General features: G+C 63.9%; 96 protein-coding genes, 2 tRNA genes and 9 pseudogenes (1 of these 107 running past the window's edge). 57 read left to right on the top strand and 50 right to left on the bottom strand.

Annotation, left to right across the window (positions count from 1 at the left end):
• Positions 1-99, bottom strand: partial view of a long-chain-acyl-CoA synthetase gene (locus ACPFMJ_RS05835; protein ID WP_424362902.1) — the start only. Its footprint begins 1,680 nt before the window's first position; 99 of the gene's 1,779 nt are visible here — the first part of the coding sequence; it begins with the start codon at positions 97-99; the stop codon falls past the left edge of the window.
• 224 nt (positions 100-323) lie between these two features.
• Between ACPFMJ_RS05835 and ACPFMJ_RS05830 the strand changes: the two genes are divergently transcribed.
• Both ACPFMJ_RS05830 and ACPFMJ_RS05825 read left to right on the top strand, forming a co-directional pair.
• Positions 324-1,637, top strand: a complete 1,314-nt coding sequence (locus tag ACPFMJ_RS05830) for an O-acetylhomoserine aminocarboxypropyltransferase/cysteine synthase family protein (RefSeq protein ID WP_424362901.1) — start codon at positions 324-326, stop codon at positions 1,635-1,637.
• A complete protein-coding gene (locus ACPFMJ_RS05825) occupies positions 1,634-2,578 on the top strand; it encodes a homoserine O-acetyltransferase/O-succinyltransferase family protein (protein WP_424362900.1) in 945 nt (314 codons plus the stop codon). Before ACPFMJ_RS05830 ends, ACPFMJ_RS05825 begins: the two co-directional genes overlap by 4 nt.
• Positions 2,579-2,655: 77 nt before the next feature.
• Here ACPFMJ_RS05825 and ACPFMJ_RS05820 read toward each other — a convergent pair whose 3' ends face one another.
• Entirely contained in the window at positions 2,656-2,904 is a 249-nt protein-coding gene (locus ACPFMJ_RS05820; protein ID WP_424362898.1) for a phosphopantetheine-binding protein, read from the bottom strand.
• Positions 2,905-3,111: 207 nt separating this feature from the next.
• On the opposite strand from ACPFMJ_RS05820, the gene ACPFMJ_RS05815 reads away from it, so the two are divergent.
• From ACPFMJ_RS05815 to ACPFMJ_RS05800, 4 genes are read left to right on the top strand one after another with little or no spacing between them, the layout of a single operon-like run.
• On the top strand, positions 3,112-4,329 hold the full coding sequence (locus ACPFMJ_RS05815) for an acyl-CoA dehydrogenase family protein (protein WP_424362897.1): 1,218 nt from the start codon (positions 3,112-3,114) through the stop codon (positions 4,327-4,329).
• A 21-nt stretch (positions 4,330-4,350) separates the two neighbouring features.
• Positions 4,351-5,268: an amino acid--[acyl-carrier-protein] ligase gene (locus ACPFMJ_RS05810; protein ID WP_424362896.1), complete on the top strand. Its 918-nt coding sequence runs from the start codon at positions 4,351-4,353 to the stop codon at positions 5,266-5,268.
• Positions 5,269-5,301: 33 nt separating this feature from the next.
• A complete protein-coding gene (locus tag ACPFMJ_RS05805) occupies positions 5,302-5,760 on the top strand; it encodes a cupin domain-containing protein (RefSeq protein ID WP_424362895.1) in 459 nt (152 codons plus the stop codon).
• A gap of 16 nt (positions 5,761-5,776) precedes the next feature.
• Positions 5,777-6,673, top strand: coding sequence for a branched-chain amino acid aminotransferase (locus ACPFMJ_RS05800; RefSeq protein ID WP_424362893.1), 897 nt, complete (start codon positions 5,777-5,779; stop codon positions 6,671-6,673).
• A gap of 39 nt (positions 6,674-6,712) precedes the next feature.
• Here ACPFMJ_RS05800 and ACPFMJ_RS05795 read toward each other — a convergent pair whose 3' ends face one another.
• Entirely contained in the window at positions 6,713-8,386 is a 1,674-nt protein-coding gene (locus ACPFMJ_RS05795) for a thiamine pyrophosphate-binding protein (RefSeq protein ID WP_424362892.1), read from the bottom strand.
• Between the two features lie 23 nt (positions 8,387-8,409).
• Positions 8,410-9,243, bottom strand: a complete 834-nt coding sequence (locus tag ACPFMJ_RS05790; protein ID WP_424362891.1) for a GNAT family N-acetyltransferase — start codon at positions 9,241-9,243, stop codon at positions 8,410-8,412.
• Between the two features lie 146 nt (positions 9,244-9,389).
• Between ACPFMJ_RS05790 and ACPFMJ_RS05785 the strand changes: the two genes are divergently transcribed.
• The 4 genes from ACPFMJ_RS05785 (at position 9,390) to ACPFMJ_RS05770 (ending at position 12,625) form a co-directional block, all read left to right on the top strand.
• Positions 9,390-9,638 (top strand): acyl carrier protein, encoded by a 249-nt coding sequence (locus ACPFMJ_RS05785; RefSeq protein ID WP_424362890.1) that lies wholly within the window; start codon positions 9,390-9,392, stop codon positions 9,636-9,638.
• A complete protein-coding gene (locus ACPFMJ_RS05780) occupies positions 9,622-11,001 on the top strand; it encodes a class I adenylate-forming enzyme family protein (protein ID WP_424363795.1) in 1,380 nt (459 codons plus the stop codon). The genes ACPFMJ_RS05785 and ACPFMJ_RS05780 overlap by 17 nt, the downstream gene beginning before the upstream one ends.
• Positions 11,001-11,726 (top strand): SDR family NAD(P)-dependent oxidoreductase, encoded by a 726-nt coding sequence (locus ACPFMJ_RS05775; protein ID WP_424362889.1) that lies wholly within the window; start codon positions 11,001-11,003, stop codon positions 11,724-11,726. Before ACPFMJ_RS05780 ends, ACPFMJ_RS05775 begins: the two co-directional genes overlap by 1 nt.
• A gap of 674 nt (positions 11,727-12,400) precedes the next feature.
• Positions 12,401-12,625 (top strand): hypothetical protein, encoded by a 225-nt coding sequence (locus ACPFMJ_RS05770; RefSeq protein ID WP_424362888.1) that lies wholly within the window; start codon positions 12,401-12,403, stop codon positions 12,623-12,625.
• Positions 12,626-12,691: 66 nt separating this feature from the next.
• On the opposite strand, the gene ACPFMJ_RS05765 is transcribed toward ACPFMJ_RS05770, so the two are convergent.
• Positions 12,692-13,576 (bottom strand): outer membrane protein, encoded by an 885-nt coding sequence (locus ACPFMJ_RS05765; protein ID WP_424362887.1) that lies wholly within the window; start codon positions 13,574-13,576, stop codon positions 12,692-12,694.
• A gap of 368 nt (positions 13,577-13,944) precedes the next feature.
• Between ACPFMJ_RS05765 and ACPFMJ_RS05760 the strand changes: the two genes are divergently transcribed.
• Positions 13,945-14,325, top strand: a complete 381-nt coding sequence (locus ACPFMJ_RS05760; protein WP_424362886.1) for a hypothetical protein — start codon at positions 13,945-13,947, stop codon at positions 14,323-14,325.
• Positions 14,326-14,529: 204 nt separating this feature from the next.
• Here the strand turns inward: ACPFMJ_RS05760 and ACPFMJ_RS05755 are convergent, their stop codons facing one another.
• Positions 14,530-16,200: an MORN repeat-containing protein gene (locus ACPFMJ_RS05755; RefSeq protein ID WP_424362885.1), complete on the bottom strand. Its 1,671-nt coding sequence runs from the start codon at positions 16,198-16,200 to the stop codon at positions 14,530-14,532.
• Between the two features lie 352 nt (positions 16,201-16,552).
• On the opposite strand from ACPFMJ_RS05755, the gene ACPFMJ_RS05750 reads away from it, so the two are divergent.
• Positions 16,553-16,879: a phage integrase central domain-containing protein gene (locus tag ACPFMJ_RS05750; protein ID WP_424362884.1), complete on the top strand. Its 327-nt coding sequence runs from the start codon at positions 16,553-16,555 to the stop codon at positions 16,877-16,879.
• On the opposite strand, the gene ACPFMJ_RS05745 is transcribed toward ACPFMJ_RS05750, so the two are convergent.
• Entirely contained in the window at positions 16,880-21,034 is a 4,155-nt protein-coding gene (locus ACPFMJ_RS05745; RefSeq protein WP_424362883.1) for a chemotaxis protein CheB, read from the bottom strand.
• Positions 21,035-21,229: 195 nt separating this feature from the next.
• Between ACPFMJ_RS05745 and ACPFMJ_RS05740 the strand changes: the two genes are divergently transcribed.
• Positions 21,230-21,796, top strand: coding sequence for a chemotaxis protein CheB (locus tag ACPFMJ_RS05740; RefSeq protein ID WP_424362882.1), 567 nt, complete (start codon positions 21,230-21,232; stop codon positions 21,794-21,796).
• 763 nt (positions 21,797-22,559) lie between these two features.
• Here the strand turns inward: ACPFMJ_RS05740 and ACPFMJ_RS05735 are convergent.
• The 8 genes from ACPFMJ_RS05735 to ACPFMJ_RS05700 all read right to left on the bottom strand — a co-directional run bounded on the left by ACPFMJ_RS05735 (position 22,560) and on the right by ACPFMJ_RS05700 (position 26,534).
• Positions 22,560-23,036, bottom strand: a complete 477-nt coding sequence (locus tag ACPFMJ_RS05735) for a hypothetical protein (RefSeq protein WP_424362881.1) — start codon at positions 23,034-23,036, stop codon at positions 22,560-22,562.
• A gap of 811 nt (positions 23,037-23,847) precedes the next feature.
• Positions 23,848-23,924 (bottom strand) — tRNA-Pro (locus ACPFMJ_RS05730).
• A gap of 88 nt (positions 23,925-24,012) precedes the next feature.
• Positions 24,013-24,528, bottom strand: a complete 516-nt coding sequence (locus ACPFMJ_RS05725) for a dihydrofolate reductase (RefSeq protein WP_424362880.1) — start codon at positions 24,526-24,528, stop codon at positions 24,013-24,015.
• 6 nt (positions 24,529-24,534) lie between these two features.
• The gene (locus ACPFMJ_RS05720) at positions 24,535-25,341 is read right to left on the bottom strand and encodes a thymidylate synthase (RefSeq protein ID WP_424363794.1); all 807 of its coding nucleotides are present in this window, start codon (positions 25,339-25,341) and stop codon (positions 24,535-24,537) included.
• A gap of 76 nt (positions 25,342-25,417) precedes the next feature.
• Positions 25,418-25,735, bottom strand: a complete 318-nt coding sequence (locus tag ACPFMJ_RS05715) for a hypothetical protein (RefSeq protein ID WP_424362879.1) — start codon at positions 25,733-25,735, stop codon at positions 25,418-25,420.
• 43 nt (positions 25,736-25,778) lie between these two features.
• Positions 25,779-26,018: a hypothetical protein gene (locus ACPFMJ_RS05710; RefSeq protein ID WP_424362878.1), complete on the bottom strand. Its 240-nt coding sequence runs from the start codon at positions 26,016-26,018 to the stop codon at positions 25,779-25,781.
• 56 nt (positions 26,019-26,074) lie between these two features.
• A complete protein-coding gene (locus ACPFMJ_RS05705) occupies positions 26,075-26,209 on the bottom strand; it encodes a hypothetical protein (protein WP_424362877.1) in 135 nt (44 codons plus the stop codon).
• Between the two features lie 112 nt (positions 26,210-26,321).
• On the bottom strand, positions 26,322-26,534 hold the full coding sequence (locus ACPFMJ_RS05700; protein WP_424362876.1) for a cold-shock protein: 213 nt from the start codon (positions 26,532-26,534) through the stop codon (positions 26,322-26,324).
• A gap of 350 nt (positions 26,535-26,884) precedes the next feature.
• Here ACPFMJ_RS05700 and ACPFMJ_RS05695 point away from each other — a divergent pair, with 350 nt between their 5' ends.
• Together ACPFMJ_RS05695 and hrpB are read left to right on the top strand one after the other, a co-directional pair.
• Positions 26,885-27,886 carry a TIM44-like domain-containing protein gene (locus tag ACPFMJ_RS05695; RefSeq protein ID WP_424362875.1) on the top strand — a complete coding sequence of 334 codons (1,002 nt, stop codon included), beginning with the start codon at positions 26,885-26,887 and terminating at the stop codon, positions 27,884-27,886.
• Between the two features lie 70 nt (positions 27,887-27,956).
• A complete protein-coding gene (gene hrpB, locus ACPFMJ_RS05690) occupies positions 27,957-30,425 on the top strand; it encodes an ATP-dependent helicase HrpB (RefSeq protein ID WP_424362874.1) in 2,469 nt (822 codons plus the stop codon).
• A gap of 10 nt (positions 30,426-30,435) precedes the next feature.
• Here hrpB and ACPFMJ_RS05685 read toward each other — a convergent pair whose 3' ends face one another.
• Complete coding sequence (locus ACPFMJ_RS05685) at positions 30,436-31,362, bottom strand: right-handed parallel beta-helix repeat-containing protein (RefSeq protein ID WP_424362873.1); 927 nt, start codon at positions 31,360-31,362, stop codon at positions 30,436-30,438.
• 314 nt (positions 31,363-31,676) lie between these two features.
• Here ACPFMJ_RS05685 and ACPFMJ_RS05680 point away from each other — a divergent pair, with 314 nt between their 5' ends.
• A complete protein-coding gene (locus ACPFMJ_RS05680) occupies positions 31,677-32,228 on the top strand; it encodes a retropepsin-like aspartic protease family protein (RefSeq protein ID WP_424362871.1) in 552 nt (183 codons plus the stop codon).
• Positions 32,229-32,332: 104 nt separating this feature from the next.
• Entirely contained in the window at positions 32,333-33,832 is a 1,500-nt protein-coding gene (locus ACPFMJ_RS05675; protein WP_424362870.1) for a phosphomannomutase/phosphoglucomutase, read from the top strand.
• A 250-nt stretch (positions 33,833-34,082) separates the two neighbouring features.
• On the opposite strand, the gene ACPFMJ_RS05670 is transcribed toward ACPFMJ_RS05675, so the two are convergent.
• The 3 genes from ACPFMJ_RS05670 to ACPFMJ_RS05660 all read right to left on the bottom strand — a co-directional run bounded on the left by ACPFMJ_RS05670 (position 34,083) and on the right by ACPFMJ_RS05660 (position 36,024).
• Positions 34,083-34,766: a TadE/TadG family type IV pilus assembly protein gene (locus ACPFMJ_RS05670; RefSeq protein ID WP_424362869.1), complete on the bottom strand. Its 684-nt coding sequence runs from the start codon at positions 34,764-34,766 to the stop codon at positions 34,083-34,085.
• A complete protein-coding gene (locus tag ACPFMJ_RS05665; protein ID WP_424362868.1) occupies positions 34,766-35,389 on the bottom strand; it encodes a TadE/TadG family type IV pilus assembly protein in 624 nt (207 codons plus the stop codon). The genes ACPFMJ_RS05670 and ACPFMJ_RS05665 overlap by 1 nt, the downstream gene beginning before the upstream one ends.
• A gap of 158 nt (positions 35,390-35,547) precedes the next feature.
• Positions 35,548-36,024, bottom strand: coding sequence for a pilus assembly protein N-terminal domain-containing protein (locus ACPFMJ_RS05660; protein ID WP_424362867.1), 477 nt, complete (start codon positions 36,022-36,024; stop codon positions 35,548-35,550).
• 473 nt (positions 36,025-36,497) lie between these two features.
• Here ACPFMJ_RS05660 and ACPFMJ_RS05655 point away from each other — a divergent pair, with 473 nt between their 5' ends.
• From ACPFMJ_RS05655 to cobS, 10 genes and pseudogenes are all read left to right on the top strand, one after another.
• Complete coding sequence (locus ACPFMJ_RS05655; RefSeq protein ID WP_424362866.1) at positions 36,498-36,662, top strand: Flp family type IVb pilin; 165 nt, start codon at positions 36,498-36,500, stop codon at positions 36,660-36,662.
• A gap of 156 nt (positions 36,663-36,818) precedes the next feature.
• Positions 36,819-37,325 (top strand): A24 family peptidase, encoded by a 507-nt coding sequence (locus tag ACPFMJ_RS05650; RefSeq protein ID WP_424362865.1) that lies wholly within the window; start codon positions 36,819-36,821, stop codon positions 37,323-37,325.
• A 263-nt stretch (positions 37,326-37,588) separates the two neighbouring features.
• Positions 37,589-38,389 (top strand): Flp pilus assembly protein CpaB, encoded by an 801-nt coding sequence (cpaB, locus tag ACPFMJ_RS05645; protein ID WP_424362864.1) that lies wholly within the window; start codon positions 37,589-37,591, stop codon positions 38,387-38,389.
• Between the two features lie 56 nt (positions 38,390-38,445).
• Positions 38,446-39,939, top strand: a complete 1,494-nt coding sequence (locus ACPFMJ_RS05640; RefSeq protein WP_424362863.1) for a type II and III secretion system protein family protein — start codon at positions 38,446-38,448, stop codon at positions 39,937-39,939.
• 28 nt (positions 39,940-39,967) lie between these two features.
• The gene (locus tag ACPFMJ_RS05635) at positions 39,968-40,741 is read left to right on the top strand and encodes a CpaD family pilus assembly protein (protein WP_424362862.1); all 774 of its coding nucleotides are present in this window, start codon (positions 39,968-39,970) and stop codon (positions 40,739-40,741) included.
• Entirely contained in the window at positions 40,741-42,003 is a 1,263-nt protein-coding gene (locus ACPFMJ_RS05630; RefSeq protein WP_424362861.1) for an AAA family ATPase, read from the top strand. Before ACPFMJ_RS05635 ends, ACPFMJ_RS05630 begins: the two co-directional genes overlap by 1 nt.
• Before the next feature lie 50 nt (positions 42,004-42,053).
• Positions 42,054-43,492: pseudogene (locus ACPFMJ_RS05625) on the top strand (CpaF family protein).
• A gap of 24 nt (positions 43,493-43,516) precedes the next feature.
• On the top strand, positions 43,517-44,491 hold the full coding sequence (locus tag ACPFMJ_RS05620) for a type II secretion system F family protein (protein ID WP_424362860.1): 975 nt from the start codon (positions 43,517-43,519) through the stop codon (positions 44,489-44,491).
• Positions 44,492-44,537: 46 nt separating this feature from the next.
• Complete coding sequence (locus tag ACPFMJ_RS05615; RefSeq protein ID WP_424362859.1) at positions 44,538-45,515, top strand: type II secretion system F family protein; 978 nt, start codon at positions 44,538-44,540, stop codon at positions 45,513-45,515.
• 54 nt (positions 45,516-45,569) lie between these two features.
• On the top strand, positions 45,570-46,343 hold the full coding sequence (cobS, locus tag ACPFMJ_RS05610) for an adenosylcobinamide-GDP ribazoletransferase (protein WP_424362858.1): 774 nt from the start codon (positions 45,570-45,572) through the stop codon (positions 46,341-46,343).
• Positions 46,344-46,347: 4 nt separating this feature from the next.
• Here the strand turns inward: cobS and dusA are convergent, their stop codons facing one another.
• The 3 genes from dusA to ACPFMJ_RS05595 are packed head-to-tail and all read right to left on the bottom strand — an operon-like array spanning position 46,348 to position 49,409.
• Positions 46,348-47,364 (bottom strand): tRNA dihydrouridine(20/20a) synthase DusA, encoded by a 1,017-nt coding sequence (dusA, locus tag ACPFMJ_RS05605; RefSeq protein ID WP_424362857.1) that lies wholly within the window; start codon positions 47,362-47,364, stop codon positions 46,348-46,350.
• Positions 47,357-48,556, bottom strand: coding sequence for a glycosyltransferase (locus tag ACPFMJ_RS05600; protein ID WP_424362856.1), 1,200 nt, complete (start codon positions 48,554-48,556; stop codon positions 47,357-47,359). Before ACPFMJ_RS05600 ends, dusA begins: the two co-directional genes overlap by 8 nt.
• Positions 48,557-48,593: 37 nt before the next feature.
• The gene (locus ACPFMJ_RS05595; RefSeq protein ID WP_424362855.1) at positions 48,594-49,409 is read right to left on the bottom strand and encodes a methyltransferase domain-containing protein; all 816 of its coding nucleotides are present in this window, start codon (positions 49,407-49,409) and stop codon (positions 48,594-48,596) included.
• A 238-nt stretch (positions 49,410-49,647) separates the two neighbouring features.
• Between ACPFMJ_RS05595 and ACPFMJ_RS05590 the strand changes: the two genes are divergently transcribed.
• Entirely contained in the window at positions 49,648-51,024 is a 1,377-nt protein-coding gene (locus ACPFMJ_RS05590; RefSeq protein WP_424362854.1) for a glycosyltransferase family 4 protein, read from the top strand.
• 16 nt (positions 51,025-51,040) lie between these two features.
• Here ACPFMJ_RS05590 and ACPFMJ_RS05585 read toward each other — a convergent pair whose 3' ends face one another.
• From ACPFMJ_RS05585 to dctA, 7 genes are all read right to left on the bottom strand, one after another.
• A complete protein-coding gene (locus ACPFMJ_RS05585; RefSeq protein WP_424362853.1) occupies positions 51,041-52,621 on the bottom strand; it encodes a glucan biosynthesis protein in 1,581 nt (526 codons plus the stop codon).
• A gap of 89 nt (positions 52,622-52,710) precedes the next feature.
• The gene (locus ACPFMJ_RS05580) at positions 52,711-52,944 is read right to left on the bottom strand and encodes a hypothetical protein (RefSeq protein WP_424362852.1); all 234 of its coding nucleotides are present in this window, start codon (positions 52,942-52,944) and stop codon (positions 52,711-52,713) included.
• Positions 52,945-53,043: 99 nt separating this feature from the next.
• Entirely contained in the window at positions 53,044-54,492 is a 1,449-nt protein-coding gene (locus ACPFMJ_RS05575) for a pilus assembly protein TadG-related protein (RefSeq protein ID WP_424362851.1), read from the bottom strand.
• A gap of 11 nt (positions 54,493-54,503) precedes the next feature.
• Positions 54,504-55,142: a TadE/TadG family type IV pilus assembly protein gene (locus tag ACPFMJ_RS05570; RefSeq protein WP_424362850.1), complete on the bottom strand. Its 639-nt coding sequence runs from the start codon at positions 55,140-55,142 to the stop codon at positions 54,504-54,506.
• 13 nt (positions 55,143-55,155) lie between these two features.
• On the bottom strand, positions 55,156-55,797 hold the full coding sequence (locus ACPFMJ_RS05565) for a TadE/TadG family type IV pilus assembly protein (protein ID WP_424362849.1): 642 nt from the start codon (positions 55,795-55,797) through the stop codon (positions 55,156-55,158).
• Between the two features lie 376 nt (positions 55,798-56,173).
• The gene (gene ssb, locus ACPFMJ_RS05560) at positions 56,174-56,692 is read right to left on the bottom strand and encodes a single-stranded DNA-binding protein (protein WP_424362848.1); all 519 of its coding nucleotides are present in this window, start codon (positions 56,690-56,692) and stop codon (positions 56,174-56,176) included.
• A 161-nt stretch (positions 56,693-56,853) separates the two neighbouring features.
• Positions 56,854-58,131: a C4-dicarboxylate transporter DctA gene (gene dctA / locus ACPFMJ_RS05555; protein WP_424362847.1), complete on the bottom strand. Its 1,278-nt coding sequence runs from the start codon at positions 58,129-58,131 to the stop codon at positions 56,854-56,856.
• Between dctA and ACPFMJ_RS05550 the strand changes: the two are divergent.
• From ACPFMJ_RS05550 to ACPFMJ_RS05540, 3 genes and pseudogenes are all read left to right on the top strand, one after another.
• Positions 58,036-59,517, top strand: a pseudogene (locus ACPFMJ_RS05550) (AIM24 family protein); the annotation flags it as partial. The gene dctA and the pseudogene ACPFMJ_RS05550 sit on opposite strands and share 96 nt — an antisense overlap.
• A 135-nt stretch (positions 59,518-59,652) precedes the next feature.
• Positions 59,653-61,674 (top strand): annotated as a pseudogene (gene uvrA, locus ACPFMJ_RS05545) (excinuclease ABC subunit UvrA); the annotation flags it as partial.
• A 234-nt stretch (positions 61,675-61,908) separates the two neighbouring features.
• Complete coding sequence (locus tag ACPFMJ_RS05540; RefSeq protein ID WP_424362846.1) at positions 61,909-62,220, top strand: hypothetical protein; 312 nt, start codon at positions 61,909-61,911, stop codon at positions 62,218-62,220.
• Between the two features lie 152 nt (positions 62,221-62,372).
• Here ACPFMJ_RS05540 and ACPFMJ_RS05535 read toward each other — a convergent pair whose 3' ends face one another.
• The 3 genes and pseudogenes from ACPFMJ_RS05535 to clpS form a co-directional block, all read right to left on the bottom strand.
• A complete protein-coding gene (locus tag ACPFMJ_RS05535; RefSeq protein ID WP_424362845.1) occupies positions 62,373-63,161 on the bottom strand; it encodes a glycosyltransferase family 4 protein in 789 nt (262 codons plus the stop codon).
• Between the two features lie 315 nt (positions 63,162-63,476).
• Positions 63,477-65,906, bottom strand: a pseudogene (gene clpA, locus ACPFMJ_RS05530) (ATP-dependent Clp protease ATP-binding subunit ClpA).
• Positions 65,907-65,918: 12 nt separating this feature from the next.
• A complete protein-coding gene (gene clpS, locus ACPFMJ_RS05525; protein WP_424363793.1) occupies positions 65,919-66,314 on the bottom strand; it encodes an ATP-dependent Clp protease adapter ClpS in 396 nt (131 codons plus the stop codon).
• 292 nt (positions 66,315-66,606) lie between these two features.
• Here clpS and ACPFMJ_RS05520 point away from each other — a divergent pair, with 292 nt between their 5' ends.
• Both ACPFMJ_RS05520 and ACPFMJ_RS05515 read left to right on the top strand, forming a co-directional pair.
• Positions 66,607-66,939 (top strand): hypothetical protein, encoded by a 333-nt coding sequence (locus ACPFMJ_RS05520; protein WP_424362844.1) that lies wholly within the window; start codon positions 66,607-66,609, stop codon positions 66,937-66,939.
• A 275-nt stretch (positions 66,940-67,214) separates the two neighbouring features.
• Complete coding sequence (locus ACPFMJ_RS05515) at positions 67,215-68,732, top strand: DEAD/DEAH box helicase (RefSeq protein WP_424362842.1); 1,518 nt, start codon at positions 67,215-67,217, stop codon at positions 68,730-68,732.
• Positions 68,733-68,774: 42 nt separating this feature from the next.
• On the opposite strand, the gene ACPFMJ_RS05510 is transcribed toward ACPFMJ_RS05515, so the two are convergent.
• The 7 genes and pseudogenes from ACPFMJ_RS05510 to rnr all read right to left on the bottom strand — a co-directional run bounded on the left by ACPFMJ_RS05510 (position 68,775) and on the right by rnr (position 74,884).
• A complete protein-coding gene (locus ACPFMJ_RS05510; protein ID WP_424362841.1) occupies positions 68,775-69,209 on the bottom strand; it encodes an HIT family protein in 435 nt (144 codons plus the stop codon).
• A 114-nt stretch (positions 69,210-69,323) separates the two neighbouring features.
• A pseudogene (locus tag ACPFMJ_RS05505) lies at positions 69,324-70,182 on the bottom strand (prephenate dehydratase).
• Positions 70,179-70,934, bottom strand: coding sequence for a 3-deoxy-manno-octulosonate cytidylyltransferase (locus ACPFMJ_RS05500; protein ID WP_424362840.1), 756 nt, complete (start codon positions 70,932-70,934; stop codon positions 70,179-70,181). Before ACPFMJ_RS05500 ends, ACPFMJ_RS05505 begins: the two are co-directional and overlap by 4 nt.
• 4 nt (positions 70,935-70,938) lie before the next feature.
• Positions 70,939-71,343: a hypothetical protein gene (locus ACPFMJ_RS05495; RefSeq protein ID WP_424362839.1), complete on the bottom strand. Its 405-nt coding sequence runs from the start codon at positions 71,341-71,343 to the stop codon at positions 70,939-70,941.
• 599 nt (positions 71,344-71,942) lie between these two features.
• Positions 71,943-72,110: a 50S ribosomal protein L33 gene (rpmG, locus tag ACPFMJ_RS05490; RefSeq protein ID WP_424362838.1), complete on the bottom strand. Its 168-nt coding sequence runs from the start codon at positions 72,108-72,110 to the stop codon at positions 71,943-71,945.
• Between the two features lie 102 nt (positions 72,111-72,212).
• A complete protein-coding gene (locus tag ACPFMJ_RS05485) occupies positions 72,213-72,620 on the bottom strand; it encodes a DUF2809 domain-containing protein (protein ID WP_424362837.1) in 408 nt (135 codons plus the stop codon).
• Entirely contained in the window at positions 72,617-74,884 is a 2,268-nt protein-coding gene (gene rnr, locus ACPFMJ_RS05480; protein WP_424362836.1) for a ribonuclease R, read from the bottom strand. The genes ACPFMJ_RS05485 and rnr overlap by 4 nt, the downstream gene beginning before the upstream one ends.
• 298 nt (positions 74,885-75,182) lie before the next feature.
• Here rnr and ACPFMJ_RS05475 point away from each other — a divergent pair, with 298 nt between their 5' ends.
• Positions 75,183-76,868 (top strand): pilus assembly protein TadG-related protein, encoded by a 1,686-nt coding sequence (locus ACPFMJ_RS05475; RefSeq protein WP_424362835.1) that lies wholly within the window; start codon positions 75,183-75,185, stop codon positions 76,866-76,868.
• 287 nt (positions 76,869-77,155) lie between these two features.
• Positions 77,156-78,835 carry a VWA domain-containing protein gene (locus ACPFMJ_RS05470; protein ID WP_424362834.1) on the top strand — a complete coding sequence of 560 codons (1,680 nt, stop codon included), beginning with the start codon at positions 77,156-77,158 and terminating at the stop codon, positions 78,833-78,835.
• A 73-nt stretch (positions 78,836-78,908) separates the two neighbouring features.
• On the opposite strand, the gene topA is transcribed toward ACPFMJ_RS05470, so the two are convergent.
• Positions 78,909-81,794, bottom strand: a complete 2,886-nt coding sequence (gene topA, locus ACPFMJ_RS05465) for a type I DNA topoisomerase (protein ID WP_424362833.1) — start codon at positions 81,792-81,794, stop codon at positions 78,909-78,911.
• 107 nt (positions 81,795-81,901) lie between these two features.
• Between topA and ACPFMJ_RS05460 the strand changes: the two genes are divergently transcribed.
• From ACPFMJ_RS05460 to ACPFMJ_RS05440, 5 genes are all read left to right on the top strand, one after another.
• The gene (locus ACPFMJ_RS05460; protein ID WP_424362832.1) at positions 81,902-82,387 is read left to right on the top strand and encodes a cupin domain-containing protein; all 486 of its coding nucleotides are present in this window, start codon (positions 81,902-81,904) and stop codon (positions 82,385-82,387) included.
• 11 nt (positions 82,388-82,398) lie between these two features.
• A complete protein-coding gene (locus tag ACPFMJ_RS05455; protein ID WP_424362831.1) occupies positions 82,399-83,112 on the top strand; it encodes an MgtC/SapB family protein in 714 nt (237 codons plus the stop codon).
• Positions 83,113-83,205: 93 nt separating this feature from the next.
• Positions 83,206-83,279 (top strand) — tRNA-Cys (locus ACPFMJ_RS05450).
• 118 nt (positions 83,280-83,397) lie between these two features.
• Positions 83,398-83,601, top strand: a complete 204-nt coding sequence (locus ACPFMJ_RS05445) for a hypothetical protein (protein ID WP_424362830.1) — start codon at positions 83,398-83,400, stop codon at positions 83,599-83,601.
• Between the two features lie 104 nt (positions 83,602-83,705).
• Complete coding sequence (locus tag ACPFMJ_RS05440) at positions 83,706-84,002, top strand: hypothetical protein (RefSeq protein ID WP_424362829.1); 297 nt, start codon at positions 83,706-83,708, stop codon at positions 84,000-84,002.
• A gap of 30 nt (positions 84,003-84,032) precedes the next feature.
• On the opposite strand, the gene ACPFMJ_RS05435 is transcribed toward ACPFMJ_RS05440, so the two are convergent.
• From ACPFMJ_RS05435 to ACPFMJ_RS05405, 7 genes are all read right to left on the bottom strand, one after another.
• Positions 84,033-85,967 (bottom strand): AsmA family protein, encoded by a 1,935-nt coding sequence (locus tag ACPFMJ_RS05435; RefSeq protein ID WP_424362828.1) that lies wholly within the window; start codon positions 85,965-85,967, stop codon positions 84,033-84,035.
• A 93-nt stretch (positions 85,968-86,060) separates the two neighbouring features.
• Positions 86,061-87,110 (bottom strand): DUF2865 domain-containing protein, encoded by a 1,050-nt coding sequence (locus tag ACPFMJ_RS05430; RefSeq protein WP_424362827.1) that lies wholly within the window; start codon positions 87,108-87,110, stop codon positions 86,061-86,063.
• Positions 87,111-87,203: 93 nt separating this feature from the next.
• Complete coding sequence (locus tag ACPFMJ_RS05425) at positions 87,204-87,569, bottom strand: response regulator (protein WP_424362826.1); 366 nt, start codon at positions 87,567-87,569, stop codon at positions 87,204-87,206.
• 229 nt (positions 87,570-87,798) lie between these two features.
• Positions 87,799-88,173 (bottom strand): DUF423 domain-containing protein, encoded by a 375-nt coding sequence (locus tag ACPFMJ_RS05420; RefSeq protein ID WP_424362825.1) that lies wholly within the window; start codon positions 88,171-88,173, stop codon positions 87,799-87,801.
• Positions 88,174-88,191: 18 nt separating this feature from the next.
• Positions 88,192-89,721 (bottom strand): undecaprenyl-phosphate glucose phosphotransferase, encoded by a 1,530-nt coding sequence (locus tag ACPFMJ_RS05415; protein WP_424362824.1) that lies wholly within the window; start codon positions 89,719-89,721, stop codon positions 88,192-88,194.
• An 18-nt stretch (positions 89,722-89,739) separates the two neighbouring features.
• Entirely contained in the window at positions 89,740-90,948 is a 1,209-nt protein-coding gene (locus ACPFMJ_RS05410) for a glycosyltransferase family 4 protein (protein WP_424362823.1), read from the bottom strand.
• Between the two features lie 18 nt (positions 90,949-90,966).
• Positions 90,967-91,551 (bottom strand): polysaccharide biosynthesis/export family protein, encoded by a 585-nt coding sequence (locus ACPFMJ_RS05405; RefSeq protein ID WP_424362822.1) that lies wholly within the window; start codon positions 91,549-91,551, stop codon positions 90,967-90,969.
• Between the two features lie 160 nt (positions 91,552-91,711).
• Here ACPFMJ_RS05405 and ACPFMJ_RS05400 point away from each other — a divergent pair, with 160 nt between their 5' ends.
• Positions 91,712-93,817 (top strand): GumC family protein, encoded by a 2,106-nt coding sequence (locus tag ACPFMJ_RS05400; protein ID WP_424362821.1) that lies wholly within the window; start codon positions 91,712-91,714, stop codon positions 93,815-93,817.
• Between the two features lies 1 nt (position 93,818).
• Here the strand turns inward: ACPFMJ_RS05400 and ACPFMJ_RS05395 are convergent, their stop codons facing one another.
• Positions 93,819-94,997: a GNAT family N-acetyltransferase gene (locus ACPFMJ_RS05395; protein ID WP_424362820.1), complete on the bottom strand. Its 1,179-nt coding sequence runs from the start codon at positions 94,995-94,997 to the stop codon at positions 93,819-93,821.
• 116 nt (positions 94,998-95,113) lie between these two features.
• On the opposite strand from ACPFMJ_RS05395, the gene ACPFMJ_RS05390 reads away from it, so the two are divergent.
• The 10 genes and pseudogenes from ACPFMJ_RS05390 to ACPFMJ_RS05345 all read left to right on the top strand — a co-directional run bounded on the left by ACPFMJ_RS05390 (position 95,114) and on the right by ACPFMJ_RS05345 (position 106,716).
• Positions 95,114-96,169 carry a polysaccharide deacetylase family protein gene (locus ACPFMJ_RS05390; RefSeq protein WP_424362819.1) on the top strand — a complete coding sequence of 352 codons (1,056 nt, stop codon included), beginning with the start codon at positions 95,114-95,116 and terminating at the stop codon, positions 96,167-96,169.
• Positions 96,170-96,244: 75 nt separating this feature from the next.
• Positions 96,245-97,165 carry a J domain-containing protein gene (locus tag ACPFMJ_RS05385; protein ID WP_424362818.1) on the top strand — a complete coding sequence of 307 codons (921 nt, stop codon included), beginning with the start codon at positions 96,245-96,247 and terminating at the stop codon, positions 97,163-97,165.
• Between the two features lie 102 nt (positions 97,166-97,267).
• Positions 97,268-98,428, top strand: a pseudogene (locus ACPFMJ_RS05380) (M48 family metallopeptidase); the annotation flags it as partial.
• Positions 98,429-98,474: 46 nt separating this feature from the next.
• Entirely contained in the window at positions 98,475-100,043 is a 1,569-nt protein-coding gene (locus tag ACPFMJ_RS05375) for a transglutaminase family protein (RefSeq protein WP_424362817.1), read from the top strand.
• Between the two features lie 211 nt (positions 100,044-100,254).
• Positions 100,255-101,717: pseudogene (locus tag ACPFMJ_RS05370) on the top strand (transglutaminase family protein).
• Positions 101,707-101,886, top strand: a complete 180-nt coding sequence (locus ACPFMJ_RS05365) for a hypothetical protein (RefSeq protein ID WP_424362816.1) — start codon at positions 101,707-101,709, stop codon at positions 101,884-101,886. Before ACPFMJ_RS05370 ends, ACPFMJ_RS05365 begins: the two are co-directional and overlap by 11 nt.
• Before the next feature lie 60 nt (positions 101,887-101,946).
• A pseudogene (locus ACPFMJ_RS05360) lies at positions 101,947-104,220 on the top strand (circularly permuted type 2 ATP-grasp protein).
• On the top strand, positions 104,217-105,104 hold the full coding sequence (locus ACPFMJ_RS05355; RefSeq protein ID WP_424362815.1) for a transglutaminase family protein: 888 nt from the start codon (positions 104,217-104,219) through the stop codon (positions 105,102-105,104). The pseudogene ACPFMJ_RS05360 and the gene ACPFMJ_RS05355 overlap by 4 nt, the downstream one beginning before the upstream one ends.
• Positions 105,101-106,402, top strand: a complete 1,302-nt coding sequence (clcA, locus tag ACPFMJ_RS05350; RefSeq protein ID WP_424362814.1) for a H(+)/Cl(-) exchange transporter ClcA — start codon at positions 105,101-105,103, stop codon at positions 106,400-106,402. The genes ACPFMJ_RS05355 and clcA overlap by 4 nt, the downstream gene beginning before the upstream one ends.
• A 116-nt stretch (positions 106,403-106,518) precedes the next feature.
• A complete protein-coding gene (locus ACPFMJ_RS05345) occupies positions 106,519-106,716 on the top strand; it encodes a hypothetical protein (protein WP_424362813.1) in 198 nt (65 codons plus the stop codon).
• 59 nt (positions 106,717-106,775) lie between these two features.
• On the opposite strand, the gene ACPFMJ_RS05340 is transcribed toward ACPFMJ_RS05345, so the two are convergent.
• Positions 106,776-108,038, bottom strand: a complete 1,263-nt coding sequence (locus tag ACPFMJ_RS05340; RefSeq protein WP_424362812.1) for a DUF1236 domain-containing protein — start codon at positions 108,036-108,038, stop codon at positions 106,776-106,778.
• Between the two features lie 687 nt (positions 108,039-108,725).
• Entirely contained in the window at positions 108,726-108,857 is a 132-nt protein-coding gene (locus tag ACPFMJ_RS05335; protein WP_424362811.1) for a hypothetical protein, read from the bottom strand.
• A 135-nt stretch (positions 108,858-108,992) separates the two neighbouring features.
• On the opposite strand from ACPFMJ_RS05335, the gene ACPFMJ_RS05330 reads away from it, so the two are divergent.
• The 6 genes and pseudogenes from ACPFMJ_RS05330 (at position 108,993) to ACPFMJ_RS05305 (ending at position 112,615) form a co-directional block, all read left to right on the top strand.
• Positions 108,993-109,238, top strand: coding sequence for a hypothetical protein (locus ACPFMJ_RS05330; RefSeq protein WP_424362810.1), 246 nt, complete (start codon positions 108,993-108,995; stop codon positions 109,236-109,238).
• Between the two features lie 117 nt (positions 109,239-109,355).
• Positions 109,356-110,579, top strand: coding sequence for a hypothetical protein (locus ACPFMJ_RS05325; protein ID WP_424362809.1), 1,224 nt, complete (start codon positions 109,356-109,358; stop codon positions 110,577-110,579).
• A gap of 138 nt (positions 110,580-110,717) precedes the next feature.
• Complete coding sequence (locus ACPFMJ_RS05320) at positions 110,718-110,867, top strand: hypothetical protein (RefSeq protein ID WP_424362808.1); 150 nt, start codon at positions 110,718-110,720, stop codon at positions 110,865-110,867.
• Positions 110,868-111,064: 197 nt separating this feature from the next.
• A pseudogene (locus ACPFMJ_RS05315) lies at positions 111,065-111,709 on the top strand (nitroreductase family protein).
• A 29-nt stretch (positions 111,710-111,738) separates the two neighbouring features.
• Positions 111,739-112,092, top strand: coding sequence for a DsrE family protein (locus ACPFMJ_RS05310; RefSeq protein ID WP_424362807.1), 354 nt, complete (start codon positions 111,739-111,741; stop codon positions 112,090-112,092).
• A gap of 145 nt (positions 112,093-112,237) precedes the next feature.
• On the top strand, positions 112,238-112,615 hold the full coding sequence (locus ACPFMJ_RS05305; protein ID WP_424362806.1) for a hypothetical protein: 378 nt from the start codon (positions 112,238-112,240) through the stop codon (positions 112,613-112,615).
• Positions 112,616-112,655 lie beyond the last annotated feature (40 nt).

Here is a 112,655-nt window from a genome sequence, read left to right as displayed (position 1 = left end):
CGCGGCGAGTTTGAGCGCGCGCAGCCAGTCTTTGTTAACCGAACGGCCGACGCCTGCCGAGTGCGCGGGGGCTTGCAAAGTCTCGCCGGCGGGACTCATGATTTCTTCACCGTCTGCATACCGCGCGCCAAATCCGCGCTGCTTCGGGCATATCCGATAAACCCCAGAAAAACGTAAGGAAAGAGTGGCGGTTCGTTAGGGTTACGGCGCACTTTTCATCGCCGGCGCAAGCGAAGCCGTTTAAATGTTTAGACGATTTATCCGGACCCCGGTCAAGGATCGGCGTCTGGCTGGCGAGGGCGGCGCCTGGGGAGACAAATCACATGCGTAACGAAACGATCGCGGTTCATGGCGGCTATGAAGGCGATCCGGCGACGCGCGCCGTCGCCGTGCCGATCTACCAGACGGTCGCCTATGAATTCGACAGCGCCGATCACGCGGCGGCTTTGTTCGATCTCGAGGAAGAGGGCTTCCGCTACAGCCGCATCGCCAATCCGACGGTCGCCGTGTTGGAGCGGCGCGTCGCGCAGCTTGAAGGGGGCGTCGGCGCACTCGCCGTGTCGACGGGCCAGGCCGCGCTTTATTACGCCTTCGCCAATGTCGCCGATAGCGGCGGAAATATCGTATCGGCGCCGACGCTTTACGGCACGACGCACACGCTGCTTCAGCATGTTATGGCGCGCCAGGGCGTCAAGGTGCGCTTCGCCGCCAGCGACGCGCCGACCGACATCGCGGCCGCGATGGACGCCGACACCAAGGCCGTCTTCTGCGAGAGCGTCGGCAATCCGGCGGGCAATATCTGCGACATGCGCGCCATCGCCGATCTGGCGCATGCGCATGGCGTTCCGCTCATCGTCGACAATACCGTCGCGACGCCGATCCTGTGGCGACCAATCGAGCACGGCGCCGACATCGTCGTTCACTCCATGACGAAATTCATGGGCGGCCACGGTTCCACGCTTGGGGGCGTCATCGTGGATAGCGGCAAATTCCCCTGGCGAGATCATCCGCAGCGTTTCCCCACCTTCAACGAGCCGGACGCTTCCTATCACGGCCTCGTTTATGTCGATCGCTTCGGCGAGAGCGCCTATATCGCTCGCGCCCGCAGCGTCTATCAGCGCACGACCGGCGCGGTGCTCGCGCCGCTGAACGCCTTCCTGTTGCTGCAAGGTCTCGAGACTGTCGCGCTGCGCGTCGAGCGCCATGTCGAAAATGCGCGCAAAGTCGCGGAATTCCTGCGCGACGATTCTCGTGTGGCCTGGTTGAATTATGCGGGCTTTCAGGAGAGCCCTTATTATGCGATGGCCCAGAAATACCTCGACGGTCGCGTGCCCTCGCTCCTGACCTTCGGAGTCAAGGGCGGCTTGGAGGCGGGCAAGCGCGCTTACGACTCGCTTCGAGTCATCAAGCGCCTCGTCAATATCGGCGACGCAAAATCGCTCGCCTGCCATCCGGCCTCTACGACGCACCGCCAAATGTCCCCGCAGGAACAGGCGAGAGCCGGTGTGACGCCTGAGATGCTGCGCATCAGCGTCGGCATCGAACACATCGACGACATTATCGAAGATCTCGACCGCGCACTGACCGCTGCGACCAGCGTCGCGCGCAATCCCACTTTCGTGGAGGCCGCGGAATGACAGGTCCGACCCGCCGCCCCGGCGACGTGCTGGAGGTGGCGCTCGTCAACAATATGCCGGACCAGGCTCTGGCCGCCACCCAGGCGCAGTTCGCCCGGCTGGTGCGCGCGGGGGCGGAGGGACGCGACATCAGGTGGCGTTGCTACTCGATGCCTGGGTTGGAGCGTGGCGACGTCGCGCGACGTTTTCTCGCTCGCAGCCACGAGGATATCGAGTCTCTTTACCGTCGCGGCGCCGACGCGTTGATCGTGACAGGCTGCGAGCCCCGCGCGGCGCGTCTGGATCATGAGCCTTATTGGCCGCAAATGCAGACGCTCGTGGACTGGGCGCGTCTGCATACGCGCTCGACGATTTGGTCATGTCTCGCCGCGCATGCGGCGACCTTGCATCTCGCGGGAATAGAACGTCGTCGCATGCCAAAAAAGATCAGCGGCGTCTATGCCTTCCATCCAGCCGAGGACGACTGGAGCGGGGAAGAGCGTCCGAGCGTGCGCCTCACGCCGCATTCGCGTTACAACGATCTTCCCCGAGGAGAGCTGGAGCGGAAGGGGTTTCATATCGCCGCCTTCTCGTACGAGACGGGCGTCGATATGTATTGGCGAGAGGAGCCGAGTCTTTTCGTCTTCCTGCAAGGCCATCCCGAATATGACGCCGATACTCTGCTGAAAGAATATCGTCGCGACGTTCTCCGCTACCTTTCCGGCGAGAGAGGCGACTATCCCGAGCAACCGGCGAACTACTTTGGAGTCGAGACGCGGGAGAGGCTCGACGCCTTGCAAAACCGCGTGGAGGCCGGCGCGCGCTGCGTGGAACGTGAGTTGACCGCAATTCTGTCCGCGGAAGCCCCGTCGGCTCCCTGGGGCAAAGACACCGCGCGGCTATTTCGCAATTGGCTTCACGTCGTATCCCAGAGGATGGCGCCTCTGTGCGATAGCGCGTGATAGAAGCGGGGCAAAGCGAAATAAAAAGCGCTCCAGTGCCGAACTGGAGCGCTTTTTCTTGTTCGTGCGAGGGAGCGTCAATGCGCGAGTTCGCGTAAAAGCTTTTCGATGTTCTCGATCGTGCGGAAGTTCGACGGAACGAGCTTGGCGCTCGGGATTGTGAGATCGAACTCGGCTTCGATCGACAGCATCAGGTTCACCATCTGCATCGAGGTGAGGCCCAGTTCCTGGAGGTCCTGGTCGCGCTCGACCTTGTCCTGCTGCGCAATGAATTGTCCAACGATCGCGTTGATGCGGCTCGATGTCTGAAGCGTCGAAGCGTCCACGGTTCTCTCCAATGTGTCGCGACATTGATGTGATTCAACGATTAGAATTTTAGCGTCCGCGCGTAAAGAAAAGTCTTACCAAAAGCAGACAATTGAAGAGGTTAACCTTTACTCCGGCAATTTGAAGAAGAACATGGATTGTTCACGAGCCCGGCCGTAACGTTTGCCTAGATAAAAGCGGTGCAAACCAACGAGGCGAGGCGTCCCATGTCGATGGCGGAAAATTTCATGACGCTCGAAGCGCGCGGCGGCGCGCCGCGTGATGAAGATCTAATGTCGAGAATCGCCCCTGCTGTTGCGGCCGCTGCGAAGTTCGCAAACGCCGTCGATCAGGAAGCGCGTTTCCCCAAAGAAGCGTTCGACGAATTGAAGGCCCAGCGCCTCCTGGCGATCATTCTCCCGCGCTCTTACGGAGGAGATGGTCGCTCGGTCGCGGACGCCGCTCAAGTCTGCTACGCGCTTGGGCGCGTCTGCTCTTCGACCGCGATGATCTACGCCATGCACATGGCGAACGTCGCCTGCGTGCTCAATCACGGCGCCGCGAGCGAACGCTATGCCGACTATCTTCGTCGCATCGGCCGCGAGCAGTTGCTGCTGGCGTCCTCGACGACGGAAGGTCAGAACGGGGCGAATGTCCGGTCGAGCGCTTCGGCGATCGTTCGGGAGGGCGACCGCATTTCCCTCGATCGTGACGCCTCCGTGGTCTCATACGGCGCCGCTGCCGATGCGATCGTGACCACGGCGCGCCGTTCTCCGGATTCGCTTCCGAGCGACCAGATGCTCGCGCTCTTCTTCAAGGAAGATTACGCGCTCGAGCGGACGGTCAAATGGGACGTGATGGGCATGCGCGGCACCTGCAGCGAGGGCTTTCGATTTGTCGCCAAGGGCGATAGCGCGCAGGTGCTGCCGGAGTCGTACGACAAGGTGCACCGACGCAGCATGGTTCCGGTGACGCATCTTCTCTGGGCCGCCTGCTGGGCGGGCGTCGCCGCAGGCGCGGTAGAGCGGGCGCAGTGCTTCATTCGCAAGGTGTCGCGCGCGCAAAAGGGGGCTCTGCCGCCGGGCGCGCCCTATGCGACGCAAGCCTCTCTCTCTCTCATGAACCTCACTAATCTCGTCGATTCTGCGACGAATGATTATCTCTCCCGTATGGTCGAACCCGAGGCGCTCGACGAGATTTCATTCCAGACGTCGCTCAATCTTTTGAAGGTGAGCGCGTCGGAGATGGCGATCTCGACCGTGATGCTCGCTTTCCAGGCCTGCGGCATTGCGGGCTACCGCAATGACAGCGAGTTCAGCGTCTCGCGCCCGCTAAGAGATATTTTGTCTTCGTCGATCATGATCAACAACAGTCGCATCCTGAGCAACGTCGCGATGTCGTGCCTCATTGGCGGCGTTCCGGAATCGATTGTGAAGACGCGGTAAAGGCTAGGGAGCGGTAGAGCGATGGCAACAGCGACGAAGTCGAGACAGGCCGCCGACGACACAATCCTCGACCATCTGTTTCGCCCGATGGGCGTCGATGGCGTTTATGCGCGCACGCATGAGTATGAGAATGTCGTCGACGCATTGCAACGCCTGATCTCGCGGCACCGGCCGGAAGGCACGGAAGTCTTCCGCTTCCCGCCCGTCATGAGCCTGCGTCAGCTCGAAAAGCAGGGCTATCTTAACAGTTTCCCCCAGCTTCTCGGCTGCGTCTGCGCGCTTCACGGAACGGAGGCCGATGTCTCCGCCGCCGTCGACCGCGCCAAAAACGGTTCTGACTGGACGAGCGAGACGACGTCAGCCGACCTCGTGCTCAGCCCTGCGGCCTGCTATCCGGTCTATCCCATTGCGGCCAAAAAGGGACCTGTGCCGGCCAAGGGCCTGACTTTCGACGTTGCAGCGGACTGCTTCCGTCATGAGCCTTCCAAGGATCTTGACCGCCTGCAATCGTTCCGCATGCGGGAATATGTGCGGATCGGCGCGCCGGCGGACATTGCGACATTCAGGGAGCAATGGATGCAGCGGGCGCAATCAATCGCGGAGGCGTTGCAGCTTCCGTATCATTTCGATCGGGCCAGCGATCCGTTCTTCGGGCGCGTCGGTCAATTGATGGCGGCGAACCAGATCGAGCAGGCGCTGAAATTCGAGTTGCTCATCCCCGTGCGCGGAGAAGGCGGCCCCACGGCTTGTATGAGCTTCAACTATCACCGGGAGCATTTCGGCAAGACCTGGGGACTAAGGGACCAGAGCGGCGAACTGGCGCATTCCGGCTGTGTCGCCTTCGGGATCGATCGCCTCACGCTCGCACTCTTCTCGACGCATGGTCTCGACGTCGACGCGTGGCCGCGCGGCGTTCTTGAAGCGCTTCGTCTGGATTGAGCCGGGACTGGGTTTCGAACAGGGTGAGATGAAATGAACGCTGAAAAGATTGTGTTCTATCAGGGCAAGAATGTCGAAATGGAGTCCTGCCCGATCCACGCCGCCTGGGTGATCGAGGGCGCGCCGGTCGCGCGGAACTTCGTTCTTTCTCGGAGCACGGACGGGGGGGCCTCGACGATGCTGTGGGATTGCACGAAGGGCATGTTCAATTGGCATTACGACATCGACGAGACCGTCTATGTGCTCGAAGGTTCCGCCGTTATCCGCGACGACGACGGTGTCGAGCATGTCCTCGGTCCGGGCGATCATGTCCTGTTTCGCGCGGGTTCCCACGCCATCTGGCGCGTGGATGATTATGTGCGCAAGGTCGCTTTCTGCCGCAATCCTATTCCTCAGCCGGTGATGTTCGCGACGCGCGCTCTCCGTAAGCTCGGTCGCATGCTCGGCCTCGCGCCGGCGTCGGATGCGCCGGCTATGTTCAGCAACGCTTGAGCGCGGGAGCCCGGCCATGGCGTCGCCTGTTCCGATCAAAACCTTGTCGCAGACCTGGACTTTCTTTGAGGGAGAATGGCGAGACGGGAACGCGCCAGTTCTCGGTCCGCGCACGCATGGCGCATGGCTCGGCTCGATGGTTTTCGACGGCGCCCGCGCTTTCGAGGGCGTGACGCCGGACCTTGATCTGCATCTGGCGCGCGTGAATAACTCGGCGCGTGAAATGTTGCTGGAGCCTTCGCTGACGGTCGAAGAATGGCGCGCGCTCGTCGATGACGGCTTGCGGAAATTCCCCCGTAACGCCGAGCTTTACATTCGTCCGATGTATTGGGCGGAGCAGGGGCTTGGGGGCGGGGTTCGCTTCGAGCCGGACTCGACCAATTGGTGCCTGACCATTTACGAAGCGCCGATGCCTGCGCCGAAGGGCGGCGCCATCACGCTCTCTCCGTACCGCCGGCCGAGCGCCGAGACGGCTCCCGTTGGCGCGAAGGCGAGCTGTCATTACGCCAATGGCGCGCGGGCGCTGATCGAGGCGTCGAAGCGCGGCTTCGATAACTGTCTGATGCGCGACATGCTGGGGAATATCGCGGAATTCGCCAACTCCAACGCGTTCCTGGCGAAGAATGGGGTCGTGTTCACACCGGCCGCCAATGGAACGTTTCTCAACGGCATTACGCGCCAGCGCGTGATCGGGCTCCTGCGCGCGGATGGCGTCGAGGTGATCGAGACGTCTCTGACTTATGACGATTTCCTTGAGGCGGACGAAATCTTCTCGACCGGGAACTTTCAGAAAGTCGCGCCAATGTCGCGCATAGACGCGCGTACGCTGGAGGCCGGGCCAATGTATAGGCGCGCGCGCGCGCTCTATTGGGACTTCGCGCATTCGCGCGCGCCGTTACGCGCGGTTTCCTGATCGAAACGCCTCGCTTCGGCGCCTTTATTTTTTGGCCGATCAGGCGCGCGCGAGCGCGTCGGCGCGCAGGGCGGAGAGGCTGGCGTTTGGCGTCGTCCGGTCCGGGTCCATCATCAAATGGATGATTGACGGCAGGCCGGAAGCGCGTGCGGCATTGAAAGCCTCCGGGAAGGCGTTGGTGCGGTCGACACGGGCGCCGAAGCCACCGAAGGCGCGTGCATAGGCGGCGAAGTCGGGGTTCTTCAGATCGGTGCCGACGACACGCGCCGGGTAGTTGCGCTCTTGATGCATACGGATCGTGCCATAGCTTGCATTGTCGCAGACGATGACGATGATCGGCAGCTCATATTGGACCGCGGTCGCGAATTCCTGCCCGTTCATCAGAAAGTCGCCGTCGCCATTCAGCGATACGACCAGGCTGTTGGGGTAAAGCCGCTGGATCGCGCAGGCCGCGGGAACGCCATAGCCCATCGTGGCTGATGTGGGCGCGAAATGCGAGCCATAGCGCCGAAAGCGAAAATAGCGATGTATCCATGAGGCGTAATTGCCTGCGCCGTTGCAGATAACGGCGTCTTCCGGAAGATTGTCTGAAAGCCAGATCATCGTCTGCGCCATGTCGACGTCGGCCGAGGGCGTGAAGCTGCGGGAGAATTCGAGATAGTCCTGATGCGCGGCGCGCGTCTCGTCGCGCCATAGCATTGCCTCGGGCGGCGTCAGCGACGTCAGCGCGTCGACGAAAGGCTTGGGCGAAGCGTGGATCGCGAGCGTCGGCGCGTAGACGCGGCCGAATTCCTCGGCCTGCGGATAGACATGCACGAAGCGCGTCTGCGGTTTGGGGATGTCGAAGAGCTTGTAACCCTGGGAGGGGATCTCGCCGAGCCGCCCGCCGACAAGCACGAAAAGATCGCTCTCCCTTGCGCGCGCGACGAGCTTTGGATTGGCCGCGAGACCGAGGTCGCCCGCATAGCATTCATGAAGCGGGTCGACGAGCGGCAATCGGCGGTAGCTCGTCGCGACCGGCATGTCGAAGGCGCGCGCCCAGGCCATCATCTTGCGGGAGGCGGCTTCATCCCAGCGCGTGCCGCCGAGCACGAAGAGCGGGCGCTCGGCTTCGTCGATCATTTCGGCGAGCTGCGCCATGGCGTCAGCGCCCGGCGCCGTTTCGATCCGACTGGCGGCGGGGCAGGCGACGCGGCTCACGCGCTCTTCGAGCATGTCCTTGGGGAGCGCGAGCGCGACGGGGCCGGGTCGGCCGCCCATGGCGACGTGGAAGGCGCGCGAGACATATTCGGCCATGCGCGCGCCATCGTCGATTTCCGCCGTCCATTTCGTCTGGCCGCCGAACATGGCGCGGTAATCGACCTCCTGAAAGGCGCCGCGCTCGCGGTTGCTTCGCTCGATCTGCCCGATGAAGAGTATCATCGGCGTCGAGTCGTGCTGAGCGATATGCACGCCGGCGAAGGCGTTGGCGGCGCCGGGGCCGCGCGTCACAAAGCAGATTCCGGGGCGTCCCGTGGCCTTGCCATAGGCGTCCGCCATCATGGCTGCGCCGGCCTCGTTGCGGCAGACGGTGAGCTTGACATTGCGCTCGTAGCACGCGTCGAGCACGGCGAGGTAGCTTTCGCCTGGCACGCAGAAGATATGGTCGACGCCGTTGACGATCAGCTGATCGACAAGCGCCTGCGCTGCGGAAATTTCGGTCACGGCTTTCACTTGAGGCGCTCGTCGATAAAAGGTCAGGGTCCGAAGAGGACGCCCTCGGAGAAAGAGAGGTCGCCGAGGCGCGGACGCTCCGGGCCTTTGAAGTATTTCGGACCGCGATCCTTGAAGAACATGCCGAAGAGACCGGGGAGGCTTTCGCTGGCGTCCACCAGCACGGTGGGATGGCCCTGGCTAAGGAGTTCCCTTCCCAGAGGGCCCGCGAATCGTTGGAAATCGACGATGTCGCGGCAATAGACGAGTTGGAGCGTTGGGAAGAGGCCCTTGATCAGGCGCCTGGGCAGAAAGACGAAAGGATGCGCTTCGCGCTTTTCATGCACGATGTAGGCGAGGCAACCGCGCTCGACATGGGCGATCAGAAGGTCGCGCTCCTGAGGCGTCAGCGCGTCGCCGTAATCGCGCTTCTTGTCGAATGCTCGCGCGCGTGCGTTCGCTGTCCAGGAGCTGAGGGCGGGGATGGCGAGCATCTGGCCGTCGCAATAGCGGCGGAAGCCCTGCGCCTCGATCACCTGCCAAGTGTGCGTCGCGGGCGAGATGTTCACATAGGTGACGTCCTTGTGGCGGACGGCGGCGGCGATGAGCAGGGAGGCGTACCCGCGATAGGGCTCGTCAACATACCAGCTCGAGATGTTGCAGCGGATCTGCTTGTCGCCGAAACGCGTGAAGATCATGAGCAGGACGCCAACCGGCGCGCCGTCATGCTCCAGCATGTAGCCAAAGCGCGGATAGCCTTCCGGCGCGTCGCGACGCGCGAGCGTCGCCAGGGCGCGACGCCAATAGTCATGCGTGCGATCCGGGAAGCCGCGCGTGAGCAGACCGGCAAGCGCCGGCGCATCGGATTCCGCGATCATGCGGCAGCGAATTCTTGGCGTCGCTTCCTGGGTCATCTGCGTCTAACCATCGTATCGAACGTTCACCATTCGTCGGCGATTTGCTTGCGAATTGAACATAAAACTAGCTAGGTCTTCCTTAGCCGACAATGAAGAGGCTGGCGCCAATGAGCATACGGTTAACAGTGCTTTCCGTGATGGAAGAGGTTGCTGCAGAGCAGCAAAAGAAGCTGGCGCCGCTCGGCGACGAGACGGTCCTTGCGAATTCCGGTCTCGACTCCCTTTGCTTCGCGATCATCGTCGCGCGGCTCGAGGATTCGCTGGGCGTCGATCCCTTCACGGCTTCGGATGAAGTCTATTTCCCCGTGACCGTCGCGGATTTCGTCGCCTTGTATGAAAATGTCGCGGCCGTCTGATCTCAGGAGTCTGGCGCGCGCCGCGGGCCCCCAGGACGAAGCGCGCTTGCAGGCGCCTTCGGGTGAGATCTGCTGGCGTTCGGCGATCGACGCGACAATCCTTGGCGGACGCCGCGAAGAGCTCGCGGGCAAATCGGTGCTGATCGGCGTCTCGTCGCAATATGCCGCAGCGCTCGCAATGCTCGAACTCGACGGCGTTGCGGCGCGCATGGTGATCACGCCCCCCGATTTCTCCGCCGAGAGGCTGGCGTCAGCGATTTCGCAGGCTGACGTCGATGTGATTGTGTGTGACGAAGCCACGAAGGATTTTGGCGCCGAGACGTCGCGCATCTTCGTTTCCGAGCCTTCCTCCGACCCCGAGCCCCGCTGCCAGCAGATCGCGACAGAATGGGTGTTGCCGACATCTGGCACGACCGGCGCGCCGAAGCTCGTGGCGCATCGTCTCGACGGCCTGCTCGGCGCGGTGCGACCGCGCGCGGTAGGCGAGCCGGCGCCGATATGGGGGACCTTCTACGACATACGCCGTTATGGCGGCATGCAGATCTTCCTGCGCGCGGCGACGAGCGGCGCGACGCTGCTCCTCACCGATGCAGAAGAGCCGCTTGCCAATCACGTTGCGCGCATGGCGGAAGCCGGGATCACCCATCTTTCCGGCACGCCCTCGCATTGGCGGCGCCTGCTGATGAGCCCGGTCGCAGCTTGGATCGCGCCAGCTTATGTGCGGCTCTCCGGCGAGATCGCCGACCGGGCCATTCTCGACAGTCTCGCCGCTTTCTATCCGCAAGCGAAGATCGTTCACGCCTATGCCTCGACGGAGGCGGGAGTCGGCTTCGAGGTGACGGATGGACGCGAGGGGTTCCCGGCCGCCTATCTGGGCGGCCTCGGCGGCGTCGAGATGCGCATTGTCGACGGATCTCTGTGCATAAAGTCGCCTCGCACGGCGGATCGCTATGTCGGCCGCGACGACCTCCGGCTTGCGGATGAGGAGGGATTTGTCGACACGGACGATCTTGTCGAACGCATCGGAGATCGGCTGTTCTTCAAGGGCAGGCGCGCGGGGACGATCAATGTCGGTGGTCTGAAGGTGCATCCCGAGGAGGTCGAGCAGGTGATCAATCTGCACGAGGCGGTTCGCATGTCGCTTGTGAAGGCAAGGCGCAATCCCATCACCGGCGATCTCATCGTCGCGCAGGTGATGCTGAAGGAAGACGAAGCGTCTCCCGAACGCAAGCGCGCGGTAAGGGATGAAATACTCCAGGCTTGCCGCGCGCGTCTCGAGCGTCACAAGGCGCCGGTCTCCATCGATTTCGTCCCATCGCTCGCCATGTCGGCGGGGGGCAAGCTTTTGCGTGGGCGAGCCTGATGCGCAACGTCATCGTCACCGGCGGCAGCAGGGGGCTGGGCCTCGCAATCTCGCGCCGGCTCGTCGCGGAGGGCTTTCGCGTCGTCGCCGTGGCGCGCAAGGAGAGCGACGAGCTGAGCGACGAGATTTCGCGGAGCGACGGCGCGCTGTCCTTTGCGGCGCTCGATCTTGCAGAGCTCGACGCAATCCCTGATTTCATTCTTCGGCTGAAGAAGGATTTTGGCGCCCCGTATGGGCTCGTCAACAATGCGGGCCTCGGGACGGAAGGCCTCCTGGCGACGATGCATAATTCGCAGATCGAGATGCTCACTCGCGTGAATGTGACGGCGCCGATCATTCTGTCGAAATATGTGGTGCGCAACATGATGTCGGCAGGCGCGGGAGGGCGCATCGTCAACATTTCGTCGATCATCGCGTCGACGGGCTATAACGGTCTCGCCGTGTACGGCGCGACCAAGGCGGCGCTGGTGGGTTTCACCAAATCGCTGGCGCGCGAGGTGGGGCGCGTGGGCGTCACGGTCAATGCGGTGGCGCCGGGTTTCATCGAGACCGAAATGACCGCGTCTCTCGACGGGGAAGACCGAGCGAAGATCGCGGGCCGCGCGGCGCTGCGCCGACTGGCCGCGCCCGACGATGTGGCGAATGCGGTCGCCTACCTTCTGGATGACAGGTCGCGCAATGTGACGGGGACTGTGCTGACCGTCGACGCCGGGGCTACGGCCTGACACTTAAAAAACCGCCCGGCGCGGAGCCGGGCGGAGTGGGGAACCTGGATAGCCGAATTGGCGATGAGGATAGCAAAGGGGGGCGTGCGCGACAGCGCAGGGCCCGCCAAAAAGCGTCCTCTGTTCGCCAGCCGGGCGGTTAACGCTCCGTTAACCATTGCGCGCCACTCTTGATTTCGCCAGGTCAATCCGGTCGTCGTCCAAGCAGGCGGATCGAAGCGGATGGCTCGACGGCTTCGCGCCAGACAGCCGCGATATGGATGATTTTGACGCCAGCGCCTCGCGCTGACGGCTTGCAAGCGGCCCGCGACCTCGGATGTAAAGGCGCGGGTCGTTTCTTTTTCGCGCCAGGCTTCGTCGGACGACTGTCAATAAAAAACGGCTCCCGATACGCATGGGAGCCGTTGCGCCCCCCGCGCAGAGTCGATTGCTTGGGGTCTACGGGAAGGCGTTACTAATATACAACCATAAAGAGAATCGCTGAAGCCCCGGATAATACTTAGGGGCCATGCTCTTTGCGGGCGGTCGGCTCTTGCGGCGGCGGCCTGCCGCTTGGTTGTCACACGCAATGGGAGATAAGGGTATAAGTCGTAGCGCGCATATGCGCGCGATGCAGCGTGACCCCTGAAAGGCTCCTGATGTTTGGATTGTTTGGGAAAAGCAAAACGGTTGGCGTGATCGCCAAGGTCGATTTCTCCGGCGCCGGCCGGAACGCCGGTCAGCTCGCGATTCGGCTTGGAACCGGCGAAGATTTTTATGTCTTCATGGATCTGCCGCGCGAGCGGATCTTCGAGATCTTCAATCTTGCCTGCGCCGCGATGTGGGACGAGAAGCGCGTCGAGATCACGCACACGAGGCGGAGCGGCGTCAACGCGCTGAAAGAAATTCGTCTGGTCTGAAACGCCGGTTGAAGGAATGCGTCTTTGAAAAAGCCCGGCTGTGATGCGGCCGGGCTTCTTTCATTTTCAGTAATTGGCGAGGACCGGCGCCGCGGCCGGCGCGCCGAAGAGGTTGAAGCGGTAGTTCAGGCCCACCCGGGCCGTGTGGAAGCGATGCGCGGCTCCCGTTTGCGCCGCGATGAAGGTCGCAGGCGGGACAACCACCGGGGGTGGGGGGGGGACAGGGCCCCCCTTGTCGCCACCACAGCCGCAGGCGCCATCCCAAAGCGTTCCGTCGTGGCCGAGATCGACATAGAGATATTCGGCGCGAATGGAGAGATTGGGCATGAAGGCCCATTCCAGGCCGCCGCCAGCCGCCCAGCCCGTCCTGACGCCGCTGTTCCAGGCGCCGTCCAAAAAGCCGTTCGTGTACCCGACAACGTAGTTATTGGAGACATGGCCGTAGGCGAACCCGCCCGTACCGAAGATAAGCAGGGTGGGGAGGATGGCGTAGCCGACTCGGCCACGGACCGTGCCGAACCAGTTCAGCTCCTGATAGGTGTGGATGAACGGGAAGATGTTCGTCCCGGCGACTGGCGATCCGACGACCGTCGTCGCGCCGTTGAGGCCGGCGCCCATGAAGTCGGTCTCGACGCCGACGACGAAGCGGGTTCCCGGGAACTGGTAATTGTAGCCGACCTGCACGCCGCCGATCACGCCGTTCGCATTCGGGCTACCCGCAGCCCACACGGCGCCGGTGGGCGCCAGATTCGGGCCGAGCGCGAAGCCGTTGAGCTGTCCCGTATTGGCCCCGCCATAGCCGATGCTCAGGCCGAGATAGGGACCGCTCCACGAAAAGATCGGCGGCGGGGGCGGGGCGGGCGGCCCCTTCACGGCGGGGAGATCCGCGGCGAGGGCGGCGCTGCTGGCGATCAATCCGGCAAGCGTAGCTACGTATATTTTCTTGGACATTTAAGACGTTCCCTGCGTGCGTTGCAAGCAATCGTCTTATCGATACCTCTCAATGCGGGTTTATCGAGCCATAAGTGGCGCGATATGCGTAAGCTTGTGTGGTTTTCATTGTAGTGTGTTGGAAAATAGCAACAGTAACAGTGATTTAGGCAGTAGTTTTACGTAAGCATTATTACCTACGGCGCTGTCCGGCTCAGGGTCGGAAGACGGGGGCGCGAATCCCGCCCAGCGACGCCAGCCGCGCAGTTTCCGTAAAAATTGCGCACGCGAGATATGGCGTCGATTAAGGCAGAACCGACGCAACCGGAACCTACAGTGGGCACATAACGTTTATTGAGCATTGTGTTTTAGCTAACGGGGGTCCCCCAATGCGTAAAATCTACATTTCCCTGCTCGCCGTCAGCGCTCTACTCGCTTCGGGCGCGGCCGCCAATGCCTTCGAGGCGATGCTCGGCGGAGCTTTCGCCTTGCGAGACCATCCCGGAGCCCGGCATCCCATCATGGTTTTGCAGGCCGGGGACATTGTGATGATCGACCACTGCGACAAAAGCTGGTGCGCGGTGACGCACGGACCGCATGTCGGCTACATCTACATGCCGCGCGTCCTCGACGGCAGGGTCTATGGCCCGCATGGCGACGTGATGGGCGTGCAGGATGGCGGTCCGGCGGAAATTGGAGCGAGTATCGTTACGGCTCCTATCAATGCCGCAGGCGACGTTCTCAATGCTGGCGTGAGCGTTCTGCAGTAAAGAGGACCAGACTAAAAACGCCCCGCCGTTACATCCACGACGGGGCGCCTTTATCGTAACGAAGACCCATCTTTGAAACCCGCTTTGAAACGGGAAAAAGACTAACTTTGGTTGTCGGTGAAGCCAACATCGAAGTTAACTGATGGTTAACATGCATTCGCCAAAGCCGCAGAACGAGTTCGACGCCCACGCTCGCGGCGGCGATTACCGTTGCTTTTTTTGATGACTGTCGACCGAGCTCGTAACCGGCACGTCATCTTTCCAGGTTCCAGATTGCACGACCAGACCATCGGCCGAATAGAGCGTCCCGTTCGCAGTCTTTTTGCCATCCTTGAATTCGCCGACGAATTTTTCCCCGCTGGGCATCGTCAGGGCGCCCTGACCGTTGAACATGTCATCCTTGAATGCGCCGACATATGTGCGCCCGTCCCGCCAAGTCTCAGTGCCTTGACCGTTGAACTTGCCATCTTTCAGTTCGCCAACGTATTTGCGCCCATCCGGCCAAGTGTATACGCCCCTTCCATTAAACCTGCCATCTTTGAACTCGCCCTTGTACTCAGCTCCCTCCGGCAACGTCATATTGCCAGTTCCGCTAAGCAAGCCGTCTTTGAATTCGCCGACATATTTGCGACCATCTGGCCAGGTCAAAGTGCCTTGTCCATGGAACTTGTTGTCTTTGAATTCACCAGCGTATTTCCCTCCCGCAGGCATCGTCAATATGCCTTGGCCGTTGAGTCTGCCATCTCTGAATTCACCGATATATTCACGCCCATCCGGCCAGGTTTCTCTGCCTTGGCCATTGAACGTATCATCTTTAAGCTCACCAACATATTTGCGTCCGTCGGGCCAAGTGTAAGCACCCATCCCATTAAGCTTGCCATCCTTGAATTCGCCTTTGTACTCGGCCCCATCCGGCATAGTTCTATTGCCGGAGCCGTTGAGTAAGCCGTCTTTGAATTCGCCGACGTCTTTGCGCCCATTTGGCAAGGTCAGAGTGCCTTGTCCGTTGAACTTGTTTTCTTTGAATTCGCCAACGTAATGAAGTCCGCTGCTCTGTGTCAGAGCGCCGCGGCCACTGAACATGCCAGTTTGGAACTCGCCTACGTATTTATCCCCGCTCGGCATGGTCAGCGTGCCTTGGCCATCGAGCAAGTCATCTTTGAATTCCCCAACGTATTGAGTTCCATCGCGCTGAGTTAAAGTGCCCTGCCCATTTGCCCTGCCATCCTTGAACTCGGCAGCATAATTGCGCCCATCGGGCATGGTCAGGGCGCCTTGGCCATTAGGCCTGCCATCCTTGAATTCGCCGACATATTTGCGTCCATTCCGCCAGGTCTCGACGCCTTGGCCGTCTGGTTCGTCATCTTTGAATTCGCCGACATATTCCGCGCCGTCGGGCATGGTTAGATTCCCGCGACCGTTCAGCAAGTCGTCTTTGAATTCGCCGACATATCTGCGTCCATCCGGCCAAGTCAGGTCGCCCCTCCCGGAGCGCCTGCCGTCTTTGAACTCGCCCACATATTTCCGCCCGTCGTGCCAAATGTAACTTCCTTGCCCATCGCGCTTGCCATTTTTCAGTTCGCCGACGTATTCGACCAAAAAATCCTTGCGGGCGACGTCAGACACCTGCTTCAGGAATTCGCGCAGGGCTATCGGATCCATTTCGGCCTCGACGGCCTTCTGTTCCTCGAGACACTGCGCGCCTGTGAACTTGTAGAGATCGCTTATGTCACCGGCAGGCGTTAGCGCGAGGAAAGTGAAGGTCGCTTTTTTATTGCACTTTGCGAACGCCATCTGCGCGGGGGTGCGTTCCCCTGCGAGGGCGCTGGCGGATAGCACGCTAAAAGCGCAGGCCGTCAGTAGGATCTGTCGCATCGTCTCCCCCGCGCGTTCTCGTTCCTGATCGTCTTGATCAGAGTGTGGAGGCCCGAGCCTAACTACACAAGGCGGCATTTCCCCCCAACGGCTCGGTGAAAGAAGTTGTCCCTTGGCTTCAGCCATGGCGCTGAAGCCGATTTTCCTCACGCCCATCAGGGCATCGGCCGAGCCGCCGCGTTACGAGGCGCAATCACACGCGACCGCTGACGCGCGAAAGACTGCTTTCTTGGATGAGGCTGGGGCAGGGAGAGAAGAGGTCAAGCGGCGCCAGACTTCAATACTGGCTGCAACGCCCCGCCCATGGCGGCAAATCTAACTACGTAACTATTTGTAGAATAGTCGGAGTGAGATGGGCTCTGTCTATTCGTGGACCAAAAGCGCGGGCCGGTCCTGGTGGTTTCTCCGCGAGAAGACGGCTGAAGCTCGGGAGCTGGTCCGCTCGGGCGTCAACCCGATCGAGGCGCGAAGGGCAGGGCCGGCGGAGGCGCCGAAGCCCACCTTCGGGCGCGTCGCCAGCGAATTGATCGACAGCAAGAAGGCAGGGTGGCGCAACGCCAAGCATCGCGATCAATGGCGGTCGTCTCTCATAACCTATGCGGCGGCGCTCACAGATCGACCTGTGGACCAGATCGACGGCGCTTCGGTCGGAGGATATGTCGGACTGGTCGCGCCGTAGTCATCCGCGACCATTGTGCAGCGCAAGCAGCTGCGCCAACGCGTCAACCTTGATCGGTTTTACGAAGAAGTGGTCGAAGCCTGCTTTCAATGCTCGGTCGCGAACGTCCTCCTGCCCCCACCCGCTGAGCGCGGCGAGGATCAGGCTCTTTCCGTGCGGCAGCTTTCTGAGCTCCCCCGCGAACGCATAACCGTCCATTCCGGGCAAGCCGATGTCGGCGATCACGATTTCAGGATTCAGGCGGTGAATCAGGGAGATGGCGGCGGGGCCATTGCACGCCGTATGAGCTTCGCCGCCGAGAGACCGCACAAGCATGGCAATGCTCTCAGCCACGTCAGCCTGATCGTCCACGACAAGGACCTTCCTCGAAGCGACGGCGACGGGCGCCTCGGCCTTTGTCTCATCAGCGGCGTCGTGGGAGTTCTTGGAGAGGTGCAGTCGAACGACAAATTCGCTGCCTTTTCCTCTGCCCTCGCTGTGCGCTTCTATGAGGCCGCCATGCAGTTCGACGATGCCCCGGGCGAGCGCCAGCCCCACGCCGATGCCGCTTTTTTCGAGCCCGGGCGACTTGTCTCCCTGATTGAAGAGCTCGAAGGCATGCGCGAGGCTCTCCGGCGTAAACCCAGCCCCATTGTCGCGCACGCGGACCACGGCGGCGTCGCCTTCGCGGCGCGCCGAAACATGTATCGAGCCCTCAAGTTGCGTGAATTTGGAGGCGTTGTTCAGCAGATTGGAAAAAACCTGGGAGAGACGCACGAAGTCGCCCTCAACCTTCAGCGGTTCGTCAGAGAGCGACAGCTCTATCTTTTGGCGGCGTGACTCGATGAGCGGCATAACCGTCTCAACCGCCTGGTTGATCACGATCCTGAGGTCGAACGGCTTTATATCCAGCTCCACCTTTCCGCGCGTAATGCGCGCAACGTCGAGAAGATCGTCGACGAGTCGCATCAGGTGAGACGTTTGCCTTTCGATCAGCCCATAAGCGCGCTCAATTTCCCCGGCGTCCAGGCTCGAGCGCTTCAAAACCTGTAATGCGTTGTGGATCGGCGTCAGCGGGTTACGCAATTCATGAGCGAGCATGGCGAGGAATTCATCCTTGCGGCGGTCCGCCTCTCTCAGCTCCTGCTGCAATAAATAAACGCCGATGGCGTCCGCCGCTTGGCGCGCGCAAATATCCACCAGCCTCAGTTCATGAGGCGAGAACTGGTGGGGTACATGGAAATACACGGCAAGCAGTCCGACCAACCGGCCTGACGTCGCGCAAAGTGGGGAAAAGATGACGGCCCGATAGCCCGCGACCCTCGCCTCGTCCAGGCTCAGCTTGAACGCAGGGTCCTTTTCGACATCCTCGAGAGCGACCCGCTCGCACCGGGAAAGCGCGATGCCGCTCGACGAGCTGGAAGCGATGACGACATCCCTGAGCTGATCGAGAAACCGCTTCTCGAAGCCTCGGTGCGCGACCAGCCGCAGCATGTTTTTCGTCTGATCGAGGAGCTGGATGCTTCCAAAATTAGCGCCAGTCAGCTCGATGATCGCATCGAGCGTTGCGCCGAGAGGCTGCTCGAGTTGGTTCGCCTCCATGACCTTGGTGCTAAGCTCTTGCAGCCGCGCCATGGCGCGCAGCTCGAACTCCAGCCCCTGTTCAGCGAGCTTCAGCTTCGTGATGTCGCTAAAGGTGACGACAACGCCGTCAATTTGCTCCTCGAGCGTTCGATAGGGTCGCACCTGCATCGACACCCAATGTCCGTCGCCGGTTTGAAGGCTCTTGTCGACAGGAACAAGGCTTTTCAGGACGGCGGCGACATCCTGTTCGAGACCCTCGTAAAGGAGACGGTGCCTGAAATCAGAGATGATGCGGCCAATATCGCTTTTGCCGATGCTGAAATAATCGTTCACGCGGGGCGTGAAAAACCTTATTCGCAAATGGGAGTCGAGGAACAGAGTGCCGATTTCCGTCGCGGCGACAAGATTTTCCAGGTCGTTGTGAGCTGTCGAGATCGCTTCGAGCTTGCTTTTCAGCTCGCCATTCACGGTTTGCAGTTCTTCGTTGATCGACTGCAACTCCTCTTTGCTGGTCTCCAGCTCCTCGGCCGTCGAACGATATTCCTCGTTGATCGATTGAAGCTCCTCATTGGCGGCCCGCAAATCCTGAGTCGCCTGTTCATACTCCCTCCGGCCGGCGCTGAGTCGGTCCTGCGCCGCCGCGAGCTCTTGACGCAGGCGTTTGATTTCCGCTCGGCTGACCTCCTCGATCTCGGGCATTTCATCGGCATGCGGGGCCTTGCCGAGATCCATGAAGAAGACGAGGGCCTGCCCGATGCGCGATTGCCCTTCTTCCCTGAAGGGCGTCACATGCAGCGCGACCAAATGGGCGTCGCCGTTGAACGCCACAGGAATCGGAACGCTGAGCGAGGACTCCCCTTTCTCGACCGCGCGCTGCAGAGCGAGCTTGAGATCGACGCGCAGCTCTGGACGCACCTGAGCCGACAACTCGGGACTGAAGGGCCCTTCAAGGGGCCTGAAGAAGCGGCCAACATTCGGCGAGAGATGAAGGATCTTGGATGCGCTGTCGACAAGCACGCTGGGCGGCGCGTTCTTCTCCAGAGCCGACGCGTGCGCGTGGCCGACGCCAACGGCCGGCTCGGCGACGACCGGCTGCGCGGGACGATGCTCGATGGTCGCAAAATCCGATGTCAGATGCGGCAATGGCGGCGTCACCTTTTCCGCCTGCCCAATGGAAAGGTAGATGCGCGCGTCGCGATCGACGGGCACGAAAAGAGACTGCGCGGCGTCGATGGTCTCGGCCGAGCCGAGGAAGACATAGCCGTTCGGCTTGAGCGCGTAATGAAACAAGGCGCAGAGCTGCCGTTGAAGCTCGCGTTGCATGTATATGAGCAAATTGCGACACGAAACCAGATCGATCTTGATGAAGGGCGGGTCCTTTAAGGCGCTGTGCGACGCGAACAGGATCAGGTCGCGCAGTTCCTTTTTGACGCGATAAAAATTCGTGTCTTGAACAAAAAAGCGGCGCAGGCGCTCCTCGGAGACGTCGGCTTCGATCGACTTCGGATAACGCCCCTCTCTCGCCGCCGCGAGCGCGAGTTCGTCGATGTCGCTCGCGAAAATCTGCATTTGCGGATGAACGCCGCGGCGCGCAGCCTCCTCAAGCAACAGAATGCCGATGCTGTAAGCCTCTTCGCCCGTCGCGCAACCAATCACCCAGACTCTCACCGACGTTTCGTCGTCAAGCCTGTCGAACAGCGGCTCGATCACCTTCTCCGACAGGGTGACGAAGGCGTCGGGGTCTCGGAAGAAGGAGGTCACCGAAATCAGAAGATCCGAGAAAAGCTCGGAGACTTCGTTCTTGCTCCCCTGGAGATAGCGGTAATAATCGGCGAAGCTTTCTCGCCGAACGACCTGCATCCGCCGCGCAAGCCGGCGCATGACGGTCGGCCGCTTGTAGTTCGAAAAGTCGTGCCCCGTGCGCCTGCGCAGCAAGGCGATGATCTGGCGAATGCTTTGCTCTGTGTCTTCGTCGCTTTCAATTCGCATCGCCAACTGGCTGCACCTCACCTGGGCAAGGCGTTCCGCCAGCTCCGCGACCGGAGCCACAAAATCGACGACCCCGGTCGCCACCGCGTTTTCCGGCATCATCGGAAATTCGGCGTCGGCCGGATCTTGGGCGAAAACGACGCCGCCCGCTTCTTTGACCGCCCGCATGCCGAGCGTACCGTCCGAGCCAGACCCGCTCAACAAGACCGCGATGCCATCGCCTCTCCCCGCGGCGACGGACTCGAAGAACAAGTCGATCGGAGAGCGTCGGCCCTTTAATCCGCTGAAGGGGCGCGCCGTCAGGTTGTCGCCGTCGATCACCAACTCCCGGTTGGGCGGGATCACGTAGACGCAATTCGGCTTGATCGTCGCCGCGCCCTCGATCTGCGTCACCGGCATGCGCGTCTGGGCGGCCAATATTTCACTCAAGGAGCTTGGATGATCGGGCGCCAAATGCACGATCACCACATAGGCCAGGCCCAAGTCCGTGCGGATATGCGCGAAGAAGTTTTTAAGGGCGCTAACGCCCCCAGCAGAGGCCCCTAGCGCGCAGATCGGCGTATGAGCGACATACCGGTCGTTATGTTGGCCGGCGGCGCTCATGATCCCTCCCTGAATTCACGTTTTTCCCTCTCATATAAGCGCGTTCGTCAGACGACGCGAGCGGCAGCGGGGCAGGACCTCGCAATACGGACCGCCCATAGACTGAAGCCAACTTCTGTACGTTCCGGAGGGCATGGCGGTCCTGAGGCTGTGAATGTTTGGAACTTTCGACGACGGCAGCGGCTTGTTGCTCCCATGAGCGACATCATCGTCATCGCCGCCTCAGCCGGGGGACTTGAACCGCTGCGCCGGATCGTGGCGGCGCTTCCAGCCGCCTGCCCGGCAGCGGTTTTCATTGTCATGCATATTGGCGCCCAGCGAAGCAATTTGCCGACGCTTCTCTCCTGGTCCTCCAGGTTGAACGTGTCCTTCGCCCGAGATGGCGCCCCCATCCAATCGGGACATATCTACGTCGCCCCGCCCGATCAGCACATGGTCCTGGAGGTCGGGCGCATCCATCTGGAACGTGGGCCAAAGGTGCATCATACGCGACCCGCCGCTGACCCCCTCTTCATCTCGGCCGCAGAGGCTTACGCAGGCCGCGTCCTTGGCGTGGTTTTAAGCGGAGGCGACAATGATGGCGCCGAAGGGTTGCGAGTCATAAAGCAGCATGGCGGTCGGGGCGTCGTTCAGAAACCCGAGGAGGCTGTAGCTCCGTCCATGCCGGAAATGGCAATTGCCAGGGACCACCCGGACGCTTGCTTGTCCGTCGCAGAGATTGCAGAGCTGATGGAAACCTGCACAGACCAAGTGGCGAAGTGACGCGCTGGCCTGCCAAGGGCAAGTTTAGCGACGTTCTAATTGCCGTCCCGTCCATTCTCGCGCTTTATTGACGATGCTTCCGCCCGTCGGTGGATGCATCATTCTCGGCTTTGCTTTCTTTGGCTTCGCGCTCGCCGTGTTGCTGTTCGCCCTGACCCTGGCCCTCTGACCCCGGCGAAATTGCAAAGCCCGGCGCTTTGTAGGCCGGGCCGGGCGCATCCTTGGGAAGGGGAAAGGCGTTGATCGCGCATTTTGATCGAATGCCCCGTCCCCTCCCTCCAACCATCTGGTCGCCTCTCCGGTTGTCTCCGCCCTCTAGAGCCGCATGCCAGCGCCGCCGCCGCACGCCCCCGCGTCTGTTGTCTCTAGGAATCAATGCGTTACCTGCTTTTCCCGACAAGCGACAAAGGAAGCGCTCGTTCGAAACTGATGATGGGACAGGCAAAGCGATGCATCGATTGGTCGAGCGACAGCTTCAGCGCGCGCATCAATGCCGGTCCTTCCCGACGCTCAAAGCGAAAGAGCCTGAGAAGTGCAATCAGCGCGGTATGCTCCTCGAACGAACGGCGGACCTTTTACAAGGTAGCCTGCAATGCATTCGGGAGTCCGAAATGCTTCTTGCAAGCATGAAAGTTGCCGAAGCTCCGGACGAGTTCCAGCGCGTCGTCGCAGGCTGCGAGGAAGTGATCAGGAGCGTCATGCGGGGAAATAGCGAGAATCGGCGCTAGGCTGCCTCGGTCGCTCACACTGAGAGTAGCCAGTGTCAGGCGGCGAGAGCTCGAGCCGCCAGCCGGGAAAAAATCCATTCAGGCTTCTGATCCTTGCCTTCAGCCTCTTCGCGCAGGAGGCCTTGATGATGTTCCATCGCCTCGAGTGTTTGGATAAAAGTATCAAGCATGCATGAAGCATCTGCTATAGGGCGATCCTCCGCTTGAAGCTGCGCCACCCGCTCCCGTTGCCGAGCAATAAGCAGTTTGGCCCTGGCTACATGCCGCGTTGCCCTGTCGAGCTTGGACTCAGAGACACCCACTGCGGTCGGGATAGAGGCTTCCCTTGCTCGGCAATGCGGCTTCACAACCTGTGCCGCCGCTAATTGCAGGAGTAGGAGCGCCATTCGATTAGGAACTTGCTCACGGACGATCGCCTGGAAGGATTGATGAATGGCCTTCCCCAGCTCGCTCTGGATTATGCGTTCGTCCTTCTCTCGTTCCTTTGAGAGAACCTCCGCCATCGTTGTCATGAACCGGCCCTCCTGGCGACCTAACCCGTTCGTAAAAGCCCAACAAAGTAATTAGTTACTTCTTTGCATTCGCAAGTCTTGCTGGAGTGTGCGACGAAGCAGCGTCCGGCGCTTCGCCACTTTTCGGCGCAGGAGGTCCCGCCTTAAGACGCCCGACTCTGGGCCGTAGCTTCGCGCCGCCAGGCTTTCGGCGCCAGACGCACGGCGACGACAAAGCCTGCGCCGGCGCGATGATTGTCGGTTTCGATGTCGGAGCGCGCCGCGATCGACGACCTCGCGCTAATGATTACCGGACCGGGTGGCCGCTTTCATCTTATTGGGGGCATGGGGTGCATGAGGACGCAGGCGACGTCTCATGGAGGAGACTCATGCCGAGAGCGGGCAACCTGTTCGAAAACCCGCCGGCCGCTGGCGCCGAGGAGCGGTTCACGACCTTGGCGGCGTTCGCGGCGCCCGCATCGAGCGCATGTCTCGACCGGTCAGGCCAGCCCGCCGAGCTTCTGGTGCGACCAAGAGCAGGCGGAATGGGTCGTGCTGCTCAGCGGCTCAGCCGGGTTGATGATCGAGGGCGAGGAAATGCCGCGCATCCTGCGCCCAGGTGACTACGTAGAGATCCGAAAGGAGCATGGGGTGGTAGGCAGAGCGGCAGCGCACTTGGATAGTGGCGGGTCTGCATGACAGCGAGTGAGGCCCCTGCGCGGGTCCGGTGCACTAAGAGAGGCGATGAAATCAAACTGTGGGGTAGTTTGTGGGGCGGCTACCAGCACCAGTTCCGATTATTTTTGTCTTTCCAACTGGAAAGTGGAAAGTCTGGTCGGAGTGAGAGGATTCGAACCTCCGACCCCCTCGTCCCGAACGAGGTGCGCTACCAGGCTGCGCTACACTCCGAACCGGCGACCCGCAGGCCGCTGTTGAGGGGCCTTATAGCCATAGAGCGCGGTTCCCGCAACTGGTTTCGGCCTTAAATTTGCGGTTCTCAACCGCGCCGGCGCTGGAGCGTCACAAAGGCGAAGTCAGCTTCGTCGCGCTCGCCGCGCGGCGGGGTTTCGCGGGCGATTTCCTCCCAGTCTTCCGGCGAAAGCTGGGGGAAATGCGCATCGCCGGGGATGTCGAGCGCGACCTCGGTGAGTTCGATGACATGCGTCTGGTCGAGGAGCGCGCGGTAGATTTCCTCGCCGCCGGCCACGATGACTTCCGGCGCGCCCATCTGGATCGCGAGCCTCCGGGCAATGTCGACCGAATCGGCAAGGCTCGTCGCGACATGGGCGCCGGGGGCCTCGTAGTCCGGGCTGCGGGTGACGACGACGCTTTCGCGGCCGGGCAGGGGGCGGCCGATCGATTCCCAGGTCCGGCGGCCCATGATCATCGGCCGGCCCCAGGTGCGCGCCTTGTAGCGCTTGAGGTCACTGGACAGCCGCCAGGGCAGGCCGTTGCCGACGCCGATGACGCCGTTCTGCGCGCGGGCCACGACGGCCACGAGTTTTGGTTCCATGAGCCTCTATACCGCAATCGGCGCCGCGATGGCCGGCCAGGGATCGTAGCCTTCGACCGAAATGTCCTCGTAGCGGAAGTCGAAGAGCGAGGTCACGTCGGGGTTGAGCGCGAGGCGGGGCAGGGGCTTCGGCTCGCGGGAGAGCTGTAGCCGCGCCTGCTCGACATGGTTCAGATAGAGATGCGCGTCGCCGAAGCTGTGGACGAAGTCGCCCGGAACGCACCCCGTGACCTGCGCGACCATCTGCGTGAGCAGCGCATAGCTGGCGACGTTGAACGGGACGCCGAGGAAAGCGTCCGCCGAGCGCTGATAGAGCTGGCAGGAGAGGCGCTTCTTCCCATCTATCTCGGCGACGTGGAACTGGAAGAGGCAATGACAGGGCGCGAGCGCCATCTTGTCGATCTCGGCCGGGTTCCAGGCCGTGACGACGAGGCGCCGCGAGAACGGATTGCGTTTGATCTCGTCGATCAGCCAGGCGATCTGGTCGATGATCTCGCCGCCCGGCGCCGGCCAGGCGCGCCACTGGCTGCCGTAAACCGGGCCGAGGTCGCCGTTTTCATCGGCCCATTCATCCCAGATGGTGACGCCGTTTTCCTGCAGGTAGCGGATATTGGTCTCGCCCTTCAGGAACCACAGCAATTCGTGGATCACCGACTTCAGATGCACCCGCTTCGTCGTGACGAGCGGGAAGCCCGCCGAAAGATCGAAGCGCATCTGGTGGCCGAAAATGGAGAGCGTGCCGGTGCCCGTGCGGTCTTCCTTGCGGACGCCCTCGCGCAGGATTTTATCGAGCAGGTCGAGATATTGACGCATGCGCGTCGTGTAGCGCGTTCGCCGCGGTCGCGCCATACACGCGCTCCGGGACGACGATTCTTTCAGAAGCGCGAAATCAATCTTTCGCGAAAAGAGCCGGGGCAAGCGCCAAAGACTCTTTGCCAAGGCGCGGCTTGCTCGCGGCTTTTGGTTTGCGTCGCGCCAGGGGGAAAGCAGTGTCGTCATAGAGCGGACGGATTTCACGCCCGAAATAGTGCGTCTCATTCACCTCGAGAGAGCAGCCTCCGAGGAGTTTCGGCGCAAGGTCCTCCACTGCGAAACGGATCGCGTCGGCAGCTTTTGCGAAGCGCCGGAAAGTGAGCGCCTTCCGCTTGGATTGGCCGCTTTTGGCGTAAAACAGCGAGGCTTCCATCGCATAGTCTCTGGCGTGCATGAGATCCTCCCTGTTTGTCTTACGCCCGCTCGGCGCTGGCTCCCTACAGGATCGTACGTTCGAGAGCGGACTCGATGACGACGCGTTCCTGTCCGTCGCGATCCGATCGGACCCGATATTGCAAGCCCTGCCCGCCATCGGGCAGCTGCCGGGTAACGGAATAGGTTCCCGAGCCGCCGCCGCCCCGATAGGCGACATGGACGCCGACCTCGAATTTGTGGGTGGGAACAGCCGCGATTCTTGCGCTGCGATGGCGTGCGCGCGCATTGATGAAGTCCGTCATGTGCGAATACTCAGGTCGAGAGAGGGGCGCGCGCTTTGGCGGGCCTATATGCGCCGCTATTTCTTGGCGCGGTCCTGGGTCTTGATCTTTTCCAGCGTGGCCCAAGGCGTCCCCGGCATCGTGGCCGGAGCAGACTTTTCTTTCTTGGGCTTCTTGGCTTCGCGATTGCCTTTGCGCTGATTCTTCGTCATGGCCGTCAGGCCTTTATGTTCGAGATCGGAGGCGGCGGATATCGCCGTCCTCCCAAGCGCATAGGCCTCGCGCCGCCGATGTTTTCGGCGACGGCGCGGGGTCTTTTAGAGATCAGCTCTGAATCTGCAGCATGTCCGCCGACATTTTTCCGCTGCGGCGATCCGCCATCAACTCGTAGCCAACCTTCTGGCCCTCGACCAAGGTGGCGAGCCCGGCGCGCTCGATCGCGCTGATGTGAACGAAGACGTCGGCTCCGCCGGCCTCCGGCTGAATGAAACCGAAGCCTTTATTGGCGTTGAACCACTTAACGATACCAGTCTGCATGGGGTGTCCTTTCCAGGAGCAGGTGTGCGCCGGCGTTCCCGCCGTCGCGATAAATCGTAGTTCTGGAGAGGAAGTCACAAGCCGACGCGCCAGAGGCGAGAGAGAAAGTAAGATCGTCCGGCCGAAACCCGATGAAATGAACATAATCTAATTTTTGGCAATAACAATGGCGTGGCCCAGATTATTTTTGACCCGCGACGATTTTACTGCCTTGCAGCCAAGTTTTGCTTTTCGCCGCGCATGGGTGGGATTCGCCGCGCCCCCGCCGCCCCCGCCTTTGCAGCTTGGTCGCGCGCTTCCTATATTCCTCTCCCGAGGGGGCGCACGCTCCCTGCGAAAGGGGAAAACACATGTTGCGGTTTCTTGCGCAAAAGCGCGGATCGCTGATTTCACTGGTTCTTGCGACGCTTCTCGCGCTCGCGCCGGCCATTGCCGAGGCGCGCATGGGCGGGGGCGGGAGCTTCGGCTCGCGCGGCTCGCGGACCTGGTCGGCTCCGCCGTCGACCCGCACCTCGCCGGGCATGACCTCGCCCTTCGAGCGCAGCGATACGCCGCGTTCGGGCTACGGCATGAATCAGCCGGGCTATAATCCGTCCTATGGCGGCTCGTCCTTCGGGCGCGGGCTGATGGGCGGCCTCGCCGGCGGCCTGCTCGGCGCGGGTCTCTTCGGCCTGCTGACGGGTCAGGGCTTCTTCGGCGGCATTGGCGGCTTCATGTCGATCATCGGCTTCCTGCTGCAGATCGCGCTGATCGTCTTCCTGGCGCGCATGGCCTTCGCCTGGTGGCAGGGCCGCAATGCAGCGGCGGGCGCCGGGCCGCGCGGTTCGACCTTCAATTTCGGCGGCGGCGCGCCTTTTGGCGGCCGTCCGACGGGCGGCCTCGGCGCTGGCCCGGTGGGCTTCGGCGCCGGCGCGGCCCCGCAGCGCCCCCGGGCGCAGCCGATCCAGATCGCGGCCGGCGACTTCAACGCCTTCGAGCGCCTGCTCGGCGCCTCGCAGGCAGCCTATAGCCGCGAGGATCTCGACGCACTGCGCGCCATGGCGACGCCGGAAATGGTGCGCCATTTCGACGACGAGCTGGAGGGCAACCGCCGCAAGGGCCTCGTCAACCGCGTCACGGACGTGAAGCTGCTGCAGGGCGACCTGTCGGAAGCCTGGCGAGAGGGCTCGGACGAATACGCCACGGTCGCCATGCGCTTCACGCTCAACGACGTGATGGAGGACCGTACGACGGGCAAGCCCGCGCCGGGCTCTCCGGGCGCTTCGCAGGCGACCGAGGTCTGGACCTTCCGCCGCCCGGCGGGCGCCGGCGCCGACGCCTGGAAGCTTTCCGCGATCCAGCAGGCGGCGTAACGCGAAGCCTGATATTGAGGGGCGCTCCCGCTGCGAGGCGGGAGCGCCTTTTTTGTTGACCCCGAGTTCAATGACCCGCTCGCAAGACGCTCTGCCCATCGACGCCGTGCTGCCCGACATTCAGTCGGCGCTGGCGCAAGCTTCCAACCTCGTGATCGTCGCGCCGCCCGGCGCCGGCAAGACCACGCGCGTCCCGCTGGCGTTGATTGGCGCGGATTGGGCGAAAGGCGCCAAGCTCATCCTGCTGGAGCCGCGCCGCCTCGCCGCGCGCGCCGCCGCCAGCCGCATGGCCGCGACACTGGGCGAGCAGGTCGGCGAGACGGTCGGCCTGCGCATGAGACTCGAATCCAAAGTCTCGGCGAAGACGCGGATAGAGGTCGTCACCGAGGGCGTCTTCGCGCGCATGATCCTCGACGATCCTTCACTCGACGGCGTCGCTTGCGTGCTCTTCGACGAATATCACGAGCGCTCGCTCGACGCGGATCTCGGCCTCGCGCTGGCGCTCGACGCGCAATCCGGCCTGCGGGACGATCTGCGCCTCATCGCCATGTCGGCGACGCTCGACGGCGCGCGCGTATCGGCGCTGATGGGAGACGCGCCGACGCTCGTCTCCGAAGGCCGCGCCTTCGATGTCGAGACGCGCTATCTCGGCCGCGATACGAATGAACGCATCGAAGACGCGGTGACACGCGCCATCATTCGCGCGCTGCGCGAGGAGAAGGGCTCGGCGCTCGCTTTCCTGCCTGGGCAGGGCGAGATCATGCGCGTTGCGTCGCGGCTTGAGGAGGCGCGGCTGGAGGGCGTGGACATTGCGCCGCTATACGGCGCGCTCGATCGCGGCGAGCAGGACCGCGCCATTTCGCCGTCGCCAAAGGGGCGACGCAAGGTCGTGCTCGCGACCTCCATCGCCGAAACGTCGCTCACGATCGAAGGCGTGCGCATCGTGATCGACAGCGGCCTGTCGCGCGTGCAGCTCTACGAGCCCGACCTTGGCCTGTCCCGGCTGGAAACCGTGCGCGCCGCGCGGGCGAGCGTCGATCAGCGCCGCGGCCGCGCGGGCCGCACGGAGCCGGGCGTCTGCTACCGCTTGTGGGACGAGCCGCAGACGGCCTCGCTGCCCGCCTTTGCGGCGCCTGAAATTCTCGCCGCCGACCTCTCGAGCCTCGCGCTGGATCTCGCCGCCTGGGGCGTGAGCGATCCGACGCAATTGAAATGGCTCGACGCGCCCCCGGCGCCGGCATGGAAAGAGGCGGTCGCGCTCGTAACCGATCTTGGCGCGCTGGACGCCGATGGACGCTTGACTGAAACGGGCAGGGCGCTGCGTACGCTGCCGCTGCCGCCCCGCCTCGCCCGCATGGTGTTGGAGGCCGCGAGACATGGCGAGGCGGAGCGGGCGGCGGAACTCGCCATGCTGCTTTCGGAGCGCGGGCTCGGAGGCAATGACGCGGATCTCTCGCATCGGCTGGATCGGCTGCGGGGAGACGGCTCCAAGCGCGCGCGCGATGCGAAGAGGTTGGCGGCGAATTGGGCGAGACTCGCGAAGGCGGCGGCCGGGCCGCGGGACCCCAAGCCACTCTCCGACGGCGCCCTCATTGCCCTCGCTTATCGAGATCGCCTCGCCAAATCGCGTGGCGCGAAGGGCGACTTCCTGATGGCGAATGGCCGCGCCGCGAGCCTGCCGATTGATGACCCGCTGTCGCGCGCGCCTTATCTCGCAGTCGCCGAACTCACTGGCCGCGCGGCGCAGGCGCGCATTCTCGCCGCCTGCGCGCTTGATGCGGAGGAGGTGGAGGAGATCGCCTCGGATCGCATCGAGGCGCGCGACGAGACCGTGTTCGATCCCGCGAGCGCAAGCCTGAGGCGCCGACGCTTTCGCCGCCTCGGCGCGATACGCCTGAGCGAGCAGAATTTATCCATCGAACCGAATGATGAAAGCGCATTGACGCTCGCGCGGGGTTTAGCAGCGCTCGGCGTCTCGCGTCTGCCATGGACGAAAGGGCAGGCGCAGCTTCGAGATCGCGTCGCCTTTCTGCGCAAGGCGGAAGGCGATGAGTGGCCCGATCTCTCCGACGCCACGCTGGCGCAAAGCGTAGAAGAATGGCTCGCGCCCTACATTATCGGCCGCATGTCGATAAGCGACATCAGCGCGAACGATCTCGACGCGGCGCTTGCGTCTCTCCTGCCTTACGACCTCATGCGCCGCATCGATACGGAAGCTCCCTCTCATTTCGAAACGCCGGCGGGTTCGCGTCACGCGCTCGATTACGACGCGCCCAATGGGCCGTTGCTCTCGGTGCGCGTGCAGGAGCTGTATGGACTCTCTCAGCATCCGACGCTTGCGCGCGGTCGCGTGCCGCTGACGCTGGAATTACTTTCGCCCGCGCATCGGCCCATCCAGACGACGCGCGACCTCCCGAGCTTTTGGGCGGGGTCGTGGAGCGACGTGAAGAAGGAAATGAAGGGCCGCTATCCGCGCCATGTGTGGCCGGACGATCCGGCGAGCGCGGCGCCGACGACGCGGGCAAAGCCGCGCAATTGACTGCCGCACTCTATTGCCTGCTCAAGGGCGTCAAAGTTGCTCCTGTGCGCGTCAAGACATTATTCGTGCCGTCCGTCACGGTCTGCACGTCCACTTGCAGCGTCCCGATCGTATTGTTGTCGAAGAGGTACGTGGGTGCGCCGGCATATATGTCCTTTCCAGCGGACAGATAGGCGTTCGCCATGATCGTAGAATGCTTTACGGTCGTCGAGACGCCGGCCCGCAGATTGAGTCCATTCGCGCCGTTCCGGTACAACGTGCTCTGCTCGATCATGGTGGTGTGACCGCCAAAACCGTCTGTCTTGAGCCCATCGGCGGCGTTGTTCTTGAAGACGGAATTCCTGATCAGCGTCGTCGCGACCACGACGAGAGGCCCGTTCGGGGGGAAAATCAGCATTCCATTGGCTCCGTTGCGAAGCACGAGCGTATTGGCGACGGTGAGGTCGAGATTGGGTTGGAACATTCCCGAACCCGTCGCGACCGGGGTCACGGCGATCCCGTTGTCGGCGAAATTCTTGATGACGCAATCAAGGATGTTGATTTCACCTGCGTAAGTAGGCGCCACGCCCATGGGAAAACTCGATGACACCAGCACGCCATTGGCGCCCGCCCCGCGCCCGTCGATGCTGAGGCCCTTCAGCGTGATTTTCGCCGGGCCGTTGGTGTTGATCGTGATCGCGCTCTGGCCGGCCGTCGTCTGCTGAACGCTCGCCGTTCCGACGCCGTCATTGATGACGCTGATCTCCTGCGAGATGGTGAAGGGCGCGAAACCCGCGGGGTCCAGTATGTCGATCTCGCCGCCCGGCGAAACCAGCGCGTTGTCCAGCACATATTTGATCTGCCGGCAGGGTGAGGCGAGCGCGCCGCAGGAGGGCGTATCCGATCCCTTGCTGGAGACCCAGGCGCGGGAAAGTCCCGCCTGCGCGGGAAACGTCATCAAGGGCATCGCTGAAATCGCAATCAAAAAGAGGAAGAAAGCGCGCTTCATGGAACACCCAGGATTCAGCCTGTCTAGAAACCGCCAGTTTGGGGTTGCTGACCGAATCTGACAAGGGGGCGGCAGCTGGACGCAATCCAACGTCGCGCCGGCAACGCCCGGATCGGGCTTACGGTTTTTTCTCGGGAGGATTGTCGGAATTTCACCGCTGGTTTTAAGGGCGGGGCAAAGATTTACGGGTCAGGATCGCCCCTAACGTCATTCGGGGCGCCGGGCAGGGCGCCTTTCCAATCAGCCGCGGGGCAGGGAGCCTCATGCTCGGGACCCAAATTCAATTCGCCGCCATCGCCATCTTCATCGGCCTCATCATGGCAAACGCCTTGATGCATCTGGGGCCGCGCTTCGGGAGCTTCGGGCGGACGCCGCAAAGCGCGCAGATGCGCCCCGTCACGGCTTCTGTCGCGCCCACCCGCGCCGCGCTTCCGGTGCGCACGGGCGAAATCCGGATCCCCGCCGACGGCGTCGGTCAGTTTCTGACGGACGCCGAGATCAACGGGGCGCGCATCTCGCGCATGATGGTGGACACCGGCGCGACGCTCGTCGCGCTCTCCTATGAGGATGCATCGGCGGCGGGGATTTTCCCGATGCCTGCGGACTATAAATATCAAGTCAGTACGGCGAATGGCGTCGCGCATGTCGCAAGGGTGAAGCTCACCGACGTTCGGATCGGAAACATCGTGGTGCATGACGTGGACGCGGTCGTGGGGGAGCGCGGCGCGCTTTCGGGCAGCCTGCTCGGCATGACCTTCCTGTCCAAGCTCTCGCGCTTCTCGGTCGAGTCCGGGGCGCTGGCCTTGAAGCAGTAAGGGGCCGGGAACGTCGGCGGAAAGGATTTGGGCGCGAACCATTTGGCCGCTCTCCCGCGACGGTGTAAACCCTGCACCGTCCGAAATTTCCGCAAGGAACGTCCATGCTGCCCAAGCCCGTCGCCAGCCTGACTCCGAATACCTTCGAATATGAACAAAAGCCGCTCGTAAAGCCCACGGGCTTCCGTGAATACGACGCGCGCTGGCTATTCGGGCCGGAGCTCAATCTGATGGGCGTGCAGGCGCTCGGCATGGGGCTCGGCACGCTGATCCACGAGATGGGCGTCGCGCCGGACATTGTCACCGGGCACGACTACCGGTCCTATTCCGCCTCCATCAAGCTCGCTTTGGTCGCGGGTCTCATGGCGTCGGGCGTGCGCGTGCGCGACATCGGCCTCGCCTTGTCGCCCATGGCCTATTTCGCCCAGTTCGAACTCGACGCCCCGGCCGTCGCCATGGTCACGGCGTCGCATAACGACAATGGCTGGACGGGCGTGAAGATGGGCGCGCAGCGGCCCGTGACTTTCGGGCCCGACGAGATGACGCGGCTGAAGGAGATCGTGCTCTCCGGCAAGTTCCGCGAGGCTGGCGGCGGCTCCTATCGCTATATCGAGAATTTCGGCGCCCGCTATCTGGACGATCTCTGCCGCCGCCCGAACTTCGCGCGCAAGATGAAGGTTGTGGCGGCTTGCGGCAACGGCACGGCGGGCGCCTTCGCGCCCCAGATGCTGGAGCGGCTCGGCTGCGAGGTGATCCCGCTCGACGTGACGCCCGACTACAATTTCCCGCGCTACAACCCAAACCCCGAAGACATGGAGATGCTCCACGCCATCGCGCACAAGGTGCGTGAAACCGGCGCCGATGTGGGCCTCGGTTTCGACGGCGACGGCGATCGCTGCGGCGTGGTGGACAATAACGGCGAAGAGATTTTCGCCGACAAGATCGGCGTGATGCTCGCGCGCGATCTCTCGAAGGTCTATCCGGGCGCGAAGTTCGTCGTCGACGTGAAATCGACGGGACTCTTCGCGACCGATCCGGAGCTCGTCGCGCGCCGCGTGCATACGGAATATTGGAAGACCGGCCACTCTTATATCAAGCGCCGCGTCAACGATCTCAATGCGCTCGCCGGCTTTGAAAAATCAGGCCATTTCTTCTTCAACGCGCCGATCGGGCGCGGCTATGACGACGGGCTGCTGACCGCGGTTCATATTCTCGAAATGCTTGACCGCAATCCCGGCAAGAGCATGTCCGACCTTTATAACGACCTGCCCAAGACGTGGGGCTCTCCGACGATGTCGCCGCATTGCGACGACGAGAAGAAATACGAGGTCGTGAAGAAGGTCACCGCCCACATCGAGGGCATGAAGGCGCGTGGCGAGCAGTTGCTCGGCCAGCCGATCCGGGACGTCGTGACGGTGAATGGCGTGCGCGTCACCGTCGCGGACGGAACCTGGGGCCTGGTGCGCGCGTCCTCGAATAAGCCGGAGCTGGTCGTCGTCGTGGAGAGCCCGGCGTCCGAGGCCAAGCTGCGCGAGATGTTCGCTGCGATCGACGGGATCCTGCGCCAGAACCCGGAAGTCGGCGCGTATAACCAAACCATCTAAATGAAAAGAGCGCCGGCGTTTGGAGCCGGCGCTCAGCTTGCTGACAAGCTCCCGAGGCGGCCTCGTCCTTCGAGACGCGAGCTTCGCTCGCTCCTCAGGATGAGGCCTAAGTGGTTCACGCAGAAAAAGAAGCCCCTCATGCTGAGGAGCCTGCGCAGCAGGCGTCTCGAAGCACGAGGGGCGTCAACACTACTTTGTCAGCAGTCTGAGCTCCGGCCTCTGAGCCGTCGCCATTTTTGTTCCGACAACCTCAGGGCGTGGGCGAATTGCAGTTCGTTCCCGAGGTCATGAAATACTGAATGTGGGACGGGACGTAGGTGTTCCGCACGGGCGCGTAGCTGGTGCGCTGCATCGTCCAGGTCGGCGGCGAGCCCCATTTGAAGAACTCGAAATGCACGCCCGGCGAATATTGGTAGACGACGTCGGCGACGATAATCGGGCCCGTCGTCGGATTGACGCCGTTGGTGACCTGCACATAGCTCGGCGGAATCGTCGTCACGGAAACCGGCGCTGCAGTGGAGGGCGACAGAACCTGGCAGGGACGCGCCGTCGCGCTGTTGCGAGTCACCGTCCAACTCGTTTTCGCTTGCCAATTGCCCGCGCTGGGCGAGGTAATGTTGACCTCCGAAATCGTCATTTTCAGGTTGGCGACCGGCAGCGGCGCCATCAGCGTATTCGCCGCCGAGAAGATCGCAGTGACATCAGCTTCCTTCAGGCCGGCCTGTCCTGTGTTCTGGCCGCCCGTGAGTTGCTGCGCCGTAAGATCGGCGAGCGTATGCGCGACGAGATCGAGCTTCTGCGCCGCGCGCATGCCGCGCGACAGTTCGACGAGGCCCATATAGATCATCAGCATGAGCGGCAGGATGAGGCCGAATTCGACCGCGGCGATGCCGGACTCGTTCTGCTGAAGCCTTTTGACGAGACGCTTCAACATTACGGCTCCACCCGAAAGGCGGCGATGCCCATGAGCATGTAGGTCCATGCGCTGTTGTATTGCGTCTGCCCGGTGCGGATCTGGCTGTATGTGTTCCCCTTGAAGACGCCGCCGCCGAGCATTCCCGAGATCACGGTCATCGGATAGACGATGCGGACAATGGCGATCTGCCCCGGGGCCGGCATGTTGATGACGGACGAGCCGGCGTTCGGCGTGTTGTAGAAGCTGTTGCCGGTGTCGGCCGTTCCCCAGCTTGCCGGGCTGCGCACGTCGACCAGGATCTTATCGCAGTCGAACATGGTGGAGAGCGTCCCGGGCTTCACGACGCCGGAGCTCTTCCACGTGCAGATGTTCTGCTGGACGAACTGCTGGTAGGTCAATCCGGTTGCCGTGCTGTGCGTGAGAACCGCGCGGCTGGCCGTTTCCGTCGCCATTTGCAGTTGGGCGGTGCGGAAATAAATCGAGCCGGTTTCGAAAATGGCGCCGATGAGGCCGAGGAACGGGACCGAAATCATCGCGAATTCGATTGCCGTCGTGCCACGGACATCGGCGAGAAAGCCCTTGCCGGGCAGTCGCTTCGCAAATAGCGAAAACCGTGAAGTGAAACGATGGGCGGCCGTCATTGTTTTTTCCAGCTGCGTCTCGGGCAGAGCAAAAGGCTCTGCCCGCCGCTATCCGAAAAAAACTGACGCCTAACGGTTGCCGGCCCGTTACCAATCTCTTCGAGACTCGCCGTCTGGGCGTCGGATCGCGACTCTTGGTTACCAAGAGCGCTAAAGCTTTAGCGACGCGCCGAGGTGGCCGCGCTGTCGTGAGCCTTCACGGCCTCGATGACGCTGTTCATGTAAGTGACGTCGTCGGCGAGATCGACCGTCTTGGCGCAGCGGGGGTTGCAGGACACCGACTCCCGGTGAGGGCCCCGCTGGACGACGACCTTGTCCTCTGCGGGCACGACCGTAACGATCGACTCCCCTACCTGAGCGCCCGATTTGTCGAGGACGATGAGGTTGGTCGTGCCGAAGCTCTTGCCCGTGATGACCATGAGCTGGCTGTTCTTCAGCATGGTCACATCGGCGATTAGCGGATTGCCGATCACGAGCGTGGAAGCGCCCTGCGGAATTTTCACGATGCGGGCGTAATCGATATCGACGCGAATGGCGCGTTCATTGGCCAGGGCTCCAGAAATCGCGGCCTGCAGGCCGACGACCCCAAAGGCCAGAAGCAGGGCCCCGCGGAAGAGAGACGTAACAAAGGTCATGCGGTTCACCTTGCAGCGCAATCGCTCGGCGCCAATTTGCGGACTGGATAAAGCCGTCGCCCGCTTGGGAATTGTTGGGACGTTTCGGCGACCGCGTCGGCTGGGCTTGAATTCCCCTGCCGCTACGACTTCAAAGGAATAAAGCAGCTAATGGTGAACGATTGATAAAAGGCATTTTATTCAACTTGTGGGGAAATGGCTGACAAAGCGCTCAAATCCCAGCCGCTCTGGGCGAAGCCGTGGCCATCGGCGGCTTGGACCCCATGGGGGGCGGGACGCGGGGTGCAATTTACAGTCTTCCATTCAAAGTTGAATCTCGTTCGGCAGCGTGTCTCCGCGACGTCGAATTAGGCGATTTGCCGATATCGCAATCAACGATCTTGAAAGATATCACGTCTAGGTTTCGAGGCGTTCGGTCGAGCCTACAAACGGAGCAGGTTCGATAGAGCGAAAACTCAGTTCGGAGCAGGACTATGAACAAGATCTTCGCGCGTTTCGTTAAGGATGAGTCGGGCGCCACCGCCATTGAATACGGCCTGATCGCCTCGCTGATCGGCGTCGCCATCATCGCGGGCGTCAAGGCTCTCGGCACGAACCTCTCGGGCACTTTCGCCAAGGTTTCGGGCAACCTCGCCTAATCGCTCTTCCTGTACAGGAACGCATCGGCGGCCCCGGACACGGGGCCGCTGTTATTTCAGAGGTCAGCCGTCCATCCTGCTTAACGGCAGGTTAATGATTACGGCTTAGGCTTCAGTCCACGCACCTTTCGCAAGGCGACATAAGCAGGTTCTTCCATGATCGAGGCCGTGGCGTTCATCGTCTTCCCGACCCTGATGGTCTTCGCCGCCTTCTCCGATCTCTTTACGATGACGATCCCGAACCGGGTTTCGCTCATCCTCGTCTTCGTCTATTTCGCGCTCGCAGCCTATCTGCCGCTTCCCTGGCACACGCTGCTGATGCATGTCTCCTGCGGCCTTGCGGTCCTTGCGCTGACATTCGGCATGTTCCAGCTCGGATGGGTCGGCGGCGGCGACGCGAAGCTCGCATCGGCGACGGCGCTCTGGCTCGGATGGGAAAATCTCCTCGACTACGGGCTCGTCGCGTCGCTCGCCGGTGGCGTGCTCACCGTCATCATCATGATGATGCGTTGGAATGACCTGCCGAAGCGGCTGCTCTCGATCGACTTCGTCGCGCGCCTCGCCGAAAAGACCAACGGCGTGCCCTACGGCATTGCGCTCGCGATCGGCGGACTGATCGTCTATCCGCAGTCGTTGCTCTGGCTCAAACTGTCTGGCGTCTGAGCGCTTTTGCGAGCGCGGCGACAGGGATTCGCCGCTTGCTGCGTAAATCCCCGCAGCCCATTTTCTTAAGAAGAGGTTGCGCCGCGGCCCCTCGCGAGCCGCTGCGCACGCCCCCGCGTAACAAATGTGATTTCAAAGCGTTGCTGTGCATTTTTGGCGCTCTCAAATATCTACGACTTGTAACATCTGATTAACCCTAATTTGACGTTTATCCGCTTGAATTGTGTCCAACCTCGATTTGGCGAGGCGTTGGATATTGCACGATGAACAAGGCACAAATCGCAGTTCTCGCAGTCGCAGTCGCCGCCGGCGGCGCCGCGTTCATGATGATGAACGGCTCTTCTCCTCCGCCGCCGGTTCAGATCGTCGCGCCGTCGCCCGTCAATGTCGATCAGGTGCTGGTCGCCGCGCGTGATCTGCCCTACGGCACCGAGATCACGGATGCGGACACCAACTGGATCGACTGGCCCAAGGGTTCGATCCCGGTGGGCGCTCTCTCCAAGAGCGAGGCGCCCAACGCCAAGGAAGACCTCAAGACGTCTTATGTGCGCATCCCGATTTCGGGGGGCGAGCCTGTGCGCAAGGATCGCCTGATCAAGGGCGTCACCGCGGGCTTGATGTCGACCATGCTGTCGCCGGGCAAGCGCGCCATCGCCATCGACGTGACGCTGAACAACACGGCCGGCGGCTTCATTCTTCCCAATGACCGCGTCGACGTGATCCGCACCTATCGCGACACAGAGGCTACGAAGGATCTCGGCCACGAAGTCTATGGCTCCGAGGTCGTGCTCTCCAATGTGCGCGTGCTGGCGATGGGTCAGACGATCGAGAAGAAGGGCGCCGAGCCGGTCGTGACCGGCTCCACCGCCACTCTCGAGCTGGATCCTCGTCAGGCCGAGCTCGTCGTTCTCGCCCAGCGCACCGGACAGCTTGTGCTTTCCCTGCGGCCGATCACCGACGCGATCGTGAAGGACGCGGCTGCCGAGGCGCCGCCGGATTCCGGCGAAGACGACACGCTGACCGTCGTCAAGCACGGCGTCTCCGCAAACCTGCGAATGAAGTGAGCGCCCCGATGACCTTTGAATTTTCCCTATCCAACAAATCGCGAGGAGCGCCGCGTATGAGCCGCTTGATGCAGAACCTGGTCGGCGCCGCGGTGGCGACGATTGCAATCGCGGCGGCGGGCGCCTCGACGCCGGCGCTGGCGCAAGGACCCTATCCGTCCGGTATTGAAGCCGACGCAAGCGCGTCGCTCGCGCGTCGCATCTCCATGGGCGTCGGCAAGTCGATGATCGTCGATCTGCCGCGCGACGCTGCGGAGCTCGTCGTGGGCAATCCGAAAGTGGCCGACGCCGTCGTGCGCACGCCGCGCAAGCTCTACATCATGGGCGGCGAGGCTGGTCAGACGACGATCATCGCGCTCGACTCGGCCGGGCGTCAGGTCGCCAATCTCGAGATCAGCATCGGCCGCGACGTCGGCGAGCTCATGCCCCTGCTCAAGGCCGCCTTGCCGAAGACGAACATCGTGGCGCGCACGGTGAACGACATCATCATCCTGACGGGCACGGTCGGCTCGGCCGGCGAAGCGCAGCGCGCGGTCGACATCGCCAAAGGTTTCGCGTCGCGCGCGGCGGGCGGCGCGGGCGGCGCAACGGCGACTTCCCAGGTCGGCGGCGTCGGCGGCTCGGCCGACGGCAGCGTCATCAACGCCATGACCATTCGCGGCGAAGAGCAGGTGATGCTCAAGGTCACCGTCGCCGAGGTGGAGCGCAAAGTCATCAAGCAGCTCGGCTTCTCCGCGCAATCCTTCGGCGACACGATCCTGAAGGGCGGCTGGGGTCGGCTGGTGCAGGAGAACCCCTTCGCGGTCAACCCGATCGTGTCGGACACCGCGCTCATCATCAACGGCCCGAACGACACGCGCGCCACGCTCAAAGCCTTCGAGCGCTATGGCGTCACGCGCATCCTCGCGGAGCCGACCGTCACCGCGATTTCCGGCGAGCAGGCGAAGCTGCTCGTCGGCGGCGAAATCGCCGTTCCAGGGTCCGGCGCCTGTACGGTTTCGACCGGCGGATTCCAGCCGGTGTGTACGCCCGGCATCGTGTTCAAGCCCTATGGCGTCTCGCTGAATTTCATCCCCGTCGTTCTTTCGGAGGGCCGCATTTCGCTGCGTCTCGCAACGGAAGTGACCGAAGTGGACGTGCAGAACAGCTTCACTTACGCCAACGTGACCGTTCCCGGCTTCAAGACCCGCAAGAACGAAACGACGGTCGAGTTGCCCTCCGGCGGATCGATCGCGACGGCGGGCCTGCTCACGCAGAAGTCCGCGCAGGCGATCACTGGCCTTCCGGGTCTCTTGAACCTCCCGGTTCTCGGCGCGCTGTTCCGTTCGCGAGACTATCTGCGCAACGAAACCGAGCTTCTGGTCGTTGTCACGCCCTACATCGCGCGCCCGATTTCGCAACAGGAGGTCGCGAAGCCCGACGACAACCTTGCGGATGCGAGCGATCCGCAGGGCTGGCTGCTTGGTCGCGTGAACCGGATCTATTCGACGCGCAGCAATCCGCAGATGAGACAGAACTTCAAGGGCCGCATCGGCTTCATTCACGACTAACGCGCGATTGTCGCGAGGGATCATGACAATGTCCACCGATATCCAGAACGCGAAGACGCGCGGCGGCTTCGCAAACAAGACGAAGCGGCGCGACGCGCTTCGCGCGGGAAAAGTCCTGGCGCTGCTGCTCGCAGCTCCCCTCGGCGCCTGCGGGGTCAACCGGACTCTGCCGCCGCCGGTGACGCCTTACGACTATCATGACCGCCACCCGGTCGTTCTGAGCGACTCGCCGCAGGTTCTCGACGTCTTCCCGGCGACGCTGCATGGACGGCTCGATCCCGAAACTCAGGGTCGGGTTCGCGAGTTCGTCGCACGCTATTCCGAGTTCGGGCACGGCCAGGTGACGATGCTGACGCCGACCGGCAGCGCGGCGGCCGCCGCCAGCGCCGGCGACGCGAACGCCCTGCGTCATGCGCTCGCCTCGGCGGGCCTGCGCGGCAACATCATGATGGGAACCTATCCTGTCACCGATCCGAAGCTCGCGGCGCCGATCCGCCTTTCGTTCCAGTCGATCAAAGCCAAGGTGGCCGACCGCTGCGGCGAATGGCCGAGGGACCTTGCTTCGGGTTCGACGCTCGACGGCTGGCAGAACGAAACCTACTGGAATTTCGGCTGCGCCTCTCAGGCGACGCTTTCGGCGCAGGTCGCCGATCCGCGTGATCTCGCCAATCCGCGCGCCGAAACCGCGTCCGACATCGAAACGCGCATGCGTGGCATCAACAAGATGCGCCGCGGCGAAGATCCGAGCACGGTGTGGCGTCTCAAGGCATCCGATATCAGCAGCGTGGGTGGGGGCTCGTAATGTCCGATACAGCAGTCGAGCGCGCGTCGCAGAGCGACCCTTCGAACCTGATCGCGCCGGTGCCACGCATTTCGATCCAGGCGTTTTGCGAGTCGCAGGACATAGCGAGCGTCATCGAAAGCGCGGCGGGCGACCGCCGGATGAGCAAGGCCCATGTGAAGGTTCACATGGGCGGCCTGCCGGCCGCCATCGAAGCCTACCGCACGGCGCCCACGCCCAATCTGATCGTGCTGGAGACATTCTCCGACCGCGCGGCGCTCATCGATCAACTGGACAGCCTCGCGGAGTTCTGCGACGCTGGCACCAAGGTGATGGTCATTGGCCATGAGAACGACATCGCGCTCTATCGCGAGTTGACGTCCCGCGGCGTGAGCGACTACGTCGTCGCTCCGATGGAGGTGCTGAGCTTCATCGCTCAAGTGTCGCACCTGTACAACGGCCCCGCCGCGGAGATGCTCGGCCGCACGGTGGCGGTTGTCGGCGCCAAGGGCGGCGTCGGCGCGTCGACGCTGTCGCACAACCTAGCCTGGTCGATCTCGCGTCTCCTCGAATATCAGACCGTCATCGTCGATCTCGATCTGCCTTTCGGCACCGCAGGTCTCGATTTCAATCAGGATCCGCCGCAAGGCGTCGCCGATGCGGTCTTTTCGCCCGAGCGCCTCGACGCCAACTTCGTCGATCGCCTTCTGTCGAAATGCAGCGACACGCTCAGCATCCTCGCTGCGCCGGCGACTGTCGACCGTCTTTACGATATGCCCGAGCAGGCATTCGACGCGACGCTCGACATTCTTCGCTCGACGACCCCGTGCTCGATTCTCGACGTCCCACACCAATGGTGCGGCTGGACCAAGCGCGTGCTTGTGGCGGCGGACGAAGTCGTGATCGTGGCGGCGCCGGATCTCGCCAATCTGCGCAACACGAAGACCATCATCGACTCTCTGCGCGCCTCGCGCGTGAACGATCATCCGCCGCGCGTCATCCTCAATATGGTCGGCGTGCCGCGCCGTCCGGAGATTTCGCTCTCGGAATTCGCCAAGGCGATCGAGATCGAGCCCTTCGGCGTCGTGCCCTTCGAGCCGAAGCTCTTCGGCACGGCGGCGAATAACGGCCAGATGCTTGCGGAAGTGGAAGCCGGATCGAAAATCGTCGAGACGCTCGACGATATCGGCCGGTTGCTGATGGGTCGGGTCGCTGCGCGGCGCGTCAAGAAGACGCTTCTCACTCCGCTTCTGGAACGCTTCGCGCGCAAGAAGGCGAGCTGACGCCCTTCGACGCGAGATGTCGCTAAAGGTAACGCAAAAGGTAATCGGCAATGTTCGGAAAGCGTACGAATGTCGGCGATACGGCGGCCCGTCCGCGCGGCCCCGCTGCTCCAGCAGCGGTGACGAAGCCGCAATTGCCCTTGCCGGCGGCGGCGAGCATGGAGGCTTCGGCGGCCCAGGCGCCGCCGGAGCAAAAAAAGTCTGAAGAATATTACGTCACGAAAAGCGTCATCTTCGGCGCGCTGATCGAGGCCATTGATCTCGCTCAGCTCTCCAAGCTCGATCCCGAGAACGCGCGCGAAGAGATCCGCGACATTGTCAACGAGATCATCGCGATCAAGAACGTCGTGATGTCGATCGCCGAGCAGGAAGAGCTGCTCGACGACATCTGTAACGACGTTCTCGGATATGGACCGCTCGAGCCGCTTTGCTGGCCCGCGACGACATCGCGGACATCATGGTCAACGGCGCTTTCAAGACCTATATCGAAGTCGGCGGCAAGATTCAGCTTACGAACATTCGCTTTCGAGACAATTCGCAGCTGATGAATATCTGTCAGCGCATCGTTTCGCAGGTCGGCCGCCGCGTCGACGACGCGTCTCCGATCTGCGACGCGCGTCTGCTCGACGGTTCCCGCGTCAACGTCATCGCGCCGCCGCTTGCGATCGACGGGCCCGCGCTCACCATTCGTAAGTTCAAGAAGGACAAGCTCACCCTCGACCAGCTCATGAAATTCGGCGCCATTTCGCCGGAGGGCGGCGAGGTGCTGAAGATCATTGGCCGCGTTCGTTGTAACGTGCTGATCTCGGGCGGCACGGGCTCCGGCAAGACGACGCTGCTCAACTGTATGACGAACTATATCGACGGCGACGAGCGCGTCATCACCTGCGAGGACGCCGCCGAGCTTCAATTGCAGCAGCCGCATGTCGTGCGTCTCGAAACGCGCCCGCCAAACCTCGAAGGGCAGGGCGCCGTCACGATGCGCGATCTGGTCAAGAACTGCCTTCGTATGCGTCCTGAACGCATCATCGTGGGCGAGGTTCGCGGACCGGAAGCTTTCGATCTTCTGCAAGCCATGAACACGGGCCACGACGGCTCGATGGGCACGCTCCACGCCAACTCGCCCCGCGAAGCCCTTGGCCGTCTGGAATCGATGATCACCATGGGCGGCTTCTCGCTGCCGGCGAAGACCATCCGCGACATGATCGTGTCGTCGATCGACGTCATCATTCAGGCCGCGCGTCTGCGTGACGGCTCCCGCCGCATCACGCACATCACGGAAGTGATGGGCCTCGAAGGGGACGTCGTGACCATGCAGGATCTCTTCGTCTACGAGATTCTCGGCGAGGACGCGAACGGCAAGATCATCGGCCGGCACCGCTCGACCGGCATTGGACGGCCACGGTTCTGGGAGCGCGCGCGCTACTATGGCGAAGACGAGCGGCTTGCCGCCGCGCTCGACGCTTCCGAAGTGCGCGACGAGGCATAACAAGAAACTAAAGGAGTACGATCGATGGATCGACAGCTCGTCGTCGTCTTGCTGATCGGAGTCGCAGTCGCGGGTCTGATGTACGCCTTTGTGTATCCTTACCTCTCTGGAGACATCAAGGCTCAGAAGCGCCAGAAGGCGCTGATGAGCGGCGGGTCGGATCGTAGCGGCGCCGGAAAGGGCGTCGATCCGGCCAAGCGCCGCAAGGCGATCGCGGAGAGCCTGAAGGAAGTCGAGGAGAAGAACAAGAAGAAGCGCGTCGACCTCGAGCAGCGCATCACGCAGGCCGGACTCACCTGGAGCAAGCAGGCCTTCATCATCGGGTCGCTCATCTTTGGCGTCGTATTGGGATTCTTCGTCTTCGTCGTGAATGGAGACCCCTTCGTTGCGGCTGGCGCGGTCGCGGTCGGCGTTTTCGGCCTCCCGAACTGGGTGCTGAGCTTTTTGCGCAAGCGCCGCATCCATAAATTCATCGAGGAGTTCCCCGGCGCGATCGATGTCATCATCCGCGGCGTCAAGGCGGGTCTCCCGGTGGCGGATTGTTTCCGCATGATCGCGAGCGAAGGCCAGGAGCCCGTGCGCAGCGAATTCCGGCGCATCGTCGAGTCGCAGACGATCGGTCTTTCCATCGGCGAGGCGGTGGAGCGCTTCGCTGAGCGTGTCCCGGTGCCGGAAGCGTCCTTCTTCTCGATCGTCATCAACATTCAGCAAAAGGCCGGCGGCAATCTGTCGGAAGCGCTCACGAACCTCTCGCGCGTTCTCCGCGACCGCAAGAAGATGAAGGGAAAGGTGAAGGCCATGTCGTCGGAGGCGAAATCCTCTGCCGGCATCATCGGCAGCTTGCCCTTCCTCGTCGGCGGCGCGGTCTACCTCACGACGCCCTCCTACATGATGGTGCTATTCACCACGAATATCGGGAAAATCATTATCGCCTGCGGGTTGCTTTGGATGGGTATCGGCATCTTCATCATGCGCAAAATGATCAACTTCGACATCTGACGGAAACGAAGAAGAAGACGGCGGTTGGATTGGCGAGGCTGGCGAAATGAACGAGATTATCGAGAAAGTCACAAGCACGCAGTTCGCGGTCAGTGCGCTGACGGCGATCGCAGTCATTGCGACGATCATCACGCTGGCCATGCCGTTTCTCAGCACGGACTCACTCGAGAAACGCATGAAGAGCGTCTCGAGCGAGCGCGAACGTATCCGCCAGCGCGAGCGCGCGATGGCGAAGAGCCAGCAGAACAACAAGAGCCTTCGTTACGAGCCGAAGGCGTACATGAAGAACGTCGTCGACAAGTTCTCGCTGTCCAAGTGGCTCAACACTGAAGACGCGAAGATGAAGCTTGCCTCGGCGGGCTTCCGTGGGCCGCAGGCTGAAATCGCATTTCTGTTCTTCCGCGCGGTTTCGCCGATCGTGTTTTTCTTCGCCGCTCTGTTCTACGTCTTCTTCCTTGGCGACCCCGAGATGAGCGGTCTGATGCAGACCGCCATTGTCATCGGCGCCACCTATCTTGGCATCAAGGCGCCGGAGCTCTTCATCAGCAACACGATCGCCAACCGCCAGATGTCCATGCAGCGCGCCTTCCCGGACGCGCTCGATCTGATGCTGATCTGCGTGGAATCGGGTATGTCGATCGAACACGCGTTTCGCAAGGTTGGTCAGGAGATCGGCGCGCAGTCGATTCCGCTGGCGGAAGAGTTCGCGCTCGCCACGGCCGAGCTTTCATATCTCCCGGATCGCCGGACGGCCTACACCAATCTCGCCGCGCGCACGGGTCTCGACGGCGTCAAGCAGATTTCGACGGTGCTGATTCAGGCCGAGAAATACGGCACGCCGCTCGGTCAGGCGTTGCGCATTACCGCGCAGGAAAGCCGCGACATGCGCATGATGGAAGCCGAGAAGAAGGCCGCCTCGCTTCCGCCGAAGCTTACCGTGCCGATGATCGTCTTCTTTCTGCCGGTCCTCATGGTCGTCGTGCTGTCGCCGGCCGCAATCCAGGTGATGCAGACCGCGGGATAAGTTCGCGGCGAATAGGCGCTCGACAAGTCGGGCGCCCTGGTCCAAGACATGGCCATGGCCTCGTTCATCGCAGACGACATCCGCGCTTGCCTGCGCTTCTATTCGCGACTGCCGATTCCCCCCGGGGAGGACGGCTATGTCATGCCGGATTTCGCTCGCGCGAGCTGGGCGACGCCGCTTGCGGGCGCGATCATCGGCGCCGTGGGCGCCCTCGCGCTTCTCGTTTGTTCGATCTTGCGCCTGCCGCCGCTTGTTTCCGCCACATGTGCGATCGGCGCCCTGGCGCTTGCAACGGGAGCCTTGCATGAGGACGGTTTGGCCGATGTGGCGGACGGATTCGGCGGCGGAACGACGCGCGAGCAAAAGCTCGCCATCATGCGCGACAGCCGCCTCGGCGCCTATGGCGCTCTGGCGCTCCTGCTGACGACGATTCTGCGCGTTTTCGCTCTCGGCGCCGCGATGCAGCGCAGCGTGTGGTTCGCAATGCTGGCTCTCGTCGCGGCGGCTGCATTGTCGCGGGCGGTGGGTCTGGCGCCTCTCGTGACGCTTCTGCCCGCGCGGACGGATGGAGCAGGGGCCTCGGCCCCGACGCCTTCTCCCTCGGCGCTACGCTACGCTCTGTATATCGGCGCCGCTATTGCGATTGCGCCAATCCTGGGCGGGGCCAGTTTGGCGCAGACCGTTGTTGCGCAGATGGCGGCGGCAGGCGCGGCGCTCGGCGTCTCCAAACTCGCCGAGCGGCAGATCGGCGGCTATACGGGCGACGTGCTCGGCGCGGCGCAACAGGCGGCGGAGATCGGCGTCCTCGTGGCGCTTTCGGTTTCCTGAGCTTTCAGGCGGCGTTCGCGTCGCGCATGCGCGCCATTGCGTCCGTGACTTCCTGAACGGCTCTCGTCAGCACTTCAACGCCAGCGCCCGGCCGGACAGCCTCGAGCGCAAGATGCCGCCGGAAGCTGCGCGCGCCGGGAAGACCGGAGAAGAGCCCCAGCATGTGACGTGTGATGCTCGAAAGCTTTTCGCCCTCGCCGAGCTCACGCTCGATATAGGGGAGGTAGGCCTCGACCGCCGCGAAAGCGTCGCCGAAGGGGGCAGGTTCGCCGAAAAACTCTGGATCGACCGAGAGCAGCAGACCGGGATCGTGATAGGCGGCGCGTCCGATCATTACGCCATCCATGACCGCGAGTTGCGCGCACATGTCTTCGATCGTCGCGAGGCCGCCATTGATCGCCATGGGCGTTTCGGGGAAGGCGCGTGCGAGCTTGTGGACGAGCGGATAATCGAGTGGCGGAATGTCGCGGTTTTCCTTGGGCGAGAGCCCTTTCAACCATGCCTTGCGCGCATGGACGAAGAGCGCGTCGGCGCCAGCCACAATGCATTGCTCGGCGATGTCGAAAAGCGCCTGTTCGGGTTCCTGATCGTCGACGCCGATGCGGCATTTCACTGTGACAGGAAGCGCGACCGCATCTTTCATCGCCTTCACGCAATCGGCGACGAGAGCGGGGCGCAGCATCAGACAGGCCCCGAAGGCGCCATTCTGCACACGGTCGGAGGGACAGCCAACATTGAGATTGACTTCGCAATAGCCGAAGTCTTCCACGATCTTCGCCGCCCTGGCGAGATGGTCTGGCTCCGAGCCGCCGAGCTGAAAGGCGACCGGTTGTTCGAACACGTCGAATCCCATGAGGCGCAGGCGGTCGCCGTGGATGACGGCGCCTGTCGTGAGCATCTCCGTATAGAGCCGCGCGCGCCGCGACATTGTTCGGTGGAAGGCGCGGCAATGACGATCCGTCCAGTCCATCATCGGCGCGACGGAGAAACGAATATCTTGCGGCGTGAGCAGGCTAGCCATCGCGTGGTCCCGTGGCGAGCGTCAGCGACTCGTCCTGCAAAGTGAGTTCTGGCGGATAATAGGGGTCGTCCACCAGGGCTTGCCCCCAACGCGTCATGAAAAAAGTGCGGTCGAGCACCTCCTGCGTTCGTAGCGGGCGCGCCTGTCGCGTAGAGCCTTCCTTATGCATGAGGGCGGGCGCGGCTGCGTAAACGACGGCGTAGCCCGCGGCGCCGGCGCGCAAGCAATAATCGACGTCGTTAAATTCCACGACGAATCGCTCGTCGAAGCCGCTGAGCTTGTCGAAGACGTCGCGGCGAGTGAGCAGACAGGCGCCGGTGACGGCCGAGACAAGCCGCGTGGTCGTCAGCATGGCGTAAGGGCCGGGATCGTCGGCGGCGCGTCCGGCGCCGGCATGGGCGGTGAGGCCGCGAATGCCGAGCGCAATGCCGGCATGCTGCACGGTTCCCTCTTCATACAGCAGTTTCACGCCGACGACGCCGACGCGCGGATCGACGGCCATGGCGACGAGCGGCGCGAGCCAGTCGGGATCGTCCGTTTCGACGTCGTTGTTGAGAAGCGCGATGACGTCGCCATGCGAGGCGCGCACGCCCTCATTGACGAGGCGCGCAAAATTGAACGGTTCGTCGCGGCGCAGGATGACAATGTTTGCGCGCGGGCGCAGGCGTTCGAAAAGCGCAAATGTCTCCGGCTCGACAGAGCCGTTGTCGACGATGACGAGTTCGAGGGCCGGCCAGTTCGCCTTCTCGAACAGCGTCTCGACGGCGGGCGCCAGAAGGTCGGCGCGGTCGCGCGTGGGAATGACAATGCTCACAAGCGGCGTCGCCGAAGGCGCCGCGGCGCCTTGCGCGGCGAAGGGGACGATGCGCGACGGGTCGGGCGCGGGGAGGGCGGGCGGCCTTTGGCGGCGGAAATTGTTCAGGAAATAATGGAGCTTCCGGCCCCAATGATAACGGCGCCCGCAAGGCCGGACGCGCACGGAGATTTGCGCTTCCGGATCCGCGCAGTCGATTTGCGCCGTGAGCGAGGGGTCCATCATCACTTCGTTGAATTGCGTAACGCGCTTCTGCAACCGGAAAGGAAATGCCAGGACGCATTCGCCTGCTGCGTCGAGGAAACGAAAGAACGCCACCACGGGCCGCGCGGGCGCATGGCGGATCATTTCGATCTGGCAAGGTCTTTCGTTGGCCATTGAGCTCATAGCGCCTAAAAGCTGGTCAGCCTCCTTATCAGAGGCTGAGCAGCGTTTCCGCAATTCTTTGCAAGAGTGTGCGCTTGCGCGGCGGGCAGCGTCTCGCGGCGGCCTCGAAGAGGCTGAAATCCGTGGAGACCGTTTCGGAGCGGCGCGCCGTCGTCACGACCTGATAAATATCGGCGTGCGGGCTCACGGTGAGCGCGGAGCGCACGGCTTTCGGGAGCTTGTTCCAGCGCGCGTGGAATTCGGTCACTTCCGGACGGCGCAGCACGATGCGCGCGTCGGTGATGGTCAGTCCGGCGTTCTTGTGAAGCGCCTCGATGTTGGCGAGGCCGAAGAATCGAATATGCGTTTTGTCGAGAAGGCCCTCCTCGCGATATTCGAAATCGTCTTCGTAGAGCAGGCCCAATATGGCGCCGTTGCCAATATAGGGCAGGGAAACGATGATCTCGCCCGTGTCTTTCAGCGCCTTCTTCATCTCCTCGATCGCCGTCCAGGGATCGTAAAGATGTTCGAGCACGTCGGCCGCGATGATGGCGTCGAAACTGCCCTCGGCCGAGAGCGCCTGCGTCCAGCCAGGCGCGTTGAGATCCAGTGAGTAGACACGGTCGGTGTATCGCTTCAGCTTCTCGACCGAAGCGGGGTTGATCTCGGCGGCGACGACGTCGTTGCGCTTGACGAGGAACTGCGTCTGCATGCCGGCGCCGGCGCCCAGTTCCAGGATTTTCTTTCCCGATCCCGCAAGCTCGATCACATAGGCGAGCGCATTGTCGCCTTCGAGGTCGATCTGATATTCGTAATCGTGCAGGACGCCGAGATCGGGCGCCGCCGTGCTCTGCTGCTCATTCATTGCGCATTTCCGGAGGGGCTGGAACCAGAGAATAGTCCGCTGCTCGTGGTCGCGGCAAGGCGTGGCTCGGTCCGTTGATTGCGAAGGTCGATATACGCGATCCGTAATACAGTCAACCATTAGGGCGGGTTGTCGGCGCGTTGGAAAGAAAAGGCGCATTGCTATCGTGGAAGGGTGCTTGCGCCTTATTCTTGTTTTACTGAGTGGTTCGGTTCGTAAACGTGATCGTGAGATGGGTATGCTTGTCGAACAAAACGAAGCGCTCGAAATCGACGCCTATCTGGCCGATCTGACGCGTTTGGAACATGCTGAGGAGGAAGGCGCTTCTCCGCTCAGCCGGCGGATCAAGCAATTGCAGAAGCTCGCCCGTCTGCGGGCGATGGAGCTTTACTGGACGACGTCGCGCTTTCTGCGGCAATCGGAAGCGGCGCTTTTTCCGGACCATGTCGAACGACGCAACCGCGTCCCGGCCTGGAAAAAGACGGACGCGCCAACTTTGGCGCCGGAATCCCTGCCTGCGGGGCGGCCCCGTCTGCTGCTCGACATGACGAGCACGCTGCGCTCGGGCAAGAGGACGGGCATTCAGCGCGTCGTGCGCGAGATCGCCCGCAATGGCTGGCTGATGGGGGCGGGGCTGCCGGTCGCGATCCATAATGGGCAGCTCTTTACCTATTACAGCCATCCGACGCTTCCGGAGACCATCGAGATCGAGGACGACGATGTCTTTCTGATGCTCGACGCCAGCTGGAACCACACGGAGGAATATCTGCCGATCCTCGACCGGGTGAAGGCGAAAGGCGGCCGAAACATCGTCTGCCTCTACGACATTCTCCCGCTGATCTACCCGGCGGCCTTCCCGCCGGCGCTGACCCAGCGCTTCGAGGAATGGCTCTCGCGCATCGTGCTTCGGAGCGACGGCGTAATCGCGGACTCTCGGGCCGCCGCCGAGAGTCTGCGCGATTATCTCGAAGCGAACGGCCGCACAAAGCACGGCCTGCCGCTCGGCTGGTGGCGCCTCGGCGCGGATTTCTCCGGAGCGGCGACGGGTGAAGCCTCCGAGCGCGCCAAGAGCATTGCGGGCGGGAAGCCTTACTTTCTGAGCGTCGGCACGATCGAGCCGCGCAAGGGATATCCCGTCGTGCTGGACGCGCTCGACAAGCTCTGGGGCGAGGGCGCCGACCCGACCTATGTCATGGTCGGCGGCAAGGGCTGGGGCATGCGCCAATTCGAGCGGCGCGTGAAGCGCCATTCCGAATTCGGCAAGCGTCTTTTCTGGCTCGATCGCGCGGGCGACGCCGACCTTGCGCTGCTCTACCGCAACGCGCGGGCGCTCGTGCTTGCGTCCGTCGCCGAAGGCTTCGGACTGCCGATCGTCGAGGCGGCGAATTACGGCGCGCCGGTCATCGCGACGGACATCGCCGTGTTTCGCGAGGTTGCGGGCGAGAGCGCGCGCTATTTCCATCTGCTCGACAGTGAGAGCCTCGCCGAGCGCATGAGGGAAGCGCTTGCTGAAAAGCCGTCGCCGCCCAGGGTGGCGCCGACGAGCTGGCGCGAATCCGCCTCGCAGCTTCTGCATATGGCGCGCGAGAGCGGCTTTCAGACTCGGCTGGACTGATGCGCGCGGACGACGGTCAGAACGGGTGGTACTGAAAGAGCCAGGTCTCCGTGAGAACCTTCTCGCCATTCCTCAGTGAGAGCCTCATCTCGACTGGGTCGGCGCCGTCGACCGTGAGATCGAATTGCGCGCGCCAATGGCCCGGCACGCCGTCGAACACCGCTTCGGTGTAGATGTAGGAGAAGCTTCCGCGCGAGGCCCAGAGCACGGGCTCGGGCTTCACGCCGTAAGGAAGCTTCGCAAGCGGCTCGCCAAGAAACTCAACCATGAATTTTCGCACGCCCTTGGGGCGCGGCTTGCCGGGTTGGCCGCCATTGCCCAGCCGCGTGGCGACGCAGCGCGCGAGAGGCGTCGGATAGGGTTCGTCCGCGAGCCAATGCAGGCGGTACGAGAACTCGAATTCCGATCCCGGAACCGCCTTCTTCTCTGGAACCCACATGCAAACGATGTTGTCGTGAATTTCGTCGTCCGTCGGAATTTCGACGAGATGCACCGCGCCCTTGCCCCAATCGCCCTTGGGCTCGACCCACACGCTCGGACGCCGGTCGTAGAAGACATTGTCCAGATAGTGGTCGTAATTGCGGTCGCGCTGCATCAGGCCAAAGCCTTTAGGATTCACGTCGAAGAAGGCGGACGCCGTCACCCGCTCGGGATCATTGAGCGGACGCCACAGACGCTCGCCCGACCCCGTCCACATGGAGAGCCCATCCGAGTCGTGCACCTCCGGCCGCCAGTCGATCGCGGTGGGCTTTGCGGTTTCGGAAAACCAATACATCGAGGTGAGCGGCGCGACGCCGAAGCGGGTGAAGGAGCCGCGCAGATAGAGCGCGCAGTCGATGTCCATGACGACGCCCTTGCCGCGCGTCATCAGGAATTTGTATGCGCCCGTTATCGAGGGGCCTTCGAGCAGGGCGTGCAACACGACGCCGTCATTCGTCTCGGGCCCGACATAGATCTGCGTGAAGTCGGGAAACTCTTCATTGGCGCCCGCCTGCCAGGTGTCGAGGGCGACGCCACGCGCCGACATGCCGTATTGCCGTAGTTCGCCGATGGCGCGGAAATAGGAAGCCCCGAGAAAAGCGACCCAGTCATTTCGTTTCCAGTCGAGCGGGCCGTCTTTCGATTCCTGAACGCGAAAGCCGGCGAAGCCCGCGCCGGCCGGCAGCTTACGCGCAATGGAATTTTCCGGCATGTTGAAATAGCTGGTGTCGTAAAGCACCTCGCGCGCCTCGCCGCTTTCGACGGCGAATATGCGGATGGCTCTCTTGAAGAACATGCCGAGATGGAAAAACTCGATCGGAAAGCGCTCTTTCGTGTCTGCGAAGAGCGCATGATCGGTGTTGTAGGTGATGTGGCCCCACTTCTCGTAGTCGATCTGCGAGGTGATGTCGGGGGAGGGGATGTTGGGCTGGCGATAGGGCTCCTTGGCGAGCCTTTTCGCCTCCTGCTTCAGCGTCTCGAAGGAGAAAGGCCGGGCCTCGCCGAGCCGGACATTGGAGATGCGCGACGGCTGAGCCTGGAGCGGCCCTGCGACGGCGGCGCCGAGAGCGCTCGTCGCGACTTTAAGAAAGGAACGACGGTCCTGCTTCTCGATCATCCAAACACGCCCCCTAGCGAAATCCTGTCAAAAACCCGCCCGAAGGCAAGCTTGGCAGGACTCCCGGAGCGTTTTGGGACGTGCGAAGTTTAGCCGCGGATGGGCTCGTTCCGGATCGCGGTCTTCATGAAGAAATAGAGCCCGACGAGGCCGAAGAGCGCGAAGACGGCCTCGATCGCATGGCTGATCATCGGGTCGAGCTGGAAGAGGCCGCCGAGCGCCCAGCCGGCCGCCCAGGACGCGCCGACAAGCTCCGTTCCCACAAGGATCGCGACGGCGACCAGCGTGGAAAGGTGCAGGACGTTGATCGGCTTCTGGCTCATGGCGCGGTCTCGAGCTATCGCAAAGGAAATGCGGCCAGGCCGCGTTTCGCTAAGGGTTTGCTATCGCAATGGGCGCGGCAAGGCAAGGGCGGGATCCTTCTACTGGGTCAGGCGCGCCGATTGCACCGCCTGGCGGAACATGTCCTGCATCGCCGCGGCGATATCGGCCGGCCCGTCCGCCTTGTGATAGAAGCCGGGCGTGGCGCAGGCCTGCATGGCGGCGTCCAGATTCGGCACGGCGTCATTGACCTTGTAGGCCTCGGAATTCGCATAGTTGGTCGGATTCGGGAAGGCCGGGTAGGGGATCTGGAGAACCGAGACCGTCACGCCCCGGGCCTTCAACGCCGTGCATTTGGCGGGGTCCATGGCGCGGATGGAGACGGTCTGGCCGGGCGGCGTCGGATATTTGGTGACGCCCGGCCAGGCGCCGGTGGAGGTGTCATACCACTGGCTGTCCTCCATGCCGTCGGAGACGAAGAACACGAAAGGCTGCCCCTTGGTCGCGCCGGAGCCGTCGCCCACCGTTTTGATCTTTGCGCTGATCTCGTCAAAGACCTTGTGAAGATGAGAGCCGCCGGCGCCCATCGTCACCGTGTCGGCCGGGATGTTCGGATTGGCCTTGTAATAGGGATTGAGGTCGCGCGCGAAAACCTTGTCGTCGCCGCCGTCGAGCAGCTTGCCGAAATCGGTCATCTGCGTCGCGGGATTGTAATTGATCGCGGTCGCGACCGAATATTGGCCGCCCATCAGATCGTCGGTGAGATCGACGAAGGAATTGACGTGGGTGACGAAGGGATAGACCCCCATGCGGAACTGCTTGGGCAGCGTCGCCGTGTCCTGCGCGGTCTTCATGAGCTGCGCGATCGCCGCGCCGACGGCGTCGACGCGGAGCTGGATATTGTTCGTGCGCGCGTAACCGTAGCTTTTCGACCAGGGGAAGTGGCAGGCGAACATGCAGCCGTCGCCGTTGGTCTGCTTGCCGTCCGGGCTCGCTGCGGCGAGCTGGTTCTGGCCGGCGATGGTCGAGGGCAGGCCCATTGACGCGGAGACGTCCACCAGCATGTAGAAGTCCAGAAACTTCGCCATGGTGAGCTGCGCACCGGCGGCGCCATTGTAGTTCATGACCTTGATGCCGGCGATCTTGCCGAAATTGGACGGCATCGCGGCGTTGTAGGCGACCTGCGCGGTGACGTTCTGGCCGACAATGCTCACATTGAAGGTCGGCTTGCCAATGAGGTCGGAGGCGCGCTTGCCGGCTTGGGCGTAGAAGGACTTTTCCGCCTGCGCTAGCGCGTCGGAGATCGCCTGCGGCTTCGGATTGGGGTTTGTCGCGGAGAGGGTCGCGATCGTGTTCTGCGCGGTCTTGATCGCCGCAAGCGCCGAGGCGTCGGCGGAGGCGTCGAGACGCGCCTTGGCGGTCTGCAGAATGGCGTAATCCGCCGCGAGGCCCGAGGCCAGCACCAGCGGGACGATGGCGAGGCCCATCACGACGGCGACGCCGCCCTTCTCGTCTTTCGTGAACTGCGTGGTTTTCGAAAGTTGACGCATGGTGACGCTCGTTATGCGCAAGTGGTGACGAAGGAGTCGCCGCCGGCGACCGAATAAGGGAGCTTGCTCACATAGCGCGGCTGCAGATAACTTGAGCGTTTGATCGTGAGCGGGCCGAATATCTTCGAGGCGAAGAGCGGCTGGTAGGCGAAGGTGAGGTCGACGACGATGACGGGGTTCGGGCCGTAAAGGTCGGACGGCAGAGAGGTCTTGCTCGGCGTCATGCTGTCCGCGACCGGCGTCATCACGGTGTTGCAGGGACGGCGATCCGAGCCGCCGCTCCATGAGACCTTCGCCTGATAAGTGCAGGCGGAGACGCAGCCGGGAACCGTCGGCGTGAAGCCGACCGTGCTCATGCCGACCTTGACCATGCTGTCCCATTGCTGCTTCAGGCGGGAGCCGTCCTGCAGGGCGCGCGGGAACAGGACCATCACCGAGTCCTGCGCATATTTCATGTCGGCGGGTTCGACCTTCTGCGATTGCGACAGCATCTGCGCGATCGAGTTGGCAGTCACTTCGAGCTGGCGGGTCGCCCAGGCATAGCGATCGAGTTCGACGAAGCCCAGCAGCATCAGGCCGAGCACGGGAAGGGCGAGGCCGAATTCGACGGCGACGAAGCCGTTCGTGTCGCGACGGAGATTCTTTTTCATCTGCGTCTCTCCTTCAGCAGCCGGCGTAATTGACGGGGAAGGGCTCGTTCTTGAACGTCGCGGTCGAGGTGACGAGGCGCGTCTTGCGGCCCTTGTAGGTCGTGTAGTTCGGAAAGAGCGCCGCCGTCGTCAGGATCGGCGTCGGATAGACGGCGCGGATCACGACATACTTCTTGGCGCCGCCGATGCAGTAGGCGTTCTGCGTATTGTCGAGCGCGGGCGGCTTGAGGCCGCTTTTGTCGGGCTTGACGTAATTGGCGTAGGGCGTCGACGCGGGCGCTGCGCCGCCGGCGGGCGCGTCGAAATCCTGCACGTCCACATAGATGTCGTTGCAGCTCATGATGGCCGGGAGCTTCGGGCAGAGGATGTTGGCGCGGAACTGCGCGGCGCTGAGCGGCTTTCCGCCGACCTGCTGGCTCTGGACCGAGCCGGTCATGATCTCGCGGGCCGTCTGCTGGATGACGGCGTCGAGGCGCGACTGCGCGAAGTTGCCATAGCTGTATTCCAGGATGGCGACGATCAGCAGCAGGAAGGGGAGGGCGATGAGGCCGAATTCGACGGCCGCGAAGCCGCGGCGATCGTGAACGAAATCAGCGCAATTCTCCGCTTTCGCGGGGGCGCCCCGAGAAGAGGATTTGTTAACGCGTTCGGTCATTTTTCGCTCTCGCTTGATGGCCGGGATCGCGGGCGGTTGCAGCGCGTTCCCTGGAATTCCGGGCGTTTCCGGCTCTTTTCGAGCCCGCCTCTGATGCGCGAGAGTGTTAGCGTTTCCTTAACGAATCCTTGTTCCGATCTTCTAAACATTCAGACAATTGCAACTAGTTTTGAAACATCCCCTCTTAACGTTAAGTTCACCCTTAGGAGATGCGCGAATCTCGTGGGGATTTCAGGGACCTGGGTAAGGATTTTTCCCAGCGCGAAAATTCTGGGGAAAGCTTGGACGCGGGCAATCGTTTACGGCCAAAAAAGCAAAAAACGCCGGCGCTTGCACGACGGCGTTTCGCTTTGAGCGGTTGCTCGGCTGATCTTTCTTAGAACGGGATGTCGTCGTCGAGCTGGTCGGACAGACGGCCGCCGCCGGAGGCGGGGGAGGGGCGGCGCTCGACCGGCGCGCGCTCCATCGGCGAAGAGCGCCCGAAAGAGCCGCCGCCGCTCTGATAGCCGCCGCCTTCGAAATCGCCCTCGCCGCGACCGCCGCCCTTGCTGTCGAGCAGGGTCAGTTCGCCGCGAAAGCGCGGCACGACGACTTCCGTCACCTTGCGCTGATTGCCGTCCTTGTCCGTATATTCGCGGGTCTGGAGCTGGCCCTCGACATAGATCTTGGCGCCCTTGCGGCAATATTGCTCGGCGATCTTGCCCAGCGCCTCATTGAAGATCTGGACGTTGTGCCACTCGGTGCGGTCCTTGCGCTCGCCCGTATTCTTGTCGCGCCAGGACTCGGTGGTGGCGAGCGAGAAGGAGACGACCCGGTCGCCCGACGGAAAGGTCCGCACTTCCGGATCGCGGCCGAGATTGCCGACCAGAATGACCTTGTTGACGCTACCCGCCATGTCTCTCTCCACTCGATTGCGCGGGGCACTCTAACGCCATCCCGCCCCCCGACGACGCCCCGGAAGGGCTTGTCCACAGATGATGCGGGCGCGGCCGGGCTTATGTTCCTTTTTTGTTCTAGCATCCGGCGTGAGGCCGCGCAAGTTTTCCGCGGGAACGGCTAAGCCGCCTCGCCGCCAGCCGCCCCCGAAAGCCCCGCCTTCAGCTTCTCGCGATCGAGTTCGCCTTCCCAGGCGGAGACGACGATCGTCGCCACGCCGTTGCCGATGAAGTTCGTCAGCGCGCGGCATTCGCTCATGAACTTGTCGATGCCGAGCACGAAGGACATGCCCGGCGCGAGCGCCGGATCGACGGCGGTGAGCGTTGCGGCAAGCGTGATGAAGCCGGCGCCCGTCACGCCGCTCGCGCCCTTGGAGGTCAGCATCGCAACAACGAGGATCGTCGCCTGATGGGTGGCGTCCAGCTCGGACCCCATCGCCCGGGCGATGAAGAGCGTCGTGAGCGTCATGTAGATATTGGTGCCGTCGAGATTGAAGCTGTAGCCCGTGGGCACGACGAGGCCGACGACGGATTTCGAGCAGCCGAGGCGCTGGAGCTTCTCCATCAGCGCCGGCAGGGCGCTCTCCGAGGACGAGGTGCCGAGCACGACGAGCAACTCGTCCTTCAGATATGCGAGAAAGCGAAAGATGTTGAACCCCGTCGCCGCCGCGATGGAGCCGAGCACGATCGCGACGAAAAGCCCCGAGGTGAGATAGAAGGCGCCGATGAGGCCGCCGAGCGAGAGCAGGGCCGCCGAGCCATATTTGCCGACCGTATAGGCCATGGCCCCGAAGGCGCCGATGGGCGCGGCCTTCATCACAATGCCGATGAGCGCGAACATGGCGTGGCCGGCGTCCTCCACCCATTGCCGCATGGGCCGGCCTTTTTCTCCGAGGCCCAGCAGCGCGAAACCGAAGAGCAAGGAAAAGAGCAGCACCTGCAGAATGTCGCCCTTCGCGAAGGCGCCGACTGCGCTGTCCGGGATGATGTCGAGCAGGAAATCCACGCCGCTGCGATGTGCGGCCGCGTCCGTATATTTGGCGATGGCGGCGGCATCCGCCTTGCCAGCGAAATCGCCGCCGAGCTTGAGGACATTGCCGACCAGGAGGCCGATGGCGAGCGCGAACGTGGAGACGATCTCAAAATAGATGAGCGCTTTGACGCCCACGCGGCCGACTTTCTTGGCGTCCTCGATATGCGCGACTCCCGAAACCACCGTGCAGAAAATGATCGGTCCGATCGCCATCTTGATGAGCTTCACGAAGCCGTCGCCTAGCGCCTTCACCCAATCCGCGGCGGCGAGATGCGGCGCGAGATAGCCGAACACGGCCCCGAGCGCGATGGCGATGAGAACCTGCACATAGAGCAGGTGGTGGAGTGGCTTCCGGGCGGCGCTCATGGTCAAGGTGGTAGACCCGGGCGTGACAGGGCGCAACCGGCGGCGCTGCATTGTCCGCAAGCGCGGCCGTGGGTAACATCGCTTGCAACTCACCGGGAGAGGCGCATGAGCGCGGGCGAAAAGGATACTTTATTCGGCCAGGTCCATCAGGGCGGATCGTTCCTCGGGGGCGGGGGGCTCTCGCCGCTCGCGCAGAACAGGCCGGCGCCCCCGCAGCAGACCCAGCTCGAGCCCGCGGGCGATGGCGTCGCCTTCGAGATCAAGGGCCATGAGCTGCAATTCCTCGAGGTCGATCTGCGACCCGGCGAGGCGATGATCGCCGAGGCGGGGCAGATGATGTTCAAGGACGCCGCCGTCTCCATGGAGACGATCTTCGGCGACGGCAGCGAGCCGCAGAATACCGGCTTCTTCGGCAAGCTGCTCGGCGGCGCCAAGCGCGTGCTTTCGGGCGCGACGCTGTTCATGACGCGCTTCGCCAATATGGGCGGCGGGACGGCGCGCGTCGCATTTTCCGCGCCCTATCCGGGCAAGATCCTGGCGCTGCGGCTCGACCGTTATGGCGGCGAGCTCTTCTGCCAGCGCGAGACATTTCTGGCCGCGACGCAGGGCGTGAAGATCGACATCGCCTTTCAGAAGAAGATCATGACCGGCCTCTTCGGTGGCGAGGGGTTCATCATGCAGCGCCTCGCCGGCCATCCACGTCGCGCGGCGCGCGCGAACACAACCTCAAAAACGTCGACATCGGCACATGGCGAGCAGCAGCAAGAAATCCGCGCAGGCCGCGCGACGCGCTCCGCGGCGCGTCGTGTTCACGCGCGATTCGTTGTTCACGGGGTCCGGCAAGTCGTCGCTCGCCTTCGATACGATCTACGCCGAAGGCCAGCGCCGCTATGTCGAAAGTCGCTCTCGGCCTATGCCCGCCAGTTCCTGGAGATGATGCAGAAGCCCGACGTCGATCAGATCGACGGCCTGTCGCCGGCCATCTCCATCGAGCAGAAGACGACCTCGAAGAACCCGCGCTCGACCGTCGGCACGGTGACGGAGATCTACGACTATATGCGCCTGCTGTGGGCGCGCGTCGGCGTTCCTTATTCGCCCGCGACCGGCCTGCCGATCGAGAGCCAGACGGTCTCGCAGATGGTCGACCGCGTGCTGGCGCTGCCGGAAGGCACGCGCCTCTATCTGCTCGCGCCGGTCGTGCGCGGCCGCAAGGGCGAATACCGCAAGGAGATCGCCGAATGGCACGCGGCGCGGCTATCAGCGCCTCAAGATCGACGGCACCGTCTACGAGATCGCCGACGCGCCGCGCTCGACAAGAAATTGAAGCACGACATCGACGTCGTGGTCGATCGCATCGTCGTGCGCAAGGACATCGGCGCCCGCCTCGCCGACAGTTTCGAGACGGCGCTGGAATTGTCGGGCGGGCTGGCGGTCGCCGAATACGTCGACGCCAAGCCGCTGCCGGAGCTGGCGCTCGCGCAGGCTTCGGCCAATGTCTCCACGCATTACGCGCCGGGCCACATCGTTTTCTCGTCCAAATTCGCCTGTCCCGTGTCCGGCTTCACCATTCCCGAGATCGAGCCGCGGCTTTTCTCCTTCAACAATCCCTTCGGCGCCTGTCCAACCTGCGGCGGCATTGGCTGCGAGCAGAAAGTCGACGCCGATCTCGTCGTGCCGAACCCTAAGACGACGTTGCGCAAGGGCGCTGGATCGCCCTGGGCGAAATCCTCCTCGCCCTATTACATGCAGACGCTCGAAGCCTGGCGAAGCACTACAAGTTCAAGCTCGATACGCCGTGGGAGGACTTGCCCGAGAAGGCCAAGAACGTCATTCTCTTCGGTTCGGGCAGCGAGGAAATCAAATTCTCCTATGACGACGGGTTTCGTGCCTATGACGTGAAGAAGCCCTTCGAAGGCGTCGTGATCAATCTCGAACGCCGCTACCTCGAGACCGACAGCGAATGGGCGCGCGAGGAAATCGGGCGCTATATGTCGGCGACGCCCTGTCTCGCCTGCGAAGGCTTCCGCCTGAAACCGGAAGCGCTCGCGGTGAAGATCGCCGCGAGGCACATTGGCGAGTCTCTGCGAATCTCTCGTGCGGCCGCCGCGTCTGGTTCGGCGAGATCCCGAAAACCTTCACGGCAAGCGCAAGAAGAAGAACGAGATCGCCTATCGCATCCTGAAGGAGATACGCGACCGCCTGAAACCTTAAATCGACGTGGGCCTCGATTATCTGACGCTTTCGCGCTCCTCGGGCACGCTGTCCGGCGGCGAAAGCCAGCGCATCCGTCTGGCCTCGCAGATCGGCTCCGGCCTGACCGGCGTGCTCTACGTGCTCGACGAGCCCTCGATCGGCCTGCATCAGCGCGACAACGACCGCCTGCTCGAAACGCTGAAGCACCTGCGCGACTCGGCAACAGCGTCATCGTCGTCGAGCATGACGAGGACGCGATCCTTGCCGCCGATTACGTCGTCGACATCGGCCCCGGCGCCGGCATTCATGGCGGCAAGATCATCGCGCAAGGCACGCCGCAAGAGATCATGGACGCGCCCCAAAGCATCACCGGCGAATACCTGTCCGGCGTCTGCTTTGTCCCAACGCCGAAAAACCGCCGCGCGCCCGACCCGAAACGCATGCTCACCGTCACCGGCGCGCGCGGCAACAATCTGAAGAACGTCGACGCGCAAATTCCGCTCGGCCTCTTCACTTGCATCACGGGCGTCTCCGGCGGCGGCAAGTCGACGCTCGTGATCGAGACGCTCTACAAGGCCGTCGCGCGCAAGCTGAACAACGCCAAGGAGCACCCCGGCGAGCACGACAAGATCGAAGGGCTGGAGCACTATCGACAAGATCATCGACATCGACCAGTCGCCGATCGGCCGCACGCCGCGCTCGAACCCCGCGACCTACACCGGCGCCTTCACGCCGATCCGCGAATGGTTCGCGGGCCTGCCCGAAGCCAAAGGCGCGCGGCTATGCGCCGGGGCGCTTCTCCTTCAACGTGAAGGGCGGCCGCTGCGAGGCCTGCCAGGGCGACGGCGTCATCAAGATCGAGATGCACTTCCTGCCCGACGTCTACGTCACCTGCGACGTCTGCAAGGGCAAGCGCTACGACCGCGAGACGCTGGAAGTGTCACCTTCAAGGAGAAGTCGATCGCCGACGTGCTCGACATGACGGTCGAGGAAGGCGCCGAGTTCTTCAAGGCCGTGCCGTCGATCCGCGACAAGCTCGAAACGCTGGCGCGCGTCGGCCTCGGCTACATCCATGTCGGCCAGCAGGCGACGACGCTCTCGGGCGGCGAGGCGCAGCGCATCAAGCTCGCCAAGGAACTCGCGCGCCGCGCCACCGGCCGCACGCTCTACATTTTGGACGAGCCGACGACGGGCCTGCATTTCCACGACGTCGCCAAGCTCTGGAGGTGCTGCACGAGCTGGCGGACGCAGGGCAACAGCGTCGTCGTCATCGAGCACAATCTCGAAGTCATCAAGACCGCCGACTGGATCATCGACCTCGGCCCCGAAGGCGGCGACGGCGGCGGCGACCATCGTGAACGCGACGGACACGACCATCAGCGTGAAGGCGACGACCGTCGCGCCATATGAGCCGCGCGAGAAGGACAGGAACATGCCGAGGAAGATGATCAGCAGCATCGTTCCCGTGAGAAGAATGCTCTTCGCGCGCCCGAGCATGAGGCTGTGCGCCAGATAGATGATGGGTAATACGAGGAAGGAGCCGAGAACGTTCGGATCCTTGAAGGTGCCCGATGCGCGGCCCGCATGCAGGAAGACGCCCTCGCCAAGCCCCGCGACGTTGAGATAGCCCAGAATGCCGGTGAAAGCGGCGATGAGCGAGCCGGCGACATAGGCGTTAAGGCACAACTCGACGCGATGTGTCGTGCGGTTGCCCATGAAGAGCGCATAGAACAGCGCGGTCAGCACCAGATAGGCCGACTGATATTGGTAGAGCGAGGAGTCCGGGCTGTCCCAATAGGGAATGAGCGCCAGGAAGCCCATGAAATTGAACGCCAGAATCAACGTGCCGAAGACGAGAAAGCTTCGGCTGATCGAGAAGCCGCCGAGGAACCATAGCGGCATCGCGATGAGAGAGGCGAAGTCGTAGGGCGACGGCTCGATGATGGCGATGGCGCCCATGGAGACGAAAAGAAAGACTGTCGCGTCGACGAGGCGCTGATAGCGGAAGACGAGCCCGCGGGGCTCGCTCGGCGCCTGAGCGATATCTGTCATCGACCGTGGCCCCGGGCGGCTATGGCGTCCCGATAGCCTTGCAGAACTTGTCCGGCCATATGCGAGACGGAGAAGCGGGATGCGACATGATCCGCAAGCGCCCGCGCCTTGCGCTCGCGCTCTTCCGGAGTCTCGGCGAGGATGCGCTCGAGCGCCTCCGCGAGAAGGCTCGGACCGTTCGGTTCGATCAGGCGGTCCGAATAGGGTCCGAAAATCTCAGCCATCCCCCCCACATTCGTGGCGACGAGCGGAATGCGCGCGCCCGCGGCTTCGAGGACGATATAGGGCAGGGACTCAAAGCGGCTCGGCACGACCATCGCCTTGCCGAGCGCGAAGGCTTCGCGCGCAGGGCGAGGCGGCTTGAAGGAGACCTGCCCTGATACGCCCGCCTGTTCGGCGCGCGCCGCGAGCATGTCGCGATCCGGGCCGTCGCCAATGAGCGTGACGCTCGGGGCGAGGCCGCGGTGCCTCAGCAGCGCTATTGCGTCGATGAGCGTATCGACCCCTTTGGCGTCGCGAAATTCGCCGACGAAGAGAAGGTCGGCGGCGTCCACTTGCGGTTCCACGGGCGCAAATTCGCTTTCCGCGATGCCATTGGGGATGACGCGCGCAAGACCCTTGGGCTTGCCCACAAAGGTCTCGAAGCGGTCGGCGATGAAGGCGCTTTCAAACAGCAGCGCATCGGTGCGCGCGGCGAGCAGGGACTCCATCGTCATGAAGACGCGGTGGGCCATCGAGCCGGGCTCGTAATTCAGACTCCCGCCATGCGGCGTATAAATCCGCACCGGGCTCTTTGCGCCCGTGAGGAGCCGCGATGCCGCTGATGGCCGCGCGCGATTTGCGCGCGCGTGAGATCGGTGACGTGACGGAATAGACCGCCGACGGGCGCGCGAAGCACATGCAGGATGCGCAGCGGCGCGTCGCGAGATTCAGCGGATTGCAGCACCGGGTTTTCCCTTGTTCCTCTGCTGAATCAGGCGCCGCAGAGCAGAGTCGAGCCGTTCTCCCTCACGCTGAAGTTACTGAGATTTTGGTTAAAAATGCGTGAGCGGCGACCGCTTTGCGGACGCCGCTCACGCATCTTCCCTTGCCGGGCTTCGTCAGTTGCGGACGGGAGCCGGCTTGGCGTCGGCCTCCGGCGCGTCTGGCTCTCCAGCCGCTGGCTCCGCCGTCTCGTCGGCGCTCGCGCGCTTCTTGCCGGCTTCGATGATGTCGCGCTCCGGACGCGGCAGCACCGGCCCTTCGGGGAAGACGAAGCCGAGCTTCTTCTCGCCCTTGTCGTCGCCGACCACCACGACGCGCACAGCGCCGCCATTCTTCAGGCGCCCGAAGAGAACCTCGTCGGCCAGCGGGGTCTTGATGTGCTGGTGGATGACGCGCGCCATCGGCCGCGCGCCCATCGCCTCGTCGTAGCCGTGCTCGACAAGCCACCCGCGCGCCTCGTCGGTGAGCTCGATCGTGACGTTGCGGTCGGCGAGCTGCGCCTCGAGCTGCATGACGAACTTGTCGACGACCTGCGCGATGACGTCCGCCGGCAGATGGCCGAAGGGCACGATCGCGTCGAGACGGTTGCGGAACTCCGGCGCGAAGAGGCGGTTGATCGCCTCGCTGTCGTCGAGATCCGCGCGCGTGCGGGTGAAGCCGATCGGCGTCCGGGCGAGATCCTGCGCGCCAGCATTCGTCGTCATGATCAGGATGACGTTGCGGAAGTCGACCGTCTTGCCGTTGTGGTCCGTGAGCTTGCCGTGATCCATCACCTGCAACAGGATGTTGAAGAGATCTGGATGCGCCTTCTCGATTTCGTCGAGCAGCAGCACGCAATGCGGATGCTGGTCGATCGCCATCGGTCAGCAGGCCGCCCTGGTCGAAGCCGACATAGCCGGGAGGCGCGCCGATCAGACGGCTCACCGTGTGGCGCTCCATATATTCCGACATGTCGAAGCGCACGAGCTCGATGCCGAGCGACGTCGCGAGCTGCGCGCCGCCTCCGTCTTGCCGACGCCGGTCGGGCCGGAGAACAGATAGCAGCCGATCGGCTTCTCGGGATCGCGCAGGCCGGCGCGGGCGAGCTTGATCGCGCTCGAAGAGCGCCGATCGCCTTGTCCTGACCATAGACGACGCGGCGCAGCGTCTCGTCGAGATGGGCGAGCACTTCGGCGTCGTCCTTCGAGACGGTCTTGGCGGGATGCGCGCCATCGTCGCGATGGTCGCCTCGATCTCCTTGAGGCCGATGGTCTTCTTGCGCTTGTTTCCGGCAGCAGCATCTGCGCCGCGCCGTCTCGTCGATCACGTCGATCGCCTTGTCGGGCAGCTTCCGATCGTGGATGTAGCGCGCCGACAGCTCCACCGCCGCCTTGATGGCTTCGTTGGTGTAGCGGATCTTGTGGAAATCCTCGAAGTAAGGCTTCAGACCCTTGATGATCTCGATCGCGTCGGGGACGACGGTTCGTTCACGTCGATCTTCTGGAAACGGCGGACCAGCGCGCGGTCCTTCTCGAAATACTGCCGATACTCCTTGTAGGTGGTCGAGCCGATGCAGCGCAGCGCGCCCTGCGCAACGCGGGCTTCAGCAGGTTCGAGGCGTCCATCGCGCCGCCCGAGGTCGCGCCCGCGCCGATGACGGTATGGATCTCGTCGATGAACAGGATCGCGTTCTTGTGGTTCTCGATCTCCTTCACGACCTGCTTGAGTCGCTCTTCGAAATCGCCGCGATAGCGCGTGCCGGCAAGCAGCGCGCCCATGTCGAGCGCGAAGATCGTCGCGCCGATGAGCACGTCCGGCACCTCGCCCTGCGTGATCTTGCGCGCCAGGCCCTCGGCGATCGCCGTCTTGCCGACGCCGGGATCGCCCGACGAGCAGCGGATTGTTCTTCTGGCGGCGGCAGAGCACCTGGATCGTGCGCAGGACCTCCGCTCGCGGCCGATCAGCGGGTCGATGCGGCCGTCGCGCGCCTTCTTGTTGAGATTGACGCAATAGGCCTCGAGCGCGCCTTCCTTCTTGCGGCTTTCGCCGTCGCGGCCCTCGCGTCCTTCGGCCCGGTCGCTCTCATCCTCCACGCCGCGCGGCGAGCGGGTCTGATCGGAAAGGCCGGGGCGCTTGGCGATGCCGTGGCTGATGTAGTTGACCGCGTCGTAGCGCGTCATTTCCTGCTCTTGCAGGAAATAGACGGCGTGGCTCTCACGCTCGGCAAAGAGCGCGACCAGAACGTTGGCGCCGCTGACATCCTCGCGCCCCGAGGACTGCACGCTGATGATGGCGCGCTGGACGACGCGCTGGAAGCCGGCGGTCGGCTTGCACTCGTCTGCGTCCTCGTTGACGAGATTGTCGAGTTCGCGGTCGATATAGTCGCGAAGGTTCTTGGCCAGCAGCTCGAGATCGACTGAACAGGCCCGCAGCACCGCGGAGGCGTCGGCGTCCTCGATCAGGCTGAGCAGCAGGTGTTCGAGCGTTGCATATTCGTGATGACGCTCGCGCGCGGAGGCGAGGGCCCGGTCCAAAGTCTGTTTCAGATTGCGCGAGAACGTCGGCATTCGCTGCGACCCCTATTTCTTCTCCATGATGCACTGCAAGGGATGCTGGTGCTTCCTTGCGAAGTCCATCACCTGGGTGACCTTGGTTTCGGCGACTTCGTATGTGTAGACCCCGCATTCGCCGACGCCGTGATTGTGGACATGCAGCATGATGCGTGTGGCTTCTTCGACAGACTTGTTGAAATACTTACGTAGCACGATCACCACGAATTCCTGGGTGGTGTAATCGTCGTTGAGCAGCAGGACGCGATACATGTTCGGACGGCGCGTCTGTTGACGCGTGCGCGTGATCAGCGCGGTCCCCGAACCCGGGCCGCCATCGCCGGATTTCTTGGGTTCCTTGCCGGCGCGCAAGGGCGACAGCGCGCCGACGTCGCCGGGAACCGCTCCCGAGCGAACCACGCCCATCTGTAAAAGCTCTTGCTGGGTTTTGATGGATGTCAACGCCGCCACGTCGTTCTCGTCCTTGATCCTTTCCATGTAGGTCCCGTGAAAGGTTCTTTCAGGGGCGCATGGAGCAATTTCTTTGCCGCGGCCGCAGGGTCGAGGAAAAAGCGCAGCGACGCGACGCGCCAGTGTTCTGCTTCGCGAGCGCATTGGCAAGGGCCAAGCGACGCCGCTGGTCAGGCAAACACTCACGTGAACCAGATATTTACCATATCAGGATAGAGAAGGGGGCCGTAATCGACAGGCGCAAACAATGTCCGAATTCGACCAAGACCGCATGCCGCCCCGCAATCTTTCGGGGCCCGTCTGGAGCCTTGCGGCCTTTTCGGCCGCCGTTTTCCTATGCAGCGTGCTCGGCGCGAAGATTCTGTCCAAGATGGTGGACCGAGATGATTTGATCGAGTCCGCCTTCGACCGCACCATGGAGGGGATCGCCAAGCGCGCCTCGCAGCAGCCGACCCAGGTCTATTCCGTTGTCCGCAGCGTCGGCGTCGACGGGATGACCACCGCTACGATTCCGCTGCGCGGCCCCGCGCCGGTCTCGCCCTGCGGCGATGACAAGGGTCAAAGCAAAGCCCGAAAATAGGGGCGTACGCCCAAAATTAAGTTTGTCGGGCGGCTCGGCGGGAAAAAATCCCAGAATCCACGTGGGTGGGCTCGCAATTTCATTGACATTTGCCCATTTGTTCTTCAAGCATGCGGCCGTGGCTTTCGCGCGCGCCTCTTTGCGGCGACCGTACGCGAGCCAATCCGTCTTCGCGGCGACGACGGCGCCCTCTCTCTGAAGACATCTTGCGCGCTTCTCGAACGGCTGGCGCGCATCGCCAACCCGCGTCCGTACAGCCGTAACCAGGATAATTGATGACATTCGACGAATTGGGCCTTTCGGAAAAGGTTCTCGCGGCCGTGCAGGCGGCAGGCTACGCTAATCCGACGCCCATCCAGGCCCAGGCCATCCCGCCGGCGCTTCAGGGTCGCGACATTCTGGGCATCGCCCAGACCGGCACCGGCAAGACCGCGGCTTTCACCCTCCCCATGCTGAGCCGCCTCGAACAGGGCCGCGCCCGCGCCCGCGTGCCGAGAACTCTCATCCTGGAGCCCACCCGCGAACTGGCGGCTCAGGTCGAGGAAAGCTTTGTTAAATATGGCGCCAACCACAAGCTGAACGTGGCGCTTCTCATCGGCGGCGTTTCCTTTGGAGATCAGGAAGCCAAGATCATGCGCGGCGCGGACGTGCTGATCGCGACGCCGGGTCGCCTTCTCGATTTCTTCGACCGCGGCAAGCTGCTGCTCACCGGCATCGAGATCCTCGTCATCGACGAAGCGGACCGTATGCTCGACATGGGCTTCATCCCTGACATCGAGCGCGTCTGCAAGCTGGTGCCCTTCACGCGCCAGACGCTCTTCTTCTCCGCGACCATGCCGCCGGAGATCACCCGCCTCACCGAGGCGTTTCTGCACAATCCGGTTCGCGTCGAGGTCGCCCGCGCCTCCACCACGGCTTCCACCATCCGCCAGGCGCTCGTCGCCTCGCATGGCCACGCCGACAAGCGCGAGACGCTGCGCGGCCTCATCCGCAACGCTGAAAATCTCAAGAACGCGATTGTTTTCTGCAATCGGAAGCGGGACGTCGCGATTCTGCACCGCTCGCTGACGAAGCACGGCTTCCCGGCTGGCGCGCTGCATGGCGACATGGACCAGCTCGCGCGCATGGCGTCGCTCGACGCCTTCAAGAATGGCGACGTCGATATTCTGGTCTGCTCGGACGTCGCGGCGCGCGGCCTGGACATTCCGGATGTCAGCCACGTCTTCAATTTCGACGTGCCGACGCACAGCGAGGATTATGTCCACCGCATTGGCCGCACCGGCCGCGCCGGGCGATCGGGCGTCGCGCTGACGATCGTCACCGAAGACGACATGAAATATGTCGATCAGATCCAGAGCCTGATCGGCAAGGCCATCGAATGGGAAGGTCCGACCTTCGACGCGCTGCCGCCGCCTTTGGAGACGACGCGTCCCCACGAGCACCGTCGCGGCGGACGCGGCGAGCGCGCGGAACGCGGCGCCCGTCGCGAGCGCGGCGGAGAGCGTGGCGGCCGCAGGTCCGAGCGTGGCGAACGGGCGGAGCGCAGGCCCGAGCGTGTCGAACGGGTCGAGCATATCGAGGCGGCCGAGGGGCCGGTGGCCATGGGCCGTCCGGCGCATGCGCCCCGTCGTCCCGACGCGGAGCCGGTCCGCCTGCGGTCGACCGACGATCGCCGCCCGCGCCGCCGCCATCACGAGGACGACGGCCCGCCCGTCATCGGGCTTGGCGACCACGTCCCGTCCTTCCTGCTGCGGCCCGTTGTGTTACGGCCCGCGAAGGTCGCGGAAGAATAAGCCGACATGCGCGCCTTCGGGCGCGCTTTTTTTTGCTCTTGCTTATCCTGCAAACGGCGTCATCGCGGCCCGGATCATCTTGGCCTGCTCGGCGAGCTTCTTGTCGTCGGCCATGGTTCCCGGCGGACGCAAAGGCACGCCTTCCCAGCGCGGCAGGAGATGGAAATGCAGGTGGTAGATCACCTGGCCGCCGGCGCTTTCGTTGAACTGATGCAGAGTCAGGCCGTCGGCGTTGAAGGCCTTTTCCAGCGCCTTGGCGACATGCTGCACGCGCTTGATCAATTCGCTCAGCGTCGCAGGAGAAACGTCCAGCAGGTTGCGCGCGGCTTCCTTCGGGATCACCAGCACGTGGCCTTCGGCGCGCGGCATGATGTCCATGATGGCGAGCGTGAGGTCGTCTTCATAAACCTTGTGCGAGGGGATTTCGCCGCGCAGGATCTTGCCGAAGATATTGTTCGGATCATAAGCGACGGACATACTGACACCTCGAAGGCTAACGGCGACCGCAGCGGCCGTTAGTAAAGGCTTTTAGCCGGTTGGGCCAGTCCTTTGCACAAGATTGGCGCCACCGGCCGGCGCATCCCCGGGCGCTTAGTCGAAGCCGCGAATATTCGTCACGCGGAAGGTCGCCGCCGGATAGACGCCGAGGATCTCCACTTCCTTCGAGAAGAAGGCGAGTTCCTCCATCGCCCGCGCGACATGTGGCTGCTCGGGGTGGCCGTCGACGTCGACGAGAAAGCGCGTCGCGGCGAATTCGCCGTCGACCATGTAGCTTTCGATCTTCGTCATGTTGACGCCGTTCGTCGCGAAGCCGCCGAGCGCCTTGTAGAGCGCGGCGGGCACGTTGCGCACGCGGAAGATGAAGGTCGTCATGGTGGAGCCGCTATCCCACGGGCGGCCATTGCGGCGTCTTCGGAGAGCACGATGAACGCGTCGTATTGTGCGCTTCGTCTTCGACGTTTTCGGCCAGCACGTCGAGCCCGTAAATGTCGGCCGCGAGACGCGGGGCAAGGGCCGCCTTGGTCTGATCGTTCCACTCCGCGATTTCACGCGCGGCGCCGGCCGTGTCGCCGGCCGTATGCGCGACGAGGCCGAGATCGCGGATCACGCGGCGGCATTGGCCGAGAGCATGGACATGGCTGTAGACGGCGCGCAGGCTTTCGCGCGTCGCGCCCTTCGGCGCCATCAGGTGAAAATGGATCGGCAGAAAATATTCGCCGACGATATGCAGGCCCGAATGGGGCAGAAAGTGATGAATGTCCGCGACGCGGCCCGCGATCGAGTTTTCGATCGGGATCATGCCGAGCAGCGCACGGCCTTCGGTCACTGCGGCGAATGCGTCCTCGAAGCTCGCGCAGGGGAGGGGCGTCAGGTCGGGATAGGCGTCGCGGCAGGCGATGTCGGAGTTCGCGCCAGGTTCGCCCTGATAGGCGATATATTGCTGTGTCACTGTTTTTCTTGCCCGATGGCGGCGCGCAGCGCCGCGAGGTCGCGCCCGGTATCTACCGATGGACCGGCTTTGTCCAGCACGGCCGCGTCAATACGCATCCCGGCCTCCATCGCGCGAAGCTGCTCCAGCCGTTCCCGCAGCTCGAGTGGGGACGGGGGGAGGGCGGCGTAGCGCTCGAAGCTCGCGCGGCGATAGGCGTAGACGCCCACATGCTTGAAGAGCGGCCCCTCTCCCCAGGGCGCGCGTGCGCGGGTGAAATAAAGCGCGCGCAGGCGTTTGTGAGAGATTTCCGTCCCGACCAGCTTCACAGCGTTCGGATCGTCGAGTTCTTCCGGCCCCGCGGGCGCGGCGAGCGTGCCGATGTCGACGCTGGGCTCCGCGAGGAGATCGAGCGCCGCCCCGAGCGCGCCTTGGGGAAGGGAGGGATTATCGCCTTGCAGGTTGATGATGGCGTCATGCCGGCCGGCGGGATCGAGCAGGCCGAGCGCCTCGGCGATGCGGTCGCTCCCGCAAATATGCGCGCCCGTCGTCATGGCGACGGCGCCACCCGCCGCCCGCACGACGGCGGCGATTTCATCCGAGTCGGTCGCGACCGCCACCGGGCCCAGCCCGGCGGCGGTCGCGTGCGACCATACGTGAAGTATCATCGGGCGCCCGCCAATGTCGGCCAGCGCCTTTCCGGGCAGCCGGGTCGAGCCCAGCCGCGCCGGAATGACGATGATCGGCGCGCGCGGGGCCGCGTCCTTGCTCAATGGCTCAGTAGACGTTGTTGTCTTCCGCCATCCAGCCCTTTTCGGTCTTCACGAAATGAAGCGTGCCTTCGCTGGTGTGAACTTCGCTCTTGGCGAAGGTGCGATCCTCGTCGATGCCGAGGAAGGCGCATTTGCCGCGCTCCTTCTCGTCGCGGCACTTGGCCTCGAAGCCCTCGGGGAACTGGATTTCCGCCTCATACAACAGCTCGAAGGCCTCGACCTTGTCGCGCTTCACGTCGCGGGCGTTGACCTTCTTGAAGGACACGATCTTGGCGTCGACGCCGCTCTTTTCCAGAATGTTGCGCAACACTTTCGCGCCCGTGGCGTCGCCGGGCTGGTGATCGCCGCAGCCGGCCAAAGCGACAGCCGCCGCGAGCCCGATGAACAGGCGCAGATTACGAATAGTCATCTATTTCCTCCGAAGCGTGCGCGCTGGTCGCGCGCATTTTTTCGTCTCTTTAGCGGAAAAGCGCCCGGCCGTCGCGGGAATTCACTTTTGCTATGACGTCATTGTGAAAAAACATATCAGATAGTTGCAATTTTGTGCAGCCGGGGTAACTTGGTGTCCGCCAATCGGATTGCGTATCTGGCGACGGCGAAGGGGGCTAAAAAAGCGCCCACGTCGTAATCAAGCGTTTGATGCGTAAGGGCAGAACTCGAATACCCTGCGGAGTGCTCAGGTCCGCCGCATCTCCTGGGTCCGTGGGGTTGGCCGGCTGACGGTGGTTGGAGTGGCCTCCTTGAAGCCATCGTCAGTCGGCCGCCTTCATCTGATGATGAAGAAGGCGCCGACGCCGCGCGATTTTTCCTAAGCCTGCAAAACCCGCCTCCGACCCTGAAGCGAGAGCCGTCTGATGTTGGGTGCCGAATCTGTGACGCGATTCCTCTCCCGCGTGCGGGAGAAGTCCGCCCCTGCGTCAGCATTGGTCGAGTGAGGGCGCACCCCAAAACAAAAAGGCCCCGCAAAAGCGGAGCCCTTTTTGAAACCAGCCGTAAAGCGAAACCGCCCTACTTGATCTTGGTTTCCTTGAACTCGACATGCTTGCGCACGACCGGGTCGTATTTCTTGAAGACCAGCTTCTCGGTCTTGGTGCGCGCGTTCTTCTTGGTGACGTAGAAGAAGCCCGTGTCCGCCGTGGACAGGAGCTTGATCTTGATCATGGCGGACTTGGCCATTTCGCTCGTTCCGGTTCGTGTGAAAAAACAAAATCGATCCCGCCGCTCCGAGAGTCGGCGGGGGACGAATTGGGGCGCACCATACGTGCGGAGCGCCGGATGTCAAGGCTGTAGCGCTTTCTGCGGGGCGCGGCGGGCCAGAAAGCCATCGACGCCCACCCCAAGCCCGATCCCGATGAGATAAGCCGCGATATTCCAAAACGAAAAATGACGCCCAAGCAAAAGCGCGCCTGCCGTTGTGAGCCGGAAATCGTCGAGCCAGGGCGTGTGGTGGAGCCGGGAGACTTCGACAACCAGGGCGATGACCGCCGAAACGGCCGCGATTCTGTGCGTCGGTCCGCGCAGGAGAAGCGCGACCGCAAAATAGACCATGGTCCCCCAAAGAAGGGACCCGCCATATTTCCAGACGAAGAAGGGCGCGCCGAGATCGAGCGCCCAGCGCCGAAGCGCGAGGCCCGCCGCGATGACGGCGAGGCAGGCGCCGCCCCGCCGCCAGAATCGCGCGCTCACTTTTTCGATTTCCGTCCCCCGCGCGGTCCGGGCTTGAAGGATTTGGGGTTCCTCGGCGGCGTGCGACGCTCGCCGCCGCCCACGACCTCAAAACGCAGCGCGCCAGCGATGGGGGCGGCCTCGACCAAGCGTACTTCTATTATATCCGCCAGACGGTAGCTCACGCCCGAGCGCGACGTGAGCGAGTGGTTCGCCTCGTCATAGGAGTAATATTCGCGCCCCAGCGTCGCGGCGGGCACGAAGCCGTCAGCGCCGGTCTCGATCAGCTTCACGAAGAGCCCCGACCGGGTGACGCCCGAAATGCGCGCGCCGAAACGCGCGCCGATCTGGTCGACGAGATGGTGGGCGATGAGGCGATCCACCGTCTCGCGTTCGGCCGCCATGGCGCGGCGCTCGGCGGCCGAGATGCGCGCGGCGATCTCGGCGAGTTCGCTCACGGGCATTTCGGGCAGGGCGCCTTCGCCGAGCTTCAGGGCGCGGATGAGCGCGCGATGCACGATGAGGTCGGCATAGCGTCGGATCGGCGAGGTGAAATGCGCGTAGCGGCGCAAGTTCAGGCCGAAATGACCGTAATTTTCGTGCGTGTATTCGGCCTGCGCCTGCGTGCGCAGAATGATCTCATTGACGATGTTCTCGTGCTCGAGGCCCTTCACGCGCTCCAGGATCACGTTGAAATGGGCGGGCTTCAGCACCTGCCCCTTGGCGAGCTTCACGCCGATGGTCGAAAGAAATTCGCCGAGCGCCGTCACCTTCTCCTTCGAGGGCTCGTCATGGGCGCGATAGATGAGCTGCTGGCGGTGCTCCTCCAGCGTCTCCGCCGCGGCGACATTGGCGAGGATCATGAATTCCTCGATGAGCCGGTGCGCTTCGAGACGCGGCGGGATGATCACGCGATCGAAGGTTCCGTCGGCTTTCAGCAGGATCTTGCGCTCGGGCAGATCGAGATCAAGCGGCGCACGGAGGTTGCGTGCATGTTGCAGCGCTTCATGCGCGGCGTAGAGCGGCTTCAGCACGCTCTCCAATAGCGGCTTCGTCTTCTCGTCGGGCTGGCCGTCGATCGCCGCCTGCGCCTGCTGATAGGAGAGCTTCGCGCGCGAGCGCATCATCACGCGATGGAAGCTGTGGCCGATCTTCTTGCCCTTGTTCGTCACGCGCATGCGCACGGCGAGCGCGGGGCGATCCTCGTTCTCGCGCAGCGAGCAGAGATCGTTGGAGATGCGCTCGGGCAGCATCGGCACGACGCGGTCGGGAAAATAGACGGAGTTGCCGCGCTCCAGAGCGTCCTTGTCCAGCGGCGCGTGGGGCTTCACGTAATGCGCGACGTCGGCGATGGCGACGGTGAGGACGAAACCATCCTGATTGTCCGGCGCCGTATCCGGCGCGGCGTGAACGGCGTCGTCGTGGTCCTTCGCATCCGGCGGATCGATGGTGACGAGCGGCAGCTCGCGCCAGTCCTCGCGGCCTTGCAGCGTCGCGGGCTTTGCGCGTTCGGATTCTGCAATGGCTTCCGCTCGGAAGACGTCGGGAATGTCGTGGGCGCGCAGCGCGATGAGGCTCACGGCTCTTTCATTCGCAACCGAGCCGAGCGTCTCGCGCACGCGGGCGCGGGGCGCGCCGAAGCGCGTCTTGCCGGCGATATCGACCGAGACGAGATCGCCGTCCTGCGCCTCGCCAATATCGGCGGCGGCCACCATCAACTCGCGGCCCGCCTGCTTTTTGTCGATCGGCAGGATGCGGCCATTGCCGTTCGGCTCGATCTTCAACACGCCGAGCACGCGATGACGCGTGCGGGAAAGAAGCTTGACGACGCGCCCGACATAAGGCGGCTCGCCGGGCGCGGCGTCCCGGTCGGGCTCCGCGCGCACGAGGGCGCGGTCGCCGACGCCGGGCAGGGGCTCGCCCGCCTTGGCGCGGCGCGGCGCGCGGATCAGGATGCGCGGCGCGGCGCCCAGCGCGTCCTCGTCCCATTCGACAGGCGTCGCGATCAGTTCGCCGTCGCGGTCGCGCGCCGTGATGTCGACGAGCGTCACCGGCGGCAGCGCGCCCTTTTGATTGACGCGTTTGCCGCGCTTCTCCAGCACGCCCTCGTCAGCCAGCGCCGACAACATGCGCTTCAGGGCGATCCGGTCCTCGCCCTTCAGTCCAAAGGCGCGGGCGATTTCGCGCACGCCGATCTTGGTCGCGCGGCCCGCCTCGCGCTCACGCGCCAGGAAGGCGAGGATCTCTTCGCGGGAGGGCTGCTCGGGGGTCTTTTTGGTCGCCAAGGTTTCTCTCAAATTTCAGGTATTTAGTCGCCTGCCCGAACAATGCTCTGTTCAACATAGGGCAAGGACGACCACCGCGCCATTTCAGGTTGTGCTAATGCATAGGGAATAGCCTAGATCGTGCTGCTAGTTGTATTTCTGCGCATCCTCGAACATGAGCGGTTAAGGTTCACGCTGGTTAAGGCCCTTTCTCCGGCTCCAATACGAAATTGCGTAACGGTTGCCTCCTAGCTTGTCCCCGAGGTCGGAAAAACTCTCGTCGAATTCGAGGGATTTTACGGAGTTTTGGGGGATCACGATGGCTCACAACTTTAAGCGCAAGTCGGCAGGGCGGCGCGACTTTATTTCGAGCGAGGGCGGCAACGCTTTCATGATTTTTGGCCTGGCCTTCGTGCCCGTCATGTTCATGATGGGCGCCGCGACAGATTACACGCGCCTCACCATCGCCCGCGCCGCGCTGCAGCAGGGCACGGACGCCGCGACGCTCGCCGTCGCGTCGAAGATGACGACCGACACGACCCTGACGCAAGCGCTCAATCAGGCGCAGGTCGTCATTAACTCCAATCCGCAGCTGGCGAATGCGACTGTCACCACCGGGAGCATCAGCCAGGACAAGCAGACCTTCTGCGCCACGTCGACAATGACGATCCAGAACGCCTTCATGAAGATGGCGCAGGTTGCGAACATGACCTCCTCGGTCACGTCCTGCGCCAATCTCGCGGGCGGCGTGAGCCCCGACGCGACATACGAAATTGCGCTGGTGCTCGATAATTCCGGCTCCATGTCGTCGAGCGCGGGCGGCGTCTCGAAGATGCAGGCGCTGCGGAGCGCCGCGACGAGCTTCGTGAACACCATGTATTCCAAGTCGCAGAACGTGAAGTTCTCGATCACGCCTTTCGCGGCCGCGGTCGTCGCGCTCGATCCGACGAACAGCGCCAACCGCAATCTGCCCTGGCTCGACCAGCAGGGCCAGAATTCCCAGCACTGGGTCGCCTTTGGCGGCAAGGCGGCGGCGAATGCGCAGGGTTTCAACAACCGCTTCGACATCTACACGAAGCTGAAGACGCTGAAATCGTCCTGGGATTGGAAGGGTTGTCTCGAAGGGCCGACCTATCCGAACAATGTCAACGACGTTGCGCCCAATCCGAGCGATCCCGAGACGCTGTTCATGCCCTATCTCGCGCCGGACGAGCCGAGCAACAGCAACTACAACAACAACTATCTTTCCGATTACAGCGGCACGTCCTGCACTCAGCCTTCCAGCAATTGGGCCAAGCTGACCAATGTCTGCAAATACAAGGCCGTGACTTCCGCGGGCAGCGGCGGCAAGGGACCGAACTGGTACTGCTCCGACCCGACGACGCAGACGCTCATGCAACTGACGACGCAGCAGTCCGCCGTGACGTCGAAGATCGCGCAGCTTGAGGAAGGCGGCAACACCAACCTGCATGAAGGCTTCATGTGGGGCTGGCGCACCATCTCCCCAAATCTGCCCTTCGCCGGCGGACGCTCCTACAACGCGCCCAACAACCGCAAGATCATGGTGTTCATGACCGACGGCGCCAATAACTGGCAGAGCAACACCAGCACGGCGGTGGGTTCGACCTATCAGGCGCTTGGCTATTACAGCTACAACGGAACGAAGAACAACCGCTTCCCGGACGGCACGAATGGCGACGGCAACAACTATCAGACCCTGCTGAACGCATCGGCCAACAAATCTTCGGACTACTGGGGGACTTCCCGAGACATGCTCGACGACATGACGCTTGAAGCCTGCACCAACGCCAAGGCCGCGGGGATCGAGATTTTCACCATCGGCTTCTCGACGCCGACGGACCCGATCGACCAGCAGGGGCTCGATTTGCTGAAGAGCTGCGCGACGAATACGGATCACTACTACAAGGCCGAGAACGCCAGCGACCTGAACGCCGCCTTCTCGTCCATCGGCATCGGCCTCGGCAAGCTGCGCCTCTCGCAGTAAGCCTCGTCTCCGATAAAACAGCGCGCCGCCTCCGGGTAACCGGGGGCGGCTTTGTTTTTGACGATCCTGCGAGCCAGCCATCGTTGGCAAACTGCGCCGCTCCCGGAAACGGGGGCGGCTTTTTCGCTTTCCCTTGTCTGGGCGAACCTCCACCCACCAATCGTTAAGCTTGACGCGGATTCACCGGGAATTCAATCCAGCGGAAAACACTATGGAAGATTCTGAAGCATACGTTTTCCCTATGCAAGGACTGCTCATTGGCGCGGGTCAAGCTCACGGGGGAAGCGATGGGGAATACGAAGAATGGGCCGCGGCCGGCTGCGGGCTTCGCCGGAAGCGAGGAAGGAAGCGCCTTCATCGTGTTTGGGCTGAGCTTCATCCCGGCGATGATCATGGTCGGCGCGGCGACGGATTACACGCGGTTGACCGTCGCCCGCGCGGAATTGCAGCAGGGGACCGACGCCGCGACGCTTTCCGCCGCCGCGAAGATGACGGACGCGACGACGGCGGCGCAGGCGCAAAGGCAGATTCAGACTCTCCTGAACGCCCGGCCCACGCTCGCCTCGGCGGCCATCACGAAAGTGACCATCGCCGAGGACAAGCGGACGCTCTGCGCCGAGTCGCGCATCACGTCGCCCAGCGCCTTCATGAAGATTGCGAGCGTTCCATTCCTCACCGCGTCGGCGCGCGCCTGCGCCAATCTTGCGGGGGGCGTCGATCCCGATACGAGCTACGAGGTCGCGCTGGTGGTCGACAATTCAGGCTCGATGGCCTCGAGCGCGGGGGGCGCGAGCAAGATGCAGGCGCTGAAGAACGCCGCGACCAGCTTCGTCAACGCCATGTATTCGAAGAGCCAGAATGTGCGGATGTCCATCACGCCTTTCTCGGCGGGCGTCGTCGCCGTCGATCCGTCGGTTTCGAGCAACCGCAATCTTGCCTGGATCGACACGCGCGGCGACAATTCCCAGCATTGGATCGCATTTGGCGGCAAGGCGGCCGCCACGGCGCAGGGCTTCACGAGCCGCTTCGACATCTACAGCCGCTTGAAGAATTTGCGCGGCGCCTGGGACTGGGGCGGCTGTTTCGAGCAGCCGGTCTATCCGCTCAACGTCACGGACACGGCGCCGAATCCGAGCAATCCGGAGACGCTCTTCGTGCCCTATCTTGCCCCGGACGAACCGGCCGACAGCGACTACGACAACCACTATCTCAGCGAAACGCCAAGTTCCTGCTCCGGCAATGTGAGCGGCGAATGGAGCCGCCTGACGCGCGCCTGTAAATATCGTTCGCCGTCCCGCGACGGCTGGGGCGCGGGACCCAATAGCTACTGCCCGAACGCGAGCACGCAGGCGCTGCTCCCGCTCTCGAGACAGAAATCCACGGTCCTTAGCAAGATTTCCATACTGCGAGAGGGCGGCAACACCAATCTGCACGAAGGCTTCATGTGGGGATGGCGCACGCTTTCCCCCAACCCGCCCTTTTCCGGCGGCCGCTCCTATGCCGCGGCGAAAAACCGCAAGATCATCGTCTTCATGACGGATGGCCAGAATGTCTGGAACAGCATGACGAACACGGCGACCGGCTCGACCTACCAGCCACCGGGCTATTACAGCTACAATGGCGCGATCAACAGGCGCTTTCCGGATGGGACGCGCGGCGACGGCGTGAACCATCAGGCGACCCTCGCCGCGGCGGCGAATCGCAGCGCCAGCTATCAGACCCTCGCCCGCCAGATGCAGGACGAGTTGACCCGCCAGTCCTGCGCGAACGCCAAGGCGGCCGACATTGAAATCTTCACCATCGGCTTCTCGACGCCGGGCGATCCGATCGACGCCCAGGGGCTCGCGCTTCTGAAATCCTGCGCGACGAATGACGACCATTATTTCAAGGCCGAGGACGCCTCGCAATTGAACGCCGCCTTTTCACAGATCGGCATTGGATTGGGTTCGCTGCGCCTCTCCGAGTAAAGAACCCCGCTCGGAAGCGAGAACGCCCCCGGTTCGACCCGGGGGCGTTGCCTTTTCCTTCAGCGCGGGGCTTTTAGGCCGTCTCGCGCTTCTTCGCCGGGGCGGCCTTTTTCGCTGCGGCCTTCTTCGCCGGCGCCTTTTTCGTCGCCGCTTTCTTCACGGGCTTGCCGTCCGCAAAGGGCGTCTCGTCGCTGTCCTCGATGGCCTTCTTGGCTTTCGCCGGCGCCTTCTTGGCCGGCGCCTTTTTCTTCGGCGCGCCGCCCTTCTCGTCGATGAGCTTGATCGCGTCTTCGAGCGTCACGTCCTCGGCGGACATGCTCTTCGGCAGAGTGGCGTTCACCTTGCCGAGATTGACGTAAGGTCCGAAGCGGCCCGCGCGCACGGTGATGCTTCCGCCGTCGGGATGTTCGCCCAGGACGCGCCCGCCCGTCGAACCGCCGCCGGCGGCCTTCGCCGCGATCATCTCCAGCGCCTGTTCGAGCGTCAGGGACGCCGGATCGACGGCCTTGGGGATGGTGGCGTTGACCTTCTTCCAGTTGACGTAAGGACCGAAGCGGCCGGCCTTCACCGTCACCGCGCCGCCTTCCGGATGGTCGCCGAGATTGCGGCCGGGCTCGGAACTGCGCCCGAAGCGCGAACCGCCGCCGCCCGATTCCTTCTGCACGATGAGGTCGATGGCGCGATTGGCGCCGATCGTCAGCACGTCATCGTCGCGGCCGACATTGGCGTAGGTCTTGCCGTGCTGCACGTAAGGCCCGAAGCGGCCGATATTGGCGACGATCGGCTCGCCCGTCGTCGGATGTTTCGCGACCTCGCGTGGCAGGGACAGGAGCGCCAGCGCCTGCTGCAGCGTGAGCTCATCCGGCTTGATCGTCTTGGGCACGGAGGCGCGCTTGGGCTTCTCGCCGCCTTCCTCCTGCTCGCCCTCCTGCACATAGGCGCCGAAGCGGCCGTCGCGCAGCGTGATCTCGGCGCCGCTCTCCGGGTCCTGGCCCAGAACCTTCACGCCCGGCCGCGCATCGGCGGCGGCGTCGCCGGTCGGCGGCGAGAGCGTGCGGGTGTAGCGGCATTCAGGATAGTTCGAGCAGCCGATGAAGGCGCCGAACTTGCCGACTTTCAGCGAGAGCTGACCGGCGTTGCAGGCGGGGCAGAGGCGCGGATCGGAACCGTCTTCCTTCGCGGGGAAGATATGCGGGCCGAGCAGTTCGTTGAGGCTGTCGAGCACCTGCGTCGTGCGCAGATCCTTCGTCTCGTTCACGGCCGCGGAGAAGTCCCGCCAGAAGTCGCGCAGCACCTGCTTCCAGTCGACCTCGTTGTTCGAGACGAGGTCGAGCTTTTCTTCGAGCGACGCCGTGAAGTCGAATTCCACGTAGCGCGAGAAGAAGCTTTCGAGGAAGGCGACGACGAGGCGTCCCTTGTCCTCGGGGATGAGCCGCTTCTTGTCGAGCCGCACATAGTCGCGGTCGCGCAGCGTCGCGAGCGTCGAGGCGTAAGTCGAGGGGCGGCCGATGCCGAGCTCCTCCATGCGCTTCACGAGCGTCGCTTCCGTAAAGCGCGGCGGCGGCTCGGTGAAGTGCTGGGTCGCGTCGATCTTCTCGCGCGTGACCGGCTCGCCTTCCGCCATGGCGGGCAGGCGGCCGCCTTCCTCATCCCCGTCGTCGTCGCGACCCTCCTGATAGAGCGCGAGGAAGCCGGGGAAGCGCACGACCTGACCCGTGGCGCGCAACTCCAGATTGCGCGCGCCGGCCTTGGCGTCGATGTCGACGGTGGTGCGTTCGAGCTCGGCCGATTCCATCTGGCTCGCGACGGTGCGGGTCCAGATCAGCTCGTAAAGACGCGCCTGATCCGGCTCCAGGAATTTCGCGACATGCTTGGGCAGGCGCGCGGCGTCGGTCGGGCGGATGGCCTCATGCGCTTCCTGCGCGTTCTTGGCCTTCGCCGAATATTTGCGCGGGACGTTCGGTACGAAGCGGTCGCCATATTCCTTGCCGATCACGCGGCGCACGCTCGCCACGGCCTCGGGCGCCATGTCGACGCCGTCGGTTCGCATATAGGTGATGAGGCCGACCGTCTCGCCGTCGAGATCGACGCCCTCATAAAGCCGCTGCGCGATGCGCATCGTGATCGCCGGCGCGAGGCCGAGCTTGCGAGAGGCCTCCTGCTGCAGCGTCGAGGTCGTGAAGGGCGCGTAGGGATGCCGCTTGACGGGCTTCGCCTCGACGGAGCGCACGGTGAAATTCGCCGCGTCGAGCGCCTTCTTGAAATCCTCGGCCTCCTCGCCCTTGCCGATGTCGAGGCGCGTGATCTTCTTGCCGTCGGCGCCGACGAGGCGGGCCGTGAAGGGCTCGCCCGCCTTGGTTTTCAGATGCGCGACGAGCGACCAGTATTCCTGCGCGACGAACTTCTCGATTTCGAGCTCGCGGTCGCAGACGAGGCGCAGCGCCACGGACTGCACGCGGCCGGCCGAGCGAGCGCCCGGGAGTTTGCGCCACAGCACCGGCGAGAGCGTGAAGCCCACGAGGTAATCGAGCGCGCGGCGCGCGAGATAGGCGTCGACCAGCGCCTGGTCGATCTGGCGCGGATTGGCCATCGCCTCGCGGACGGCGTCCTTGGTGATGGCGTTGAAGACGACGCGCTCGATTTTCTTGTCCTTGAGCGCCTTCTTCTTGTTCAGGATCTCGATGAGGTGCCAGGAGATGGCCTCGCCTTCGCGATCCGGGTCGGTCGCGAGGATGACCTTGTCGGCGTCCTTGACGGCCTGGGCGATCTCGGTGACGCGCTTCGAGCCGCGCGCGTCCATCTCCCAGACCATGGCGAAATCGTCGTCCGGATCGACAGATCCGTCCTTGGCGGGAAGGTCGCGGACATGGCCCATGCTGGCTATGACGTTGAAATCGCGGCCTAAATACTTGTTGATGGTCTTGGCCTTGGCCGGCGACTCGACGATGACGACGTTCATTCGCGACTATTCCACAGCGCGCCCGCCGGGCGCATGGGGCGGGAAGATGGTCAGAATGGGGGGCGCCTGTCAAATTGGGGCGCGATCACGGGAAGGAAGTCGCGGCCATGGATAAAGTTAATAAAGCGCCTCCGCCGGCCATCGTGGCCTCGGCTGTGGCGCCGCGCAGCCGCCCCTCCAATTACCCCGAACCCTTCGCCGCGCGGGTCGCGGGGCGGGAGAAACGGGCGCTGGGCGACGTCTTCGGCCTCGCCAATTTCGGCGTGAACCTCACCCGCCTCGCGCCGGGCGCCCAGTCGGCGCTGATGCACCGTCACAGCCGGCAGGACGAATTGGTCTATATCCTCGAAGGCCGGCCGACGCTTGTGACGGAAGAGGGCGAGATGCAGCTCGGGCCCGGCATGTGCGCCGGCTTTCCCGCGGGCGGCGTCGCCCATCACCTCGTCAATCGAACCGACACAGACGCGCTTTATCTCGAAATAGGCGACCGCACGCCCGGGGATGCCGGGGAATATCCCTATGACGATCTGGAAGCACGCCTTGGGCCGGATGGACGATGGGCGTTTTTCCACAAGGATGGTCGTTCCTACTGAGACGGAGACCCATGGCCGGCATCGTCACTTTCGACAGCGTCGAATTCCTCAACACTTTTGTCTCGCTCCTCGTCGCGCTCGTTCTCGGCACGCTGATCGGCGCCGAGCGGCAATATCGCCAGCGCAACGCCGGCCTGCGCACCAACGCGCTCGTCGCGCTCGGGGCCTCGGCCTTTGTCGACCTCGGCATGCGGCTCATGGGCAATCAGGGCGCGACGCAGGTTCTCGCCTATGTCGCCTCCGGCGTGGGCTTTCTGGGCGCCGGCGTCATTTTGAAAGAGGGCCTGAACATTCGCGGCCTCAACACGGCCGCGACCATCTGGTGCTCGGCGGTAACGGGCGCCTTCGCCGGCGCGGACCATCCGGCCGAGGCGCTGCTGATGTGCGGCTTCGTGCTCGCGGGCAACACCTTCCTGCGGCCGCTGGTCAATATTATCGAGCGCGCGCCGATCGACGAGAGCCAGACCGAATCGACCTTCGAGATCCGCGTCACGACCGACGAACAGAGCCGCGACGCGCTCCGCGACATTCTCGAGGCGCGGCTGGAGGAGGCGAAATATCCCGCCCGCGAAATCCGCGAGAGCGAGAGGGAGGACGGCGTCGAGATCATCGCCACGCTCGCGGCGACCAGCGTCGACGCCAGGGAGCTCGACGCCATCGTGGAGGCGTTGGGCAAGCTTGAAAGCGTCGGCCACACGACCTGGTCGTCGCGCGCATCGGATTGATTGCGCATTTTGCGATGCGGGACGCTCTTGCCCCTCGCAACGCCCTCCTGTAAGAGCGGCTCAGTCGAAGCGCTTCGCGCTTCCCGACTGGACGGCCTCGTGGCGGAGTGGCTACGCAGAGGACTGCAAATCCTTGTACGGGGGTTCGATTCCCTCCGAGGCCTCCATTTTCTTCGCCGACCAATCCGCCTATAAACTGGCGAAGCTTCCGCACGGGCGAGCCACGCGCCCGGCTGCGTAAAGCGTCGTCTTCACAGTTTTTATGCCCACGACTGAGGGGGAACAATGCTCCACGCTCTGATTGCCGACGCTCAAGCCCGGCTCGACAACGCCCGCCGCGAACTGCGCCTCGCCGCCATCAATTTCGACGTTCCGGACGAGCAGCTTCTGGAGCTGCGCGCCAACGCCCGCAAGGTTTATGAAGAGCTCGCCGCGCTCGACCGCAAGAAGCTCAAGAAGGGCCTCTTCAGCTTCCTCAAGCTCTGGTGAGCGGCGCCTTCCGCTGATTTGCGACTTGCTTCCGAAGCGGCCGCGCCCTCCATAACATCGCAAGAGGGCGCGGCGCGCGTCGCCGCAGGCGATGAGGAAGAGAAATGATCAGCCCGGACACCCCTTCTGGAACGGAGGTCGTCTGTGTCGAGGCCGGGCCCGGACGCTACGGCGACGGCGGCCTCAGACGGGGGGCCATCTACACGGTCGAACGGATCGCCCCGGCGATAGACGGCGGCTACGTCGTCGTCCTGAGCGAAATCCCGCCATGGGAGACCTACACGCCGCCATGGGGCCTCGTTGGCATCGGCTTCGAGCTTCGGCGTTTCCGCTATCTCGACATTCCCGATTCACTCACGCATTTGCTTGAAGAAGCGGTACGGGAACGGGAAACAGTCTAGCCTTCAATGAGGCTTTGCCTCGAGCGCCCGCTAGGGCGCGCGGGCGTCTGACGGCGGTTCAGGCGGCTCGGGGAGCAGCGGCGCGGCGGCGCCCGAACGGCGGATGAAGGCCTGGGGGTCCGGCGCAAGCGTCAGGTCGTCCCACGCGCCCGCGAGATCGAAGGCGATTTGCAGACCCTTGTCGCGCGGCTTGCCCGCCGCGTCCGCTTCTCTCGCTGCGGCCTTGAGCGCGAGCGTCCGCTCGGCGAGATTTGTCGAACCTTTGAGGCTGAGCGCAAAACCCGGCCCATTGGCCGAGGCCTCCTCTAGCGTCCCCACGCCGTTTTCCAGGATGATGGTGGCGCTGGCGCGGTCCAGCGGCGAGCTTCCCGAACGAATATCGTGAGCGCTGGAGAGCGGACGCTTTTCGAAGCGGCGCAGGGCGCGCTCGAAATCGACGCCGGCGATCTCGCCCTCCGTCAGGGAGAGAGTCGCGCGCCCGCCGAGGCTCCTCATCATATCCGCGACGTCATCGCCCGCAGCGTCGAGCGTCAGCGAGGAGGTCAGCGCCCCGCCGATCGCCTGCTTGCCAAAGGCGTCCCAGAGCAGAGCGCGGGCGTCGACACCGGAAGTCTGGGCGGTGGCGTGGACGGCCAGCGCCCCGGCGCCGGTCGGCTTGAAGGAGGCGTGGGCCTTCAGGCGGCCGCGATAGGCCTGGGCGTCGAGGAGCGACAGATCGAGCGCGCCGTCGCGCAGGGTGGCTGTCACATTGGCGTCGTCGATCGTGAGGCGGCCCAGCCGCGCATGGGCGGCGTTCAAGTGCAGGTCGACATCCGCGCCCGACATATCGGGCGGGTCGAGCGGCTCGTGGCTCCACTGGCCATCCGGACCGACAAGCGCCGGCGCGTCCGAAAGCATCGGCTTCAAGGCAACGAAGCCGCTCTTTAGATTCGCCGTGACGCTGGGCTTGCCGTCCTCGTCGCGCACCGCCAGTTCGCCATCGAACGCGTTGCCGTCGACAAGGACATGGAGGTCCTTAAGAGAGGCCTCGCGCGCGCTCACCGATGCCTGGGCGGAGAATTGCGACGCGCCGAAGGGGCCGGGCAGGGGCACGTCGACGTCAAAGAGCCGCAAGGCGTCCCGCAACGACACGGCCGAACCGGCGACCCGTCCGGCGTAATGGGCGTTTGGCAGGGTCTGCGCTACGCCCTGCGCCTCGATCCGCAAACTTTCGCCGTCGAGCCGCGCGGTCGCGACGGAAGGGTCGCCGCGCAGGAACGCGCCGGGGCGCGCAAGCCACGCCATCAGTTGCAGGCGCTCCCCGCGCCAGTCGAAGGCGCCGGTCAGCAGGGCCGGTTCGCCAATCCGCCGCCAGTCGAGGGCGCCCTGGATCTTGTCGGCCGCATAATCGACGCCGCCGCGGCGCACGTGCAACGCGCCGTCGGTCACGGTAAGCACTCCGAGACGGAACTTGTCCGCCGCTTGCGCCTCCACGCTCGCCGGCTTCGCCGCCGCCGCGAGCGTTGCGGCGCCGGGCGCGTCGATCGCCTTTTGATCCAGGTCGATTCTTACGCGTGGCCGCACGAGCGCCAGACCGTCGACGTCCAGTCGGCCGGAGAGAAGCGGCAGCAGCTTGAGGACGCCGTGAATCTGCTGGGTCTCGATGACGAGGGCGCCATTGCGGTCGGCGAAAACGACGCCCTCCAGCGTCACATGAGGCCGGGGCGTCAGCGACAGGCGCGGGTCGCCGCGCGCGGCGACATAGAGGCCGGTGGCGTTCTGAAGCTGGGCGGAGATCGCTGATTTGGCGGCCGCGGGCGAATAGAGCCAGGGGGCGAGCGCCGCGGCGGCGCCGATGAGAATCGCGAATCCGGCCGCGACCCACAGAAGCATGCGCGCGCGGCGGCCGGCGAGGGCGCGCCGCAGCCGTCCCTCCGAGCCCAACGGGCCGGAGGCTGTCGACGGATCGCAATCCAAAGGCGGCAAGCGCTCTCTCCTACGGCACTTTCCCGATGCTTCTCGCGAGGAAGCGCGGCGAGAAAGTGGCGGAAGGCCCGCCGACGTCGTGGAAAGCCGTGTTTACAGCGCCGTTTTGGAATGCCCGTGGCGGCGGTGATCGCCATTCATCACCGCGAGGCGCCCTTGCGGGGTCTTCAGAGCCTTTTCGATCGCATAGAGCGCACTCTTCTGGGAGAGCGGCACATTCTCGCTTTCGGCCAGCGAGAGGAAATCCGTTTCCTTGTAAGGATAGCGGCTGCCGCGCTTCACGACGCGCACGCCCTGCGACGTCACGACCGAATCGCCGGGACGCAGCGTCGAGTCCGACAAAAGCGCATGCGTGGCCGCCGCCGCCGTCGCCTCCGTCTGGCAAGAGCAGCTCTTGGCGCGGGCGTCATTCAGATCAAGCCGGGCGAGCAACTCGGCATACGTCTCGCCACTCTTCGCCTTGGTCTCTTCGATCTTGTCGGATCCCTCCGGGAAGACGAACAGCGTCGCCTCCGCGCCGGGGCAGAGCTTTTCGCAGCTCGCCTGCTGGGCCGCGCGGTCGGAGTCGCGGGAAACTGGGAGCGCAGGGAAGTAATAGCCGTCGCAGGCTCGCACGCATACAGCGCGCCGGCTGGCGCCGCCGGACAGTTTTGCGGTTGGCGCCGGAGCTCTCGCGGTCGACGCCGAGGATCTGTAGGTCGCGTTCGACGCTTTGTAGGTCAGGTTCGCCGCGGTGGCTTTGTAAGTTACGTTCAGGTTCAGGGAGACCGGCTCGACGGCGCCCGAACGGCGCGGATCGATGGCCGCGCGGCGATTGAGGGCGAATTTCTTGCGCTCGACGAGTTGCCGACGCGCCTGGGCGTAATGACCACGGGCTCTTTTGGCGCGCCAGCCGCGCGGGGCGTCGTCACGAATGAAGACCGAGCGATAGTGCGGGACATAGCCGTTGTAATATAATTGCGCCGGCGGTGCGCCGGCGCCGAAGACCGCGTCGATGAGGCCTCCCGCCGCGCGGCTGGCGCGCACGTCGTAGCCCGTGAAGACGGCGCAGAAAAGCGCGAAGGCGGCGCCGAGGGAAATGGCGGAGCGCGCGCTTGCCGCGCGGCTGCTGCGGCCCGAAGCCGGGGCGGGACTCATGGACATCGAACGCGCTCACATTAAGAGAAAATTAAGAATTTTCTCCGCGCAAAATAGAATGGACTCGCTCAGGCTTCAAGTTTTGTTTGCTGCAAAAAATCAGTGAGTTTCGTCACTCGCCAGCTGCTCCCTCAGCGTGCGCAGTATCTCTTCTACGTAAAATGGCTTTTCCACGATCGCCCGTTGAAGATAGGCTTCCGGCAGGCCCGCGCGGCCACAACCTGTCGTAAATACGAACGGGATTCTACGCGCAGAGATAATGTCAGCGACCGGATCGATGCGATCCTGGCCGATATTCACGTCGAGAAGGGCGACGTCGAAGGCGACGGTCTGCGCCAGCCTTATCGCCTGAGGGACGCTCCGGGCCGAGCCGGCGACGATGAGCCCAAACTCTGTCAGCGTCTCTTCGAGCGCGAGCGTGATGAAGGGGTCGTCTTCGACAATCAACACCCGGCGTCCGAGCAAGGGGTCGCTCGGCCGTTGCGACGCATCGCTCGATGCGCCGCCAGAACGAGGTTGTGGCGCCGAGACGGACATGCGGAGAATGGTGCGGCTGTTTGCCGCGCGAGTCTAGTATTTGCACGCGCTGGCTGAAGAAAGCGCTCGACTGTTGCTTTTTCGCCGCAGGCGAATCTGCAACTCTCAATGGCAAAAAGATGCGCGGATTGAAGACGATGGCCCCCGCGCGCGACGATCAATCGCGCCGAGCGATTCCCAGCGCGCTCCAAGCGGAAAGCGCAAGCCAGGCGAGAATGGTCAGCGACCCGCCCATGGGCGCCGCGAAGGGAAAGAGCTTGCCGCCGAGATAGACCCGGGCCGCGAGGTCGGCGGAAAACAGCGTCACGCCGGCCTGAAGGACGAAGGCGGCGCCGGCGAGGAAGCGTGGGAAGGGCGGGGCCGTCCGCGCCAGAGCGGCGAGTCCGAGCCCCGCCGCCGCGTGAAGGGTGAGGAAGTTGCTCGCGGTCGAGAGCAAGGGACTGGCGTCGACATGCGCGGCCGCCGCCGCGAGGGCCACGCCCGCGGCGCCTTGAAGCGCCGCGATGGTCGCGATGATCGACGCCTTTTTCACGCGATTCTCCGTCCTGCCTTAGTAGGCGTTTTCCGCCTTGATCAGGGCGAAGGGGGTCAGCGCGAGAATATAGATGTCGAGGAAGATCGACCAGTTCTCAATGTAATAGAGGTCGCATTCGACGCGCTTCTGGATCTTCTCCTGCGTGTCCGTCTCGCCGCGCCAGCCATTGACCTGCGCCCAGCCGGTGAGGCCCGGCTTCACGCGATGGCGCGCGAAATAGCCGTCCACCACTTCGTCATAGAGATGATCCGCCGCGCGCGACACCACCGCGTGCGGACGCGGACCGACGAGCGAAAGATTGCCCTTGAACACGACGTTGAAGAGCTGGGGCAGCTCGTCCAGCGAGGTCTTGCGGATGAAGCGCCCGACGCGGGTCACGCGCGGATCGCCGCGTGTCACCTGCTTCGCCGCCGCATAGTCGAGCTTGTCGACATACATCGAGCGGAACTTGTAGACCTCGATATTCTCATTGTTGAAGCCGTGGCGGACCTGCTTGAAGAGAACCGGTCCGGGCGAGTCGAGCTTCACGGCCAGCGCGATGAGCGCCATGATCGGCGAAAGCAGGATCAGGCACAGCGTCCCCACGATCTTGTCGAAGATATATTTGACGACGACGTCCCAATCCGCGATCGGCTTGTCGAAGACGTCGATCACCGGAACGCTGCCGATATAGGAATAGGAGCGCGGCCGGAAGCGCAGCTTGTTGGTGTGCGCCGCGAGGCGAATGTCGATCGGCAGAACCCACAGCTTTCGCAGCATCTGCAGAAGCCGCCCCTCGGCCGAGATCGGCAGGGCGAAGATAACGAGGTCGATGCGCGTGTGGCGTGCGAATTCCACGAGATCGTCGATCGAACCCAGCTTGGGATAACCCGCGACGACGTCGGGAGAGCGCTTGTCGGTGCGGTCGTCGAAGAGACCGAGAATTTGCAGATCGCCGTCATTCTGCGCCGCAAGGTCCCGAAGGACGGGATCGGCCAGTTCGCCGCCGCCGACAATGACGGTGCGGCGATCGAGCTTGCCCTGCCGGGTCAGCGTGCGCACGATCAACGAGAGGGCGAGGCGCTCGCCCGCAAGCAGGACCAGGCCCGAGACGAACCAGCTCAGAAGCCAGACGCGCGAAAAAGAGTCGTCGAGCTTGAAGAAGAAGAGCACGACGAGCGCGGCGACGAAGACGAGGGACCAGGCCGCCGCGATCTTCAATCCGTTGCGCATCGGCGCACGGAAGGCGCTGGTGGTGTAGAGCCCGAGCGACTGTATGGCCACAATGGCCGAAAGCGCCATGGTGGGCATCACGAGGTAATAGTCGAGCGACCGGCCCCAATTCGCGGCGACGTAGAATTCGTGGATGAGGAGCCCCGCGCCGAGAAGCACGACGAGTTCGGCGAGGCGCACGAGGCCTGCGAGCACGATCGGCGAATAGGATTTTCCGGGCGCGCTGTTGCTCGCGATCTCGGCGAGGATTGGGCTCAGCTTCCTTTTTTCGGCGGCGGCCCCGTTCTTTTCAGGAGGCACGCCCTTCATGTCGCCAACGGCGAAAGCGCACATTTTTCTATCTCCCGTCTGTCAATGCATGGCGCCGGCGGCTCGCAGCCGCTCGGCTCGGCGCAGCGCCGCGCGATAGCCGCTCAGCACGCCTTGGTTCATCAAGTCGATCGTGAAGCGGTCCTTCACGAAACCGGCCATTTCTTCCGCAAGCGCGGCACGCGTCGTCGGGCTCATGTCGATCATGGCGCGCATGGCGACCGCGAGGGCGGCGGGGTCGCTCGCCGGCGCGAGCAGCGACGCCTGCGAGCCAAAAATTTCGGGAATGCCGCCGACCTGCGTGGAGACGATCGGCGTCTGCGCCGCGATCGCTTCGAGGACGATGTAGGGGAGCGACTCGGCGCGGCTGGGGACCACGAGGATCTTCCCAAGCGCGAGCGCGTCCCGGGTCGGCATTCGGGGGTGGAAGGTCACGCGGTCGGCGAGACCAAGATCCTGCGCGAGCGCACGAAAGCGCGCCTCGTCGACGCCCGACCCAACGAGCGCGAGGCGCAAGTCTCCGGGAAGGGCGGCGAAAGCCCGCAGGAGGTCTTCGACGCCCTTGGCGACGCGCATCTCGCCGATGAAGATGAAGTCGGCGGCGTCCGGCGTAGGCGCGACGGGCTCGAATTCCTGTGGCGACAGGCCATTATGGACGACAGGCGCATGCGCCCGCGGCGGCTCGACCGTTTCGCTGAAACGCCGCCGCGCATAGTCGCTCTCGAAGGGCATAAGGTCCGTCACGCGCCCCATTATAAGCTCGGCAGTAAAAAAAACTCTTCCAGGCAGCGAGTTGGGTCGAAAATGCAGGCTGCCGCCATGGGGAGTGTAGGCGCGCGCCGGCCTGTGGTCGGCCGAGGGGAAGATCGGCAGGACGGCGGGGAGGCGGGCGTAGAGCCCGCCCTTGGCGCCGTGGCCATGGACAATATCCGGCCGCAGCTCGCGAACGCGCGAGGCGATGCGCCAGGCGATGCGCAGATCGTCCGGGTGCGGAAGGCGGCGCATCGGCAGGCGCGTGACGCCCAGCGCGAGATGCGGCGAGAGTTCGCCGAGGATGCGCTCGGCGTCCTCGCCGCCGGTCAGCGAGTCGGCGACGACGCCGACCTTGCATCCCGAGGCCGCCTGCGCCCGGGTGAGATCCGCGACGTGACGAAACAGGCCGCCGACCGGGGCGCGCATGATATGGAGGATGCGCAGTCCAGAAGGGAAAGCCGCATCATCCCTCGCATCCTGATCGTCGGCTGCGGCCACAATCGACCCTTCTTCCTTTTAGAAAATTCGCTCTCGCACCGTAATCGTGTCGCCCGGACGTACGGCCGTGTCGAGCGGAACGCGGCCGGTCACGGGCACGCCGTCGATCACGCGGGTGAGGTCCACCGCGCCCTGATAGCCGCGCGGGCCGAAGCCGCCTGCAATCGCGACGGCCGTGCGCGCCGTCATCGCCTCGACGAAGGGATATTGCCCGGCGTTGGTGACTTCGCCGAGCACGAAAAACGGGCGGAACGCCTCGACTTCAACCGAAACGCGCGGCTCGCGGACGAAACCGTTGCGCAGCCGCGCGGCGATCTCGCGCTCGACATCGGGCACCGTGAGCCCTTGGACGGGCACCGAGCCGATCAGCGGCATGGCGATACGTCCGGCGCCGTCGACCGCATAGGTGTTGGAGAGCGCGTCCTGCCCGAAGACGATGATGCGCAGCCTGTCGCCCGCGGCCAGCGTATAGGGCTCGAAGGCCGAGGCGGCGAAAAGCTCCGGCTTATAGGACCCGGGAGCCGCGCAGCCGGACAAGAGAGCGCTCGTCGTCATTGCTATCGCCAAAGCGAACATCTTGCGGGAGGCGACTGGCTTCGCCATTTCGGTTCCTTGAGTTGTAGCAAATCGCTTGACCGCCTCAGGGCGACAATCTGTTTTTATTGTTTCATGGTTAACAAAGATTGACCTGAGCGGAGCTGGTGAATTTAACCAGCCCTAAACCATAATCGCTTAAACAGCCGAGGCTGACCTCGGAGAAGCGATGCGTTCGGGTATTCCAATCGAGACGGAGGCGGTGACAAACGAAGTCGATTTGTCACATGTCGGCCGCGCGCTGTCGAAAAAGCGCTGGTGGGTCATCGGACCCACGCTCGTCGCCCTTGTGGGCGCGCTCGTCTTCGTCAACGTGGTCAAACCGCGCTATACCTCCGAAGCCCGGCTGCTGCTCGAAAACCAGGACGATTTCTACACGCGAGTCGACAAGGGCGAGCGCATCGACGCGAACGGCCCCGACGCGGAAGGCGTGCAGAGCCAGATCCAGCTCCTCACGTCGCGCGACCTCGCGCGCCGCGTCATCAAGCAGCTCGGCTTGCAAGGGAATGTCGAATTCGATCCGCTGGCGAACGGCATGGGCGCGCTGACGCGCGTCATGGTGCTGCTGGGGCTGACGCGCGATCCGACGCAAATGTCGCCGGAAGACCGCATTCTGGAGAAGTTCGGCGAGAAGCTCTCCGTCCTGTCGCCGACCAAGACGCGCGTTCTCTCGGTGGAGTTCTCCTCGCGCAATCCCGATCTCGCGGCGCGGGGCGCCAACGCGATCGCCGACGCTTACATCGAGATGCAGCAGGAGGCGAAGCGCGACATCGCGCGCACCGCCGCGCAGTCGCTCGCGACGCTCGTCTCGGATTTGCACACGCGCGTCGCGGAAGCCGAGGCAAAGGTCGAGGATTACCGGGCCAAGACCGGCCTCCTCATCGGCGCGAACAATACGGTCATTCCGACCCAGCAGCTCGGCGAGTTGAACAATCAGCTCTCCAATGCGCGCGCCGTTCAGGCAGACGCGCAGGCGAAGGCCAATATTCTGCGCGACATGCTGCGTCAGAACCGCATCGGCGAAATTCCCGACGTCGCCAATAATGAGGTGATGCGGCGCATTTTCGAGCAGCGCGTCGCCTTGCGCGCGCAGCTCGCGCTCGAGTCGCGCACGCTGCTGCCCCAGCATCCGCGCATCAAGGAGCTGAACGCGCAGCTTCAGGATCTCGACGCGCAATGGCGGGCCGCTGCCGAGCGCACGGCGCGCACGCTGGAGAACGAAGCGCGCATCGCGTCCGTCCGCGTCGAAAATCTCACCAAGGTTTTGGAAGACCAGAAGCGCGTCGCAGGCGCCGCCGGCTCCGAGGAAGTGAAGCTGCGCGACCTCGAGCGCGCCGCGCGCCTCCTCAAGGACCAGTTGGAATCGGAGACGGCGAAATATCAGGAAGCGCTCGCGCGCGAACGCGTGAAGGCGACGCCCGCCGACGCGCGCATCATCCAGCGCGCGCTCGCGCCGCAACTGCCTTCTTTCCCCAAGAAACTCCCGATCACCGCCTTCGCGACGCTCGCGGTTCTCATTCTCTCGATCGGCGCCGTCATCGCCGGCGAGTTGCTGACGGGGCGCGCTCGCGTCGCAACGCCAGCGGCGCCTCCAACGCCGGTCGACGAGAACGAAGTCGAACCCGTGCATATCGCAGGCGAGGCGCGCGCCGTCGCGCGTGAAGAGCCGGTGGTTCCGACGGTTGAGCCCGAGGCCTCTCCCGTCACGGCGAAGACAGACGTCGGCGCCGAGGCCGTGCGGCGCATCGACAGCGCGCGAGCCGTGCAGAGCTGCGTGAAGGTTCTGGTCACGCCTTGCGAAAAAGACGGCAAGCCGGCCGAGACGGCCGTTGCGCTCGCCCGCAACCTAGCGCGTCGCGGCCGCACGCTGCTCGCGGCGGCGGACAGAGAAGCGACGGCCTTCGACGTTCTGGTGCATTCGCCCGCCGGCCCGCCGCTGGGGATGTCGGACCTCTGCGCGGGCGTCGCGGATTTCGCTCAGGTCATCCATCGCGACATCGGCTCGCGGCTACATGTGCTGCCCGCTGGCGTCGCGCGCGGTGAGGAGCGCTACGATCTCGCGCTAATTGTCACGGCGCTCGCGCATACGTACGATTTTCTCGTCTTCGCGGCCTCGGCCGAACAGGCGCTGCGCCTTGCGCCGCATGTCGATCTCGCCTTCGTGCTCGGCGACGACGCGGCGGCGGAGGCCCTGCGCGCGCGTCTCGCTCAGGAGGGCGCCGACGCGCATCTCCTCGAAGACGTGGGGGATCTCGACGGTCTCGTGGCCGCCTGAGCTACTTCGCGCGTCCGATCAACCGACGCGCGCGGTAATAGGCGCGCGACAGACCGGGGCTCTGCTTCACCCGCCGCTTGAGTTGCAGAAAGGCCGAAAAAAGCGGGGCGGCGACCGCTCCGCGCGCCGAGACAGGCAGCACGAAATCGCACAGTTCGATTGTCTCGTCGCAAACGGCGTTCTTGTAGCGCGCCTCGCCGGTGCCAAGATCGAAATGCGTCATGCCGCGCGAGACGAGGTTGCGCATCAAGGCGTGCAGCAGCAGATCGCCGGGGGACGAGCGCGCGATCTCTTCATCCATATCGAATGAATTCAACATGCCCGAAAACCGCCCGCCGCGCATGATCCCCGCATAGGTCGCCACGATGCGTCCGCCGACCGAGAGCGCATGCAGTTCGAGCGCGCGATCGCCGGTCTCATTTTGGAGGCGCTTGAGAAACGTCACGACGCCTCGACCGAATGCGTCATCGACGCCCATATCCGAAAAGCGCGCCGACTTCTGCCGAATGAGCGCTTCGAGAATAGCATCGCCGCGCGCACCGGTCGCGCAATGCTCATAGGTAAGCTCGCCCAATTCCGCGAGGCGCGCTTCTTTCTTCTTCAGCTTCTTGCGCGCGTCCTTCGAGAGTCGCGCCCCAAGGTCTTCGACGCGCGCGGGCAAGGTCGCGCCATAGGCGAAACTCGCGCTCGGCCGCGCCTCGGCGAAGGCGAGGGGATTGTAGACGCCCTCAAAGCGGCGCGGCTGGTTGCGCAGATAGATAAGATCCGGCGGATCGTCCGAGACCTTCGCCGCCCGGCGCAGAAGATTGCGCAAGCTCGCTTCGTCGAAATGCGCATTTGGATCGAGAATGGGAAGATTGAAGTTGCTCTCCCGCCCGCCAAGGAAGAGCGCGATCTTCAGTCCCGCGCGCTGCTGGACGCATAAAGGGAGGATAGCCGCCGCCCGGCCGGTCTCGTCGCGCGCGACGACAAGGAAGGGTTGCACGTCTTCGATCCGCCCGATCGTATCGGCCCAGGACCAGGAGAACGAATAGGTTTGATAGGGGCTGATCGAGGCGCGCCCCGCCAGGGCGACCCAATCGTCGCGCAGGCGCGCCGGATCGGTCACGACCTCGACCATCGTTGTATTTTCAGAGGTTTGCGTAGAGCCGTCCGTCAGGCTTTCGAGCCTCGTCGCCATGTGCCGCCTAATAACTCCGACCGCGCCGCCCATTAATGCCACGGGGCGCATAACAGATAGTTAGAGTCTGCGCCCTAAACCAAAGGAGCTGTCCTGGCGTCTCTATGGGAGGACGAATGGCGACTTGGCGGGAGCGGGCGATTTCGGCCGGCATGCAGCTCTTTCAGGCGAGCGGCGCGCATCGGCTGGCCGCGCCTTTTACGCGCGGCCTCGGCGCCATCCTCATGTTTCACCGCGTGCGGCCCGATCCCGGCGAGGCGTTCGCGCCAAACGCCGGCCTTGAGATCACGCCGGCCTTTCTGGACCAACTCCTCATTCATGTACGCGCCCAGGGCTATGACGTCATCTCGCTCGACGCGGCGCTCGACATCCTGCGGTCGCGGGAAGCGCCGTCAAAGCCTTTCGTCGTCCTCACCTTCGACGACGGCTATCGCGACCTCGTCGATCATGCGCTGCCCATATTGGAGCGTCACGGCGCGCCCTTCACGGCCTATGTGACGGCCGGCTTCGCCGATCACGATGCGCGCCTCTGGTGGATGGAGATGGAGGAGGCGATGCGCCGGCTCCGGCGCGTCGATATGACGGTCGGCGGAAGGCGCATTGCCCGCGACTGCGCCACGGCCGCCGAGAAGAGCGCGGCCTTCGGGGACATTTATTGGGGCATTCGCGACGGCGGCGAGGAGCAATTACTGGGCGTCGTCGCCGAACTCGCCGCGCAGGCGGGGGTGGACTCGCGGGCTTTGACGGTCGAGGCCTGCCTCGGCTGGTCCGAGATCGCCAGCCTCGCGCGCCACGAACTCGCGACCGTCGGCGCGCATTCGGTCACGCATCCGCGCCTCGCCAAGCTCGACGCCGCGGCGGCGCGACGCGAGATGGCGGAGAGCCGCGACCGCATCGCGCAGGAGACCGGCCTGTCGCCCCGCCATTTCTGTTACCCCGTGGGCGATCCGACCTCGGCCGCAGGGCGCGAATTCGCGCTTGCGGCGGAACTCGGCTTCGAGAGCGCCGTCACCACGCGGCCGGGGATGATTTTCCCCGAGCATCGCGATCATTTCCATGCGTTGCCGCGCCTGTCGGTCAACGGCAAGCATCAGAGCCTCGCCGCGCTCGACGTCCTGCTCAGCGGCGCGCCCTTCGCGCTGATGAACCGCGGCCGCCGCGTCTCAGCCTGATCAGGGAGAAAGGCGATTAGTTTCGATCCCTTCGAACCGTCCTGGCAGGAGATCGAATTCGGTCAAAGCCGGGGGATGCTGCTGCCGGTGATCGGCGCCGCCGCGGCGGTGCTCGGCCTTGCGGTCATCATCGTGCTCGGTCTGCATGTAACGGAGCCGCAGGAGCTGTCGCCTTTGGCGACCAGCGACGGAGCGATGCGGCGCTATGCCGAGGCGGGTCATTTTCCGCTGATGGCCGCCGCCAGCGCCGCCGGCCGCCACGCGCTCTCGACCGCCGCCGGGCTGCAAACCTTTCTCAGCCTGACCATCATTTTCTTCTCGGCGGCCTACGCCGCCTGGCGCGGCTTCTCCAGCTCCCGCACGCGCCGCTGGTCCAACGGCTTCTGGATGGCGGGGATCATCGCGCTTTGCGTGGCGCCGTCGCTTTTCCACGGCCTGACGCCTTACATGGTCGATTATTGGATGACCTCCTCGGCCGAAAGCGGGGGAGGCCTCGGCGGGCCCGTCGACGACATTTACGGGGCCGAGGGCCTGAACAGCCGCATGCTGCCGGCCGCCTTTCTCACCGAGCGTGGCATATTCGGCGCGGCCCTCGCGGCGTTTTTCGTGTTGCTCGGCCACGACCTCGGCTACCGGCTGCGGGAAGCCTTCGAGGATTTCGGATTCATTGAACAGGACGAGAGCCGCTATCGCCGACCGCAGCCGCGCGGCGCGGGGCAGAGGGCCAAGGCCCAGTTCCACCGCCGCGCGGACCGGCAGGAGGAGGCCCATGCCGGGGGCGGGTTCGGAGAGCGCGAAGCCCCCCGGGCCTGGAGCGCGCCATTGAGCGAAGAAGCCCGCGCCCGCGCCGTGCTCGGGGTCGGGGTCAGCGCCTCCAAGCGCGAGATCGAGCGGGCCTATCGCTCGCAGATGAAGCGCGCCCATCCTGACCATGGCGGCTCGGTCGAGCGCGCCGCCGCTCTCAACGCCGCGCGGGACGTGCTGCTGGGGCGCTGACCCAGCGTAAGCGCCGCTTTTTCGCGCTGGCCCTATTGACCCCTAGCAAAGCTGGGCCAGAGCGCCTATTTTTGACGGAAATCAGACAAACGGAGCGGATCGATGAGCCTTATTGGCGTTCTTATCTGTGTCGCCATCGCCGCGTCTGCGGCCTTGGGCGTTTATCTTCGCAAGAGACAAACAGACAATGTCGAGGCCAATCGCGACGCCGTGCCGGCGGATTTCGCGCGCGAAGTGACGCTCGAAGAGCATCGTCGCGCTGCGGATTACACATTGACGCGCACGCGCTTCGCGATGGGAGAGACGCTTTACGACGCGATTCTCTCTATCCTGTGGCTGGCGGCTTTCATGGTGCCGCTTTATGCGCTCGTATCGCAATTCATCGCGCCGGGCATGACGCGCAGCGTCGTTTTCGTGCTGGCCGCGGGCTTAATCAGCCATCTCTTCGAGCTGCCCTTCTCCCTCGCCAGCGCTTTCATCATCGAAGAGCGTTTCGGCTTCAACCGCCTCACCCCGAAAACCTTCCTCCTAGACGAACTCAAGAGCGTCGCTCTCGGCTTCGGAATGGCGACGCCGCTGCTTTACGGCATGTTCTGGCTGCTCGGCGCCTTCCCGGAGAGCTGGTGGCTTTTCGCCTATGTGGCTTTCATGGGCCTGATCATCGCCATGACGGTGATTTACCCCACCTTCATCGCGCCGCTCTTCAACAAGTTCACGCCGATGGAGGAGGGTTCGACCAAGGCCCGCATGGAGGCGCTGCTGCAAAAGTGCGGCTTCGAGTCGAAGGGCCTCTATGTGATGGACGCCTCGAAGCGCTCGGCCCATGGCAACGCCTATTTCACGGGCTTCGGCAAGGCGAAGCGCATCGTCTTCTTCGACACGCTTCTAGAGAAGCATTCGCTCGAGGAGATCGAGTCGATTCTCGCGCATGAGCTCGGCCACTTCAAATATGGCCATGTGCGCCAGATGCTCGTGCAGGCGGCGATCATGGCCTTCATCGGCTTCGCGGTTCTGCATTGGGCGTTCGCCAGCGAGACTTTCGCCGGCTGGTTCGGCCTTCCCAGCGATCCGGGCGTGGTGCTCGTCGCGCTGCTCCTCGCCAAGGAGCCGATCTCTCATCTGCTACATCCGCTCCTCGCCTATCGCTCGCGCAAGAACGAATTCGAGGCAGACGACTTCGCGCGCCGCATCGTCGGCAAGGAGCCGATGATCTCCGCGCTGACCCGGCTGGTCGCGCTTCACCACGTCATCCAAGTCGCGCTTCACAAATACGATCCGGCCCGTCGGCCTCGGTCCGCAGGTCATCCGGTTGCGGCCCGCCGCGCATTGCCGCACGCGCGTCACCGGCTATTCGCTGAAAATTCTGCCGACCGAGCATTTCATCAACTGGCAGCAGGACCCGCACGGAAACTGGCAGGCGCGGCTCGTTTTTCCCGAGAAGGCGCGCGAGTTCAAGATCGAGATCGATCTCCTCGCCGAGATGGCCGTCTTCAATCCATTCGACTTTTTCGTCGAGCCATACGCCGAAGAATTTCCCTTCGTCTACAAGGCGGAGCTGGCGACGGAGCTCGCCGCCTATCTCGAGATCGAGCCCGCCGGCGCGCCGCTCGACGACTATGTGAACGCGATCTCGCGCGAGAAGCGGCGCACCATCGACTTTCTGGTCGATCTCAATGCGCAGCTGCAAAAAGACATCCGCTACGTCATCCGCATGGAGCCGGGCGTGCAGACGCCGGAAGAGACGCTGACTCCACGTTCGGGCTCCTGCCGCGACAGCGCCTGGCTGCTCGTGCAAATCCTGCGGCGGCTCGGCTTCGCGGCGCGTTTCGTCTCCGGCTATCTCATCCAGCTGAAACCCGATGTCGATCCCATCGAAGGCCCCGATGGGCACGGATACCGATTTCACCGATTTGCACGCCTGGGCGGAGGTCTACATCCCGGGCGCCGGCTGGATCGGCCTCGACGACGTCCGGCCTATTTTCTGCGGCGAAGGCCATATTCCACTTGCGGCGCGCCGCATTATCGCTCCTGCGCGCCGCCGATCTCGGGCGTGGTCGATCCCGCGAATGTCGAGTTCGACTTCGTCATGCGCGTCGAGCGCATTCGCGAGACGCCGCGCGTCACGAAGCCTTACGACGACGAGACGTGGAACGCGATCGTCAACACCGGTCATGCCGTCGACGAGCGCCTCGCCACAGGCGACGTGCGCCTCAGCATGGGTGGTGAGCCGACGTTTGTCGCCGCTGACGATATGGAAGGCGCCGAATGGAACACCGCCGCCGTCGGACCGACCAAGCGCCGCTATGCCGACGATCTCATTCGCCGCCTGCGCGCCGCTTTGCCCGGGGGGCCATGCTGCATTACGGTCAGGGCAAATGGTATCCCGGTGAACAGCCTGCCGCGCTGGGCCTTCGCGCTTTATTGGCGCAAGGACGGCAAGCCGATCTGGGAAAACCAGGATCTGATCGTCAGCGAAAGCGTCGCTCGCCCGGCGACCTCCGAAGACGCTGACAAGTTGATGCGCGGTTTGCTGCGAGCTCGCGGAGACGCTCGGCGTCGGCAAGGACTATGTCATCCCCGCTTACGAAGATCCCGCGCACTGGATGCTGAAGGAGGGGCAGCTACCGATCAACGTCGATCCGGCGAGCCAACAAGATTGAAGGACCCCGCCGAACGCGCCCGCATGGCCCGCGTGTTCGATCGCGGCCTCGGCGCTGTCGCGAGCTACGTGCTGCCGATTCAGGCGTGGCAAACTGCCGACAGGGGCCGGCGCTGGGTCACCGAACGCTGGTCGCTGCGGCGCGGACGCCTGTTTCTCTCGCCCGGCGACTCGCCCGTCGGTCTGGCTTCCACTGCTAAACTCCCTCGTTCCCGATAGTCTCGCCGCTCGACTACCCGCACGTAATTGAGCGCGATCCGATGGGGCCGAACCGGCCGCTTCCCGAGCGCACGATCCTTTTGCAGCAGCGCCGCGCAGAAGTACAGCGAGCGCGCGCGGCCGCCAACAGGACGTGTGGCGCCAGGAAATATCGGGGCGTCGTGCGCACGGCGCTCGCGATCGAGCCGCGCGACGGCGTGTCTGTGTGTTCATGCCGCCGCTCTACGACGCTGAAGATTACGCCGCGCTGATTGCCGCCGTTGAAGAGGCCGCCAAGCAGACCGGTGTGCCGGTGCAGATCGAGGGCTATCCGCCGCCGCCCGATCCTCGTCTCAACGTGATCAAGGTCACGCCCGATCCCGGCGTGATCGAGGTGAACATTCACCCGTCGACGAGTTGGGAAAGCTCTGTCGCGATCACCACCGCACTCTACGAGGAAGCGCACAACGCCCGCCTCTGCGCCGAGAAGTTTATGCTCGACGGCCGCCATACGGGAACCGGCGGCGGCAATCACGTCGTCCTCGGCGGCATCACGCCGGCCGACAGTCCGTTTCCTGCGCCGCCCCGATCTCCTGAAGAGCGTCGTGCTCTATTGGCAGCGACATCCGTCGCTGTCCTATCTCTTCTCGGGCATGTTCATCGGCCCGACGAGCCAGGCGCCGCGCGATCGACGAGGCGCGTCACGACGCGCTCTATGAACTTGAGATCGCGCTCGCAGGTACGCCGAACGCCGGGGATGGGCACATCCCTCTGGCTCGTCGATCGGCTCTATCGCAATCTGCTCGTCGACGTTTCCGGCAATACGCATCGCGCCGAAATCTGCATCGACAAGCTCTATTCGCCCGATGGCCCGACGGGCCGCCTCGGTCTCGTCGAGTTCCGCGCCTTCGAGATGCCGCCGGACGCGCGCATGAGCTTCGCGCAGCAATTGCTGCTGCGCGCGCTCGTCGCCTGGTTCTGGCGCGAGCCGCAGGAAGGCAATTCGTGCGCTGGGGGACCGCGCTGCACGATAAGTTCATGCTGCCGCATTTCGTCTGGGAGGATTTCCTCGGCGTGCTCGACGATCTGAAACGCGCCGGCTACCCGTTCGAGGCCGAATGGTTCCAGGCGCAATATGAGTTCCGTTTCCCACTCGCGGGAAGCATCGAGCACGGCGGCGTGACGCTTGAGATCCGCCACGCGCTCGAGCCCTGGCATGTGCTGGGCGAAGCGGCGGCGGCGGGCGGCACGGTGCGCTATGTGGACTCCTCGGTCGAACGTCTCGAAGTGAAAGCGAAGCATTTCGTGCCCAACCGCCACGTCGTCGCCTGCAACGGCCGCCGCGTGCCGCTCGCCTCCACCGGCGTCGTGGGCGAGGCGGTGGCGGGCGTCCGCTTCAAGGCGTGGCAGCCGGCTTCGGGCATGCATCCGACGATCCCGAACCATACGCCGCTCACCTTCGACATCGTCGACAGCTGGAGCAACCGCTCGCTGGGCGGCTGCGTCTATCACGTCGCCCATCCCGGCGGACGCAGTTACGACACCTTTCCGGTCAACGCGCACGAGGCCGAGGCGCGGCGGCTCGCGCGCTTCCAGGGTCACGGCCATACGCCCGGACGGATCGAGCCGCCGCGCGAGGAACCTGCGGGCGAGTTCCCGCTGACGCTGGACTTGCGGAGGCGATTTGGCCGTTGAGCGCGAAGCAGTCGCAGCGCCGGGAGACGAGGCGGAAAGGCTTGCCGCCTGGATCGCCGACTACCGCCCGCTGCCCGGCGTCCCCGACGAGCTGATCGGCCCGGACGGGCGCCCGCGCGCGCATTGGTCGACGCTGCTCGATACGCTGGTCGGCGCTCGGCGAGAATGAGCTCGAGCCGCTTCGCCGCCGCCGCGCGGCGCATCAACGACATACGGCGTCACCTACCGCGTGCATGGCGAGGCGCGCGAACGGCCGTGGCCGCTGAGCCGCCTGCCGCTGCTGATCACGGAAAGCGACTGGCGCGAGATCGCGGCGGGCGTCGCGCAACGAGCCGAGCTTCTCGATCGCATCCTGCACGACGTCTATGGCGAGGGGCGTCTCGTCGCCGAGGGCGCGCTGCCGGCCGCCGTCGTCGCAGGCTCGCCCGAATTCATTCGCCCGATGTGCGGCGTGAGACCGAAGGGCGAGCGATGGCTGCGCTTTTACGCGGTCGATCTCGGTCGCGGGCCTGACGGCAAATGGTGGGTGCTCGGCGATCGCGCGCAGGCGCCGTCGGGAGCAGGCTACGCAGTCGAGAACCGGTTGATCCTCGCCCGCGCCTTTCCCAGTCTCTATCGCGAGATGAACGTGCGCCGCGTCGGTCCGTTCTTCCGCGATTTTCGCGCGGTCGCGCGGCGACCGCGGAGCGATCCGCGCATCTGCCTGATGACGCCCGGTCCCTATAGCGAGACTTATAGCGAACAGGTTTATCTCGCCCGCTATCTCGGCTTCATTCTGGTCGAGGGCGAGGATCTCGCGACGAGCGAAGGCAAGCTCCATGTGCGCACCGTCGCCGGGCTGAAGCGCGCCGACGTCGTTTGGCGGCGCGTCGACGCGGACTGGCTCGATCCGCTGGAGGCGAACGCCGCGTCGAAGCTCGGCGCGCCGGGATTGTTCGACGCCATTCGCAACGGCGCGGTCGCCGTCGCCAACATGCCCGGTTCGGGCCTCGTCGAGTCGCGCGCCTTGATGAGCTTCCTTCCCACCATTGCGCGAAGGCTCATCGGAGAAGAGCTGCGCCTCCCCAATGTCGCGACATGGTGGTGCGGGCAGGAGGCCGAGCGCGACGAGACTTTGCACGCCTTCGACAGCCGCGCCATCGCTGGCGCCTTCAACGACAACGCCGCGGGCCTCGACGGCGCCCGCGCCGCGATCGGGGCCGAGCTCGACGTCGAGCAGCGCGCGCGCCTCGTCCGCGCCATGCAGGCGCGCGGCATGGATTATGTGGGGCAGGAGGTGGTCAAGCTCTCGACGACGCCCGCCTGGGACGACGGCGTATTGACTCCGCGTCCCTTCACGCTGCGCGTTTTCGCCGCCGCGACGCCGGAGGGCTGGAAGGTCATGCCCGGCGGCTTTTGCCGCGTTTCGGACCGCCGCGACGCGCGCGCCATCTCCATGGGCGCAGGCGCGCAATCCGCCGATGTGTGGGTGATCGGCGCGGAGGCCCCCGAAAACGCGACGACGCTGCTGCCCGCAAAGAACGACGCGCGGGTGGTGCGCGTGCCGGGCAATCTCCCGAGCCGCGCCGCCGACAATCTCTTCTGGATGGGCCGCTACCTCGAACGCGCCGAAGCAACGCTTCGCATCGTGCGCTGCCTCTGCAACCGTCTGACCGACGAGTGCCCGGATGCGGCGATGGGTGGCCCATCGAGCGGTTGAAAGCGGCTGCTTGTCGCCTGGGGCGCCGCCGCGCCTTTCGCGGCCCCGCATCCCGGCGCCGTCATCGCGCTGACCGCCGCGAGCAACGCCGATTTTTACGGCTCCGCGCGCGCCATCGTCGGGCAGGCGAAGCGCGCCGCCTCCATCGTGCGCGAACGTCTGTCGCAGGATATGTGGCAATTGATGGTGCGCCTTGAAACGCGTCTGGAACGCGCCGCGGACGGCGCGCCGCTGGAGCCCGAAATTCTCGAGATGGCCGAGCGCGCCTTGCATACGCTCGCTGCGCTCTCTGGCCTGATGGACGAGAATTTCAACCGCGTCTCCGGCTGGGCCTTCCTCGATCTTGGCAAGCGCATGGAGCGCGCGGTCAACACCTGCCGCTTCGTGCGTCAATTCGCCGCCGACGATCCGACGATGGAGACGCTCGACGCGCTGCTCGAACTCGTCGACTCGCAGATCTCCTATCGCTCGCGTTATCTTGCCGGCCCCGCGCTGGCGCCGACGCTCGACATCGCCATGCTCGATCCCTTCAATCCGCGCTCCGTTGCTTTCCAGGCGCGGCGCATCGACGAACATCTCGCCGGCCTGCCCGCCCTCATCGATGACGGCATGATGGAGCCGCAGCGTCGGCTCGCCGTATCGCTGCGCGCCGATCTCGAAGCCGCGGACGCGCGCCGTCTCGACGCAGAGAGCGTGCTGATTTTCGAGCAGCGTATGATGGCGCTCGCCAACGCCATTTCCGAGCGGTATTTTTCGCATTCCAGCGATCCGGCGCCGACGGACAAGCGATCGAAGCTCGCGTGATCTACGACATCGAACACGTCACGACCTACAGTTACGAGGCGAGCGTCGCTTCGACGCGCTGCGCCATCCGGCTCACGCCGCGCGAGAGCAGGGGCCAGCGCGTGTTGCGGAGCCGCGTCGAGGCGGCGCCGGCGCCCGAGGCGACGCGTGAGAGCATGGATTTCTTCGGCAATCGGGTCGTCGAGGCGATGATTCGCGAGGCCCATGCGCGGCTCCGCATTTCCGTTTCCGCGCGTGTCGAGGTCGCGCGGGAGGAGCCCCCGGCCGCCTGCCTCACGCCCTCCTGGGAGAATGTCGCGCGCGCCGCCGGGGCGGCCAGGACGCTGTCGCGCGAATCGCCGGTCCATTGGCTTTTCCCCAGTCGTCAGGCGCCGCTCCACGCGCCGGTCACGGACTATGCGCGCGAGAGCTTCCAGCAGGGGCGCCCGGTTCTCGAGGCCGCGGAAGAGTTGATGCGGCGGATCAAGGCGGATTTCGCCTATGACCCGAACGCAACCCATGTCGCGACGCCGCTCGCCGACGCCTTCGCGGCGCGGGGCGGCGTCTGTCAGGATTTCGCGCATATCATGATCGCCGGCCTGCGCGGCCTGTCGCTGCCGGCGGCCTATGTCAGCGGCTATATCCGCACCGCGCCGCCGCCGGGCCAGCCGCATCTCGAGGGCGCCGACGCGTCGCATGCCTGGGTCGCCGTCTGGTGCGGCGAGCCCTTCGGCTGGATACATCTCGATCCCACCAACGCCATGTACGCCGACGACAACCACATCGTCGTCGCCATCGGCCGCGACTATGCGGACGTGTCGCCGATCGACGGCGTGATCGTCGGGGCGGGGCGGCAGGCGCTGGGCGTTTCGGTGGACATCAGGGCCGTGGGCGGCGCGCAATGAACGTCCACGTTCCAGTTGAGAGCGAAAGCGGCCAGAGGAGCCTCGTCACGCTGGCGGCGCTGGCGTTGCTGGTTGGCGGTGTCGCAGGGTTGGTCGGCGCGCTGTTTCGCCTCGCCTTGCAGCAGGCGGATCGGCTGCGCGACCTTGTCGTCGTCTGGGCGCAGGGCAGGGCGGCAGTCGGCTTTATCGCCGTCGTCGCGCTTTGCGCCGGCGCCGCGCTCGTCGCCAGATGGGTGGTGCGGCGTTTCTCTCCGCACGCCTCCGGCAGCGGCATTCCGCATGTCGAGGCCGTGCTGCATGGCGAGATTCCGCCAGCGCCCTTCATCCTGCTGCCGGTGAAGTTTATCGGCGGCTGTCTCGCCATCGGCGCCGGCCTAGCGCTCGGGCGCGAAGGGCCGAGCGTCCAGATGGGCGCTGTCATCGGCCATCTCACTGGCGAGCGCTTCCGCCGCAACTGGGCCGATTGCCGCGCGCTGCTCGCGGCGGGGGCGGGGGCGGGGCTCGCCACCGCCTTCAACGCGCCCATGGCCGGCGCGGTCTTCGTGCTGGAGGAGCTCGTCCAGAAATTCGAGCAGCGCATCGCCATCGCGGCGCTCGCGGCCTCCTCCACGGCGATAGCGGTCGCCCATCTTCTGCTCGGAGACTCGCCCGATTTCCTGATGCCGCCGCTCGATTACCCCGCCCCCGCCATCGGTCCGCTCTTCTTCGTCCTCGGCGCCGCCATGGGACTCTTCGGCGTCCTCTACAACCGCATTCTGCTGGCGACGCTCTCGGCCTTCGAGGGCTCACGCCTGTCGGGGGAAACGAAGGCCGCGCTCACCGGCGCCGCCGTGGGCGCTCTCGTCTGGTTCTCGCCGCGTCTCGCCGGCGGCGGCGATGGCCTGACGCTGGCCGCGCTCGCGGGCTGGCAGGACGTGTTCGTCCTGCCTTTCGTTCTGCTGGTGAGATTCGCCCTCGGCAACGCTTCTTACGCCGCGGGGACGCCGGGCGGCCTCTTCGCGCCGATGCTGGCATTGGGCGCGCAGGCGGGTCTTTTCTTCGGGGTCGTCTTCGGATTGCTGCTGCCGGGCGTCGATATTCAGCCGCAGGCTTTCGCCGTCGTCGGCATGACGGCCTTCTTCACCGGCGTTGTTCGCGCGCCGCTGACGGGGATCGTGCTCGTCACGGAGATGACCGGCAGCGTGACGATGCTGCTTCCCATGCTCGCCGCCTGCTTCGCCGCCATGCTGGCGCCGACGCTGCTGGCCAGCGCCCCGATCTATGAGTCCCTGCGCGACCGCCTCCTACGCAAAAACTAAGCGGCGGCGTTTCTGTAAGCAGATGAATATAAAATGAATTTCGTCGTCAGGCGGGGTTCAGTCCGACCATGCGACGGTGCCCGCGGCTTGGGGCATCAAGCAATGGAGCGCCTGATATGAAGAACATCCTTTTCGCCATGGCTCTTGCCGTCGCCGGCGCCGCTTTCGCCCAGCCGGTCTTCGCCGCGGCCGAAGAGCCAGCTCCGGCGGCCACCGAGCCCGCGAAGGCGAAGCCGGCGAAGCACAAGTCGCAGCGCCATATGCAGAAACATGAACGCCACTCTGCGGTGACGAAGGCGCACAAGGCCGGCTAGCAATTCTCGGCAAATAGAAGGCGCCGGGGACGGGTCCCCGGCGCCTTTGCGTCGCCGCGTCAGCGCGGCTCCTCAATGATGTCGACGACCTTCCGGCTGTCCGGGTCCACCAGGACGACCTGATCATTCAGCACGAAGTAGTCGAAGCGCGCCACGTCCGGCGTTTCGGCCGCAATCTGGCGCGGGACCGGCTCGATGTCGACGAACTCCGGCACCCGGTCGCCGACCCGCACGCAGACCTGCTTCAGGTTCTGCTTGGCCTCCTGCATCACGCCGCGATAGAGCGCGCGCTCCTGCCGGTTGTCGAGCCGTACGCGCGGCGCGTAGCCATAGGCTTCCCCGCGCTCCCGGCGGCCCCGGTAGCCTTCCTCGCGGGCGGAGCCGTAGCGGCCGCCTTCGCGCCCCTCGTAACCGCCGCCGCGCTCCTCATACCCGCCGCCGCGCTCGTTATATCCATAAGCGGCAGGCGGGCCGCCTTCGCCGCCCAGCATGGCGACGACCTGGCGGTCGCCGGGATCGATGATGGCGATCTGATCGTCGACCCGAACGAAGTCATAGCCGCGATATTGCGGCGCGATCGCCACGATTTCAGGGGGCAGGGGGGCGAACTGCACGGTCGGCGGAACGACGGCGCCGATCCGGACATTGAATTCGTTGCGGGTGATGCGGGGGCCGCCGCGCCGCTCGATGATGTCGCGCACGCGCGTCTGGTCACGCTCGCTCAACCGCAAGCCGCCGCGCTCGTTACGGCCCGCACGCTGGGTTTCGTCGCGGTCGGTCCGTCCAAAGGTTTCGCGGCGCTCGCCGCGCGGGCCGGTCGACTCCGCCCCGCGCGTCCTGTCAGCGTCAGACGAGCGCCCGAAGACGTCGCGGCCCTGCAGCTGATCCCGGTCCGCCTCGCCTCGCCGCTCGGTTGGGCGCTGCCCGCGCTCCATCTCGTTCTGGGCGCCGCGGCGCTCCTCGTCGCCCTTGCTCGCGCCCGTACGCTGGTCCTTCTGCGACTCGGCGCGTCCGGCCTTGTCCTGTTTCTCGGGCTCCTTGGCGCCCTGAGTCGCGGCGCCGGGCTCGGGTTTCGCTTCGTGCTTGCTCGAGTCGCGCTTGCCTTTGTGGCGGCGATTCTCGTCCATGCCCAGCTTTCCGCGGCCCTCTTCGTCGCTCGCGCTCTTGGCCGCCTCGCCCTGCTTCGCGGTCTCGCCCTGCTTTGCGGTCTCTGCGGCGTCCTTGCGCTCTGACTCCTTCGATTCCTTCGCCGCTTTGGTTTCCGCGCGCTCGCGATTCCGCTCCTGGGCGCCTTCGCTGCGACGCTCATGCTTCTTCGCCACCTCGGTCCCGGTTTGCTTATGCTGGGGGGCGGCGGATTCGGTCTGGCCCGGCCTAGCGGCCCCGCCTCCCGTTTCGTCTCGTCCGGCGTTCTGCGCGTAGCCCTGTGAAATGCAGAGCGATAGCGTCGCGACTGCCACAGAGACAAGGAGCCTGGCTCGCATTGCGGCCTCCATCTGAAGAAGGCGCTGGCCTTCGCCTTGGCCGCGCCTGCTTGGGTCGGTAATGCCGTGCAACGCGCGTGAGCACGAAATGTTCTCATCAAATTTGCCAGACGCGCGGACTCGACGTAGGGTCTCCTGGCAGTCGCGCGTGGGCTGCCGGGCGGCCGCCTCGGAGCGTGGATAATTGGCTCTGGCGCGGGATTGGGCTTGACAAAAACCAAGCCCTCCGCTGTACTGGCGCACGCGTAAAGCAGAAAAAACGGCGCTTTAAGCGCATTCTGAGGGAGGTAAAGATGGGTTGGCTCGTCCCCGCTGCCATGCTGGCTATGGTTGTTATCGCCGCTGTGACCATCACGCGCCTCTGATCGTCACGATCAGCGTGTGAATCGGGTCCTTTGCGGTCCGGTTTAAAGACCGTCAGCGTGAAAGCGCTGGCGGTCTTTTTTTGCCGCAACCTCAGCCCGGCCGTTCGGCCGTCGGGAGTTCCCCAGGTCAGGAACCTTCAAAGGACCGCCAAGGGAACCTTCAAAGGACCGCCAAGGACATGGCGAGCAGTTCCCGAGCCCAATCCGCCAGATACGCCGCCGCGACATAGGCTTCGACCCCTACCCAGGAGCCCGTCGCAATGATGGCGGTCAATGTGAGCAACTTCGTCATTTTCATCTCCCTTAGCTGAGAGGAGAATATGCGCCGTGGCGACGCGCGGCTGTGCGCTGGAAAACGGGGCGGGACGTCGCTGAGGAAGGCCGCGGGTGCGGATTTGGGGTCGCCCGAATGGCGAGGGGACGAAAGATGAAAGGGATCACAACCGTCGTCCTGGCCGCGTTCGTTCTCGCCACCGCCGCCTCGGCGCAGCAAAACCCCTATGTCACGCCCTACACGACGCCTTACGTCTACAGGCCGCCGACGAGCCTGATCGTCGACCCCAATGGCTGCCCGAAATATTGCGGCAACCCTCAGCCGCAAGTCAGCAGCCAGGGGTCGTTCACGACGTTCTCCCAAGAGCCGGACCAAGCAATGCACAAAGTCGGGCGTTGAGCCCGGCGGGGGCGGAACGCCGCCTCCGAGCCGCTCGGCGGCGCGGGACCTTTTCTATCGACGCCGGACGCGGGTTGATATTCACTGAGGCCGAGCGGGAAAAGCGAGAGGGCCTCGGTGACTTGTGAAGTTGCGGTGATGAACAAGCACGGCGTCGCTTTGGCCGCCGACAGCGCGCTCTCGGTCAGCGATGGGCAGAAGGTCTACCATACCGCCGAAAAGCTCTTCAAAATCGCAGAGGCGCCCATCGCCATTATGGCCTATGGCTGCGCCGAGATCATGGGCGTGCCGTGGGAGCTCGTCATCAAGAGCTATATCCGGCAGCTCGGCGAGCGGCGCTTCCCGGCGGCCGAGCAATATGGCGAGGACTTTCTTCGATTCGTCGAGGCGTCGGAGACGCTGTTCCCGGCTTCCGTGCAGCGAGACTGGTTCCGTCGCATCGTCGAAGCGCTCTGGACGACCGACATAAGGGACGTATGGCGTAAAAAGCTCGACGGTCCGCCGCGCAATCATCCTCACAAGGCGTCGACCCTCTTGTTGCAGACGATCAAGGAAGCGCTCGCCGCCTTCAAGGGCGTCGCGCCGATCGATCAGCTCGGCCACGCTTACGGCGAGCGCATCCTGTCGGAATACGCGGAGGTCCTGAAGGAGCTGGAGACGCGGCTCTTTCACGACGTCCATCTCAACGACGAGATCAGCGACGCGCTACGTCTTCTCGTGAAGCTGACGCATACGCATCAATGGTTCCATCCCGACAATCTTACGGGGATCATCGTCGCGGGCTTCGGCGAAGCGGAGCTTTTCCCAAGCCTCTACATCTACAATGTCGGCACGGTCGCCGCGGCCCGCCTGCGCTGGCTCAAGGTGGACGAGGCGCATGTCGACCGCGAGCATCCTGTCATCGTGATTCCCTTCGCGCAGACCGACATGATCGATCTGTTCTGCACCGGAATCTATCCGGCGATGAAGGAGCGGCTCGTCGACATCATCGTCAAATGCCTGCCGGCCCCGACCGGGGCCCATAAAGCCGGGAAATCCGCGCGCGCGCAGGCTCAGGAGACCGCGGGGGCGGTCCGGGAAATTCTCGAGAAAGAGTTTCAGGAGAAATACACGCTCCCGCTGATCAGCGCGGTGGACGTGCTGTCGCGCTTCGAGCTTGCGAAGATGGCGGAGGCGCTCATCAGCCTGACGGCTTTCAAGGCGCGCATGTCGACGCAGCAGCAGGAGACGGTGGGCGGTCCCATCGACGTCGCGGTGATCTCCAAGGGAGAGGGCTTCGCCTGGGTGAAAAACAAGAACATGCTGAAGCGCGAAGATGCGGCGGGGTTCCTGATGCCGTGAGCGGCGCGCGTCTGGTCGCGCATTTTTTCTCCAGCTCAAGCAGCCGTGATCGCCGCTCATTGCCGCTCAGCAGGGGCCGCCTATCTACGTCGTGTCGCATGCAACATGCGCAGCGGTAGAAAAGGTCAGGAGTTCGACATGCTAACGAAGCTTATTGTCGCCGCCTGGGTTTCCCTCGCGATGTCCCTGATCCCGGCGGCGGCGTTGGCGCATGGGTGCCATCACCACCATCATCACCACCACCATCACGATATGGACAACGACAGTAAAACCGAGAGCGGGAAGTAACGTCGCAAGGCCGCTAACGACGGGTTCGGCATGGCGCCCTTGTGGTCCTTGGCGTTCGCGTGGGGCGACCCGGATCTCGTGGGTCGCCCCTTTCTTTTTGCCGGCTTTTAGTCTCTTCGACCCGCCTCCCATCGTTGCGCTTGTTGAATCAGAGGCGACCGGAATACTCTGTCATTCGAGCGCCGGAGATCGCGGCAATGAGCACCCTGACGAAGCTTGTGCTGGGGATGATGGGGCAGTTGCGGCCAAAGCCTGCGAAAGGCGAAGGCGCGCCGGCGATCGAATTGCCGCCGCCGAGCAAGGAGGGCGGGGAGCCCTTGATGGAGGCGCTGTCGCGGCGGCGTTCCGAACGGGAATTTTCGCCCCGCGAACCACAATTGCAGACGCTCTCCGACCTTCTCTGGGCAGCCTATGGCGTGAACCGGCCCGACGGCGGCCGAACGGCTCCCTCTGCGCTGAATGCGCAGGAAATCGACCTCTAGGTCGCGCTCCCTTCGGGCGCCTATCTCTACGACGCCGGCGCCAACAGGCTCCAACTCGTGGCTGGACGTGACCTTCGGGCCATCACCGGCTATCAGGATTTCGTCGACGAGGCCCCGCTCGACCTCGTATTCGTCGCGGACCACAGCCGCCTGTCGCTCGTTCCCGCAGGTCAGCGAGAAAGTTACGCCTTCGCCGCCGCGGGCGCGATTTCCCAGAACGTCTATCTGTTCTGCGCGAGCAACGGACTTGCGACCGTGATCCGCGCATGGATCAACCGCGAGGCGATCGCCGACGCGCTGGGGCTGAGCCACGATCAGCAAGTGCTGCTCTCGCAAACCGTGGGATATTTCAAGAGCTGAAACCAAACAGCCCTGCGCAGGGAGGAAAAATGCACTTCGTGATCTCCGCCACATATGGCCCAACGGATCCGACAAGAGCCATGCTGCCATTCATCTTCGCCGCCACGGCGTTGCAGGATGGCGATCAGGTGACGCTGATGCTCTTCGCCGATGCGGTGTTTTCAGCGGTGGGCGGCGCCGCATCGAAACTTGTGCCCGTCGGGCCACCCAACAAATTCGAGGACGTGGTTTCGCATCCAAACGCGACGGTGCTCGCCTGCAAGCCCTGCCTGGAAGCGCGCGGCCTCGGCGCGGCCAGTCTCGACCAGCGCATAAAGCTCGGCGGGATGGGCGAATTCCATGCGGCGGCAAAGCTGGCGGACGCGCGCGTCTTGAATTTCTAGAGGCGAATCGAAACGCGGGCCCGAGCGAACGGGGCGGGGGAATTGAAATCGGTCGCCCCGTGGCGCTGGCGCCAATGCGGGAGCGCCCGGCGGATCTATGAGTCTCTTTTTCCCCGGTGGATGATCCGTCCGCCAGGGGGGGACCATGCCGCGCGGATTGAACAGCGAAAAGATATGCCCGAATGCGCCTGACCCGCGCTTTCCGCCTGATGCGCAATTCGATCTCGTCGTCGAAGGCTCGTCGCTCGACAAACTGGCGCGCGAGGGCGAACTCCTGCGCTGCGTCGACGTCAGCAGCGCAAGCGTGGCGAGCGGGGACATTGTGGTGATCGAGCGTTTGCGGGGCGACAGTCTGGAGCTGCTCGGCAAGCGCGCGCTCCTGCAGGGCGAAGACCTCGAACTCTGGTCGGAGAGCACGCTCGATTACTGGCGCGAACCGGTCATTCGGCAAGGCAGGCCCGATGGCCCCGCCGCCGACGTGCGCATCATCGGCAAGGTGCTCTACGCGCATCGCCGCAGGTGAACGCGCTTTGCCGGAGGAGAGCCGGTGGCAAGGCGTTCTC

Source organism: Methylocystis parvus, assembly GCF_049675845.1.
Lineage (GTDB): Bacteria > Pseudomonadota > Alphaproteobacteria > Rhizobiales > Beijerinckiaceae > Methylocystis > Methylocystis parvus_A.
Note: the sequence above shows the minus strand (reverse complement) of the source record. Positions and strands in the feature narration are given on the sequence as shown.

What these genes read in the sequence shown, in the direction of transcription:
- ACPFMJ_RS05830 (WP_424362901.1), top strand. Translation starts at nt 324, where the DNA reads ATGCGTAACGAAACGATCGCGGTTCATGGCGGCTATGAAGGCGATCCG.
- ACPFMJ_RS05825 (WP_424362900.1), top strand. Translation starts at nt 1,634, where the DNA reads ATGACAGGTCCGACCCGCCGCCCCGGCGACGTGCTGGAGGTGGCGCTC.
- ACPFMJ_RS05815 (WP_424362897.1), top strand. Translation starts at nt 3,112, where the DNA reads ATGTCGATGGCGGAAAATTTCATGACGCTCGAAGCGCGCGGCGGCGCG.
- ACPFMJ_RS05810 (WP_424362896.1), top strand. Translation starts at nt 4,351, where the DNA reads ATGGCAACAGCGACGAAGTCGAGACAGGCCGCCGACGACACAATCCTC.
- ACPFMJ_RS05805 (WP_424362895.1), top strand. Translation starts at nt 5,302, where the DNA reads ATGAACGCTGAAAAGATTGTGTTCTATCAGGGCAAGAATGTCGAAATG.
- ACPFMJ_RS05800 (WP_424362893.1), top strand. Translation starts at nt 5,777, where the DNA reads ATGGCGTCGCCTGTTCCGATCAAAACCTTGTCGCAGACCTGGACTTTC.
- ACPFMJ_RS05790 (WP_424362891.1), bottom strand. Translation starts at nt 9,243, where the DNA reads ATGATCGCGGAATCCGATGCGCCGGCGCTTGCCGGTCTGCTCACGCGC.
- ACPFMJ_RS05785 (WP_424362890.1), top strand. Translation starts at nt 9,390, where the DNA reads ATGAGCATACGGTTAACAGTGCTTTCCGTGATGGAAGAGGTTGCTGCA.
- ACPFMJ_RS05780 (WP_424363795.1), top strand. Translation starts at nt 9,622, where the DNA reads ATGTCGCGGCCGTCTGATCTCAGGAGTCTGGCGCGCGCCGCGGGCCCC.
- ACPFMJ_RS05775 (WP_424362889.1), top strand. Translation starts at nt 11,001, where the DNA reads ATGCGCAACGTCATCGTCACCGGCGGCAGCAGGGGGCTGGGCCTCGCA.
- ACPFMJ_RS05765 (WP_424362887.1), bottom strand. Translation starts at nt 13,576, where the DNA reads ATGTCCAAGAAAATATACGTAGCTACGCTTGCCGGATTGATCGCCAGC.
- ACPFMJ_RS05760 (WP_424362886.1), top strand. Translation starts at nt 13,945, where the DNA reads ATGCGTAAAATCTACATTTCCCTGCTCGCCGTCAGCGCTCTACTCGCT.
- ACPFMJ_RS05755 (WP_424362885.1), bottom strand. Translation starts at nt 16,200, where the DNA reads ATGCGACAGATCCTACTGACGGCCTGCGCTTTTAGCGTGCTATCCGCC.
- ACPFMJ_RS05750 (WP_424362884.1), top strand. Translation starts at nt 16,553, where the DNA reads ATGGGCTCTGTCTATTCGTGGACCAAAAGCGCGGGCCGGTCCTGGTGG.
- ACPFMJ_RS05745 (WP_424362883.1), bottom strand. Translation starts at nt 21,034, where the DNA reads ATGAGCGCCGCCGGCCAACATAACGACCGGTATGTCGCTCATACGCCG.
- ACPFMJ_RS05740 (WP_424362882.1), top strand. Translation starts at nt 21,230, where the DNA reads ATGAGCGACATCATCGTCATCGCCGCCTCAGCCGGGGGACTTGAACCG.
- ACPFMJ_RS05735 (WP_424362881.1), bottom strand. Translation starts at nt 23,036, where the DNA reads ATGACAACGATGGCGGAGGTTCTCTCAAAGGAACGAGAGAAGGACGAA.
- ACPFMJ_RS05725 (WP_424362880.1), bottom strand. Translation starts at nt 24,528, where the DNA reads ATGGAACCAAAACTCGTGGCCGTCGTGGCCCGCGCGCAGAACGGCGTC.
- ACPFMJ_RS05720 (WP_424363794.1), bottom strand. Translation starts at nt 25,341, where the DNA reads ATGCGTCAATATCTCGACCTGCTCGATAAAATCCTGCGCGAGGGCGTC.
- ACPFMJ_RS05715 (WP_424362879.1), bottom strand. Translation starts at nt 25,735, where the DNA reads ATGCACGCCAGAGACTATGCGATGGAAGCCTCGCTGTTTTACGCCAAA.
- ACPFMJ_RS05710 (WP_424362878.1), bottom strand. Translation starts at nt 26,018, where the DNA reads ATGACGGACTTCATCAATGCGCGCGCACGCCATCGCAGCGCAAGAATC.
- ACPFMJ_RS05705 (WP_424362877.1), bottom strand. Translation starts at nt 26,209, where the DNA reads ATGACGAAGAATCAGCGCAAAGGCAATCGCGAAGCCAAGAAGCCCAAG.
- ACPFMJ_RS05700 (WP_424362876.1), bottom strand. Translation starts at nt 26,534, where the DNA reads ATGCAGACTGGTATCGTTAAGTGGTTCAACGCCAATAAAGGCTTCGGT.
- ACPFMJ_RS05695 (WP_424362875.1), top strand. Translation starts at nt 26,885, where the DNA reads ATGTTGCGGTTTCTTGCGCAAAAGCGCGGATCGCTGATTTCACTGGTT.
- hrpB (WP_424362874.1), top strand. Translation starts at nt 27,957, where the DNA reads ATGACCCGCTCGCAAGACGCTCTGCCCATCGACGCCGTGCTGCCCGAC.
- ACPFMJ_RS05685 (WP_424362873.1), bottom strand. Translation starts at nt 31,362, where the DNA reads ATGACGTTTCCCGCGCAGGCGGGACTTTCCCGCGCCTGGGTCTCCAGC.
- ACPFMJ_RS05680 (WP_424362871.1), top strand. Translation starts at nt 31,677, where the DNA reads ATGCTCGGGACCCAAATTCAATTCGCCGCCATCGCCATCTTCATCGGC.
- ACPFMJ_RS05675 (WP_424362870.1), top strand. Translation starts at nt 32,333, where the DNA reads ATGCTGCCCAAGCCCGTCGCCAGCCTGACTCCGAATACCTTCGAATAT.
- ACPFMJ_RS05670 (WP_424362869.1), bottom strand. Translation starts at nt 34,766, where the DNA reads ATGTTGAAGCGTCTCGTCAAAAGGCTTCAGCAGAACGAGTCCGGCATC.
- ACPFMJ_RS05665 (WP_424362868.1), bottom strand. Translation starts at nt 35,389, where the DNA reads ATGACGGCCGCCCATCGTTTCACTTCACGGTTTTCGCTATTTGCGAAG.
- ACPFMJ_RS05660 (WP_424362867.1), bottom strand. Translation starts at nt 36,024, where the DNA reads ATGACCTTTGTTACGTCTCTCTTCCGCGGGGCCCTGCTTCTGGCCTTT.
- ACPFMJ_RS05655 (WP_424362866.1), top strand. Translation starts at nt 36,498, where the DNA reads ATGAACAAGATCTTCGCGCGTTTCGTTAAGGATGAGTCGGGCGCCACC.
- ACPFMJ_RS05650 (WP_424362865.1), top strand. Translation starts at nt 36,819, where the DNA reads ATGATCGAGGCCGTGGCGTTCATCGTCTTCCCGACCCTGATGGTCTTC.
- cpaB (WP_424362864.1), top strand. Translation starts at nt 37,589, where the DNA reads ATGAACAAGGCACAAATCGCAGTTCTCGCAGTCGCAGTCGCCGCCGGC.
- ACPFMJ_RS05640 (WP_424362863.1), top strand. Translation starts at nt 38,446, where the DNA reads ATGAGCCGCTTGATGCAGAACCTGGTCGGCGCCGCGGTGGCGACGATT.
- ACPFMJ_RS05635 (WP_424362862.1), top strand. Translation starts at nt 39,968, where the DNA reads ATGTCCACCGATATCCAGAACGCGAAGACGCGCGGCGGCTTCGCAAAC.
- ACPFMJ_RS05630 (WP_424362861.1), top strand. Translation starts at nt 40,741, where the DNA reads ATGTCCGATACAGCAGTCGAGCGCGCGTCGCAGAGCGACCCTTCGAAC.
- ACPFMJ_RS05620 (WP_424362860.1), top strand. Translation starts at nt 43,517, where the DNA reads ATGGATCGACAGCTCGTCGTCGTCTTGCTGATCGGAGTCGCAGTCGCG.
- ACPFMJ_RS05615 (WP_424362859.1), top strand. Translation starts at nt 44,538, where the DNA reads ATGAACGAGATTATCGAGAAAGTCACAAGCACGCAGTTCGCGGTCAGT.
- cobS (WP_424362858.1), top strand. Translation starts at nt 45,570, where the DNA reads ATGGCCTCGTTCATCGCAGACGACATCCGCGCTTGCCTGCGCTTCTAT.
- dusA (WP_424362857.1), bottom strand. Translation starts at nt 47,364, where the DNA reads ATGGCTAGCCTGCTCACGCCGCAAGATATTCGTTTCTCCGTCGCGCCG.
- ACPFMJ_RS05600 (WP_424362856.1), bottom strand. Translation starts at nt 48,556, where the DNA reads ATGGCCAACGAAAGACCTTGCCAGATCGAAATGATCCGCCATGCGCCC.
- ACPFMJ_RS05595 (WP_424362855.1), bottom strand. Translation starts at nt 49,409, where the DNA reads ATGAATGAGCAGCAGAGCACGGCGGCGCCCGATCTCGGCGTCCTGCAC.
- ACPFMJ_RS05590 (WP_424362854.1), top strand. Translation starts at nt 49,648, where the DNA reads ATGCTTGTCGAACAAAACGAAGCGCTCGAAATCGACGCCTATCTGGCC.
- ACPFMJ_RS05585 (WP_424362853.1), bottom strand. Translation starts at nt 52,621, where the DNA reads ATGATCGAGAAGCAGGACCGTCGTTCCTTTCTTAAAGTCGCGACGAGC.
- ACPFMJ_RS05580 (WP_424362852.1), bottom strand. Translation starts at nt 52,944, where the DNA reads ATGAGCCAGAAGCCGATCAACGTCCTGCACCTTTCCACGCTGGTCGCC.
- ACPFMJ_RS05575 (WP_424362851.1), bottom strand. Translation starts at nt 54,492, where the DNA reads ATGCGTCAACTTTCGAAAACCACGCAGTTCACGAAAGACGAGAAGGGC.
- ACPFMJ_RS05570 (WP_424362850.1), bottom strand. Translation starts at nt 55,142, where the DNA reads ATGAAAAAGAATCTCCGTCGCGACACGAACGGCTTCGTCGCCGTCGAA.
- ACPFMJ_RS05565 (WP_424362849.1), bottom strand. Translation starts at nt 55,797, where the DNA reads ATGACCGAACGCGTTAACAAATCCTCTTCTCGGGGCGCCCCCGCGAAA.
- ssb (WP_424362848.1), bottom strand. Translation starts at nt 56,692, where the DNA reads ATGGCGGGTAGCGTCAACAAGGTCATTCTGGTCGGCAATCTCGGCCGC.
- dctA (WP_424362847.1), bottom strand. Translation starts at nt 58,131, where the DNA reads ATGAGCGCCGCCCGGAAGCCACTCCACCACCTGCTCTATGTGCAGGTT.
- ACPFMJ_RS05540 (WP_424362846.1), top strand. Translation starts at nt 61,909, where the DNA reads ATGCAGGAAGACGCCCTCGCCAAGCCCCGCGACGTTGAGATAGCCCAG.
- clpS (WP_424363793.1), bottom strand. Translation starts at nt 66,314, where the DNA reads ATGGGCGTGGTTCGCTCGGGAGCGGTTCCCGGCGACGTCGGCGCGCTG.
- ACPFMJ_RS05520 (WP_424362844.1), top strand. Translation starts at nt 66,607, where the DNA reads ATGTCCGAATTCGACCAAGACCGCATGCCGCCCCGCAATCTTTCGGGG.
- ACPFMJ_RS05515 (WP_424362842.1), top strand. Translation starts at nt 67,215, where the DNA reads ATGACATTCGACGAATTGGGCCTTTCGGAAAAGGTTCTCGCGGCCGTG.
- ACPFMJ_RS05510 (WP_424362841.1), bottom strand. Translation starts at nt 69,209, where the DNA reads ATGTCCGTCGCTTATGATCCGAACAATATCTTCGGCAAGATCCTGCGC.
- ACPFMJ_RS05495 (WP_424362839.1), bottom strand. Translation starts at nt 71,343, where the DNA reads ATGACTATTCGTAATCTGCGCCTGTTCATCGGGCTCGCGGCGGCTGTC.
- rpmG (WP_424362838.1), bottom strand. Translation starts at nt 72,110, where the DNA reads ATGGCCAAGTCCGCCATGATCAAGATCAAGCTCCTGTCCACGGCGGAC.
- ACPFMJ_RS05475 (WP_424362835.1), top strand. Translation starts at nt 75,183, where the DNA reads ATGGCTCACAACTTTAAGCGCAAGTCGGCAGGGCGGCGCGACTTTATT.
- ACPFMJ_RS05470 (WP_424362834.1), top strand. Translation starts at nt 77,156, where the DNA reads ATGGGGAATACGAAGAATGGGCCGCGGCCGGCTGCGGGCTTCGCCGGA.
- topA (WP_424362833.1), bottom strand. Translation starts at nt 81,794, where the DNA reads ATGAACGTCGTCATCGTCGAGTCGCCGGCCAAGGCCAAGACCATCAAC.
- ACPFMJ_RS05460 (WP_424362832.1), top strand. Translation starts at nt 81,902, where the DNA reads ATGGATAAAGTTAATAAAGCGCCTCCGCCGGCCATCGTGGCCTCGGCT.
- ACPFMJ_RS05455 (WP_424362831.1), top strand. Translation starts at nt 82,399, where the DNA reads ATGGCCGGCATCGTCACTTTCGACAGCGTCGAATTCCTCAACACTTTT.
- ACPFMJ_RS05445 (WP_424362830.1), top strand. Translation starts at nt 83,398, where the DNA reads ATGCTCCACGCTCTGATTGCCGACGCTCAAGCCCGGCTCGACAACGCC.
- ACPFMJ_RS05440 (WP_424362829.1), top strand. Translation starts at nt 83,706, where the DNA reads ATGATCAGCCCGGACACCCCTTCTGGAACGGAGGTCGTCTGTGTCGAG.
- ACPFMJ_RS05430 (WP_424362827.1), bottom strand. Translation starts at nt 87,110, where the DNA reads ATGTCCATGAGTCCCGCCCCGGCTTCGGGCCGCAGCAGCCGCGCGGCA.
- ACPFMJ_RS05415 (WP_424362824.1), bottom strand. Translation starts at nt 89,721, where the DNA reads ATGTGCGCTTTCGCCGTTGGCGACATGAAGGGCGTGCCTCCTGAAAAG.
- ACPFMJ_RS05405 (WP_424362822.1), bottom strand. Translation starts at nt 91,551, where the DNA reads ATGGCGAAGCCAGTCGCCTCCCGCAAGATGTTCGCTTTGGCGATAGCA.
- ACPFMJ_RS05400 (WP_424362821.1), top strand. Translation starts at nt 91,712, where the DNA reads ATGCGTTCGGGTATTCCAATCGAGACGGAGGCGGTGACAAACGAAGTC.
- ACPFMJ_RS05395 (WP_424362820.1), bottom strand. Translation starts at nt 94,997, where the DNA reads ATGGCGACGAGGCTCGAAAGCCTGACGGACGGCTCTACGCAAACCTCT.
- ACPFMJ_RS05390 (WP_424362819.1), top strand. Translation starts at nt 95,114, where the DNA reads ATGGCGACTTGGCGGGAGCGGGCGATTTCGGCCGGCATGCAGCTCTTT.
- ACPFMJ_RS05385 (WP_424362818.1), top strand. Translation starts at nt 96,245, where the DNA reads ATGCTGCTGCCGGTGATCGGCGCCGCCGCGGCGGTGCTCGGCCTTGCG.
- clcA (WP_424362814.1), top strand. Translation starts at nt 105,101, where the DNA reads ATGAACGTCCACGTTCCAGTTGAGAGCGAAAGCGGCCAGAGGAGCCTC.
- ACPFMJ_RS05345 (WP_424362813.1), top strand. Translation starts at nt 106,519, where the DNA reads ATGAAGAACATCCTTTTCGCCATGGCTCTTGCCGTCGCCGGCGCCGCT.
- ACPFMJ_RS05335 (WP_424362811.1), bottom strand. Translation starts at nt 108,857, where the DNA reads ATGACGAAGTTGCTCACATTGACCGCCATCATTGCGACGGGCTCCTGG.
- ACPFMJ_RS05330 (WP_424362810.1), top strand. Translation starts at nt 108,993, where the DNA reads ATGAAAGGGATCACAACCGTCGTCCTGGCCGCGTTCGTTCTCGCCACC.
- ACPFMJ_RS05320 (WP_424362808.1), top strand. Translation starts at nt 110,718, where the DNA reads ATGCTAACGAAGCTTATTGTCGCCGCCTGGGTTTCCCTCGCGATGTCC.
- ACPFMJ_RS05310 (WP_424362807.1), top strand. Translation starts at nt 111,739, where the DNA reads ATGCACTTCGTGATCTCCGCCACATATGGCCCAACGGATCCGACAAGA.
- ACPFMJ_RS05305 (WP_424362806.1), top strand. Translation starts at nt 112,238, where the DNA reads ATGCCGCGCGGATTGAACAGCGAAAAGATATGCCCGAATGCGCCTGAC.